The organism is Sphingopyxis sp. LARHCG72 (assembly GCF_052871675.1).
Map to the genome: position 1 here is coordinate 724,217 of NZ_JBIXJU010000001.1, position 109,429 is coordinate 833,645.

Sequence of the window (109,429 nt, forward strand, 5' to 3'; positions counted from 1 at the left end):
AGCACCACCGCGACGAAGATCGCGCAAAGCTGGCCGCCGCACAGCGTCATATATTGGAAGCTCGCCCAGAAGCCGCGGTTTTCCTTGGGCGCCATTTCGGACAGATAGGTCGCGCTCGCGCCATATTCGCCGCCGAGCGACAGGCCCTGTAACATGCGCGCGATCAGCAAGGTCGCGGGGCCGAGCAGCCCGGCGACCGCGTAGGTCGGTGCGACCGCGATCAGCATCGATCCGCTGAACATCAGCGCGACCGACAGCGACAGCCCCGCCTTGCGCCCGCGCGTGTCGGCGAACCGGCCCATGACCCACGCGCCGATCGGGCGCATGACGAAGCCGACGGCAAAGATCGCCGCCGAGTTCAGAAGCTGTGCGGTGGGGTCGGCCTGCGGGAAAAAGACCGGGGCGAAATAGATGGCGAAGGCGGCATAGGCGAACCAGTCATACCATTCGACGAGGTTGCCCATCGATCCGCCGACAATCGAAACCAGCCGTTTGCGCGGTATCGCGAGCGCCTTCATTCCGTCCCCCTTTTTTGCGCTATTTGAGGCCGATCACCGACAATTGGCGGCCATAGGAATTTTCTCCTTTGTGGCACGCGCGGCGATAGCTGAAATAGTCTTGCCCCTCGGCATAGGTGTCCTGCCCGCCGATGGCAATTCGCGTCACGCCCGCCGCGGCGAGCCGTGCGGCGACATAGGCGGCGATGTCGAACATCGCGTGCCCGGGCTTGCCTGCGGCAAAGAAGCGCTCGTTCGCGGGATCGTCCGCAAGGAAGCGCTCGACGAACGCCTCGTCGACTTCATAGGAGGCGCGGGCGATGCACGGGCCGATCGCGACGGCGATATCGGTGCGGCGCGCGCCAAGGCTTTCCATCGCATCGAGCGTCGCGTCGGTGACCCCGGCCAGCGCGCCCTTCCAGCCCGCATGCGCCGCGCCAACGACGCCGGCCTCGCGGTCGGCGAACAGCACCGGCACGCAGTCGGCGGTCAAAATGCCGAGCAAGAGGCCCGGCACCCGCGTCGCGAGCGCGTCGGCTTCGGGCCGCGCGCCCAAGTCGGTGTCGCCATCGACGATGACGCAGTGGTTGCCATGGACCTGATACACACCGGTCAGCGCCGCGCCCGGAAGCACCGCGTCGGTAACGCGCCGGCGGTTCTCGGCGATCAGTGCGGGGTCGTCGTTCGATCCGAGGCCGCAGTTGAGCGAGGCGAGCTCGCCTGCCGATACGCCGCCGCGGCGACCGAAGAAGCCGTGCGCGACGCCGTCGAGCGACGGGGCGGTGCCGAACGGCGCCGTCACAGGTCGAGCCTGAAGAAACGGTCCTCGTCGATATGGTTGCCGACGCGAAAGGCGTTGCGGCCGACGTCATAGAAGCCGTAGCGGCGATAAAAGGCCTGCGCGCGGCCATTCTCGGTAAAGACCGAGAGATAGAGGATCGCAGCGCGCTCGCGCGCCCAGCCGATGCCCCAGTCCATCAGCGCCGCCGCGACGCCCGTGCCCTTCGCGGCTTCGGCGACATAAAGCTGGTGCAGTTCGGCCGCCTTGTCGGTCGGCTGGTCCGCGGGCAGGTCGAAGTCGAGCGGACCCATCTTGATATAGCCGAGGATCGCGCCCGCAGAGTCTCGCACGACCCCGATATCATGGTCGTCGCTCGCGATCTGTGCGCGCACGCGGTCGGGCGGGTTCCAGCTCGACAGGAAAAGCGCAAGGTCGGCCGGATCATAGATATGGCCGAAGGTGTGCGTGAAGGATGCTTCGGCAAAGGCGGCGATCGCCTCGGCATCGTCGGGCGTCGCCAATTGGACGGCGGTCATGCGGTGTCTCCTGTAAATCCTGCGGGTGCCGGCCAGCCCGGCGCGGTGAAAGCCATCACCTTGAACAAATCGCCCATCGCGCGCGGCTCGACCAGGCGGTCGCGCTGCCCCTTCAATTCGTCGGCGCGGGCCGGTGCCGCGGCAGCGAGCGATTGCAATCGCGCGTCGATACCGAGCCTTTGCAGCCAGTCGCCCTGCGTCGTCAGCGGGCTGACGGACACGCGCGCATTTTGCGCGGCTTCGGCGAGCGCGGTGAAGTCGACATGCGCGGTCAGGTCGACTTCGCCGGGGTCGGCGAAGGGGTCGACGAAGCGGTGCGCCTTCACCGCCTGCAATGTGTCGCCCGCGGCGGGGCCGGCATAGCCATAGTCGATCGCAAGCATCGCGCCGCCCTGCCGCGCGAGGCGAAAGGCGCAGCGCTGCATGATCGCCGCCGAAACCGGCGTCGTTTCAACGATCGTCGCTTCGGGCTTGTCGCGCAGCACCGCCGGTACGGCGTCGTCGGCGGGCACACTGCCCGCGACCGGCGCCAGTGCGCCGCCCTGGCGTTCGACCATGCGCTCGCGCCAGCCATCGGTGGTGCGGACATATTGGTGGATCGGCAATGCGTCGAAAAATTCGTTCGCGACGATGATCAGCGGCGCGTCGCCGGGCAGCGCATCGACCTCGTCATGATGCTCGGCGGCGGGCAGGCGCGTCAGCTGGGCGGCGCGCAGCGTCGGGCTGGTCTCGACCAAGTCGATGCCGGCCGGCGTGCAGCCGAAGCGCGCCATGGTGCGCAGCGCATCGGCGGCGAGCGTGCCGCGACCGGGGCCAAGCTCGACATAGCGAAAGGCGGGGCTGCCCGCGCGCGACCAGAGGTCGGCGATCCAGACGCCGACCATCTCGCCGAACATCTGGCTGATTTCGGGCGCCGTCGTGAAATCGCCCGCGGCGCCGAGCGGGTCGCGTGTCGCATAATAATGGCCGTTCGCCGCCGCCATATAGTCGGCGATCGTCGTCGGCCGCGCCGCCGCGATTTCGTTTATCAGCTCGTCGGGGCTTGGCGGTCCGTCACGCAACGCTGTCGAGTCCGGCCACCGGCTCGATCCGCTTGCGGCGACCCTTTGCGGTGGCGACGAGCCAGAAGCCGATCAGCAGCATCGGCACGGTCAGCGTCTGGCCCATCGTGAGCCCCCACGACAGCGTGCCGAGCTGGACGTCGGGTTCGCGCACGAATTCGACCGCAAAGCGGCTGAGGCCATAGATGATCGCCGCCATGCCGAAGAGGAAGCCGGGCTTGTAGCGGGCGTCGGTGCGCCAGAAGAAAAAGGCGAGGATCGCCATCATCACAATCCCTTCGAGCCCGGCTTCGTAAAGCTGGCTCGGGTGGCGCGGGTCCATCGTGCCGCTGTCCGGAAAGATGATCGCCCAAGGTACGTCGGTCTTGCGGCCCCACAGCTCGCCGTTCACGAAATTGGCGAGGCGCCCGAAGAAGAGGCCGAAGGGGACGACGCACGCGACATAGTCGCAGAAACGCAGGAAGCTGAGCTTTTCCTTCTTCGTCACATACCAGATCGCGACCAGCACGCCGATCACGCCGCCGTGGAGCGACATGCCGCCGTCCCACAATTTGAAGATTTCGAGCGGCTTCTGGAGATAGTTGCCGAGGTTGTAGAACAATACATAGCCGAGGCGGCCGCCGAGGATGATCCCGAGCATCGCATAGAAGATCATGTCGTCGGCGTGGCGCCGCGCCATCGGCGCGCCGGGCTGCGCGATCAGCTTCAGCAGATACCAGTAGCCGACGAAAATCCCGGCGAGATAGGCGAGCGCGTACCAGCGGATGGGGAGGCCGAAGACGCTGAACGCGATCTCGCTGTTCTCGCCCATCAACTCGTGGAAGTTCACATATTGCGTTGCTTCGGCTAAGGTTGCAAAAAGAAACATATCGTCGCGCTGTCCTTCCCCAGGAGAGGCCTCCCCATAAGGGGTTAGGCGAGCGAGACCAAGAGGAGAGATGCAAGATGCCATCAGCGCTCGATTTGCGCCTGGAAGCCGCTTTTAATCTGATCACCGGTCCGGGTGGACCGATCCAGCTCGGGTCCGTCGAACGCTTCGGTCAGCAGTTGCCCTTCATCACCAACGCGCCGACCAATCTTTCCGATTATGTCGCGTTTTTTGCGGCGATGCATGGCGATGCGACCTTCCTCGTCGAAGGCGACGAGCGGCTGTCGTTCAAGCAGGTCTATGGCGCGGCGCGGCAGGTGGCGGCGGGGCTGATCGAAGGCCATGGCGTCCAGCGCGGCGACCGCGTCGGCCTCGCGATGCGCAACGCCAATGCCTGGTGCGTCACCTATATCGGCATCCTGATGGCCGGCGGCTGCGCCACCTTGCTCAACGGCTGGTGGCAGGGCGGCGAGCTCGCCGCGGGGATCGACGACGCCGAAGCGAAGCTTGTCATCGCCGACGTCCAGCGCGCGGCGCGGCTCGAAGAGCCGGGCGTGCAGCACGGCGCGAAGGTCATCACGCTCGATATCACCCAGCCGATCGATCGCGCGATCGCGCCGATCACCGGTGCCGGCGGTAGCGCAGAGACCGGACTGCCGCGCCTGACGGGGCAGGACCTCGCGACCATCCTCTTCACCTCGGGTTCGACGGGCCAGTCGAAGGGCGCCTATTCGCGCCACGAGGCGATCTGCCAGGCGATCTTCAACTATGTGACGCAGACCGCGAGCATCGTGCATCTCTTGACCGAAGACGGGCAAATGTCGGACATCCAGCCGGCGACCTTGATCTGCACTCCGCTGTTCCACGTCACCGCCGAAGTCCCGGTGTTCCTGCAAAGCTTCGCGCTCGGCCGCAAACTGGTGCTGATGCCGAAATGGAATGCCGAGGAAGCGATGCGGCTGATCCAGGACGAGCAGGTCAATTATTTCGTCGGCGTGCCGCTGATGAGCTACGAAATCCTCGTCCACCCGAACCGCCAGAATTACGACCTGTCGACGTGCAAGAGCTACGCCGGCGGCGGCGCGCCGCGTCCGCCCGAGCATGTGAAGCGTCTCGCGACCGAGATGGGCGAGGGCAAGCCGTTGCTGGGCTATGGCCTCACCGAAACCAACGCGGTCGGCTGCGGCATCATCAACGAAAATTACCTTGCCAAGCCGATGTCGACCGGTCCCGCCTCGAAACCGCTCGTCGATCTCGCGATCCTCGACGACGACGGCAATCCGGTGGCGCCGGGCGGGGTCGGCGAAGTCTGCATCCGGTCGGTGTGCAATTTCGAAGGCTATTGGAACAATGAAGCGGCGACGAAGGCGGCGTTCTTCGACAATGGCTATTTCCGCTCGGGCGACCTCGGCTATCTCGACGAGGACGGCTATCTGTTCATCGTCGACCGCAAGAAGGACATCATCATCCGCGGCGGCGAGAATATCAGCTGCCAGGAAGTCGAAGCGGCGATCTACGAGCACCCCGAAACGAACGAATGCGCGGTGTTCGGCCTGCCCGACGAGCGGCTCGGCGAGTGCGTCGGCGCGGTCGCGTGGATGAAGCCCGGCAGCTCCGTGACCGCCGACGATCTGATCGCGTTCCTCGCCGCACGGCTCGCGCCCTATAAGGTGCCGTGCCAGATCTGGATGTCGAACGACGCGCTGCCCAAGCTCGGCAGCGAAAAGATCGACAAGGTCAGTTTGCGCAGCCAGTATCGCGAGGAATATGCGGCAAAGGTCGTCGCGTAACCGGACGAAGCGAAGGAGCGAACCGGGACCATGGCCGAGGCTGAAATTCCCGTCGCTCCTTCGGAAGGCACATCGCCGATCCGCGTCTATCGCCACCGGTTGCCGGCGCGCATCTGGCATTGGGTGAACGCCGTGACCCTGCTCGTCCTGCTGATGAGCGGGTTGATGATCTTCAACGCCCACCCGCGGCTCTATTGGGGGCAATATGGCGCGAACCCCGATTATGCGTGGCTTGCGGTGGGCTCGACGCCGAAGACGGGTTTCCTGCGCATCGGCGAAACGCGGATCGAGACGACCGGCGTGCTCGGTCGCTGGACCGATGCGAAGGGCGTGCAGCAGACCTGGGCCTTCCCCGGCTGGGCGACGATCCCGACGACCTACAGCCTCGCCGACGGGCGCCGCTGGCATTCGCTGTTCGCGTGGGTGCTCGCGATCAGCCTGACATTCTATATGCTGTGGAGCCTCTTCGGCGGGCATTTGAAACGCGATCTGCATGTCCGCCGCGCTGAATGGGCGCCGCGCCATATCTGGCACGATGTGAAGGACCATGCGCGGCTGCGTTTCCCGAAGGGGGAGGCCGCGGCGCGCTATCATATCCTCCAGAAGCTGAGCTACATCGGCGTCATCTTTGTCCTGCTGCCGCTGATGATCGCGACCGGCCTCACCATGTCGCCGGGGATGAACGCGTCGGCGCCCTGGCTGCTCGACCTGTTCGGCGGGCGCCAGTCGGCGCGGTCGATCCATTTCATCGCGGCCTGGCTGCTCGTCGCTTTCTTCCTTGTCCATATCGCGATGGTGCTGCTCGCCGGGCCGGTAAACGAAGTCCGCTCGATGATCACCGGCTGGTTCCGGCTGCCGCCCGAGCGGAGTGCCGGGCGATGAGCGGACTCGTCCTCCCGCGCCGCCGGTTGATCGCCCGCGCCGGCGGACTGGTCGCGGCGGCCGGGACGTTGCCGCTGCTGTCCGGCTGCGACGCGATCAACGAGGCGCCGGCGGTGCGCAAGATATTGTCGATGGGCGAGGAGATGAACCGCGCCAGCCAGCGCGCGCTGATGGATCGCGACGCCCTCGCGCGTGAATTCACGCGCGCCGACCTGTCGCCGACCTTCCGCTCGAACGGGACCAAGCTGCCGCCCGGCGCCGCCTATGCCGCGCACGCGGCGGGCGGCTTTGCCGACTGGCGCGTCGAGGTCACCGGCCTTGTCGCACGGCCACTGTCGCTGTCGATGGCCGACATCCGCGCGATGCCGCAACGCACCCAGATCACGCGGCACGACTGCGTCGAGGGGTGGAGCGCGATCGGCCAGTGGACGGGGCCGCAGCTCAGCCGCATCCTCGCCGCGGCAGGGGTGAGCGACAGTGCGCGCTACATCGTCTTTCGCTGCGCCGACCGGATCGGCGGCGATCTTTATTATGAAAGCTGCGACATGGTCGACGCGCTGCACCCGCAGACGATCATGGCGTGGGCGCTCAACGACGCGGTGCTTCCGATCGCGAACGGTGCGCCGCTGCGCCTCCGGATCGAGCGCCAGCTCGGCTACAAGCACGCCAAATATGTGAACGCGATCGAGGCCGTCGCGAGCCTCGATGCGATCGGCGCGGGCAAGGGCGGCTATTGGGAGGATCGCATCGATTATGAATGGTATGCGGGCATCTGAACGCAACCTTTTCGCGGCCCGGATGTTCGGTTCGTAAAATGTCGATCTTGCGTCCGTTTCTCTCCCGGATCATTCGTCAGGGGCGGCTGACCGTCGTCGCGCCCGACGGTTCGCGCGAAGAATATGGGCAGTCGGCTACCGGTTTTCCCGAGGTCACGATCCGCTTCACCAGCCGCCGGGGGATGCGCCGCATCATCCTCGACCCGCGCCTCGGCGCCGCCGAGGCGTTCATGGACGGCGAGATGGAGCTGGCCGAGGGCGATATCATGGACCTCGTCGGCCTGATCCGCATGAACACGCCGTGGGACCGCGGTGCGCGGCTGCACGACAAGACATGGCTGGGCCGGCGCGCCGAATGGGTGAAGACGCGGATCGGCTCGATCAACCGGCAGCGGCAATCGCGCGCCAACGTCAAACATCATTATGACATCGGCAACGACCTCTACCGCCTCTTCCTCGACGACGACATGCAATATAGCTGTGCCTACTGGCCGCGGCCGGGGATGACGCTCGACGAAGCGCAGGTGGCGAAAAAGGCGCATATCGCGGCGAAGCTCGCGCTCGCGCCGGGGCAGCGCATCCTCGACATCGGCTGCGGCTGGGGCGGGATGGCGATCACGCTCGCAAAACTCGAAAAGGTCGAGGTGCTCGGGATCACCCTGTCCGAGCAGCAGCTTGCGCTCGCGCGCGAGCGCGCCGAAGCCGCGGGGGTCGCCGACCGCGTGACGTTCGAGTTGATCGACTATCGCGATCTCGCCGCGCGCGAGGCGGGGCGCTTCGACCGCATCGTTTCGGTCGGCATGTTCGAGCATGTCGGTGCGCCCAATTTCGAGACCTTCTTTCGCGCCTGCGCCAACCTGATGACCGCCGACGGGGTGATGCTGCTCCACACGATCGGGCGTTTCGGGAGGCCGGGGGCGACCGATGCCTTCACGCGCAAATATATCTTCCCCGGCGGTTACATCCCCGCGCTCAGCGAGACGCTCGCGGCGAGCGAGAAGAGCCGGCTGATCGTCACCGATGTCGAAACGTTGCGCCTCCACTATGCGCTGACCTTGCGCCAATGGTATGCGCGGACGCTCGCGCACGAGGCGGAAATTGTCGCCATGATGGGCGAGCGTTTCTTCCGTATGTGGACCTTCTACCTCGCGGGCGCGACGTCGGCGTTCGAAAGCGGCGGGATGGGCAATTACCAGATCCAGTTCGCGCGCAGCCGCCACGCGCTGCCGCTGACGCGCGACTATCTGGCCGGGGCGGAGCGGGATTTCGGCACGCGCGGCGTGTGACCCTCAACACAGTCGTCGCGGCAATATTCCCCCATGGGACCGGCCCGAAGGAGGGCGGAATGGCTGACGAAGACATGGGCGCCGGGCGTGACCGGATCGGAGTGCACCGGATCAGGAATTGCTGGGCGCTGCGCCGCGAAGGTCTGAAAGGCTTGTGGGTCGACGCGGAAGTCGCAGCGGGCGACTCGCCGGCGCTGGTCCTGACCGGTTCGCGGCGCGGGCGCGCCGAAATTCCGCTCGCCGATATTCGTCGAATCCGCGCCAGCATCGACGAAGGCAAATTCCGCTGGCTCGATTCCTTTCGCTGCCTGATCTGGTGCGACGACGGGCGAAAGTTCGTGCTGGTCCCGAAATCCCTCGGGAACGTCGGCTATCGCGATCTCATCCTGGAAATCGCGCGAGGGATGAAGCGCGTCGGGCGGCTCGACCGGGTCGAGCGCGGGCAGCAAGTTTGGGAAGCCGCCCTATATTCGGTGCTCATGGTCGCGATGGCCCTGCTGATCGCCTACGCCGCCTACGACTCGCTGAAGACCTACGGCTCGGCGAGGACAGGCGATATCGTCTTCGGCTGCATCACCGGGGGGTTCAGCCTGTTGCTGCTAGTCGGCAGCGTTGCGATATGGGGAGACAAGAAGCGGCCTCGTCCGGTTCGCGGCCTCAAGGATTTGCGGGGCGTGCTGCCCTGATCGTCGTCAGTCCGGATATCTTTCGTTCATGACATCCCAGCTCAGCCCGACGAGCTGTTCGAGCACCTCCAAGTCCACGTCGGCGAGCTTGTTGATGTAAAGGCACGACTTGCCGTTCTTATATTTGCCGAGCCTAGCGAGCAGCGCGTCGGCCTCGGGCTGGCGGTCGAGATAATGGCCCATCAGATAGAGCGTCATCGCGGCCTTGCGCGGGCTGAACCCGGCGCGGCACATCGTCCCCGACCGGCCGCTGTCATAGACATAGTCATAGCTGCCATAGCCGATGATCGACGGCCCCCACATCTTGGGGTCCAGACCGGTGACGCGGCGGTGCATCGCATCGATCACCTCCGCCTCCTCGCGGCGTCGTGCATCGGGGACGGCCGCGATGAAATCGGCGACGCCGGCTTCGGTGGCTTTGGTCTTGATGCCGTCCTTGGCCATGGCCGCTCTCCCTCCCGTCAGAATAGCGCGTCGGCGGGGCGAATCAATCAGCCGTGCAGGACCGCAATCGCGCGCGCGAGCATATCGATGCGGCCGCGAAAACTGGCGGGCGCGATCACTTCGACCTCGGCGCCGAGTGCAAGCATCTCGCGCGCGCCATGGTCGCTGTCCTCGACCATCAGCGTGATTTCGCACCAGCCGTTTTCGTCGCGCGCGCCCGCCGTCGCGACCGCCTCGGCACCGCGCGGCGATTGTTGCGCCAGCCGCTTGCAGCCCTCGGGCGAGGCGCGGACGGTTGCGGCGGTCGCGAAAAGTTCAGCCTCGAAACGCGCCTGTTCCGCCTGCCACCATGTCGGCAGGTGGAAATCCTTCGGCCAGTCGAACGTCGAGTCGCGGGCCTCGGGCGCGTGAATGTTCGAAACGCGAAAGACCCTGATCTTTCCGGCGCCGCGCGCCGCGAGGTACCAGGTGCCGGCCTTCATCACGAGGCCGAGCGGCTCGACCGTCCAGTCGCGCAGGCCCTGCCAGCTTTCGTAACGCATCGCGAGCTGGCGCTGGTCGAGCACCGCGCGTGCGATCGCCGGGAGCGCGGGGAGGCTTTCGCGGCTCCGGTACCAATTGACCGGATCGAGGTGGAAGCGCGCTGCCATCCGGTCGGCGACCACCCCGCCATCGCCCGGAATCGCTGCGAGCAGCTTGCCGCGCGCTGCGCTGGTCGCTGCGCCGAGTCCGAGTTCGGCGGCGGGACCGGGCAGGCCGATCATCGTCGCGGCCTCCGCCTCGCCCGCCGACAGGCCGGTCAGCCGCGTGCGATAGCCGTCGAGCAACTGGAATCCGCCGCCCGGGCCGCGGTCGCCGTAAACGGGGACGCCCGCGGCCGACAGCGCGTCGATGTCGCGATAGATGGTGCGTTCGGACACCTCGAATTCGGCGGCGAGATCGGCCGCGGTGAGCCGCTGGCGCAATTGCAGCAGGATCAGGATCGAGAGGAGGCGGCTCGCTCGCATTTTTTCGCTGTAGCAGAAAATAACTGACAGAGAATGTCAGGATGCGCGGCGTAGCAGGACAGCGTCACCAAGGGAGCGACCCCATGACCCATATCGACCGCCGCACCATCATGGCGCTTAGCACAGGAGCCCTCATGTCCAGCCTCGTCCCCGCCGCCGTTTCGGCCGCCATCAACCCCGCCCCCGTCGGCAAGCCCGGCGATTTCGATTTCCTCACCGGTGAATGGCGCATCCACAATAAATTCCGCGAAGGCGAAAAATGGATCGAATTCCCCGGGGAGGCGACCGTCGTCGGCATTCTCGCGGGCATCGCCAGCATCGAGGAACTGCGCATTCCGGCGCGCGGCTTTTCGGGCATGGGGCTCCGCTTGCTCGACGTCGAAAAGAAGATCTGGTCCGACCATTTTGTCAACGCCAGGTCGGGCGTCGTCGCGGTACCGGGGCAGCTCGGGGTGTTCGAGGACGGCGCCGGCACTTTCCTGTCCGAAGGGGCCGAAGGAAATGGGGCCCCCGAACTTTACCGCGGCGTGTGGGACCGGATCACGCCGAACAGCTGCCGCTGGTTCCAGGGCACGTCGCGCGACGGCGGCAAGACGTGGGACGACAACTGGTTCATGGACTGGGCGCGCGTCGCCTGAGGAGGGCCAATCCGGTTGCACCTTTGGCGGCGGACTGCTAGCCGCGCCCGCGTCTTTCCCTCGCCAAAGGTGCCATCATGTCCGAGTCCTTCAAGCGCGTCGTCCTCGCCTATTCGGGCGGCCTCGATACCAGCGTCATCCTGAAGTGGCTGCAGGTCACCTATGGCTGCGAGGTCGTGACCTTCACCGCCGACCTCGGGCAGGGCGAAGAGATCGAGCCAGCGCGCGCCAAGGCCGAGCTGATGGGCGTGAAGCCCGAGCATATCTATATCGACGATGTCCGCGAAGAATTCGTCCGCGATTTCGTCTTCCCGATGATGCGCGCCAACGCCCGTTACGAGGGCGATTATCTGCTCGGTACCTCGATCGCACGCCCGCTGATTTCGAAGCGTCTGATCGAAATCGCCAAGGAAACCGGCGCCGATGCCGTCGCGCACGGCGCGACGGGCAAGGGCAACGACCAGGTGCGCTTCGAGCTCAGCGCCTATGCGCTGAACCCCGACATCAAGGTCATCGCGCCGTGGCGCGAATGGGACCTGACCAGCCGCACCGCGCTGATCGACTTTGCCGAAAAGAACCAGATCCCGGTGCCGAAGGACAAGCGCGGCGAAAGCCCGTTCAGCACCGACGCGAACCTTCTTCACACCTCGTCGGAGGGCAAGGTGCTCGAGGATCCGTGGGAAGAGACCCCCGACTATGTCTATTCGCGCACGGTGAACCCCGAAGACGCGCCCGACACCCCCGAATATATCACGATCGATTTCGAGCGCGGCGACGGCGTCGCGCTCAACGGACAGGCGATGTCGCCCGCGACCCTGCTCGCGGCGCTCAACGACCTCGGCCGCAAGCATGGCATCGGCCGTCTCGACCTCGTCGAGAACCGCTTCGTCGGCATGAAGTCGCGCGGCATGTACGAGACGCCGGGCGGTGAAATCTATGCGCGCGCCCACCGCGGCATCGAAAGCATCACGCTCGATCGCGGCGCGGCGCATCTCAAGGACGAGCTGATGCCGAAATATGCCGAGCTCATCTACAACGGCTTCTGGTTCGCGCCCGAGCGCGAGATGCTGCAGGCGGCGATCGACCACAGCCAGGCGAATGTGACGGGCACCGTCCGCCTCAAGCTCTACAAGGGCAACGCCAGCGTTGTCGGCCGCAAGTCGCCGCTCAGCCTCTACAGCGAACGCCATGTGACCTTCGAGGACGACGCCGGTGCCTATGATCAGAAGGATGCGGCGGGCTTCATCAAATTGAACGCCTTGCGCTTGAAATTGCTCGCGAAACAGGGTCAGTAAAGCGGCCGGGCACGGACCCGGCTGTTACAGGAGCCTGGTTCATGTTCTCCCTTTTGCTGGCGGCCGCCAGCCTGACCCCCGCGTTCAACGATGCCAGCTATGCCGACCTCGGCTATGTGAACCGCACCGCGGGCGAATGTATCGCGCGCTTCGGCACCGGCTCGATCGAGATTCGCCAGGCTTTCAACGAAGCCGACCGCACGATGATCAATGTCGCGGTCGTCACCGGCAAGCCGACGCGCGCGCTGCCTGTGGGTGCAAAGCTATGGGCGAAGTCGAGCTATGGCCCTGCGTGGCGTGCCGTCGTGATCGAATCCTCGCCGCAGCGGCTTCGCTTCGTGGCGCATAATCGTTTCGTCGGCGATCTGTTCAGCGAAGACTCGCTGACGATCGCACTTCACGAGCGGCTCGATGCGGGTGATGCGGTGCTCGTGGATACGGGATCGGACACGTCCGGCTTCCGCGGCAAGCTCGCTTCGGCGTTCGACTGCTCGGATGGTCTTGGCATCTGATTTTCGACACCGCCACGCCGGTCAGGAAATCGGTGGCGCGAATGGGTGATTGTCGGCACATTCGGTAGCATGCGCTTCTTCGACTTCTCATCGTGGCAAAGCATCGGTACGACGTTGCTGGGCCTTGCGCTGGTAACGCTGATCGGCGTCGGCATCCGGCTGATGGTGATGATGACGATCCAGCAGCGCCGCGAACGGATGAACCGCCAGATCAACGAGCGGCTGCGCACACTGATCGCGGCGTACAAGACGCTGGGCGGCTCGTTCACGGGCGACCTGATGGTCGACCCGCGGCACCTGCGCGACATCAAGCGTCAGGCGGGCGAACCAAAGGCGGAGCCCGCGGTCGACCTCTCCGACCCGGCCACACCGGGCGACGGATCGCCGGGCGAATCGGATCGTCCGCGCCGCATCCGCGATGCGGTCGAAGCCGCGCTCTCCGATATCATCCTGCTCGGCACCGAGGATCAGGTGCGGCTCGCGAGCCGCGCGGCACAGGAACTGGCCGAAGGGCGGCCGGTGCATGTTCACGAGCTTGTCGTCGCGCTGCGCGATTTCATCCGCAAGGCGCTCGACCTCGATCCGGTTCCGGCCGACGTTATCATCCCCGCGCAGGGGCCGACGCGCCCGGCGGGCAGCGGGGGCGGCAAGGGCGGCGGATCGGGCCGCGAAGCGGGCGGTGGAGGCGGAGCACGCGGCGGTGGCGGCGGCATGGGCGGCGGAATGGGTATGGCCGGCGGCCTCGGTGTTGCGGGCGGAGCGAGCCTCGCGCGCGGATCGCCGGCCGACGACGCTGCCGACATATCTGTCGATACGCAGCAAAAATGAAGGGTTAGCAGCGGCCCGCGCCTGCGCTAAGGCGCGGTCCATGACCGCGACCCGCTTTTTCTCCGACAATGCCGCGACCGTCCACCCCGTGGTGATGGAGGCGCTGGCGGCCGCCAACCATGTCGACACCGCCTATGACGGCGATGCGCTCAGCCAGTCGCTCGATGCGGCCTTTTCCGAGCTGTTCGAGACGGCATGCGAAGTCGTATGGATTCCGACCGGGACCGCGGCGAACAGCATCATCCTCGCGCATTTCGTACGCCCTTGGCAGGGTATCCTCTGTTACGAGGAAGCGCATATCGAGGTCGACGAATGCGGTGCACCGACCTTTTATTCGGGCGGTGCCAAGCTGATGACGCTGCCGGGACGCGGGGCCAAGATCGACGCCGAGGCCTTGAAGACCCGGATCGCCGGGATCCGCAAGGATGTGCATCAGGTCCAGCCCGCGGCGATCAGCATCACCAACGCGACCGAATATGGCCTGTCGTGGCGTGCGGGCGAAATCGGCGCGATCAGCGAGATTGCCAAAGGCGCGGGCATGAAACTCCACATGGACGGCGCCCGCTTTGCCAACGCCGTTGCGTTTCTTGGCTGTTCGCCGGCCGACGTCACCTGGCGCGCCGGGGTCGACGCGCTGTCGTTCGGCTTCACCAAAAATGGCGCGATGATGGCCGAAGCGATCGTCTTTTTCGGCGGCAGCGGCGGGCCGGGGGTGCGCGAGCTCAAGAAACGCGGCGGACACTTGCTCAGCAAGGGGCGCTTTGTCGCGGCGCAGATCCGCGCGATGCTCGCGAACGACCTGTGGCTCGCCAACGCCCGCGCCGCCAATGCGGGCGCGGCGAAGCTCGCGGCCGCCTGTGGGAGCCGGTTGATGTATCCGGTCGAGGCAAATGAATTGTTCGTCCGGCTGACGGCCGAGGAAGCCGCCAAACTGCGCGCGGCCGGGTTCGATTTCTACGATTGGGGCGAGGGCGCAGCACGCCTCGTCGTCAGCTGGGATCAGGATGCCGAAGCCGTCGCGCCGCTGGCGGCGGCGATCGGCGCGCTGTGAGCGACGCGCAGCCGACGCTGCTCAGCCCGAAGGTGCTGCTGCCCTTCATGCTGGTGACGTTGATCTGGGGTTCGACCTGGATCGTCATCACCGGGCAGCTCGGCGTCGTGCCGCCCAGCTGGTCGGTGACCTATCGCTTCGCCGTCGCGGCGATCGCGATGTTCGCCTTCGCCGCGATGCGTCGCGAGCCGCTGCTGCTCGCGCCGCGCGCGATGCTTTTCGCGCTTTTGCTCGGGATCGCGCAATTCGCGTTCAACTTCAACTTCGTCTACCGGGCCGAGCAGCATATCACCTCGGGCCTCGTTGCGGTGCTGTTCGCGCTGTTGATCGTGCCCAATACCTTGCTGGGCCGCGTCTTCCTGAAGACGCCGCTCGAAGGACGTTTCCTCGCGGGCGCCGGGATCGCGATCGTCGGCGTCGGGCTGATGATCCTCCAGGAATATCGGGCCGCAGCGCTCGATGCGGGCGAGGTGTTGCTCGGCACGGCATTGACGCTCACGGGGGTGATGAGCGCGTCGACCGCCAATGTGATGCAGGGAACGCGCCTCGCGCGCGCGCAGTCGATGGTGGTGATGATCGCCTGGGCGATGCTCTTCGGCGCGCTCGCCGACGGCAGCTATGCGTGGATCACGACCGGACCACCGGTGGTCGAGCCGACCGCGACCTATATCGGCGGCGTCCTCTACCTCGGCGTGATCGCGAGCGCGGTGACCTTTCCGCTCTATTTCAACATCATCCGCGCCGTCGGGCCGGGGCAGGCGGCGTGGTCGAGCGTGCTGATCCCGATCATCGCGATGGGCTTTTCGACGGCGTTCGAGGGCTATCGCTGGGCGACGCTGTCGATCGCGGGCGGTATCGTCGCGCTCATCGGGCTGGTGATCGCGGTCGCGAAGCGGCCCGAACGGCCGTCGGTCAGCGGCAATATGGTATCGGTGCCCGTCGAACCCGAAAGCTAGTTGCCATTGCTGTATTGGTTATATAATACAGTCATATGAAACATCTCCTCGGCGGCATTGCCCTTCTCCTCGCTCTTCCCGCAACGCCCGCCCTGGCACAGGTCGCCTGCACGCCCGGAACCTATGCGGCGCCCGACGGCGATTTCGTCGTGCTCGTAAAGTCGCCGGCTGTGGCGGCTCCCGGGCTGCGCTACCTGTTTCGTGACGGGCGCCGCGGTGCGACCACCGATGCCGGCGTGCCGCTGGCGTGCGGAACCGGCGACGTGACCGTCGGCGGCAAAACCTGGACGCCGATCGCCTTTCGCGAAACGCCCACGACCTTCGACAGCGTCGGCACCAAGATGACCGGCGTGCTGATCGAGCCGCCGGGCGCCGACGCCAGGCGGCCGCTTGTCGTCATGGTCCACGGATCCGAACGTACCTCGCCAATCGGCGGCATCTATGGCTATGCGATGGCGGCGCAAGGGATATCGGTCTTCGTCTATGACAAGCGCGGCACCGGCGGGTCCGAAGGCGAATATACGCAGAATTTCGAACTGCTCGCCGAGGATGCGGCGAACGCGCTGGGACAGGCACGCGGCATTGCTGCGGGGCGTTATGCCCGCGCGGGCTTTTTCGGCGGGAGCCAGGGCGGCTGGGTCGCGCCGCTCGCCGCGACGCGGACGAAAGCCGATTTCGTCGCCATCGGCTTCGGGCTCGTTGCCTCGCCGATCGAGGAAGATCGCGAGCAGATGGTATCCGAGGTTCGCGCCGCGGGGCTGGGTAAGGATGCAGAAGCGCTGGTCACCCGCCTGTCGCAGGCGACGGCGGGGTTGCTGCTGTCCGATTTCCGCACCGGTTATGACAAGCTCGACGCGGTACGGGCCGAAATGGCGGGCAAGCCGTGGGCGGCGAAGATCGAGGGCGAGTATAGCGGCGCAATCGCGCGCATGCCGAACGACATGCTCCAGCGGATCGGGCGCGCGCGCGTCGACAATCTCGAACTGATCTGGGATTATGACGCGGTCGCGGCGCTGAAGAAGCTCGACGCGCCGCTGCTCTGGGTGCTCGCGGGCGAGGATCGCGAGGCGCCGATCGAGACGACGCGCGGCGCGCTGCTCGGCCTCGCGAAGCAAGGCAAGCCGGTCGACGTCTATCTCTTTCCCCAGACCGATCACGGCATGTGGGAATTCACCACCGACGCAAACGGCGAGCGTCAGGTCACGCGGATCACCGACGGCTATCTGAAATTACTCGCCGACTGGATCAAGCGCGACGTGCGCGGCCCCTATGGCCGCGCCGAGCGGCTTACCCCGCGCTGATCCGTTCGATATCGGCGCCGACCGCCTGCAGCTTCTCTTCGAGCCGCTCGTAACCGCGGTCGAGGTGATAGACGCGGTTGACCTCGGTCGTGCCTTCGGCGGCAAGGCCCGCGATGATCAGGCTCATCGAGGCGCGCAGGTCGGTCGCCATCACCGGCGCGCCGATCAGCTTGTCGACCCCGCGCACCACTGCGCTACGTCCGCGCACGTCGATGTCGCAGCCCATGCGCGCGAGTTCGGGAACGTGCATGTAGCGGTTTTCGAAGATGGTTTCGGTGAACAGCGACGCGCCCTTGCCGAGCGTCGCCATCGCCATGAACTGCGCCTGCATGTCGGTCGCGAAGCCCGGATAGGGTGCGGTCGACAGGGTGACGGGTTCGGCGCGGCCCGACATGGCGACGCGGATGCCGCCCTTGGTCTCCTCGACCGTCGCACCCGCCTGGCGGAGCGCGGCGAGCGTTGCTTCCATCTCGTCGGCCTTCGCGCCGACCAGTTCGACATCGCCCTCGGTAATCACGGCGGCGCAGGCATAGCTGCCCGCCTCGATCCGGTCGGCCATCACGCGGTAGGTCGCGCCGTGGAGGCGGTCGACGCCCTCGATCGTCAGCGTTTCGGTACCGATACCCTCGATATGCGCGCCCATCGCGACAAGGCAGTTGCACAGGTCGACGATCTCGGGTTCGCGCGCCGCATTTTCGAGCACACAGGTGCCCTTGGCGAGCACCGCCGCCATCAGCGCATTTTCGGTCGCGCCGACCGACACGACGGGGAAGGTGAACTTGCCGCCGGGCAGGCGGCCGCGCCCGGGGGCGCTCGCCTTCACATAGCCCGACGCGAGTTCGATCTCGGCCCCGAAAGCTTCGAGCGCCTTCAGGTGGAGGTCGATCGGGCGGTTGCCGATCGCGCAGCCGCCGGGCAGCGACACCGTCGCTTCGCCCGCACGCGCGAGCAGCGGGCCGAGCACGAGGATCGACGCGCGCATCTTGCGGACGATGTCATAGGGCGCGACGGTCGAGGTCAGCGTCGTCGTGCGCGCGGTCATCACGCGGCCGAAATCCTCGGGGCGCGATCCCTCGATCGTCGTCGAACAGCCGAGCTGGTTGAGCAGGTGCCCGAACCCGTCGACGTCGGCGAGCCGCGGCAGGTTGCGCAGCGTCAGCGGCTCGTCGGTGAGCAGCGCGCAAGGCAGCAGGGTGAGCGCCGCATTCTTGGCGCCGGAGATGGGAATACGGCCCTTGAGTCGCTGGCCGCCGCGAATGACGATTTGATCCATCGGCTGTCTTTAGCGCATGCGCGAAGCCGCGCAAGCCGACTAGCTATGTAGGATGATAGCCCCCGTCACCGTCGAACTGGGCCTTTGCCTCGCGTTCGCCCTTGCCCATGAAGATATAGCCGACAACGCCGAGGATCAGCAGCAATATGGCCAGCAGCGGGACGTCGCCCTCGGTCGCGATCCGCAACGCCATCCACACCACCGAAAGCACGCCGGTCAGCAGGAAAAGCTTCTGGTTGTTGGTGGCGAAACCATAGGTGGCGCGGCCGTCGGGGGTCCGGACGCCGTGAACGCCCTTCTGGTCGAAGGCGTTGTAAAGATAGAAGCGGCCTTGCGCGCCGGGGGTCAACTCGTCGGCGACATTCTGTTTGACCACGGCATTGCGGATGGTGCGCGTCGGCCCGCTGTCGGGCTGGAAGGTGATGGTGCGAAAGACGGATAGGCCGCCGCGTGCGCGCCGCAGTTCGGCGGATTCGACGCGTCCGTCGATGATCGATGTCGTCATGTGTCGGCTCTCCCTGTTGCGGTGGCGCGACCCGGCGCGAAAGCTAATCGATCAAAGGCGCCAAGGAAAGTCCGATGATTGGTTAAGTCATTCCGTGCATTCCACGCTTTCTTCGTGGCGCTGATGCCCGAAATATGAAACCATGGCGGCTTAGACGGAATGCGTAAGGGCTGCGTTTTACGGAAAAGCATTTGTCGAAAAGGGGAAAGACATGCGGAATCCTGTCGTCGCGATCATCACGTCGCTTTCACTGGTCGGAACGCAGCTGGCGCTTCCGGTCGCCGCGCAGACCCGGCCCTGGCCGCCCACCGGCGGACCCCAGATCCAGCCGCCAAGGCCCGGCACCGGCTATGCGGGAACGATCCGCTGCGAATCGCGCGGCAATCGCGAGCAGCGTTGCTATGTGCGGACCGACAATCGCGTCGAAATCCAACGCATCCTCGGCGGGGATTGCGCGCGCGGACGCGGCTGGGGTTATGGCAGCGACCATATCTGGGTGACCGGCGGGTGCCGCGCCGAATTCGGCTATGGCTATGCCAATGATGGCGGCTATCCGACCCCGCTGCCGCAGCCGGTCGACGACTTCGCCGGCACAATGAACTGCGAATCGTGGAGCTATCGCTACCAGCAGTGCAATGTCCGGACGAACAACCGTGTCGAGCTCACGCGCAAGATCGCCGGCAAGTGCAATGCCGGGCGCCAATGGGGCTATACCGAGGATTATATCTGGGTCGACAAGGGCTGCCGCGCCGAGTTCGGCTATGGCTATCGCAACGTTCGCCCCCCCGAAAAAGACAAGGACAAGGGGCCGAGCACCGGGCTGATCATCGGCGGCATCGTCGTCGCGGGCGGGTTGATCGCGCTGCTGGCGAGCAAGAAAAAGAAGAAACCCGACGGGACCGAGGAAGCGGCAACGACGCATCCGGCGAAGGGGCCCGCCACGCTGAGCGCCAACCTCAGCGGCCTGCCGAGCGCAGCGCGGCCATCGGTGCAGAATTGCATGAACGATGCCGCGCGCCAGATCGGCATCACCGGCGGGACGCGGCTGTCGTACGACAAGCTGGTCTCGCTCGAACAGGGCAATGGCGGCTGGCGCATCCGCGCGACGATGACCGCGACCTATCCCGACGGCGCGAAGCAGGTCGAGATGTATTGCCGCGCAACCCCCAGCGAGATCATCCAGCTCGACTTCACCTGAGGTCGGGCTAATCCCGGTCCGTCATTCCCGCCTGCGCCGGGATGACGGACGGTCGGGGACCCAGCGGGAGCCGGAATATCATGCGAAACGACGGCCCGGCTGCGGCGCTCTGGTCGCGGGCCTATCCGTTGCTCTCGATGACCGCGCTGTTCTGGGCGGGCAATTCGATCGTCGGCCGCGCCGCGCGCGAGCTGGTGCCGCCCGCCGCGTTGTCCTTCTGGCGCTGGACCTTCGCGCTCGCGCTGCTGCTCCCGCTCGCCTGGCCGCACCTGAAGCGCGACTGGCCCGTGTTGCGCGCGCACTGGCCGGTCATGGCGATCCTCGGCGCGCTTGGTATCGGCGCCTTCAACACCCTGCTCTACAGCGGGTTGCAGACGACGACCGCGCTCAATTCGATGCTGATCCAGTCGGCGCAGCCCGCGCTGATCTTGATGCTCGGCGGGCTGGTGATGCGCGACCGGACGAGCGCGCGGCAGATCGCGGGGGTGCTGGTGTCGCTCGCCGGCGTTCTGATGGTCATCGCACGCGGCGATCTCGCGCGGCTTCTTGCGCTGCGACTGAAAGCCGGCGACGCGATCATCGCCTTCGCGGTGCTGCTCTGGGCGCTCTATTCGGTGCTGCTGCGCAAGCGGCCTCCGGTGCATCCGCTGAGCTTCCTCGCGGCGTCGATCATGGTCGGGCTGGTCGTGATCGCCCCCGTCTATCTGATGGAGCTCGCTTCGGGGCGACGGATCGTGCCCGAAACGGGCAGCGCGCTCGCGATCGCCTATGTATCGGTCTTTCCGTCGTTTCTCGCCTATCTCTTCTTCAATCGCGGGGTCGAGCTGATCGGTTCGGCGGCGACGGCACAGTTTATGAACGTGATGCCGCTGATGGGCGCGGGGCTTGCGATGCTGTTCCTCGGCGAAGCGCTGCACCTGTTCCATGTCGCCGGGCTGGCACTCGTGCTGGCGGGAATCTGGGTCGCGGGGCGCCCCGCGGCGAACTGACCCGTCAGCCGAGCGCTTCCTCGACCTGCGCGAGGCGATCCTTGCCGAAGAACATCTCGCTGCCGACGAAAAAGGTCGGGATGCCGAACACGCCGCGCGACACCGCGGCTTCGGTGTTCTGGACCAGCTTCGCCTTGATTTCGGGTTCCTGCGTGCGCGCAAGCAGCGCGGGGCCGTCGAAGCCGTTCGCCGACAGGAAGGTCGCGATGACCTCGAGGTCGTCCATCTTCAGTCCTTCCTCCCACATCGCGCGGTTCACCGCGTCGACATAGTCGTCGAGCGTGCCCTCGTCGGCCGCGACGATCGCGCCGCGCATGATCGTCAGCGTGTTGACCGGGAAGTGCGGATTGATGCGGAATTTGGCGAGGCCGTGCCTTTCGATGAAGCGCCGCATTTCCAGATTTTCATAAGCGAGCTTCGCGGGCGCGTCGGCATATTGGATCATCGGCGCCTTGTTGCCCGTCGCCTTGAAGATGCCGCCGAGCAGGCACGGCGTGATGACCAGGTCGGCGCCGGTGCGATCGAGCAGTTCGGGGAGCGCCTTCATGCACAGATAGGCGTTGGGGCTGCCGAAATCGAAGATGAGTTCGAGCGTCTTTGCTGGACTTTGGGTCACCATTTTTCTCCCCAGGGACGGAGGTCGAGTTCGTGGGTCCACGCGCTTTTCGGCTGTTTGTGGAGCATCACATAATTGGCGGCGATGGCATCGGGATTCAGGATCAGGTCCTGCGCCTTCGCATTGTCGAAATCGGGGTGGCGGCCCTTGATGAAATCGGTGTCGATCGCGCCGTCGATGATCGTGTGCGCGACGTGGATGCCCTGCGGCCCCAGTTCGCGCGCCATCGACTGGGCGAGCATCCGCAGAGCGCCCTTGGCGCCCGAAAAGGCGGCGAAGCCCGATCCGCCGCGCAGGCTTGCGGTGGCGCCTGTGAAGATGATCGTACCGCGGCCGCGCGGCGCCATCCGTTTCGCGGCCTCGCGCCCCATCAGGAAGCCGCCGAGGCACGCCATTTCCCACACCTTGGTGTAAACGCGCACCGTCGTTTCGGCGATCGGGAAGTTCACATTGGCGCCGATGTTGAACACCGCGACCTCGACCGGCCCGACCTCTGCCTCGACCTGGTCGAACAGCGCGATCATTTCCTCCTCGACGCGCGCGTCGCCGGGAAAGGCGCGTGCCCGATGACCGTCATCGCGGATCGACTGCGCGAGCGCTTCGAGCTGGTCGGCATTGCGTGCGCGGCGGTTGACGCAGGCGGTCAGCCCTTCGGCAGCGAAAGCGCGGGCGATCGCGCCGCCGGTGGCATCGCCGGCTCCAATGATGACGGCGGCTGGATTGGACATGCGACTCTCCTCTTGCCGCCTATCGTAACTATGATAATCATAGTGACAAGTGATTTCTGTTCCCCGCCGAAGGAGGCTAAGGACGCGAGATGCCCAGGCGCGCTGATCTTTCGGATACTTATTGCCCCGTCGGGCGGTCGGCCGAACTGCTCGGCGACCGCGCCGTGCTGCTGATCCTGCGCGACCTGTTTTTCGGGCGGCGCCGGTTCGAGGCGATCGCTTCGAACACCGGGCTCGGGCCGCAACTCGTGTCGGCGCGGCTCAAATTGCTGGAGAGCGAAGGCGTGATCGAACGCCATGCCTATCAGGACAACCCACCCCGCCACGAATACCGGCTGACCGACAAGGGTAAGGATCTGTTCGGCGTGCTCTATGCGATGCGCGGCTGGGCCGAGCGCTGGGCCTATGCCGAGGGCGAGACCGGCGACGGGCCGGCGATGCGCTACATCCATCGGGCGTGCGGAACCGACGTCGGCACGGCGATGGTCTGTCCGGGGTGCGGCACACCGCTGGGCTATGGCGATCTGAAGGGCGAGCCGTCGCCGGCACTCAGGGCCGAGCAGGCGGCACGGGCGGGGTAGACCTCCGGTCGCTTTCTGATACGCTATCCGCCTGATAGAGGGGACGAATATGCGCAGCCGATCACTTGCCAGTCTTGTCGCGCTCCTCGCTTTCGCCATGCCGGTGCATGCGATCCCACCTCCACCGCCGCCACCCGATCCGGCGGTGATGGCCGAAGCCAGTGGGTTGGCCAAAGAACTGGTCGCTCCGTACGACGGCGATTTGCGCTCTCGGACGCGTTCCGCGGTAGGCAGAGAAGCGCTCGGCTGGCTCGCGGTCGCGCATCCCGATATTCAGGAACAGCCCATTCTTCAGGCGTTTGTCGGGGCCATCTATTCCCGCGTCGATGCGGTTTGGCCCGAAGAGCAGACCAATATATATGTGCCGCTGGTCAATCAGTTTCGCTTGATGTCGGCGACCGATCTGGCCGCCGTCCGGCGTTTCATCGCAACGCCAGCCGGACAGCGATTTGCGGAGGTGCTGGTCGATTCCTATTTTGGCCTGGCCGACAGGGCGGCATCCGACGTCATCTACCGCCGTCTGTTTCCGGAATTGCCGGAATTGCTGGACGCGGCGCAAAAGCCTGCGGCCGAATAGGCGTCAGGCCTTTTCCAGCGTGCACTGCAGCGGGTGCTGGTTCTGCCGCGCGGCGTCCATCACCTGGTTCACCTTGGTCTCGGCAACCTCATAGCTGAACACGCCGCACACGCCGACGCCCTGCTGGTGGACGTGCAGCATCACCTGCGTCGCCTGCTCGATATCCATGTTGAAGAAGCGCTGGAGGACCATCACGACGAACTCCATCGGCGTGTAATCGTCGTTGAGCAGCAGCACCTTGTACATCGACGGCTTTTTGGCCTTGGCGCGCGTGCGCGTCGCAATGCCGACGCCGGGGCTGCCCGGCGCGCCGTCATCCTTGTCCGCCATCGCGCGGACCGGAAATGGGGTGGAAACTCGAAACATCATGGTCAGGAATATCGCAAGCCGCGGTCGAAGCGCAAGGGGCGCGCGCGCGGATTTTAACCTCTTGTTCGCCAGCGTGGCGAACGGGCCACCGGAAAAACAAGTACCGCCCGCTTCCTGAGGAAGCGAGCGGCCTTGGGGTGTCGGCGCAGGCGGGGAGGGAGGGGGAAGGTGCCCGCGCCAACGGAAGGTGAAAGCGCCTTAGGCGGCCTTCATCTTCGAGGTGATGACCGAAACGCGGTTCGAGATCGGCGCGAAGCTGTCGTTCGTCAGCTTGACGACGAGTTCGCTGGTCTTCGAGGTCTGCGCAACAGCGGCGTCGAACGCCTTCTTGCTGTTTTCGGCATAGAGCTTGAAGAAGTCGGCCGGGGTCTTGACGGCGGTGTAGCCCTTCAGCGCGGCGGTCGTGTCTTCAAAGCTCTTGCGAGCGTAGGTCACGCCTTCCTGGCCGAGCGTTTCGATGCCCTTGGCAGCGATCTTGCCAGCTTCGACGAGCGCTTCGACGTTCGCCTTGTTGAATTCGACGGCTTCTTCGGCGAGCTTGCTGGTCTTGCTCATCGCTTCCTTCGCCTTCTCGTTGAAGTCGGCGGTCAGGGCTTCGGCGCGGGTCTTCGCTTCGTCGGCGAACTTCTTGACGGTGTCGTTCATGGTCTTGAATCCTTTGGTGGCGGCGGCAACCGGCTTCGGCGCGGCCTTGAGGGGCTTGGATGCAATTTTCACGGTCGCCTTCTTGGGAGCGACCTTCTTGGCAGCAGCCTTCGGGGCAGCAGCCTTTTTCGCCGGCTTGGCTTTTGCCTTCACCGTCTTGATCGGGGCAGGGGCCGCGGCCGGAGCGACTGCGGGTGCAGCAGCCTGGGCCGGGGCAGCAGGAGTCGCCACCGGCTTTGCGGGGGTTTCCAGCGTCGCGGCTTCGAAAGCCTTTTCGGCACTATCCATCTTGGTAGCCATAGGGACAACTCCTTTATGTTGCAGTGCACAATATAGGAGTGGCGCGGCGATTTCAAGAGGTTTTTTGTGCACTGCACAAAAATACTGCCGCCGCGCCCCGACGGCGAGGATATTCGCTAGATATTACCGCTGTTTGACATAGCGGCCGGGAGCGTCCTCGATCGCCTTTTTGGCGCCTTTTCCGGGGATGCGGGCGCCCTTTACGGCGGTTTTTGCGCTATCCTGTGCCGAAATCCAGCCGATCCAGTGCGGCCACCAGCTGCCCTTGGTCTCGCTGGCGCCCGCGACAAAATCTTCGAGCGTCGCGGCGCCGCTGTCGCCGGTCCAATATTGATATTTGCCCGCGGCGGGCGGGTTGACGACCCCCGCGATATGCCCCGAACCCGCGAGGAGGAAGGTCTTGGGGCCCGACAGATGATCCATCAGCCGCCAGACGCTGGCGAGCGGCGCGATATGGTCCTCGCGCCCCGCCTGGATGAAGGCAGGGGTTTCGATCTTCTTGAGGTCGATCGGCGTCCCCATCACCGACAGGCTGTTCGGGATCACCATGCGATTGTCGCGATAGAGGTCGACCAGATATTGCCGGTGCCACTTTGCGGGCAGGTTCGTCGTGTCGCCGTTCCAGTAGAGCAGGTCGAACGGCGGATAGTCGTTGCCGAGAAGGTAATTGCTGACGACATAATTCCAGATCAGGTCGCGCCCGCGCAAGCTGTTGAAGGTCGCCGCCATATAGCGCCCGTCGAGGAAGCCCGGTGCCGAAAGCTGCTGGAGCAGCGCGAGATAGCTGTCGTCGACGAACATTTTGAGGTCGCCCGCTTGTTCGAAGTCGACCTGCGCGGTGAAGAAGGTCACCGACTTGACCTTGTCGGCCTCCCCGCGCGCCGACAGCATCGCGAGCGTTGCGGCGAGCGTGGTGCCCGCGACGCAATAGCCGATCGTATGGACGTGCGGGACATCCAGCGTTTCGCGCACCGTGTCGATCGCATCGACCTGCGCCGCAACATAGTCGTCCCAGACGATCTCGCTCATCGACGCGTCGGCGGACTTCCACGACACGACGAACACGCTGAGCCCCTGTTCGACCGCCCAGGCGACGAAGCTTTTCGCGGGATTGAGGTCGAGGATGTAGAAGCGGTTGATCCACGGCGGGAAGATGACGAGCGGGACGGTGAAGACCTCTTTCGTCGTCGGCGCATAATGGATGAGCTGGTAGAGGTCGGTTTCGTGGATCACCTTGCCCGGCGTCGTCGCGATATTGACCCCGACTTCGAACGCGTCGGAGTCGACATGGCTCAATTGTCCGCGCGACAGGTCGGTGAGCATGTGCTTCAGACCCTTAAGCAGGCTTTCGCCGCGCGTCTCGACCGCGCGCCGGATCACCTCGGGGTTGGTGAGCGCGAGGTTGGTCGGCGCCATCGCGTCAGCCATCGCTTTTGCTGCAAATTCCATCTTCGCGCGCGCCGTGGGGTCGAGTCCTTCGAACTGGCGCGTCGTCGCCAGCATCTGTTCGGCGAGCAGGCCATAGGTCTGGCGGATCATCGCGAAGACCGGATTGGCGATCCAGTCGGGGTCGGTGAAGCGGCGGTCCTTCGCAGCCTCGGGCGCGTCGGGGACGATCGGCTGGCCGATGCTGGCGAGCGAGGTCCAGAAGGCGACCCCCTGTTCCCACATTTTCGACGACTGCTCGGTCCACAACTTCGTTGCCGGATTGTCGAGCCATTTGGCGGGGTCGAACAATGCCGCGGCGCCGGCATGGCCGTCGTTCGCCTGGCCCAGCGCATATTCGAGCATCATCTGCTGCGCGCGCCCGATCACGCTTGCCCAATGCTGCATGTCGTCGGGGGATGGCATGAAGGGATTCGGCGTTTCGATTGTGTCGTCCTTGCCCGTGTCGTTCATGCTCGTTCCTGCTGGTCAGTGCGGATATTATGCCTATAACAAGCCGCGATGCCGCTGGCGAGATTGCCGCGCGCGTCAATTCAACAAGTAACGCAAAGGAGTTGTTCTAGTTTCCCATGTCCGAAGATGAATTCTATCGCATCAAGCGCCTGCCGCCCTACGTCATCGCCGAAGTGAATGCGATGCGTGCGGCCGCCCGCGCCGCGGGAGAAGACATCATCGACCTGGGGATGGGCAACCCTGACCTGCCGCCGCCCGCGCATGTGATCGAAAAGCTCTGCGAAGTCGCGATGAAGCCCGACGCGCACGGCTATTCGCAGTCGAAGGGCATTCCGGGTCTCCGCCGCGCGCAGGCCAATTATTACGCACGCCGTTTCAACGTCGAACTCGACCCCGAAAGCGAAGTCGTGGTGACGATGGGGTCGAAGGAAGGGCTCGCGAGCCTCGCGACCGCGATCACCGGTCCGGGCGACGTCGTCCTCGCGCCGAACCCCAGCTACCCGATCCACACCTTCGGCTTCATCATCGCCGGCGCGACGATCCGCAGCGTGCCGACGACGCCCGACGAGAATTACTGGCGCGCGCTCGATCGCGCGATGGCGTTCACCGTGCCGCGCCCGTCGATCCTTGTCGTCAACTATCCGTCGAACCCGACCGCCGAAGCCGTCGACCTTGCTTTCTACGAACGCCTCGTCGCCTGGGCGAAGGAAAACAAGGTCTGGGTACTTTCGGATCTCGCTTATTCCGAGCTTTATTACGACGGCAACCCGACCCCCTCGATCCTGCAGGTGCCGGGCGCGAAGGATGTCGCGATCGAATTCACCTCGATGTCGAAAACCTATTCGATGGCGGGCTGGCGTATGGGTTTTGCGGTCGGCAACAAACGGCTGATCGCTGCGATGACGCGCGTGAAGTCGTACCTCGATTATGGCGCCTTCACCCCGATCCAGGCCGCGGCGTGCGCGGCGCTCAACGGCCCGCAGGACATCGTCGCGAAGAACCGCGAACTCTATCAGAAGCGCCGCGACGTGATGGTCGAAAGCTTCGGCCGCGCGGGCTGGGATATCCCGAGCCCCAAAGCGTCGATGTTCGCCTGGGCACCGCTGCCCCCGGCGCTCAAGGAAATGGGCAGCCTCGAATTTTCGAAGCAGCTCCTGACCCACGCCAAGGTCGCGGTCGCGCCGGGCGTCGGTTATGGCGAGGACGGCGAAGGCTATGTCCGCATCGCGATGGTCGAGAATGAACAGCGCATCCGTCAGGCGGCGCGCAACGTTCGCAAATTCCTCGCCATGCACGGCGTGAACACGCCTTCGGTCGCGGCGGGCAGCGGGGGATAATGACCCTCGACGCGAGCGCGATCGCGCAAACGATCCAGTTGTCGGTCACGCCGGTATTCCTGCTGGTGGCGACCGGCAGCCTGCTCAACGTCATTGCGGGCCGGCTCGCGCGCGTCGTCGACCGGTCGCGCAGCCTGATGCAGCGCTGGTCCGAGACCGAGGGCCTCGAGCATGAGCGCATCGTTGCCGAACTGCGCATCGCCGACCGGCGGATGGGGATCATCAACAATTCGATCCTCTCCGCGGTGGCGTGCGGGATCGTCGTCTGCGTGCTCGTCGCGCTGCTGTTCACGCAGGCGTTCACCGGGATCAACCTGGGGGTCGCGGCGTCGTGGGCCTTTGCCGCGGCGATGCTGCTGCTGCTCGTCTCGCTGATCCTGTTCCTCGTCGAGGTCCGGCTTGCGGTGCGTGCCATTCACGTGCCGATGGAATTGCTCGAACTCGAAGAAATGGGCTGGAAGCGCCGCAGCGACCGGCGCTGATCGTCGCGCGGCGACGGCTGGTCGAACGCTGCTCGCGATCCGATTCCCGCGGTTTCAGATGGCACTGAAACCGGGGAGAGATGTCATGAGAAAATATCGACTGCTGACACCGCTGTTCGGGGCGGCCCTTTTGCTGACCGTACCTGCCGCAGCCGCCGCGCTCGACAAGGCGGTCGCCGCCGCGGTCGCCGACAAGAGCCGCCTTGCCGATAATCGCAAGCTCGACGAAGGTCGCCATCCTGCCGACGTGCTCGCCTTTGCGCAGGTAAAGCGCGGGTCGACCGTCGCCGACCTGCTCGCGGGCAATGGCTATTACAGCGAAATGCTCGCCGATCTCGTCGGACCGAAAGGCACGGTGATCCCGATGAACCCGCCGCGGTTCCACAAGGCGGAAACCTGGGCGACGATCGCCAAGGCTTATCCGAACATGGCGCCGATGGTTCGGCCGGTAAACACGATCGTGCTGGCGCCGAAAAGCGTCGACATGATCTTCACCCACCTCGTCTATCACGACCTCTATTGGCAGAGCGAGAAGTTCGAATTCCCGCGCGTCGATGTCGATGCGATGGTGGCGAACTGGTTCAGCGCGGTGCGCCCCGGCGGATCGGTGATCGTCGTCGACCATGTCGGCCCCGCGGGCGACACGCGCGAACTCGTCGAAAAATTGCACCGCATCGATCCCGCGAAAGTGCGCGCCGACATGGAGCGCGCGGGCTTCGTTTTCGACGGCGACAGCGATGCACTCCGCATCGCGGCGGACGATCACAGCAAGAATGTGTTCGACCCCGCGATCCGCGGCAAGACCGACCGTTTCATGATGCGGTTCAAGAAGCCGGCGTAAAGGTCAGGGCGCGGCGCTGGCACGATATGTCGGCGTTACGCGCTTCTCGCTCGCCTGTTCATAGGCATAGCCCGCCGCCAGCACGTCGGCGTCGCTCCACTTGGCCCCGATGAACGAGAGCCCGATCGGCAGCCCTTCCACCGCGCCCATCGGCACTGTCAGGTGCGGATAACCGGCGACGGCGGGGAGCTGGCTGGTGCCGGGGCTGTTGTAGCTATCGCCTCTGGCAAGATCGCTGACCCACGCGGGTCCGTTGGTGACTCCGACGAGCACGTCGACCTCATGGGTTTTCAACAAACGGTCGATACCTTCGGGTCCGGCGAGCCGCGCCGCCTTTTCGCGCGCGGCGAGATAGGCGGGGCTGTCGAGCCCGCCCTTGCTTTCGGCCATCTCGAACAGCGACTGGTCGAACCATTTTAGCTCCTCGGGATTCGCCTTGTTGAAGGCGATGAGGTCGGCCAGCGACTTTGGCGCGTTCGCGTCCGGCAGGGTGCCGAGATAGGCCGCCAGGTCCGCCTTGAGTTCGGTGAGCAATATTTCAAACTCGGCGGTGCCGAGCTCCTCACTGCCTTTCCGGCTGTCCGCGATTTCGACCAGCGTCGCGCCCTGACTCTCCATCTGCTTGAGTGCGGCCCCGAACAGCGCGGCGACATCGGCGCGGTCGCCGACACGGTCGCGCATAACCCCGATGCGTTTGCCCTTCAGCGCGCCTGGCGACAGCGCGGCGATATAGTCGGTCTTGCGCGCGTCGGCTTCAGCGGTCGCAGGGTCGGCGGGATCGCTGCCCGCGATGGCCGTCATCACCGCGGCGGCGTCGCGCACCGTCAGCGTCATCGGTCCCGCCGTGTCCTGACTGTGGCTGATCGGGACGATATGCGTGCGGCTGACGAGGCCAACCGTTGGCTTGAAACCCACGATACCGTTGACTCCGGCGGGGCAGGTGATCGAGCCGTCGGTTTCGGTGCCGATCGCGAGCGGCGCGAGGCTCGCGGCGACCGCGGCGGCGCTGCCCGACGAGGAACCGCATGTGTTGCGATCGAGCGCATGGGGGTTTTTGGTGAGGCCGCCGACCGCGCTCCACCCGCTTGTCGAATTGTCCGAGCGGATGTTCGCCCATTCGCTGAGGTTCGTCTTGCCGAGGATGATCGCGCCCGCATCGCGCAGCCGCGCAACGAGCGGCGCATCGCGGCCGGTCACATTGTCCTTCAGTGCGAGCGAGCCTGCGGTCGTGGGAAGTGGCCCGGCCGCCTCGATATTGTCCTTGAGCAGGATGGGGATACCATGGAGGGGGCCCCGCACCCGCCCCGCCCGGCGTTCCTGATCGAGATCGAAGGCCCGGCTTGTCGCGTCGGGCGAGGCGGCGATCACCGCATCCAGTTTCGGGCCATTATCGTCGAGCATGCGGATGCGTTCGAGGTAAGTGGCGGTGATGACGTCGCTATTGATCCGTCGGGCTGTCATTTCGTCCTGCAGCGTCGCGGCGTCCTTGCCCTCGACCTCGGGAAGCGGCGGCGGCATCGCGGCGGCCGGCGCGGTAGCGAGCAGGGCGGAAGCGGCGAGCAGCGAAATTTTTTGCATGGGCCGCAGGCTGGCAGCCGTAGCGGCAATTGCAAGCGGACATTTTCGAAGCGCCGCAATGGCGTTGACTCCGCCCCTTCGGGTTGCTCCGATGGCGGCGGGAGATAAAAATGACCGATAAAGCTGCCTTGTCGCAGGGCATCGCCTCACCGGCCACCAGCGTGTCCGCGCAAACGCGGACGATGCTGTGGATCCTGCTGATCGTCTATATCTTCAACTTCCTCGACCGGCAGATCGTCAACATCCTCGCCGAACCGATCAAGGCCGATCTGGGGCTTTCGGACACCGAACTGGGCCTGCTCGCGGGGCCAGCCTTCGCGGTCTTCTACGCTTTGCTCGGCATCCCGATCGCGCGCTATGCCGACAAGGAGGGGACGAACCGCGTCCGCCTAATTTCACTTGCGCTCGCAATCTGGTCGGCGATGACCGCGGTGTGCGGGCTGGCGCAGAATTTTGTCCAGTTGCTGTTCGCGCGCATCGGCGTCGGGGTCGGGGAAGCGGGGTGTACCCCCGCAGCGCACTCGCTGATTTCGGACAGCGTCGCGCCCGAAAAGCGCTCGTCGGCGATCGCCTTCTACGGGCTCGGCGTGCCGATCGGGTCGCTGCTCGGGCTGATCATCGGCGGCATCGTCAACGATCTGTACGGCTGGCGCATCGCGTTGATGCTCGTCGGCTTGCCGGGGCTGCTGCTCGCGCTCGTCGTACTGTTCGTGATGCGCGAGCCGCGGCACAGCCGGACGGCCGAAGCCGCGGCGGCAGCGGCGGCGACGGTACCGCTGTCGACGGGGGAGGCGATGCGCGAAATCTTCGCGTCGCGCGCCTTCGTCTATATCCTGATCGCGGCGTCGGTTACCGCCTTCCTCGGTTACGGCAAGGGGCTGTGGACGATCAGCTTCTTCATCCGCAGCCACGGCCTGTCGACGACCGAGGCGGGGCTGTCGATGGCGGTCGTGCTCGGGGTCGCCGGCGTGGTCGGTACCTGGCTTGGCGGCAAACTCGCCGACAAGTTCGGTGCGCGCGACAAACGGCACATCCTGACCTTTCCCGCCTATGGCATGGCGCTCGCCGCGCCTGTGCTGTTCCTCGGATATCTGACAGAGGATTGGCGGATCGCGGTCGCGCTGCTCGTCCTGCCGACGATGCTGAACGCTGCCTATTATGGTCCCGCTTATGGCTGCGTGCAGGGGCTGGTCCAGCCCCGCGCGCGCGCCGTCGCAGCGTCGATCATGTTGTTCGGACAGAATCTGATCGGGCTCGGTCTGGGGCCGTTCCTCTTCGGAGTGCTGTCCGATGCGCTCCAGCCGCTCGCCGGACAGGAAAGCGTGCGCTGGGTGCTCTATGGCGCCGCCTGGCTGGGCCTTATCCCTGCCTTCTTCTTCTGGCGCGCGAGCTTGCGGCTGAAAACCGAGCTCAAATCGGGCTAGAAGGGCGGAGCCTGCGCGGCGCGCTGCGCGTTGGCGGCATCGATCCACCAGCCGAGGTCGTCGGCAAAGCGGGGGAAGGCTCGCGCGATCCGCGTGCCATCCTCGCCCGCGGGATTGCCGTCGGCATCGAACGCACCGCCGATGCGGGCAAGGCCGAGCGGGGTCGAGGTGACGATCATGCCCATCGCGCCGAGCGTCGTGCGCCATGCCGTCGCCGAGCGAACCCCGGCGAACGGACCCGCCGAATAGGAGGCGATCGCGGCCGGGCGCCACGCGAAACCGTCGAGATAATGGTCGACGAGATTTTTGAGCCCCGGCTGGAGCCCGCCATTATATTCGCCGGTGACGAAGACATAGCCATCGGCGGCGGAAATTTTTGCGGCGAGTTCGGCCATCGTGGCGGGTGCCTCGCCCGGCGCATAATCGCTGAACCGGCGGTCGAGCATCGGCAGGTCGATCGCCTTTGCGTCGATCAGTTCGGCGCTGTCGCCGCGGGCGTTGAGCGCTTCGACAATCCAGTGGGCGAGCTTGATGCCCTGCCGGTCGCGGCGATAGCTGCCGTAGAAAACGAGGATATGGCGGGGCATGGCGGGTTCCTAGGGTCGGATGGTGATCGGGATGCCGTCGGGAACGATGTCCCACAGCTGCTTTATCTCGGCGTTCGATAGCGCGATACAGCCATCGGTCCAGTCGCGCGCGATGGCGGGGCCGGGCCAGGCGTTCGGCTGGCCATGGATAAAGATGTCGCCGCCGGGCGAACGGCCCTTTGCCCTGGCATAAGCGCGGTCGGCGGCATTGGGATAAGAGATGCGCAGCGACAGGTGATAGGCGCTTGCGGGATTGCGCCCGTTGATCGTGTAGCGCCCCTCCGGGGTGCGCTCGTCGCCCTCGAACTGCTTGTGCCCCTGCGGCGCGTCGCCGAAGCGGATGCCCGAATAGCGCACGACCTCGCGGTTCCCGGCAAAGGCGATGAGTACCCGGTCGCTTTTGTCGACAAGCAGGCGGTCGACCTTGGTCCCCGCGGGCAGCGCCGGCTGCGAACTGGCGGCGCCGCACGCGCCGAGCAGCAGGGAGGCGGAGAGGATGCACGAACGCATCGCGCGATCCTGACGGTTTTGGTGCTGCCCGGCAAGTGGTTGCCAGTGCGTCCGCGGCGGTTAAGATGCGTTTGGGGGGATCGACATCATGACCAATTATCGCACACCCGATGCGCGCTTTGCGGCGTTGCCCGACTGGCCTTATGCGCCGAACTATCTGGAAATCGCGGACGGGCTGCGTGTCCATTATGCCGACGAGGGCGACCGCACCGCGCAGCCGGTGCTGATGCTGCACGGCGAGCCGACCTGGTCCTATCTATACCGCCACATGATCGGCCCGACGGCGGCGGCGGGTTTTCGCATCGTCGCGCCCGACCTCATCGGTTTCGGTCGGTCGGACAAGCCGCTCGATCGCGGCGCGTACAGCTATGCCGCGCAGGTTGCGTGGATGCGCCAGTGGATCGAGGCTCTCGACCTGAAAAACATGATCCTCGCCTGTCAGGATTGGGGATCGCTGATCGGGCTGCGGCTCGTCGCCGAAATGCCCGAACGGTTCGCCGGGGTCGCGCTCTCGAACGGAGGCCTGCCCGAGGGGCAGCCCGCGCCGCGCGCCTTCGCCATCTGGCGCGCCTTCTCGCGCTACAGCCCGGTCTTCCCGATCGGCAAGATCGTCAAGGCGGGGACGAAGCGCGAATTGAGCGTCGAAGAAATCGCGGCCTATGATGCACCGTTCCCGACGCGCGCGTCGAAGGTTGCGGCGCGCGTCTATCCGTCGTTCGTGCCGCTCGGCGACAATGTCGCGGTGCCCGACCAGAAACGCGCATGGGCAGCGCTGGAGGCGTTCGACAAGCCGTTCCTCTGCTGTTTTTCCGACGGCGATCCGATCACGCGCGGCGGCGACGCGTTGTTCACCAGCCGCGTTCCGGGAACGCGCGGCGTCGCTCACCGCACGCTGAAGGGCGGGCATTTCATCCAGGAGGACGACCCGGCGGGCTTCGTCGCGGCGATCCGCGAAGTCGCCGCTGCCGGCGTCAGTCGCTGAACGGGTCGCGGATCAGGATCGTGTCCTCGCGCTCGGGGCTCGTCGACACGAGCGCGATCGGGGTTTCGATCAGTTCCTGCACGCGCTGGACATATTTGATCGCCTGCGCGGGCAGGTCGGCATAGCTGCGCGCGCCCGCGGTCGTTTCGTGCCAGCCGTCCATCTCCTCGTAGATCGGCTCGACCTCAGCCTGATCGGCCGCGTGTGCCGGGAAATAGTCGAGAATCTTGCCGCGGAGGCGATAGCCGGTGCAGATGCGGATCGTGTCGAAGCCGTCGAGCACGTCGAGCTTGGTCAGAGCGATGCCGGTGACGCCGGACACGGCGCAGCTCTGCCGCACGAGCACCGCGTCGAACCAGCCGCAGCGGCGCTTGCGCCCCGTGACGGTGCCGAATTCATGCCCGCGCTCGCCGAGCCGTTGGCCGATCTCGTCCTCAAGCTCGGTCGGGAAGGGGCCGCTGCCGACGCGCGTCGTGTAGGCCTTGGCGATGCCGAGCACGAAACCGACCGCCGAGGGGCCGAGGCCCGAACCCGACGCAGCGGTGCCGCTGACCGTGTTCGAGCTGGTGACGAAGGGATAGGTGCCGTGATCGACGTCGAGCAGCACGCCCTGCGCGCCTTCGAACAGGATGCGCGCGCCGGCCTTGCGGACCTTTTTCAGGCGTTTCCACACCGGCTGCGCATATTCGAGCACATAGTCGGCGATTTCGCGAAGGTCGGCGACCAGCCGTTCGCGGTCGATCGGCGGTTCGCCGAAACCGGCGCGCAGCGCGTCGTGGTGCGCGGTCAGGCGGTCGAGCTGCGGCTCGAGCTTGTCGAGATGGGCAAGGTCGCAGACGCGGATCGCACGGCGGCCGACCTTGTCCTCATAGGCGGGGCCGATGCCGCGCCCGGTCGTGCCGATCTTGCCCGCGCCCGCGGCGGTTTCGCGCAGCGCGTCGAGGTCGCGGTGGAAGGGGAGGATCAGCGCGCAATTGTCGGCGATCGCGAAATTCTCGGGGTTGATGGCGACGCCCTGGCCGCGCAGCTTCGTAATCTCGTCGCGCAGTGCCCAAGGGTCGAGCACCACGCCGTTGCCGATGATCGACAGCGTCCCGGTGACGATGCCCGAGGGAAGCAGCGACAGCTTGTAGACCTGCTCGCCGACGACGAGCGTATGGCCGGCGTTGTGACCGCCCTGGAACCGGACCACGGCATCGGCGCGGCTGGCGAGCCAGTCAACGATCTTGCCCTTGCCCTCGTCGCCCCATTGCGACCCGATGACGGTAACATTTGCCATGATGCTGTCCTGCTGAACCGGGCCAAAAACGACCAGCGCGGGCCCGGCGCGGCCTTAGCGGATTTGGCCGCAGAGGCAACCCAAAGCGGGATGATTTTCCGGCAATTGGGAGCAGGATCGGCACCGCAGGGACAGCGGAGAGGTGCCATGACGAAGCAAAACTGGTTTGGCGGGCGTTCGCGCGGCGGTACCGGCTTAGCGGTGACGAGTCGCCGTCCCGCTATGCCGGTTCGCGCAAATTCCCGATGCCGCTGCTAGCAGTTGCCTTTAACTCCATCGGCACAGTCCCCAACGGATTCAACGTCTTTTCCCGCGCCTTCCACTGTGTTGCAAGCCGACAGGACCAATAGCGAACTGCCAAGTGCGAAAATTGTCAGAAGCTTTTTCATTCTCTCTCTCCGACGCGAGGGCGATCCACCCTCGATTTCAGTTTCGATATTCTGACAACAGCTGTTCGTGGCGATCGTTCCGTTGCATCGGCATCACGCTAGCCGAAGCGTTCAAAATGATCGCCGGGCCGGGGAATAATCCGGGGCTTGACCCCGGACCCGCCTTTTCCTTCAAGACGGGCAGGCCCCGGATCAAGTCCGGGGCGATGTGACCCGGAAAGCGATGCCTGCATGACAAACCCCGACGCGCCCTATCACGCGCACATCTATTATGATCCGGCCGAACGTCCCGCAGCGGCGGCGTTGCGTGACGATTTCGGGCGCGATCCCGCGATCCTGTTCGTCGGCGCGATGACCGACCGAGCGGTGGGACCGCATCCGATTGCGCAATATGAGGTGCATTTCCTCGCCCGCTCGCAGGATGCCGTCGCCGCCCTGATCGCGGCGACGGGTTTGCGCGCGCTGGTTCATCCGCTGACCGATGACGACCTTGCCGATCATACGACGCTGGCGCACTGGATCGGCGACCCCGTCGAACTCGACGTGACCGTGCTCGATCCGCCGGGGGGCAATCAGGGGATCGCGCGGTTCGGCGGGGCGGACTTTTAAGCCTCGACCGGTCCGTCGGGGCCGAGGATGAAGCCGCAGCCGAGCGTGCGGGCATCGTCGCCTTCGGACAGTGCTGCGATAGTCTGCCAATCGTCGGCGCGCAGGCTCGCCGCGAGCGCGGGATCGTGGCCGAGGGGCAGGAAGATGCGGCGGTCGGCGTCGTCCTCGGCGCCAAGCCCCGCGTCGATCAGCGGATCGGGATAAAGCGAGAAGCCGACCGCCGATTCTTCCTGTTCGCCGACGGGGATCGAATAGCCGCCGCCGCGGCCGACCGCGTCGCCTTGCCCCGGAACGAAGATCTGGAAGCCGAACCAGCTTTGATAGGCGAAGCCATGACGCTCGGTCGGATCGAGCGTCAGCGTGACGCGGTCGCGAATGGGTGCCGCGATGGCTTCGAGCGCGTCGATGCGCGTGGCAAGGACGCCGGTCGTGTCGAACGCGCGCAGATCGGCGATCGCCTGATCGAACGGGCCGGTTGCGCGAAGCAGGGGCAGATAGGCCGCGGCGCCGATCCGGGTCAGCGCACCCGCATCCTTGGCGTCGAGCTCGTCGCGCAGCTGCTGGATATCGGCGTCGACGGGAAGTGGGCCGTTCGCAAGCAGATCGACGACGTCGGGCAGGGTGAAGTCGATCGTGACCGGGCCGATTCCGGCAGCTTCGAGCGCGTCGATCGCGACGCTCACGATCTCGCGCGCGGCGGCGACGCTATCGCTACCGATCAGTTCGGCGCCGACCTGGAGCATCTCGCGCGCGGGGCGAAGCTGGCTGGCGCGGAGCTTCACCACCTGTCCGGCGTAGCAGAGGCGCAGCGGGCGCGGTGCCTTGGCGAGCAGCGAGGTCGCGATGCGGCCGACCTGCCGCGTGATGTCGGGGCGCAGCGCCAGCGTGCGCTGGGACACCGGATCGGTGAAGCGAAGCAGGTCGCGCGAAGACCGATCGTCGTCGCCGCCCAGCGTCTCGCGGAACTCGGCGAGTGGCGGCGACACGCGGCCATAGCCATGCGCGCGCATCGCATCGACGAGCGCGCGGGTGACGCGCGACGCGGCCTCCGCCTGTCGGGGGAGGCGATCGCGCAGCCCTTCGGGCAGCAGGGCAGGGGCCTTGGTCATGCGTGCGGCCTTAGGCGGGTGGCGGGAGCGTTTCAACCGCTCCCGCCGTAGCTATCAGAACTTGAGGCCCTTCACCGTCTTCACGCCGGGAAGCTGGCAGAGCTGCCACAGCAAAGGTTCGGGCATCGGCGAGTCGAGGCTGAGCAGCAGCACGGCTTCGCCGCCCGCGGCGCGGCGGCCGAGGTGGAAGGTGCCGATGTTGAGACCGGCTTCGCCGAGCGCGGTGCCGATGCGGCCGATGAAGCCCGGCGCATCCTCGTTGACGATATAGAGCATATGGCCATCGAGATCGGCCTCGACCTTGATCCCGAACATCTCGACGAGGCGCGGATCGCCGTTGCTGAACAAGGTGCCGGCGACCGAGCGGTCGCCCTGTTCGGTCGCTACCGTCACGCGGACGAGCGTGTGATAGTCGCCGTCGCGATCGTGGCGCACTTCGCGCACGTCGAGCCCGCGTTCGCGCGCGAGGTGCGGGGCGTTGACCATGTTCACGCTGTCCGAATAGCGGCGCATCAGGCCGGTGAGCACCGCGGCGGTGATCGGCTTGAGATTGAGTTCGGCGGCGGCGCCCTCGACCTCGACCGAGATCGTCGTGAGGTTATCGTGCGCGAGCTGGCCGACGAGGCTGCCGAGCTTTTCGGCGAGGCTCATATAGGGGCGCAACTTCGGGGCTTCCTCGGCCGACAGGCTGGGGACGTTGAGCGCGTTGGTGATGCCGCCGGTGAGGAGGTAATCCGACAGCTGCTCGGCGACCTGGATGGCGACATTGACCTGCGCTTCGTCGGTCGATGCGCCGAGGTGCGGGGTGCAGATGAAGTTCGGTGCGCCGAACAGCGGATGGTCGGCGGCGGGCGGCTCGGTCTGGAACACGTCGAGCGCGGCGCCCGCGACATGGCCGCTGTCGAGCGCACCCTTCAGCGCCGCTTCGTCGATCAGGCCGCCGCGCGCGCAGTTGATGATCCGCACGCCCTTCTTGGTCTTCGCCAGATTGTCCTTCGACAGGATGTTGCGCGTCTGGTCGGTCAGCGGCGTGTGCAGCGTGATGAAATCGGCCTTGGCGAGCAAGGTGTCGAGATCGGCCTTTTCGACGCCGAGTTCGATCGCGCGCTCGGGCGTCAGGAAGGGGTCGAAGGCGACGACCTTCATGCGCAGGCCCAGCGCGCGCTCGGCAACGATGCTGCCGATATTGCCGCAGCCGATCAGGCCGAGCGTCTTCGACGTCAGCTCGACGCCCATGAAGTCGTTCTTCGGCCATTTGCCCGCCTGCGTTCCGGCGTTGGCTTCGGGAATCTGGCGCGCGAGCGCGAACATCATCGCGATGGCATGTTCGGCGGTGGTGATGCTGTTGCCGAACGGCGTGTTCATCACGATGACGCCCTTCTTCGACGCCTCCGGAATGTCGACATTGTCGACGCCGATCCCGGCGCGGCCGACGACCTTGAGGTTCGTTGCGGCGGCGAGGACGTCGGCGGTGACCTTGGTCGCCGAACGGATCGCGAGGCCGTCATAGTCGCCGATCATCGCGATCAGTTCGTCCTTGGTCTTGCCGGTGATGACATCGACGTCGATGCCGCGTTCCTTGAAGATCGCGGCGGCTTTGGGGTCCATTTTGTCGGAAATGAGGACTTTGGGTGCGGTCATTTTATGTCTCCGTATCCCGGGCGAAAGCCGGGACCTGTAGCGGAATGGGGAAATGGGCCCCGGCCTCGGCCGGGGAACACAAAGGTCAGGCCGAAAGGCTGGCGTAAGCCCAGTCGAGCCACGGGCCGAGTGCTTCGACATCGGCGGTGTCGACGGTTGCGCCGCACCAGATACGAAGCCCCGGAGGCGCGTCGCGATAGCCCGCGATGTCGTAGGCGGCACCTTCGGCTTCGAGCAGCCCCGCGAACTTCTTGATGAAGCTCTCGTCGGCGCCCGCGACCGACAGGCAGACCGAGGTCTTGGACCGGCTGGCGGGATCGGCGGCGAGATGGCTGAGCCACTCGCGCTCCGAAACGATCTTGTCGAGTGCCGCGGCATTCGCATCGCTGCGCGCCTTCAGCCCGTCGAGACCGCCGAGCGACTTCGCCCATTCGAGTGCGAAGATCGCATCCTCGACCGCGAGCATCGACGGGGTGTTGATCGTCTCGCCCTTGAACACGCCCTCGGCGAGTGCGCCCTTCGATACGAGGCGGAACACCTTCGGAAGCGGCCAGGCGGGGGTATGATTTTCGAGGCGTTCGACCGCGCGCGGGCCGAGGATCAGCACGCCATGGCCGCCTTCGCCGCCGAGCACTTTCTGCCAGCTGAAGGTCGCGACGTCGATCTTGTCCCACGGCAGGTCGTAGGCGAATACCGCCGACGTGGCGTCGGCGAAGCTCAGGCCTTCGCGGTCGTCGGCGATCCAGTCGCCGTTCGGGACGCGCACGCCGCTGGTGGTGCCGTTCCAGGTGAAGAGGACGTCATTCGACCAGTCGACTTGGCTGAGGTCGGGAAGCTGACCGTAGTCGGCGCGGATGACGGTGGGGTCGAGCTTGAGCTGCTTCGCGGCGTCGGTGACCCAGCCCTCACCGAAGCTCTCCCAAGCGAGCGTCGTGACGGGGCGGGCGCCGAGCATCGTCCACATCGCCATTTCGAAGGCGCCGGTGTCGGAGCCGGGAACGATGCCTATGCGGTGCGTGTCGGGCAGCCGCAGCATCTCGCGCATCAGGTCGATGCAATATTGGAGGCGCGTCTTGCCGATCTTGGCGCGGTGCGAGCGGCCCAGCGATTCGGTAGCGATTTTGGAGGCGTCCCAGCCCGGCGGCTTCGCGCAGGGACCGGAAGAAAAATAGGGGCGCGTCGGGCGCACCTGTGGCGTCGTCACTTCACTCATCATAGTCTCTCCTTGCAGAGAGCTCGCGCGGCGTTGGGACCGCGTGGCCCGGCGCCGCGTTTAGGGTCGGGGACGCAACTGTCAAACAAATTGCACGGGCCGCGCGAAATTTTCGACGAGTGGAGGAAAAGGTATACAGCTTGTTAACCATTTCGTCGGTAATTTGACGACCATGCCGATCCCGAACTTCTTGAAGCCCCGGATCCTGATCGCCGCCGCAGCGGCGCTGGCACTATCCGCCTGTTTCGGCGCGCCGGAGGCGATGAAGAACAGCGGCGGGAAGCGTCCGGCGGCGAGCAAGCCGCAACGGCCACACGCTGTCGGCACTCCCTCCTTCATCAGCGCCGAAGCGCAGCAATGCGCGTTCGACCTCAAACAGGCAGGGGTGCGTTTCACGCCGCTCGCCAACGAGGACCATGGCGGCGGCTGCACCTCGATCGATTCGGTGAAGCTGCTCGACATCGGTACGCCGGTATCGGGGCTGGGCGCGATGACCTGCCCGCTCGCAAAGAATTTCGCGGCGTGGGCGCAATATGCGGTGAAACCCGCGGCGCGGAAATATTTCGGGACCGAGGTCGTGAAGATCGAGACCTTCGGCACCTATAGCTGCCGCAACATCTATGGCGGTCGTTCGGGGCGGCTGTCGCAGCACGCCTATTCCAACGCGGTCGACGTGTCGGGCTTCGTGCTCGCCGACGGACGCCGCATCATGCTCGATGGCGGGTGGACGGGTGACAAGCCGTCGCAGGATTTCCTCCGCGCGCTGCACAAATCGGGCTGCCGCCGCTTCGGCACGGTGCTCGGCCCCGATTATAACGCGGCGCACTATAATCATTTCCATTTCGACATGAGCGGCAACGGCTACTGCCGCTGACCCCCATTCGTCTTGGCAAAGTCACGCTAAGCGGCTAGCCGTCCGCTAATGGCAGAAGACAAACAACCCCATCGTTCGCGTTTCCACAAAGCCAAGGACGACGCAGAGTTCGCCAAACAGGCGACCACCACCCCGCAAACGGCACATCCTGCCTACAAGCTGGCGTTCCAGGACAAGGATTTCCTGCTGCGCGAGGATTTGCGCCCCGTCCGCTTCCAGCTCGAACTGCTGAAACCCGAATTATTGCTCGACGAGGCCGGCATCGAATCGATGCTGGTTATCTATGGTTCGGCGCGCATCCCCGAACCGTCGCAGGCTGACGCGCTGGAAACGGCGGCGACCGACGATGTGCAGCGCAACATCGCGCGCCGTCTGAAGGCCAAGGCGAAATATTATGACGAGGCGCGCGCGCTCGCGCGGCTGGCGAGCCAATATCCGTGCGACGACAAGGGATGTCGTCATTTCGTCGTCTGTTCGGGCGGCGGGCCTTCGATCATGGAAGCCGCGAACCGCGGTGCCGACGACGAAGGCCGCGAATCGGTCGGGCTCAACATCGTGCTGCCGCACGAGCAGGCGCCGAACCGCTTCGTCACCCCGTCGCTGAGCTTCCAGTTCCACTATTTCGCGCTCCGCAAGATGCACTTCCTGCTGCGCGCGCGCGCGGTCGCGGTCTTCCCCGGCGGGTTCGGGACGTTCGACGAGATGTTCGAACTGCTCACGCTGATCCAGACGGGCAAGATCAAGCCGATCCCGATCGTGCTGTTCGGCAAGGAATTCTGGCACCGCGTCGTCAATTTCGAGGCGCTGGTCGAAGAGGGCGTGGTGAGCGCGCGCGACCTCGACCTGTTCAAATTCGTCGAGACCGCCGACGAGGCGTGGAAGATCATCACCGATTTCTACGCGAATATCGAGCATCACGGCTGATCGCCTCGGCCCCGCGAAGGCGGGGGCGACGATATTATTTTTTCGACTGTTCTTCCAGGAACAGGATCAGCGCCTTGCGGTCGGCGTCGTCGATCACGCCGGCAAAGGCCATGCGCGTGCCCGGAACCGCCTTCATCGGGGCCTTGAGATAGGCGTCGAGCGCGGCTTCGTCCCAGACGCCGCCTTTCGCCTTCATCGCGCCCGAATAGGAAAAATCGGGTTTCGACGCGACGGCGGCGCCGACGACGCCGTGCAGGTTGGGGCCGATTCCATTGGAACCGCCTTTGTCGACCGTGTGACAGGCGACGCAGCGCCGGAAGATTTGTTCGCCCATCGCGGCGGTCGGTGCGACCGTGGGTGCCGGTGCCTCGACGCCGGGTTCGCCCGTCGCAGGCGCCTCGGCGGGAGGCTCGCTCTTGCCGCACCCGGCGAGCGTCAGCGCGCCCGCCAGCAGGACGGGCGCGATGCGCATTATTTCTTGGCTTCGGCGGGGGCGGGCGCTGCCGCAGCGTCGGCCGCCGGAGCGGCGGCGCCTTCGGCTGCGGGGGTCGCAGCGGCGGCTTCCGCAGGCGCGGCGCCGTCGGCCGGTGCAGCGGCAGCTTCGGCGGCGGGCAGCGGCAGGTTAGAACCCTGGCTGTTCAGATAGACGATCAGGTTTGCGCGATCTTCGGCGCTGCTGAGGCCGGCGAACGACATCTTGGTGCCCGGGGCGTATTTACGCGGGCTTTTCAGCCATTCGTCCATGCCCGCGAAGTCCCAGTTGCCGGGGACGCCCTTCAGCGCCGCCGAATAGGCGAAGCCCGGGACGTGGCCGTGCGCCTTGCCAAGCGCGCCCCACAGATTCGGGCCGATGCCGTTGGCGCCGCCCGATGCGATCGTGTGGCACGCCGCGCATTTTGCGAACACCGCTTCGCCCTTCGCCGGATCGGCAGCGGCGAGCAGGTTGGGAAGCGGCACGGCCGATTCGCCGCCACCGGCGCCGCCATCGGCGTCTTCGATCGGATAACCGGGCTTTTCGGGATTGTGGCTGGCGAACAACATGCTCGACCCGACGGTCAGGCCCAGCGCGCAAATGCCGGCAAACAGTACCCAGCCGGCAATAGTATTGTTGCGATTGTCCATGCGTAGCAGCCCCGTTAGCTGACGCCCGCTTGCCGGGCGCATATTTGATTTGGACGCTCCCTTACTGGTGCGGCGACGGCGGCGCAAGGGGATGAAATTGCGTCAGGGACCGCCGGCGCACTGGTTGCGCGCGAGGGGCGGGGTCGCTATGCGCCGCGGTTCAAGCGTGGGAAGGCAATCATGGGCAGTTATTCGGCTTCGGCACAGCATCTGGTCGACGGAATGCGGACGGCGGCGCTGGCCGAGCCCGCGCGCGGGCTGGCCTTCCAGGGCGCGCCGGGCGCGAACAGCGATCTTGCGGCGCGCGAATATGATCCGAACTCGCTGCCGCTGCCCTGCTATGCGTTTCAGGACGCCATCGACGTGGTGCGCGACGGCCGCGTCGACCGCGCGATCATCCCGATCGAGAACAGCCTGCACGGCCGCGTCGCCGACATCCATTTCCTGCTGCCCGAATCCGGCCTGTCGATCGTCGGTGAGCATTTCCTGCCGATCCGCTATGGCCTGATGAGCCGCGACCTCGGCCCTGTGACGCGGGCGATGAGCCATGAACAGGCGCTCGGCCAGTGCCGTCACTGGCTGCGCACAAACGGCATCGCGCCGGTCGCGCACAGCGACACCGCGGGTGCCGCGGCATGGGTCGCCGACAGCGACGAGGTCGGGCTCGCCGCGCTGGCGCCGCCGCACGCGGCCGAACTCTATGGCCTGACGCTCCACGGTACGGGGATGGAGGACGCCGATCATAATACGACGCGTTTCGTCATTCTCGCACGCGAACCGCTGGCCGATGTTGCGGCGATCGATGGGCCGCTGATGACGACCTTCATGTTCGAGGTGAAGAATATCCCCGCGGCGCTCTACAAGGCGCTCGGCGGCTTCGCGACCAATGGGGTCAACATGACGAAGCTCGAAAGCTACCAGACCGGTGACAGCTTTGCCGCGACGCAATTCTATTGCGACATCGTTGGTGCGCCGGGCGATGAGCGGATCGACCGCGCGCTCGAGGAACTCGATTTCCAGACCAAGTCGCTGCGCCTGCTCGGCACCTATCCGCAGGCGCGGGTACGCCGTTAGCGACTAGCCGCCGCGGCGGCGAAGCATCCGCGCGGTCGCCGACGTCTGGACGATGAACAGCGTCACGAGGATGCTCGAGACGGCGAGCGCGAACAGGTCGAAGACCGAGAAATTGGTGCCGCCGATATCGCCGCCGCCGACGATCGGCATCGCGATCGTCATCGCCATCAGCATCAGCCGCAGCTCGGTCGGACCCCCGGCCATATAGGACAGGCGGAATTCGCCGAGGATTTTCGCGGCGATGAAGGTGTGGATCGACAGCAGGAAATAGCCGATTACCGCCATCAGCGCGACGTCGAGCCGCATATAAGGGCTCATTCCGATCGCGCTGATCATCAGCAAGGTCGCCAACGCGTCGACGCTATGGTCGACGAAATAGCCATAGTTGGGCCGCTCGATACCGCGCCAGCGCGCAAGGCTGCCGTCGAGCGAGTCGCCGAACCAGTTGACGATATAGCCGACAAGCGAGAGGCCGAGCCATTCGCTGTCGAACCAGCTCAGCACATAGCCCGCGGCGACGAGTACCGCGCCGGCAAAGCCCAATGTGGTGAGCTGGTCGGGTGTCACCCAGCCGGGAAGGCGTGCGCATAACCAGTTGAGAAGGCGGCGTTCGCTGCGCGCGAGGACATTCTGCTGGATGCGGACCGGCGCCTTCGCGACGGGTTCGAACTTGCTCATGAGGACCCTTTGTTGCCGGCTGTCACAAAAGTGCCGGCCGGATGTCATCGCGGCGTCATAGAGGCAAAGTCCGGTTTGCGAAAGGGCAGGGCGGTCGCGCGCCGCATGCGTGCGACGATCAGTCCTGCCAGGGCCCGATTTCGCCGACCTCGCCGATGTTGCGGTACCGCACGGCGTCGTCGACCCATGCGACTTCCCACATCGGCGCGGGGCGCGCCCATTCGCCGATCACGAACAAGGGCAGCTTGTTCGCCGCGACGAAGGCGAGGTCGTCGGGGGTCGGGCCGGGGACGGTGGTTTCGGACCGCTGGTGCAGCCGCACGACCGCGAGCGTACCTTGCGGTGGCGGCGGCAGCGACTGGCGCGCGGATATCGCGAAGCTGGCGCCGATTTCGGGATTACCGCGGTCGTCGCGTGACAGGATCAGGATCTTGTCGGCGGTCGGATAAGGACCGCTGACGGGGCGCCCCGCCACCTTGCGCCCGGCGATCGCCGCGAACGTCCGGACGTCCTCGTCGGGGATCGACGGCGTTGCCGCGACCGCGGCGGCGGGCGCCGCTGCGCCCGACGGCTGTGCGGCGAGGGCCGCGAGCAGGAAAAAGGCAGGGGGAATCATCGTCCGCTTCTCTCGATTCGATAGCCTATAGCAGGACCGGCAGAATCTTTTCGGATTGTTTGCGCGGGATTTCAGTCAGCAGTTCGAGCAAGCTCGTGGTGACGATGCACGTATCGAGGTCGTTGGAATCGCGCGCGCTGACGGCGGCACGAACGCGCTTTTCGCTGAGGCCCGAACGGTCGATCAATTTCCCCACAAGCTCGCCCGGCAACACGAATTCATTGGGTGCGAACGCCCATTTGACCGTGCCATAATCGTCATGCAGCACCGTATAGATCTGGTTTCGATAGGCTTCGGTCAGAATGACCGGCGCATTGCCGCTGCGGGCATATAGTGCGGGCTGGACGATGAATTGCACGCAGCCTTGCGGATCCTTCCGCAGCTTTTTCAGCGCGGCGACGCGGAGCTTTGCATCGGCGACCTGACGATCGGACGGCAATTTGTCGACCGTCATGAAATAGGCGTCGGTCAGGTCCTTCATCAGGACATTGTCCGCATTCTTCTGGTCGTCGGGAAGATATTTCGCCCGCTGGTGAAGCTTGTCATAGATCGCCGGGCTTTTGGCCTTCAGCGATTCCAGGGTGCGGCCCTTGGCAACAGCTTCGGGAAAATTGCGGCCAAGAAACGCGGTGACCGCCTGATCGGCATTTTCTGCCTCCAGCGCCGCGGCCATGGCGGGATTGGCGTCCCTCTCGAGCGACTTGGTGTCCAGCGCCGAACATTGCGGCAGCGCCCCAAAGAAGATGCAGACGAACACAAACCACACCCAAGGGTTCGGTCCCCCGACGCCGCCGCTCCGTTCGACCTTCTTTTCCCAGCGCGCGACAAGGTCGGGCTGCCAATGCTCCTGCTCCAGCCAGGGGTAATCGCGGCGGACCGTCGCGATCAGGTTGGCCATACGCGGCTTGTCGATAGCCCGCGTCCACAACGGGCCCTTGGGCTTTCCGCTCGTCAGTTCCAGCCATTCGCGATGATAGGCGTGGCCGGGCGTGCCGAGTTCGTGGACCAGCGACCGGCCGTCATGCGCGTTGAAGAGCCACGGAATCGCCGGGTGGATGCCCAGTTCATGCGCGCGCTCGGGCCAGTGGAAATATTCGGCGACCTTGGGAAACAGGTCGGCGCCGCGCGGGAAACGGTCGGCGAGCAATTGCGCGAGCCAGCCTTCAACGCGTGCATAATGGCCGAGATCGGCCATGCGTTCGTCGGCAAACAGCGCATCGACATGCTGCCCAAGCTCTTCGGCATCGGCCGGTGCCAATTCATCGTCTTGCAGGAACAGGTCGACGACGCGCTGAAAACGCCGGTCGTCCTCTTCGCTGTACGCGACTGTGAAAACAGGCTTTTTTTCGGGTTCGCTGACCGTCGGCGGCGTTGCTTCGGGTTCGGTGCCTTCGTCGAACAGGTCCCCGAGGCCGAAATCATCCTCATCTTCTTCGTCGGCTGCCGGCGCATGGAGGAATTGACCCGAAAGCGCCGCGTCGCGCGCATCGCGCAATTCCATATAGGCTTCGGTCTCGGCCTCATGATCGAGCGCCTTGAGCAGCCGCGAATAGGCTTCGCGGATCGACTTGCGGTCCTCGGTCGGCGCGATGTCGAGGACGGACCACGGCCAGTGCACGCTGGTCACAGCCGGTGATCCTGCTCCATTTCCCGCAGCGCATTTGCCATCGACCCGCGGGCTTCCTCGATCGCGCGCGGATCCTGCGTTTCGAGCACGCCTTCGAAATGGAGCAGCATTCGCGCGATATGCTCGCGCCGCTCGTCGATAAATTCTTCATAAAGCCGCGCCGCCCAGCCGGCGATATACTGGTTTTCGGCAACGTCGCGTGGGTGCGTCTTGAGCGCCGCGAGCTGATCGCGCCGCGCTTCGAGCTGGTCGGCCGTCAGCGCCTCGCTGTCGTCGGCGATCAGCATCGACCGTGTCTCGCCCGTCTCGGGGATCGTCACGTCGACGTCGAGCAAGCCCGAACTGTCGTAGGTGAAGCGGCAGTCGATCGAGACCTGTCCCGCCGGCTTCTTGGGAATGGGGAACTCCATCGTGCCGAGCAGGATGTTGTTCGCAACCTCGCGCGATTCGCCTTGGTAGATGTTGAGTTTGATGTGCGACTGGTTGTCCGACATCGACGCATAATTGTTGGTGCGGCTGATCGGGGTCGGGCTGTTGCGGCTGATGATCGGCGAAAACAGGCCATCGCGAAGGCGGCCGTGGCTGTCATATTCGGTGACTTCGACGCCCAGCGTGAAGGGACAGATATCGGTGAGCCGCACTTCGTCGAGCGCGGCGTTGCGCGCGACCAACCCGGCCTGGATCGCCGCACCGATGGCGACCGCGTGGTCGGGGTGCACGACATGATTGGGAAAGCGGCCGAACATCTTCGTGATCGCCTTCCGGATGATCGGCATTCGCGTCGCGCCGCCGACAAGAACGATGTCGCTCAGCGCTTCGATGCGCAAATTGCTGTCGCGCAGCGAACGCAAGATCGGATCGCGGAGGCGCGCGAGCAGCGATCCCGACAGCGTTTCGAACTGGTCGGCGGTAATCGTCAGGTCGAACTGCTGGTCGGAGAGGGTGAGCGTGACCTGCGCCTCATTCTGGTCGGTCAGCATCCGCCGCGCCATGTCGGCAACCTGGAACAGGCGGGCATCGAGCAGGTTGCGCCGGACGTCGGAAGGGAATGTGTGGTTTGCCGTCCAATGCGCGACGATTGCATTGGTGAAATCGTCGCCGCCCAGTCGGTTGTCGCCCGACGAAGCACGCACTTCGACGATCGCGTCGAACATTTCGACGATCGAGACGTCGAACGTGCCGCCGCCCAGGTCGAAAACGAGAAAAGGTTCGCGGTCCTCCTTGTCGGCGATACCGAAAGCGAGCGCGGCAGCGGTGGGCTCGTTGAGCAACCGCGCGACCTTCAGCCCGGCGAGTTCGCCGGCGCGCCGCGTCGCCTTGCGTTGCTTGTCGTTGAAATAGGCAGGGACGGTGATGACCGCCTCGGTCACCTCCCGACCGGTCGCGGCCTCGATATCTTCTTTCAGGCTGCGCAGGACGATCGCCGACAGATCTTCGGCCTTGAACGAATATCGGCCGATCTTGATGGCGCGGCTGGTTCCGATGAAACGCTTGAAGCTGGTGATCGCTTCGCCGGGTTTCACCACCCAGTGATTGAGCGCCGGCTTGCCGACCAGGGTTGTTCCGTCGGGCAATATGGCAACCGCCGACGGCGTCAACAGATCGCCCAGCGCGTTGGGGATCAGCCGCGTTTCGCCATTTTCAAAGATTGCCGCTGCGCTGTTGGTCGTACCCAAATCGATGCCGACGATCATCTTGCCCCCGAAATTCCCCGCGATGTGGCGGATTCGCCATCATCAGCCTTTCGGGGTGCAACATGTCTTTTCTGCAATCAATGGAAAGTTCGTCCGGCTATCAATGCGCTTCGCCCCAGCTCTTGCCGATGCCGATCTCGACTTCGAGCGGGACCGACAGCGTCAGCGCCGGTTCGGCGGCGCCCGACATCACCGCGCGGATCACCGCGCCCGCGGCTTCGGCCTTGTCCTCGGGTGCCTCGAACACGAGTTCGTCATGGACCTGGAGGAGCATCTTGACGTCCGAAAGCCCTGCATCGGCCAGCGCTTTCGGCATCCGCGCCATCGCGCGCTTGATCAGATCGGCACTGGTGCCCTGGATAGGCGCGTTGATCGCGGCGCGCTCGCTGCCGGCGCGTTCATTCTGGTTCGCAGCCTTGATGCGCGGGAACCAGGTTTTGCGGCCGAACAAAGTCTCGGTGTACCCCTTGGCACGCGCGCTTTCGAGCGTGTCGGTGATATAGTCCGAAATCCCCGGGAAGCGTTCGAAATAGCGCGCGATCAGCGCCTGTGCCTCGTCGGGCGAGACTTCGAGGCGGCCCGCGAGGCCCCAGCGCGAAATGCCGTAGAGGATCGAGAAGTTGACCGTCTTCGCCTTGCCGCGCGTGTCGCGGTTGACCTCGCCGAACAATTCGATCGCGGTCGCGGCGTGAATGTCCTGCCCCTGCGCGAAGGCTTCCTTGAGTTCGGGAACGTCGGCCATATGCGCCGCGAGCCTGAGCTCGATCTGGCTATAGTCGGCTGCGATCAGCACATGGCCGGGCGCCGCGATGAAGGCGTCGCGGATCTGGCGGCCGGTTTCGGTGCGGATCGGGATATTCTGCAAATTTGGGTCGGTCGACGACAGCCGCCCGGTCTGGGCGCCGACGAGGCTGTAGCTCGTGTGCACACGCCCGGTGGTTGCGTTGATCTGCTGCTGCAAGGCGTCGGTATAGGTCGACTTGAGCTTCGCGAGCTGGCGCCATTCGAGGATCTTGCGCGCGATCGGCACACCGTCGCGTTCGAGCCGTTCGAGTTCGTTCTGGTCGGTCGACCAGTCGCCCGACTTGCCCTTGCGCCCGCCCTTCAGGCCGAGCTTGTCGAACAATATTTCGCCGAGCTGCTTCGGGCTGCCGATCGCGAAGGGCTGGCCGGCGAGGCCGTGGATCTCGCCCTCGATGCGCAGCATCTCGTTGGCGAACTCGCCCGACAGGCGCGCGAGATATTCGCGGTCGACCATGATGCCCGCGCGTTCCATCCCCTCGACCACCGCGGCGAGCGGACGGTCGACCATTTCGTAGATGCGCGTTCCGCCCTCGATCGGGAGGCGGAGTTTGAGCATCCTCCACAGGCGGAGCGCAACGTCGGCGTCCTCGGCGGCATATTCGGTCGCGCGGTCGAGCTGAACTTCGGCAAAGCTGATCTGCGATTTGCCCGTCCCGCACATTTCCTTGAAGGTCAGGCAGGTGTGATCGAGGTGGAGCTTGGCGAGTTCGTCGAGCCCGTGCTGATGCTTGCCCGCGTCGAGCGCGAAGCTCATCACCAGCGTGTCGTCATAGGGGGCGACAGTGACGCCATGCTGCGCCAGCACGCCGATGTCATATTTGAGATTGTGCCCGACTTTCAGCACCGCTTCGTCGGCAAACAGCGCGTGCAGGCGGCCGAGGGCGTCATCCATCGGAATCTGCTCGGGCTTTTCGGCGAACATGTCGGTGCCGCCGTGGCCGAGGGGGATGTAGCAGGCGCGGCCGGGTGCGGTCGCCATGCTGACCCCGACGAGGCGGCCGGTGACGCTGTCGAGGCTCGCGGTTTCGGTGTCGACCCCCACGACATGCGCAGCGCGCGCTTCGGCGATCCAGCGGTCGAGCGCCTCGACCGTCGTCACCGTCTCGTAAAGCGACCGGTCGATCGCGGGCATCGGCGGCAGTGTGGGTGTCGACGGCCCGGTGGGGGCGGCGACCGGCGCGGCACTCGCGCGCGGAAGGGTCGGCGGACCGCCGGGCGTGCCGCCAAGGTCGAGCTTGGCCGAGAGCGAGCGGAAGCCATGTTCGTCGAGAAAGGTCTTGAGCGGCAACGGCGGGATCGCGCCGAGCTTAAGCGTGTCGAGCGCGTCGGGCAGCGCGACGTCGCGTTTCAGGTCGACGAGGATGCGCGACAATTCGGCCATCGCGCGGTGCTCGATCAGATTTTCGCGCAGCTTCGACGCCTTCATCCCCTCGGCGCCGTCGAGCGCGGCGGTGAGGTTGCCATATTCCTGGATCAGCTTGGTCGCAGTCTTGGGACCCACGCCGCGCACGCCAGGAACATTGTCGACGCTGTCGCCCATGAGCGCGAGCACGTCGCCGACGAGGTCGGGCGTAACGCCGAACTTCTCGTTCACCGCGTCCAGCCCCAGCCGGACATTCTTCATCGTGTCGAGCATGTCGACATGCGGCCCTTCCGCGGGTTCGCGGATCAGCTGCATCAGATCCTTGTCCGACGACACAATGGTGACGTCCCAGCCTTCGCGCACCGCGGCCTCGGCATAGGAGGCGATCAGATCATCGGCCTCGAATCCCTCCATCTCGATGCACGGCAGCGAGAAGGCGCGTGTCGCGTCGCGGATCAGCGGGAATTGCGGACGGAGGTCCTCGGGCGGTTCGGGGCGGTTCGCCTTATACTGGTCGTAAATCGCGTTGCGGAACGACTGGCTGCTATGATCGAGGATCACCGCAAGATGCGTCGGCCCGTCGGCGTCGTGCAGATCCTTCGCGAGCTTCCACAGCATCGTCGTATAGCCATAGACCGCGCCGACGGGCACGCCCTTGGGGTTCGTCAGCGGCGGCAGGCGGTGATAGGCGCGGAAGATGTAGCTGGAGCCATCGACCAGATAGAGATGATTCTTATCGGACATGGCGGGGATGTAGCAGGGGAGGTGCGGGCTAGCGATAGTCGATCACGAGTTTCGCCGCCGCCGCGACTGCCGCGGCGCGGGCCTCGTCGGTCGTGCCGCCCGCGACCTTCGCCAACGCAACGCCCATGCGGCGATACGGCCGCGTGACCGGCTTGCCGAAGATGCGCGCATCGATGGCGGTTTCGGCGTCCGGCGGAGCCAACGCCTCGGCAAGCCCGGTGATCGCAAAGTCCGATGCGTCGCGGTCGGCGAGCAGCACCGCGCTCGCGCTCGCGTCGGGGACCGCGATGGACGGGATCGGGAGGCCGAGGATCGCGCGGGCATGGAGATCGAATTCGGAGAGCGACTGCGAGATCAAGGTCACCATGCCGGTGTCGTGCGGGCGGGGCGAGAGTTCGGAGAAGATCACCTCGTCGCCCTTCACGAAATATTCGACCCCGAAGATGCCGTGGCCGCCGAGCGCATCGACGACCTTCGTCGCCATCGCCTGCGCCGCGGCGAGCGCCGCATCGGACATCGCCGCGGGCTGCCAGCTTTCGCGGTAATCGCCGCGTTCCTGGCGGTGGCCGATCGGCGGGCAGAAGGCGACGCCATCCTTGTGGCGAACGGTGAGCAGCGTGATCTCGTAGTCGAAGTCGATAAAGGCTTCGGCGATGACGCGCAGCCGGTCGCCGCGCATCCCGGCGGCGGCATAATCCCACGCCGCGTCGATGCCGGTGGCATCCCTGACCGTGCTTTGCCCCTTGCCCGACGAGGACATGACGGGCTTCACAACGAGCGGGAAGCCGATGCGTTCGGCGGCGGCCGCCAGCTCCTCGCGGCTCGTTGCATATTCGAAGGTCGAAGTCTTCAAGCCGAGTTCGCTCGCCGCGAGGTCGCGGATCGCGTCGCGGTTCATCGTCAGTTGCGCGGCGCGCGCCGAGGGGACGACATGAAAACCTTCGGCTTCGACCTCGGCAAGGATTTCGGTACGGATCGCTTCGACCTCGGGGACGATATGATCGGGGCGGTGCTTCGCGATCGCGGCGCGCAGCACCTCGCCGTCGAGCATCGAAAAGACCTCATATTCGTCTGCGACCTGCATCGCTGGCGCGCCTTCATAGCTGTCGCACGCGATAACACGGCAACCGAGCCGCTTGGCCGAAATCACGAACTCGCGTCCGAGCTCGCCCGAACCGAGGAGGAGGATGGTGGCGGTGGGGGTCATGCGTTCGCTCCGATTCTGTCGGGCTTCTCACACCCGATATCGCCGCCGGACGCAATGCACGTTTGTTCAACGCGCGCGGGCGCGCGTCGCATAGGGTGGTCGCACAGCAAGGGAGAAAGTCGATAGCCACCGCACAGCTTGAAAAGACCCTGCCGACCGAAGCGCTGTTCGACCGCTATCATGTCGGATGGGAAACGAAAGACGCCGACCTGATCGCGTCGCTGCATTCGGAGGACACGATCTTCCAGCTTCACGACGGGTCCGCGCCGGTCATCGGTCGCGATGCGCTCCGCGCGCATTGCCGTACGTTGTTCGATACCTATGATTTCTCGCAGATGATGGGCCGGCGGCTGTACGGCCACGATTATTGGGTGTTCGACTGGACGATGGTCCTGTCGCTCGCGCTTCCCGACAATAGTCGCTTCGTCGCGCATATCGAGATGGTCGACGTCGTCAAAGTCGATGCGGAGGGGCTGGTCGTGAGCAAGCACGTCTATCCCGACGCGCAGCAGATGAGCGCTGCCTTTGCCCGGGCCGGGATCGTACGATAGCGGTGGCTTGCGCGGGCCGCGCGTGCGGAGGATAGTCGCGGCCATGCCCGACCCGGTTTTGCCCTTCCTCAATTCCTGCTTCCCGGTCGGGACCCGGAGGCTCGCGGCGCACGCCAATCCCGTGGCGGCGGTGCTGGTCGGGCGCACCGGGCCGCTGCGTCTCGAACGCGACGGGCAGCGCGTCGAGGGCGATGTCGTGCTCGTCCGGCCCGGGATCATCCATGCGGTCGACTTTGCCGAGCGCGGCGCCGACGTCCTTTATCTCAACGGCCTTGCCTTTCCCTTCGACGCGCCGCTGGGGCAGGCTCTATCGGGCAAGCTCGCCTATGCGGCGCACGATGCGATGCAGGGCGATGCTTCGGCGGTTGCCGCGCTGCGCGACCGGCTGGCCCCTTCGGCCGGGGCGATCCCGCCCGCGGTCGCCGCGGCGGTTGCCGCGATCCATGCCGACCCGATGTGGCGGATGCCGCAGGGCGAGCTGGCGCGGCGCCTCGGCATGGAGCGAACACAGGCACTGCGCCTTTTCAAGGCGGCGACGGGGCAGGGTTTCCGCGCGTTCAAGCTCTGGTCGGCGCTGCAATATGCGACGCAGCAGATGGCCGAGGGAGCGCTGGTGCGGACGGCGGCGATGGATGCGGGCTTCGCCGACACGGCGCATCTTTCGCGCGCCTTTCGCCGCTTCTTCGGCCTGACCCCCAGTGCCGCGATAGCAGGACTTTCGGTGAACTGACGCCGGCGCCTATTCGGGCCAGACGTCCGTGTCGTGGTCGGGATGCTGGTGGTTGCTCGCCCGGATCGCGCCGACGAGGCCGCTCATCGTTTCCTCGGTCGTGCCTTCGGCCTTGATCGGCAGGCCGGCAAAAACCGGCAGGCGGCCTTCGACACCGAATTGCATCTTCGGCGCAAAGCGCGCCGGTTCGTCGAATGACCCGGTCGTCAGGTTGATGTGCCGGCTTTCGGGATAATCATAAAAAAGCGGGGTGCCGCAGTCGCGGCAGAAACCGCGCGCCGCCTTGTCCGAACTGTTGAAAGCGGCCGGCTCGCCGCGCGTCCATGTGATGGCGTCGCGGGGCACGCCGATCAGCGCGATGAAGAAATTGCCCGCCGCCTTCTGGCACATTCGGCAATGACAGATGTGCGAGCTGTCGAGCACGGCGGTGACATGATAGCGCACGGCGCCGCACTGGCACCCGCCCGAGGCTTCGGTTTTGATCCGGTCCATGGTGCCTTGCTATCAAAGGTGGCGGGTGCCCACAATCGCACAAGCGGGGAGGCGGTGCGCAGCGGCGATGCGCCGCGCACCATCCCATCAGGCACCGTAACGCGCGATCACCTCGGCGAGCGGGACATGGCCGAGGCAGAGGCCCCGCCCCGGTGCCGTCTCGCCGCTTTCGAGCGCGGTGGCATAGGCGACGGCCGGGTCGGCCTCCAGCCTTGCGCGCAGCGCAGCGATCCTGGGCCAGCGAACGGGCTCGGCGACCTCGTGAAACTCCAGCCAGCGCGCGACCCCGATGAACAGCGCATCGGCCAGCGTCGGCCGGTCGCCGACCAGATAGGGGCTGTCGCCGACCATTTCCTCCAGCCGGTCGTGGCGCCCGATCACCGCCTCTTTGCCAAATTCGCGTAGCGAGGCCTGCAACGCGGGGCGTGGCGGGTCCATTTCGAGCGCGACCCACAGCGGGGTGAAAGATCCAGTGAAACCCGAATTGATGAACCCCATCAGCTGGGTCATCCGGTCGGCCTCGCGTGACAGCGGGTCGAAGCTGATGCGCCGTTCGCTGTCGCGCGCCGCGAACCAGCGCGCGATCGCCATGGTTTCGGTGAGCACATGGCCTTCGTCGGTAATCAGCGCCGGGGTTTCGTGCCGCGCGTTGATGCGGGCATAAGCGGGCTCGCGCATTTCGCCGAGCATGTCGACGCGGCACAGACGATAGGGTTCGCCCAGCCATTCGAGGGCCGCGACAAGGCCCATGGAACTTCCCAGCGGGAAGCCATAGATAAGGATCGGTTCCAATATATTGCTCCATCTCAAGGGAGGAGCTGCGCAGCGAAGCCAGATATAAGGCGCGCTATCGCGACGTAAATTAGGTACCTTTTTGTAACCATGAGGCCCCGATGAAAGATCTGGTTTCGCGCTGTCCGATCGAGGAGGTGATGCAGGTGCTGAGCGGCCGCTGGCCGACCTTGCTCCTTTATTATCTCAGCGACGGGACCAAAAGATTCAGCGACTTGCGCCGCGACAATCCAACGATCTCGCACAAGATGCTGACGCTCGAACTGCGCAAGCTCGAGGATGCGGGGATCGTCCAGCGTACGGAGTTCGACGGCTATCCGCGGCGCGTCGAATATGACCTCACCCCCGACGGCGAACGGCTCGTGCCGCTGATCGATGCACTGGGCGATTGGTGGGACGCGACGGCGGGCGGGGCCGATGCCGTCGCGGCCGTCGCCGCCGCGGGCGATGGCTGAAATCGCCCGGCAGCGGCGTGCCGCCGGCCGGGGAACGACCGCACTTGCCCATTGACCTGTCGCCGGATGGCGTTCAGCCCCGGGTAGCCTGATGGCCGTTGCCACGGCCCCCGTGGAGAAAATGATGACCCGTTCGACCCTGTTTCCGATTCTCGGTGTCGCGCTGCTCGGCCTTGTGTCGGCGTGCAGCGATGGGGATGCTGCCAAGGAAACCGCGGCCGCCGCGGCGACGCCGCGCAAATGCCCCGCGATCGGGGACACGCCGGTCAAGCTTGCGGGCGGCACCTTCGCAATGGGCGAAGACGATGTTTACGCCGAGGAAGGCCCGGTCCGCGAAACGACCGTCGCGGGTTTCTGGATCGATCCGCACGAGGTCACGAACCGCCAGTTCGCCGATTTCGTCAAGGCGACCGGCTATGTCACCGTCGCCGAAAAGCCCGTCGACCCGAAGCAGTTCCAGGTGCCCGTGGAGCAGATCCCGGCCGATATGCTGAAGGCGGGGTCGGCGGTGTTCACCCCGCCCGATTTCCCGTCGAACAACTATTCCGACTGGTGGAAATATGTGCCCGGCGCCAACTGGAAAAAGCCCTATGGCCCGACCGGCGCCGACAGGATCGCGAACGAGCCCGTCGTCCACCTCGCGTGGGACGATATGGTCGCTTATGCCAAATGGGTGGGCGGGCGCATTCCGACGGAAGCCGAATGGGAATATGCTGCGAGCGCGGGCAAGCGGTCGAAGAATGTCCAGCCGGAGGAAGCAAACAGCTGGCAGGGCGCCTTCCCGAATTACAATGCCGAAAGCGACGGGTTCAAGGGCGTGTCGCCCGTCGGCTGCTACAAGCCCAACGCGAACGGGCTGTACGACATGGTCGGCAATGTCTGGGAAGTGACCACCGACTTCTTCAAGCCCGGCCACAACCCCGACGACAAGGATAACCCGAAGGGTCCGGACGAGAATAACGCCTATGACCCGCTGAACCCCGGAATGCCGTCGCGCACGGTCAAGGGCGGCAGCTATTTGTGCGCCCCCAATTATTGCCAGCGCTACCGCCCCGCATCGCGGCAGGGCCGCGACCCCGGCCTTGGCACCAGCAATGTCGGCTTCCGCCTCGTCTACGATCAGGCACCTAATTGGTAACAGCGGCAGGCGATTGCGGTGACGCCTCGGCGGCGAGATGGGAATCGATCGTCGCGTACACAGTCGGTGGGCTGCAATATTCCTTTGCTCGCCAATGCCGCCATCTCGGCGGCGCCAAGGCCAAGCCAGGTCGCGATGACCTCGTTTGTCTGCTCGCCCGACAGGGGTGCCGGCTGGTCGGGCGGAGCCGCCAGGTTGCGATAATGTGCCGCAGCGCGTTCCGATATGACGGGTTCGGCGAGGTAGGGGTGTCGATCGCTGCGAAAGCAGTCGCGCTCCGCGCAATAGGCGAAGCCGGGCTGGAGCGCGCGCGCGATGCCCGGCGGGCCGATCCCCGGTCATATCCTCGACGATTATTGAAGCGGAGAGGTGTGGCAGGCGATCGCACCGCTCCATTATCTCAACGAACGCGCGAGCAGCATCTACGCGAGGACGAACGAAATCCAGCGCGGGATATTGGCGAAGGCGGAACTGGGGATTTGATCCCCGTAATCGCGAACCCGTCCTTCCGGTGGGCGTCAAGGACTGTGCGGGAAGCGGACGATTGCATCACCGTCGCCCCTGCGAAGGCGATATATTCTAATCGCCCAACCAATCGGTTGTAATCTTCCCCCTATGCCCCTCGGGCGCCAGCGCCGCGCGCAGCGCTTCCAGCAGAGGCGGCAGCGCCTGCGTGAAGGCGTAGGGCGGGTTGACGATAAAAAGGCCCGCGCCGTTATAGATGTCGGGCTGGTCGCGATCGTACAACCAATGCTCAACGTTCAACATTTTCGGGATGCCAAGATTGCGGAGTTGCCCTTTCCAGCGCGCATGCGTGGCGCGGTCTTTCAGCGGATACCAGACCACCGTCACGCCATGCGCCCATTTGCGGTGCGCCGCGGCGAGGGTGGCGGTGATACGGGCGCGTTCATCGGCCTGCTCGTACGGCGGGTCGACCACCACGACGCCGCGCGCGGTGCGGGGCGGCAGCATCGCCAGCCAAAGCTCGTAGGCGTCGCGCTGATGCACGGCGGCGGAAGTGCCGCGCATCGCGCCGCGCAGGGCATAGACGTCGTCGGGATGTTTCTCGTTCAGGATCAGAAAATCCTGCGGGCGCAGAAGCTGCGCCAAAAATCGCGGCGATCCGGGGTAGAGACGCGGCTCTTCCCCGGCATTTACCGCCCGCACGGCGGCGCGATAGTCGTCCAGCAAGCGGTTTGTGTCCGCAAAGGCGCGCACGACGCCCTGTACAGCCTCACCGGTGCGCCTCGCCTCGTCGCCGCCAAGGTCGTACAGCCCGCAGCCGGCATGGGTGTCGATCAGGGTCAGCGCACCCGGTTTTTGCTGCAAGGCCCGCACGAGGGCGATCAGCAGGCTGTGCTTTACGACATCGGCGCTGTTGCCGGCATGGAAGCTATGGCGATAATTCATTGTAATTCGGAATCCCGGCGATGTGCCCTTATACGAACGGCTGGGCGCTAAAGCCCAGCGCGAGGCGCTGAAGGCAACCAATCCGGTGCCCGTATAGAGTCGGGCGGAATCCTTCAAACCATTCTGCGCAAGGCCTCAAGGCCGATGGACGATCGGGCTGATCGGACGCAACCTCACCAACAAGCTGGTCGTTACGGCAGCGAACGATATTCCGTTCGCGGGTGGGACGGGTACCGGGACCGCGGGGACGGGCGTTCTCGCCGACATGTCGGCCTTCGTCGACAATCCCCGCGAAATCTATGTCGAAGTGGGCTTCAAATTCTGATCGAGCGAGCGCGTAAGCGGGCAGGTCCGCCGGTTACGGCGGATCTCGCCCCGCCGCGTTTGCATGTCTTTCGGTGCCGGAAAAAGCAGGGAAATATATGGCCAGGCTGATTGTGGTGACGCGCGACGGGGCCGAGCATGATATCGAGGGCGACACCAGCCTGACCGTGATGGAAAATATCCGCGACGCGGGCTTCGACGAGCTGCTGGCGCTTTGCGGCGGTTGCTGTTCGTGCGCGACTTGCCACGTCCATGTCGAGGACGGCGACAAGCGGGCGATGCCGGCGATGAGCGAGGACGAGAACGACCTCCTGGATTCGACGACGGATCGCGACGACAATTCGCGCCTGTCGTGCCAGATCCGGTTCAGCGACGCGCTCGACGGCCTCCGCGTGCGGATCGCGGCCGAGGACTGAAGGGTTTTTCGTCCATCGGCCAGATCATGTCCGCTGCCCTCAAGCGCCATGGGGCCATTCGCGGCAGGCGCCCCGCGACTGCCGACGGCTTCTGGAGCTACGTGACGACGCCGTATGACCTCGTCTCGCTCGAGTCCGGGGTCATCATCGGGAAACGCCCCGGTTGCGCGGGCAATACTGGGCCCGCGAGAGATGGCTTGAATCAAGTTGTGAAATTGCTGCCGCTTTTTCGATCCAATTGGCGTAACCTGGTCGAGCAATCGAAGTGCTCATTCCAATTTTAGCCGATCGATACGGTCACTCCCACTCGATCGTGCCCGGCGGCTTCGACGTATAGTCGTACACCACGCGGTTGATGCCCTGTACCTCGTTGATGATGCGCGTCGCGCAGCGGCTGAGGAAGCTTGCGTCGAATGGATAGATGTCGGCGGTCATGCCGTCGGTCGAGGTCACGGCGCGCAGCGCGCAGACATGGTCATAGGTGCGCCCGTCGCCCATCACGCCGACGGTCTTGACGGGAAGCAGCACGGCGAACGCCTGCCAGATCGCGTCATAGAGGCCGGCATTGCGGATTTCTTCCAGATAGACCGCGTCGGCCTTGCGCAGGATGTCGCAGCGCTCCTTCGACACTTCGCCGGGGATGCGGATCGCGAGGCCGGGGCCGGGGAAGGGGTGGCGCCCGACGAAAATGTCGGGCAGGCCGAGCTCCTTGCCGAGCAGGCGGACTTCGTCCTTGAACAGCTCGCGCAGCGGCTCGACGAGCTTCATGTTCATCCGCTCGGGGAGGCCGCCGACATTGTGGTGGCTCTTGATCGTCACGCTCGGTCCGCCGGTGAACGAAACCGATTCAATCACGTCGGGGTAGAGCGTGCCCTGCGCGAGGAAATCGGCGCCGCCGATCTTCTTCGCCTCTTCCTCGAAGACGTTGATGAATTCGGCGCCGATGAACTTGCGCTTCTTCTCGGGGTCGGTGACCCCGGCGAGGCCGCTCATGAAACGCTCCTCGGCGTCAACGACGACGAGCGGAATATTATAATGGTCGCGGAACAGGCGTTCGACCTGTTCGCGCTCGTTCATGCGGAGCAGCCCGTGGTCGACGAAGACGCAGGTGAGCTGTTCGCCGATCGCCTCGTGGATCAGTACCGCGGCGACCGCACTGTCGACGCCGCCCGACAGGCCGCACAGCACGCGCTGGTCGCCGACCTGTGCGCGGATTTCGGCGATCTTCGTGGCGCGGAATTCTGCCATCGTCCAGTCGCCCGAGCAGCCGCAGACATGGCGGACGAAATTGGCGATCAGCTTGGCGCCGTCGGGGGTGTGGACGACTTCGGGGTGGAACTGCGTGCCGTAATAGCGGCGCTCGTCGTCGGCGATCAGCGCGAAGGGCGCGCCGTCGCTGATCGCGACGATGCGGAAGCCGGGGGCGAACTTTGTGACGCGGTCGCCGTGGCTCATCCACACCTGATGGCGTTCGCTGACCTCCCACAGGCCGTCGAACAGCACGCAGGGTTCGGTGACGGTCAGGAAGGCGCGGCCGAATTCGCCGTCGCGCTCGCCATCGGCGCCCCCGGGTTCGACCTGCCCGCCGAGCTGCTGGCTCATCACCTGCTGGCCGTAGCAGATACCGAGGATGGGGAGGCCGCTGTCGAACACCGATTGCGGCGCGCGCGGGCTGCCGCTCGCGGGGACCGAGGCGGGCGAGCCCGACAGGATCACGCCCTTCGGCTGCATCCGTTCGAGCGCGGCTTCGGCCGCGCTGAACGGGACGATCTCGCTATACACCCCGGCTTCGCGGACGCGGCGGGCGATGAGCTGGGTCACCTGCGATCCGAAGTCGATGATCAGGATGGATTCGGGCGGAGCGGAAGAGTCTGGAGTCGGCATGGGTGGCCGATAAGGGCGAAGGCCCATGCTGTCCAGCGGTCGATATCGGGCGCCCGTCGAACAGCGATAGCCCCGACACATTGTTGCGACAATTGCGACATAAATGAACGCCGAACAAAGGGCGGCGTCAGCGGGCGTTAAGCGCCGTCATGCAAAGAAAAAACCAAGACAGAAAAGAAACAAAGGCTTTCCCCGATGAATAATGTCCGCCTGCCCCTTTCCGCACGTGCCGCGCTGCTTGCCGCCGGGGCGTCGCTCGCGCTGCCCGCGATGGCGCAGGCGCCGATCGGCCAGCCCGTCGCCGGCGCCGTGGCCGAACAACCGGCCGAATCCGTTCCCGCCGCGCCCGAAACGGTCGAGGACGCCTATGACGATTATAGCGAGGACGAAATCATCGTCACCGCCCCGCGCCTCGCGGGGCAGCTCGACACCGACATCAAGGCCGAGGCCGAACTCGATGAAGCGGCGATCGCGAGCTATGGCGTGTCGAACGTGTCCGAACTGCTCGATGCGCTCGCGCCGCAGACGCGCTCGGGTCGCGGACGTGGTGGCGGCCGGCCGATCATCCTCGTGAACGGCCGCCGCATCGGCGGCTTCGGCGAAGTGCGCAACCTGCCTCCCGAGGCGATCGCGAAGGTCGAGGTTTTCCCCGAAGAGGTCGCGCTGCAATATGGCTATTCGGCCGACGAACGCGTCGTCAACATGGTGCTCAAGCCCAATTTCCGCCAGATCGCGGTCGAGGGCGAGGGCGGCATCCCGACGCAGGGCGGCCGTTTCCAGAGCGAGATCGAACCGAGCTTCCTGATGATCGGCGAAAACGGCCGGCTGAACGTCAACGCGGGCTGGGAACACAAGACGATGCTGCTCGAAAGCGAGCGCGACCTCGTCTACGACGATCCCGCGCAGGCGGCCGAGGCGCCCGCGCGCAGCCTGCTGTCGGCATCCGACCAGTATCTGATCGACGCGACGATCCAGCGTAGCCTCAACAAGGTGACCGACGCATCGGTCAACGTGCGCTTCGACCAGACCGACAGCCTCTCGCTGCTCGGCCCCGGCGTTGGCGGGGTTTCCGATCCGCTCGAACGCGACAGCCGCAGCCGCAACCTCACCACCACCGCGAGCGTCAACGGCATGCTCGGTGACTGGCGCTGGTCGGTGTCGGGCAATTATGCCGACGCCGATCAACTGACCTTTACCGACCGCATCAGCGGCGCGCGCGACCGGTTCGAGAGCAGCCAGCAGACTTTCGGCGGCAACGCCAACCTGTCGGGCACGGTGACGGAGGGTTGGGCAGGGCCGATCCGCCTGTCGATGACGGGAAGCTATTCGGGGCTGCGTTTCGACAGCCGTTCCGAAAACAGCAATGGCATCACCAACACCGACCTTGCCCGCGACCTCCCGGGGGTTTTCGGCTCGCTGACCGTGCCGCTGCTCGACCCCGAATATGAGGTCGGCAACATCGGCCGCGTGTCGCTGACGCTGAGCGGACAGGTGCAGAATCCCAGCGATTTTTCGGCGCTCAAGAGCTGGGGTGCCAACCTCAACTGGGGTGTGACCGACAATCTGTCGCTAATCGCGAGCTTCAACCAGGACGAGGCGGCGCCCGGCATCCAGCAGCTCGGCGCCGCGCCGCTGGTGACCGACGGCGTCACCTATTACGACATCCGGACCGGCCAGACGGTTCAGATCACGACGACGACGGGCGGCAATCCCTTCCTGCTCGCCGAACAGCGCCGCGACCTCAAGCTCGGGCTCAACTGGTCGCCGCCGATGGTCGAGGGGCTGAATGTCTCGGTCAATTACAACCGCAACAAAAGCTATGACACGACGAACAGCTTCCCGTTGCTGACGCCCGAGATCGAGGCGGCATTCCCCGACCGCGTGATACGCGATCCGAACGGCGTGCTGCTCGCGATCGACCAGCGGCCGGTCAATTTCGACCGCGCCGAAAATTCGCAGATCCGCTGGGGGCTCAACTTCGGCAAGAGCTTTGGCCAGCAGCAACAGCGCGGTCCCGGCGCGGGCGGCCCCGGTGGCGCGCCGGGGGGCGAAAGCGCACGTCCGGGTGGCCGCCAGGGTGGTGGCGCCGATCGTCCGCGCGGCGGCGGCGGTGGCCCGCGCATGGGCGGCGGCCGCGGGCAGGGCGGTCCCGGCGGCATGTTCGGCGGGCCGCAGGGCGGGCGCTGGCAGGTCTCGCTCTATCATACGATCAAGCTGACCGACACGGTGCTGATCCGTCCCGGCGTCCCCGAACTCGACATGCTCAACGGGTCGGCGACGGGCAGCAACGGCGGCAGCAACCGGCATTTGTTCGAACTCGACGGCGGGCTGTTCAACAAGGGCATGGGGGTGCGGCTCAGCGCCAAATATGACAGCGGCAGCACGGTGACCGGCAGCACCGCGGGCGACCTCAAGTTCGGCGATCTTGCGACGTTCAACCTTCGCTTCTTCGTCGACCTGAACCAGAAGCCGAAGCTGACCGAGAAGCTGCCTTTCCTGAAGGGATCGCGCGTGCGCCTTGCGGTCGACAATATCTTCGACGCGCAGCGCAAGATCACCAATGCGAACGGTGTCGTGCCGCTCAACTACCAGCCTGGCTATATCGACCCCCTCGGCCGCTATATCGAGCTGGAGTGGCGCAAGACCTTCTAGGCTGCGAGGCTTGCCGCGCCGCTGGGCGCGCCGGGCGCGGGCTCCGACGGGACGAACGTCAGCGCCTTCGCGAACTGCGCGGTGCAGCTCGACCAGCTGTAGCGCGCGCCGAGCGCCGCGGCGTCGGCGCGGTCGCACGTCAGCGCCACGTCGATCGCGCGGCCGAGGTCTTCATCGAGCGCCCCGGCGCCGTCGGTCACGATGTCGCCGGGGCCGGGCACCGGAAAGGCCGCGACGGGGGTGCCGCAACTGAGCGCCTCGATCACCACGAGGCCGAAGGTGTCGGTGCGGCTCGGGAAAACGAAGACATCGGCGCCCGCGTAGGCCGCGGCGAGCGTTTCGCCGCCGAGCTTGCCGAGGAAAAGTGCCTGCGGATGCTGCGCTTTCAGCTCGGCGAGCGCGGGTCCGTCACCGACGATGATCTTCGTGCCCGGCCGGTCGCAGCCGAGGAACGCGCCGATATTCTTCTCGACCGCGACACGGCCGACATAGAGCTGGATCGGTCGCGGCAGGCCATCATAGGCCGGGTGGGCCGCACGGTCGGGGCGGAATAGCGCGTGGTCGACCCCGCGTTCCCACATCATCGTCTGGCCAAGGCCTTGTTCGGCGAGCTCGCGCGCGAGGCTGCGCGTCGCGACCATGATGTGCCGCGCCGGGCGGTGGAACCAGCGGATGAAACGCCAGACGACATCGGGCGAGATCGGGAAACGCGCCGCGACATATTCGGGAAAGCGCGTGTGATAGGCGGTGGTGAAGGGAAAACCGTTCTTCAGGCACCAGCGCCGCGCCGCAAGTCCGAGCGGACCCTCGGTCGAAATATGGATCGCTTGCGGGGAAAAAGCGCGGATATGCCGCCCGACCTTGCGCCATCCGGCAAAGGCGAGGCGGATTTCGGGATAGGAAGGACAGGGGACCGAACGGAACAGGTCGGGCGAGACGACCCCGACCTCATGGCCTGCGCCGCGCAATTCGCCGATCGTCGCCTGCAACGTGCGCACGACGCCGTTGATCTGGGGCTCCCACGCGTCGGTGACGATGAGGATCCTCATGCGGCCGCCGACAGCGCGAGTTTCGTAGGGGCGCTGCGCGCCGCGACCTCTTCGGCCCAGTGCAATATTTCCATCGTGCCATCGTGGTGCTCGACGAGCGCGGTGCAGCCTTCGACCCAGTCGCCGTCGTTATAATATTCGGTGCCCTCGATCTCACGCATCTCGGCGCTATGGATATGGCCGCACACGACCCCGTCGACCCCGCGCGAGCGCGCGGCGTGCGCGACGACTTCTTCATAGCGGCCGATGAACTGGACGGCGTTCTTGACCTTGTGCTTGGCGACCATCGACAGCGACCAATAGGGCAGGCCGAACTTGCTGCGCACCGCGTTGACGACGACGTTGCACTTCATCAGCGCGGTGTAAGCGGCGTCGCCGACGAAGGCGAGCCAGCGGTGCGCGAGCATCACCGCGTCGAACTCGTCGCCGTGGACGACGAGCAGTTTGCGCCCGTCGGCGGTCTCGTGGATCGCCTCGCGGCGGATCTCGACCCCGCCGAAATCGAAGCCGTCGAACGGCTTCACCATCTCGTCATGGTTGCCGGGGACATAGACGACGCGCGTGCCGCGCTTCGCGCGCTTCAGCACGCGCCACACGACGTCATTATGTTCGGGGGGCCAGAAATGACGTTTCTTGAGCCGCCAGCCGTCGATGATATCACCAACGAGGTAGAGCGTCTCGCAATCGACATGGTCGAAAAAGTCGATCAGCATCGCGGCGTTGCAGCCGCGCGTGCCGAGGTGGATGTCGCTGACCCACACGCTGCGATAGCTCCGCCGCTCGCCGATCAGCCGTTCGGGAACGTGCGGATCGGTCGTGAAGGGGTCGGGAAAGCGGGCGGGGATCGGCAGGGTCGAAATCGATGCCATGTCACACTCCGGAAACAGCCTTTAGCTGTCCCCGGCGTAGACAGGAGTTTTGTTACAGCGTGCGATTCAAACTCGCGACAGTATGAAGAAAGTTCGAAGACGCTTTGGTGACGTTGCCTATTTGACACATATCGGGTTAACCATGATCCAATCAGGTTCGCCGGATCACCAAATTCCTGATTTCGCTCATATCTTCGATCGCGAAGCGCACGCCCTCGCGGCCGAGGCCCGAATCTTTCACCCCGCCGTAAGGCATATTGTCGACGCGATAGGACGACACGTCATTGACGACGACACCGCCGACGTCGAGATGATCCCACGCCTCGAGCACTTTGTGGATATCGCTGGTGAACAGGCCCGCCTGCAGCCCGAACTTGCTGTCGTTGACCTCGGCGAGCGCCTCGTCCCATTTCGCGAATTTGGACAGGATGACGACGGGGCCGAAGGCTTCCTCGCGCACGACGTCGGTGTCGCCAGGGACGTTTTCGAGCAGCGCGGCTTCGAGCATATTGCCCTCGCACCCGCCGCCCGCGAGCAGCGTCGCGCCCGCAGCAACTGCATCGTCGATCCAGCCTTTCAGGCGCTGCGCTTCCTTGACCGAGATCATCGGGCCGATGAACGTATCGCGCAGCTTCGGATCGCCCGATTTCAGCGTCTTGACCTTCGCGGCGAGCATGTCGCGGAAGCGGTCGTAGATATCCTCGTGAATGATCACGCGCTGGACGTGGATGCAGCTCTGGCCCGACTGGTAATAGCCGCCGAAGATGATCCGCGCGAGCGCATGGTCGAGGTCGGCGTCCTTGTCGACGACGACCGCGGCGTTGCCGCCGAGTTCGAGCACGACCTTCTTCTTGCCGGCCTTCGCCTTGAGGTCCCAACCGACGCCCGGCGAGCCGGTGAAGGACAGCAGTTTCAGCCGTTCGTCGGTGGTGAACAGGTCGGCGCCCGCGCGCGTCGCAGGCAGGATGCTGAACGCGCCCTCGGGCAGGATATCGCATTCGGCGAGCACCTCGCCCATGATGATCGCCCCGAGCGGCGTCAGCGACGCGGGCTTCATCACGAAGGGGCAGCCGATCGCGATCGCGGGGGCGATCTTGTGCGCGGCGAGGTTCAGCGGGAAGTTGAACGGCGAGATGAAGCTGCACGGCCCGATCGGCACGCGCTTCCACATCCCCATATAGCCCTTGGCGCGCGCCGAGATGTCGAGTGGCTGGACCTCACCATAGTTGCGGGTCGCTTCCTCGGCGGCGATGCGAAAGGTGTCGATCAGGCGCGTGACTTCGCCTTCGCTGTCGGCGATCGGCTTGCCCGCCTCGACGCACAGTGCATAGGCCAGTTCGTCGAACCGTTCCTGAAAGCGCGTCACGCAGTGCAACAGCACATCGCGCTTCTCGAAACTCGCGAGCCGCGCCATCGGTTCGGCGGCGCGGACGGCGCCCGCGATCGCCTCGTCGATGATGTCCGGGGTCGCCAGCGCTGTGCGGAATGCGATCTCGCCGGTGAACTTGTCGATCACCTCGAGGTCGGTGTTCGGCTGCACCGCCTTGTTGTTGAGGTAGAGTGGGTAGACGTCCTTGAGTTTCATGCGGCCGGTCTCCGTATCCCGGCGAAGGCCGAGACCCAGTGCGGGATATAGGTCCCCGGCTTTCGCCGGGGTAGGGATGCCAAAGATTACAGTTCCTTCGACAATTTCTTGATGTCGATATTGAGGATCTGGTCATTCTCCGAATAATCGACCGGGCAGTCGATCAGGTGGACGCCCGGCGTATCGCGCGTATGCGCGAGCAGTTCCTTCAGATGCGCCGCGCTCTCGACGCGGTGGCCGTACGCGCCATAGGCTTCCGCATATTTGACGAAGTCGGGGTTGCCATAGGTCAGCCCCCAATCCTTGAAGCCCATATTCGCCTGTTTCCAGCGGATCATGCCATAGCTGTTGTCGTTCAGGATCAGCACGGTGATGTTGAGGCCGAGGCGCACCGCGGTCTCCATCTCCTGGCTGTTCATCATGAAGCCGCCGTCGCCGCAGATCGCCATGACCTTGCGCCCCGGATAGACCATCGCCGACATCATCGCAGACGGCAGCCCCGCACCCATCGTCGCCAGCGCATTGTCGAGCAGCACGGTGTTCGGCTTGCACGCGGTATAGCCGCGCGCGAACCAGATCTTGTAGACGCCATTGTCGAGGCAGATGATCCCGTCGTCGGGCATCGCATCGCGCACCGACTGGACGAGGTGCGGCGGGAAGATCGGGAAGCGCTCGTCCTTCGCGAGTGGAGCGGTATGCTCGACCTCGGCCTTGCGATAGGCGAGCAGGTGATCGAATTTCCACCCGCCGTTGGGGACGATGTCTTCCTTCATCTGCCACACGGCGTTGGCGATATCGCCGATCACCTCGATGTCGGGGAAATAGACGGGGTCGACCTCGGCGGTCTTCGTCGACACATGGATCACGGTCGGGCCGCCGCGCTGCATGAAGAAGGGCGGCTTCTCGATCACGTCGTGGCCGAGGTTAACGATGCAATCCGACGCCTCGACCGCCCGGTGGACGAAATCGCCGGCCGACAGCGCGGCGCAGCCGAGGAACTTCGGGTGGCGCTCGTCGATCACGCCCTTGCCGAGCTGCGTCGTGAGGAAGGGGATTCCGGTCTTTTCGATGAACTGGAGCAACATGCGGCTGGTCATCGTGCGGTTCGCGCCCGCGCCGATGACAAGGACGGGGGAGGTCGCTTCCTCGAGCGCCTTGACCGCCTCGCGGATCGATTTGACGTCGGCGGTCGGGCGGCGGCTGTGGCTGCGCTTCAACGGCAGGCTGTCGGTATGCTCGTCGGCGATATCCTCGGGCAGCTCGATATGCACCGCGCCCGGCTTTTCCTCTTCGGCGAGGCGGAAGGCTTCGCGCACGCGGCTCGGGATATTGTCCGACGACGCCATCTGGTGCGTATATTTGGTGATCGGCCCCATCATCGCGACAACGTCGAGGATCTGGAAGCGGCCCTGTTTCGATTTCTTGATCGGCTTCTGGCCCGTGATCATCATCATCGGCATGCCGCCAAGCTGGGCGTAGGCCGCCGCCGTCACGAAATTGGTGGCGCCGGGGCCGAGCGTGGCGAGGCAGACGCCGGTCTTGCCGGTGTGGCGGCCATAGGTGGCGGCCATGAAGCCCGCGCCCTGTTCATGGCGGGTCAGGATCAGCTTGATCTTCTTCGATCGCGACAGGCTGTCGAGGAAATCAAGATTTTCCTCGCCCGGAACGCCGAAAATATACTCGACGCCTTCTTCTTCGAGACATTCGATGAACAGGTCGGATGCTTTTTTCATGTGTCAGTCGCCCCCTCAGCCACGCACCACCCCGGTGCGGCCCCAAGTCATGCCGGCGACCCCTCAGCACATATGTCGATACAGCGGCTCTCGTCGTCAGGCCGCGAGTCCCTGCTGCATCGGGAAGGGGTTGTAACGAGGGGCAAAGGGCTTGTCACCCTGCGTGCGGAAGAGGCGATTCCGGCCGCGATTATCGCGGGTCGACCCGCAGATCGCGGTCGAGCCGGGCGGAAACCTCCGACCCCGCAGGGATTTCGGCGCTGCGGCCCGTAGAAAGGAAGGGCAGGACGAGGAAGGCGGCAGCGGTCGCGGCACCATCGCCCGCGTCCTTCTTGCCGCGCGCTTCCAATGTGCCGCTGACGCGCAGGGGGCCGCCGGGAAGTTCGGCATAGAGCAACTGGACGTCGAGTTTGCCCGACCGTCCGAAGGCGCCGCGCTTTTCGGCGCGCGTCAGCTGCGCGACGACGATGGTGCCGGCGGGAATCGCGACCACGCCGTCCACGATCACGGGCGTCGCGACCTTCAGGTAAAGCAGGTCGCCCTTTTCGTTTTTCTTCGTCGACACGGCATCGCGCGTGACCAGGTCGATCCGCGTCCCCGCAGGCAATAACAGCCCCGCCGCTGGTGCCGCAGCGCGATCGGCGGAAGCGGGCTCTCCGCCGGCAGCCGGACCGGCCAGCATCAGCCCGGCCGCGGCAAGAAGCGCGCGGCCGCCCGTCACGGCGCTGCTGCTTGCGGGCGCGGAATCTCGGTGTCCTGTTCGACGAAGCCGGTCATCAACTCGCCCGCCTTGATCTTCGCATTATTGCCCTTGGCGAGCAGGCCGAGCGGCCCCAGCGCGAGGACGCCGAGCGCCGTTTCGGCGCCACCGCCCGCGCCCTTGGCGGTGTTGCTGCCGCTGATCGGGACGCGATATCCGTTGACGTCGACATAAAGGAGCCGCGCCTCCAGCGATCCCGACTTGCCGACATTGCCGCTCTTCTTCGCCGCGAGCACTTCGCCCCACGCGATCGTCCCGACCGGAAGCGCGAGGACGCCATCGACGAAAACCGGCTTGTCGACGCGCAGCCTGAAGCGATGCCCGGGCATATGCGTCTTGGTCGTGACTTCCGAGATCACCATGAAATGAATGGGCGTATCGCGTTTCAGAACGAGCGGACCAATCGCGGGTTCGGCTGGCACCGCCGGGACGGAATCCGGCGCTGCCGCCGGTTCGACGATCGCCCCCGATTGCGCCGCTCCCGAAAGTAAAACGGCCATCGCCGCGCCCAATATCAGCGTCATTACCTGCCCCCTGCAACCCCGCGCCAGATAGGCCATGAATAGACGAAATTGCCAAGCCAGAATCTTGTTGACCCGCTTGGAAAGGAGAGGGAATTGTCGCGGACCAACAAAGGGGGAGCAGACAATGAAATTCATCGGGATGATTGCCGGCATCACTATTGCCGCAATGGCGGTGTCGACGCCTGCCATGGCGAAGAAGAAGGACGCCACCTATGTGATGGTCAATGAGGAAATGGGTGTGCCCGTCTTTCCCCATGACATCACCGACAAGCCGTACAAGATCATCGGTGTGGTGACTGCGGGGGTGCGCAAGGCGACGATTTTCAGCAAGGAAGCATCGCAGCAGAAGATCTACAACGAGATCTGGGAACGCGGCGAAAAGCTGGGTGCCGATGCCGTGATTGGCGCAAAATATGGCGACAGCCGCATCACGGCGATGAGCTGGGGCAGCACCAAGGCCGGCGGCGTCGCGATCAAGTTCCTGACCGCCGAAGAGATTGCCGCCGGGGCAAAGGGCGACACGCTCGAAGGCTTCGATCCCGAAGCCTGGACCGGCAAGAAGAAATAAGCGCTGGCCGCATGGCCTGGAGAAACACGAAGGGGAGCGGCGTTGCCGTTCCCCTTTTGCTATCCGGTCAATCGATGTCGAACAGGCCCGCGAGCTGTTCGACCATCGTGCCGCCCAATTGCTCGGCATCCATGATCGTGACGGCGCGGCTGTAGTAGCGCGTCACGTCATGGCCGATGCCGATTGCGCACAATTCGACCGGCGAGCGGTTCTCGATCCATTGGATCACCTGCCGCAAATGCTGGTCGAGATAGGCGCCATGGTTGACCGACAGCGTGCTGTCGTCGACCGGCGCGCCGTCCGAAATCACCATTAGGATCTTGCGCTCTTCGGGGCGGCCGATGATGCGCTGGTGCGCCCACATCAGTGCCTCGCCGTCGATATTCTCTTTCAGCAGCCCTTCCCGCATCATCAGCCCGAGCGACTTGCGCGCGCGGCGATAGGGTTCGTCGGCGGGCTTGTAGATGATGTGGCGGAGGTCGTTGAGACGGCCGGGGTGTGCGGGTCGACCCGCGGCGAGCCAGTCCTCACGGCTTTGCCCGCCCTTCCATGTCCGCGTCGTGAAGCCCAAAATTTCGGTCTTCACGCCGCAGCGTTCGAGTGTGCGCGCGAGGATGTCGGCGCTGATCGCGGCGATGCTGATCGGGCGGCCGCGCATCGAGCCACTATTGTCGATCAGCAAGGTCACGACGGTGTCGCGGAAATCGGTATCGCGCTCGATTTTGTACGACAGCGACTGGCCAGGCGAGACGATGACGCGCGCGAGGCGGGCGGCGTCGAGCTGGCCTTCCTCCTGGTCGAAATCCCACGCGCGGTTCTGCTGCGCCATCAGGCGGCGCTGGAGCCGGTTGGCGAGCTTGGTCACCGCGCCTTGCAGATGCGTCATCTGCTGGTCGAGATAGGCGCGCAGCCGCGTCAGCTCGTCGGCATCGCAGAGCTCGGTCGCGAGGATGATCTCGTCATGCTTTTCGGTGAAGCGCAGATAGTTGAAATCGGGAATGTCGCTCGGCAGGCGGTTGGGCCGCACGGGGAGCATGCCCTCGTCGCCTTCGCCGCCCATTTCGGGCTCGCCGTCGGCTTCCATCTCCTGCGCGTCGGGGTCGCTGTCGCCGTCGTCGGCCTGATCGCCCGCCATTTCGGCGCGCGCGTCGACCTGGCTTTCACCCGCGCCGCCGTCTTCGCTTTCCTGTTCTTCCGGCGAGTCCTCGGCTTCGGTCTCGTCCTGCTCGCCGCCATCCTCCGCGCCTTCCTCCAGCCGCTCGTCGCTCTGGATGAGGTCGAGGTGGCGGAGCGCGAGCTTCGCGGTTTCGGCAAAGGCGGCCTGATCGTCGAGCAGCATCGACAAGGCGGTGAGGTCGCCGCCCGCCTCGCCCGTGATCCATTCGCGCACCAGCGACAGGCCGGTCTCGGTCCCTTGCGGTGCCTGCTCGCCGGTCAGCGCCTCGCGCAACATCAGTTCGAGCGCGCTCGAAATCGGCACATCCTCGCGGCCTTGCGCGCGGCTGATCGGGTCGCTGCGCATCCGCATCGCGAGGCTTGCCGACAGGTTGCTCCGCATGCCGTTCATGTGGCGCGCGCCCAGCGCCTCGATCCGCGCGCGCTCCATCGCGTCGAACGCGGCTGCGGCGAGCGGTTCGGAAGGGCGCGCCGCGGCGTGCAATTTCTCGCTGTGGTGCTTCATGCGCAGCGCGTAGCTGTCGGCAAAGCCGCGCGCCTCGGCGACCTGGTCGGCGGGCAGAGTGCGCGACGGGGTCGGCACCTTGATCGCCTTGCCGATCTGCGCTGGCGCGTCGGCGGTAAAACCGACCTCGACCTCGGTATCGCGGGTCACCGCGCGCGCGACGCTCGACAGCGCGGCCTTGAAATCGTCGAGGGGAGATTGGGCGGTCATCGTGCGGGGCGGTCTTCTAAAGCCCTCCCCCTTGATGGGGGAGGGTTGGGTGGGGGTGATGTCTCGTCCAAAGCCTTTGTCAGAAGGGTGGCGACACCGTCAATATTAGCGAGCACATCATTGTTCCAGAAACGGATCACGCGATAGCCGTCATTTTCGATTGTCGCCGTGCGCGGGGCGTCAACTTCATCACTATGCTGTCCGCCATCGATCTCGATTACCAATCGCGCCCGATGGCTGGCAAAGTCGGCGATATACTGGCGGATAGGAACCTGGCGGCGAAAGCGCCAATCGGGAAAGGCGGTGCGCAACAGCTCCCAGACTTTGCGCTCGGCATCGGTCATTTCGTTGCGCAATCGCCGCGCTCGCTGAGTCGAGCCATCCGGCGGCGTTCGTTTCATGGCTAGCGTCCTCCATTGTCATGGAAGCTGCAGTCTGCCCGCCTTCCCCCTCGATGGGGGAAGGATACGAAGCCTTGCGCCGTAGGCGCTAGGCGGAGTTGGATGGGGGTGATGGTGCGTCCTTCGACCCTCGCTTCGGGCCGAGACCGCACCCCCACCGCTGCGACTAAGCCAGCAAGCTGGCAAGTCTCGCTGCCTCCCCCATCAAGGGGGAGGGGAAAATGGCGGCTCACGACCGCGCAAGAGCAAAACGGCGCCATGATTGGAGCCGTAAACAGCTTTGGGCTTCGGGGGAATATAGCTAAGCTCGCTTGACCTCACGCCGGGGCAGGCGCATCCGCCGCTCATGTCTTCCCCCAGACTCTCCCCCATGAAAAAGCCTTGGGTCGTCATCCTCTGCGCCGCGTTCATCGTCACGCTGGCGATGGGTGTGCGCCAGTCGTTCGGCCTGTTCCTGCCGCAGATGAGTGTCGATATCGGGATCAGCCGTTCCGACTTCGGGCTCGCGATGGCGCTGCAGAACCTGCTCTTCGGACTCGTCCAGCCCTTCGTCGGCGCGCTCGCCGACAAACATGGCGCGGGGCGTGTCGTGCTCGGCGGCGCGCTGCTCTACGCGCTTGGGCTGATCGGGGCGGCGTTTGCGACCGATGCGATCGGGCTGCACATCAGCTTCGGGCTGCTGATCGGCATGGCGCAGTCGGCGACGACCTTCGTCGTCGTGCTCGGCGCGGTTGGCCGCGTCGTCAGCCCCGAAAAGCGCAGTAGCGCGTTCGGTATCGTGACCGCGGGCGGCTCGCTCGGCCAGTTTCTCGTCGTGCCGCTCGCCTCGACGCTGCTCGGCGATATCGGTTATCATCAGACCTTGTGGATCATGGCGGGGCTCGTCGCGCTCTGCGGCCTGCTCGCGATCGGCGTTTCCGGCCGCACCGACACGCCCGGGACGCTCGTCGCCGAAGAACAGACCGCGCGTGAGGCGCTGCGCGAGGCGGCGGTCCATCGCGGTTACTGGCTGCTCAACGCGGGCTTCTTTGTGTGCGGGTTCCACATCGCCTTCATCGCGACGCACTTGCCTGCCTATCTCGACGATAAGGGGCTGGGGATCGAGATCGGCGCGCAGGTGCTCGCGCTCGTCGGGCTGTTCAACATCCTCGGCTCTTATGTCTTCGGCCGTGCGGGCGATTTGATGCGCCAGAAATATGTCCTGTCCGCACTCTACACTGCGCGCTCGGCGGTGATCGCGCTCTTCCTCTTCCTGCCCTTGAGCCATGCGAGCGCGCTCGTCTTCGCGGCCGCGATGGGCTTTCTCTGGCTCGGTACCGTTCCGCTGACCAGCGGCATCGTCGGGCGCATCTTCGGCATCCGCTATCTCTCGATGCTCTATGGCATCGTGTTCCTCAGCCACCAGCTCGGCAGCTTTTTCGGCGCTTACACCGCCGGACTCATCTTCGACGCCACCGGCAGCTACAATATCGCGTGGGGCTTTTCGATCGCGCTCGGGCTGTTCGCGGGGCTCGTCCACCTGCCGATCGCCGACGCGCCGGTCAAACGGCTGGAACCGGCGTGAAGATCGCGCGGCAGGACTGGATCGCGCTCGCGCTTTTTGTCCTGATCGCGGCGGGCGGTCTGTGGCTGTGGACCGGCGAGGGACCGGTCGTCTGGCTCACCAATTTTGCGATCATGTGCGGCTTCTAGGCCCTCACTGCGGTTCTTCGACCTCGGGCGTCCGCTGACAGATCGCATCGTCGCCATTCTTGGGTATCACGGGATCGGGAAGCAGGCGGAACACGTGCGCCCATGGCGTTGCGACGCGTTCGGGCCGTGTGCGCTTGTTCGCGACGACATCGATAAAGTCCCAGCACACCACGCCGCTGCGCAGGAAATTGCTGTGCCCCGTCGATCCGCGCGACACATCGGTGGTGTCGATCACCGTCAACCCGGCGCGCGAGGCCGGGTAGCAACGCTCGGGCAGCCCCTTGGCCTTCAGGTCGGCCGCCTCGAACGGATTGAAGCAATAGGGCGAGCCGAGCCGCGGATAGCCGTGGATCGCGCGCGACGCGGCGAGCGCCTTGTCGGCACGCGAGGTATAGACGGTGATCCGCCGATTGTTGGCGACCCGCCGCGCCGAGAGCACCTCTTCCTCGATATCGCGCTCAAACGTCTCGCGGTCGATGTCGGGTGAGGCGAGGATGACGTTCGAGATATTGCTGCTGTCGGCGTTGCTCGACGTGCGATCGACATAGGCAATCGCGGGGATCACGAGCCGCGCGCCGAGCGAGTGCGACACGACCACAACCTCCTTCACCCAGCTCTGTTCGGCGAGCGATTTCAGGAAGTCGCGGAAATTGCGGACGTCGTGATACATGTTCGTCTCGTCGACGACATAGCTCAGGACCTTGCCCTGCGACGGCCAGCTATATTCGATGATCGGGCCGTCGAAGCCGGTCATGCGCGCGATCTGCGCCGCGTCCTTCGACGTCGTCGAGAAATTCTCGCGATAGCCGTGGACATAGAGCAGCACGCGCCCCTGCTTGCGGTCGGTCTCGGCCTGCAGCGCGCGCCACCAGTCGGCCGAGGTCTGGAAAGCCAGCGGCGCGAGCAGCTTTTTCTTCTTGCCGATCACGACGTCGCGCGGCGCGTTGAAACGGCCGTATCGCATCTGGTCGCCGCGGTGATGGAGCAGCTCGATCTCGCTCGTCCGGCAGTCGGGCAGGCGGCTCGTCGCGAAGAAATAGGGCAGCGCCTCGCCGTCGACGACGGCGCCCGCCTGCGCTGAGCAGCGCGGATCGGCGACATATTCGGCATGGCGGACCTTGCCATAATCGACCGCCGCGATGCTGCATCCAGCGAGGATGATGGCGACGAGCGTTGCGGTAAGGATGGCGGCGAGCCTGCTCACGACATTTCCTGTAATCTCTCTTGATAGGCGAAGGTTCTATAATTCGTGATCCTCGACACAGGCGAAGGAGAATGTCGGGGTTTGGTGCTAAATTCCACTCTCGTTTTTGGGTCTATCGAATGGGAATTGGTTTCTGTCTTTCCTTGTGGGCGTCAGAAAAAATTATAAAAAGATCAACTTCTCCGGAACTGTTAGAAAAATAGAAAGAAGACTCAATATAATTTCTATTAAAATATATGAAATTATCGATGTTTTCTCTGTATTTAATTTTCAATTTTTCGGAATGTTTTTCCCATATTCTTGCCACGTTAACGGCAGTTCCCGGGCTTTTGTCATCGGTCTTAGTTTGTCGAGCACATCTTTGTGCATCAACGAAAGTATTTTTCAAAACGCTGGGTGTGGGAGTCCAGATTTGCTTGAACTCGCAAATCCAGTCGAGTTCGCCAAATGCCACATAGAGATCATCTCGGCCTCGAGAGTTCTCAATCAATCTGTCTTTTCGACGTTTTACGGCATAATATTCTGCGAGAGCAACGCCGCCGGCAGCATAGGCGCTGCCTGTTAAGAAGCTAACTGTAGCGGTTTCATTATAATGAAAAGGGTCGTCTTCCATTTCTAGAAAGAAGCGTCTTCGAAGCTTCGCGGATTCTATCATCCATTTCTCTAGGGCCTTGTGTCTCGACGTTCTCCGGTCCCCAAAGGGAGACGACACAGCGAACGGGTCTAATTTCAGGCGGCCCTGCATCATCGGCTATTTGCCGACGACGCTTTCGGGCAGGTCCTCGCCGAACACGCGCTGATAATATTCGGCGACGATCATCCGCTCGGCTTCGTCGCACTTGTTGAGGAAAGAGAGGCGGAAGGCGAAGCCGATATTGTTGAAGATCGCGGTGTTCTGCGCCCAGCTGATCACTGTGCGCGGCGACATCACGGTCGAGATGTCGCCGTTGATGAAGCCTTGACGCGTCAGGTCCGCGACCTTCACCATATTGGCGACGGTCGTCTCGTCGGTGTCGGGCACCTTCGCGAGGATGATCGCGCTTTCGGTCGCGGCGGGCAGATAATTCAGCGTGACGACGATGTTCCAGCGGTCCATCTGGCCCTGGTTGATCTGCTGCGTGCCGTGATACAGCCCGCTCGTGTCGCCGAGCCCGACGGTGTTCGCGGTCGAGAAAAGGCGGAAATGCGGGTTCGGGCGGATCACGCGGTTCTGGTCGAGCAGCGTCAGCTTGCCCTCGGTCTCGAGGACGCGCTGGATCACGAACATCACGTCGGGGCGCCCGGCATCATATTCGTCGAACACGAGCGCGGTCGGTGTCTGCAGCGCCCACGGGAGCAGGCCTTCGCGGAATTCGGTGACCTGCTGGCCGTCGCGCAGCACGATCGCGTCGCGGCCGACGAGGTCGATACGGCTGATATGCGCGTCGAGGTTGACGCGGATGCACGGCCATTTAAGGCGCGCCGCGACCTGTTCGATATGCGTCGACTTGCCGGTGCCGTGATAGCCCTGCACCATCACGCGGCGGTTATATTTGAAGCCGGCGAGGATCGCGAGCGTCGTGTCGCCGTCGAAGACATAGGCGGGGTCGAGATCGGGGACGCGTTCGTCCGCCTCGCTGAACGCCGGCACCTTCATGTCGATATTGACCCCGAAGACCTCGCGCGCATCGACCTCGGTATCGGGCGCCGCAAGCAGCGTCGAGCCGTGGTGATCGGGAAGGCTGTTCGGAATATCGGTCATGTCACAAGGTCCAGCGAAACGATAATGGGGAGAGTCGCCGCGGACGGCGCTTCGGCTAGCGCGGTATAGGCCTCGGTTTCAGCTTGCAACGCCTTTTCAGAGCAGGCCAAGCGCCTTCATCACTGCCGACTGGTCGTAATAGGGACGTTCGCAGACGATCTTGTCGCCGCCGGGCGCGAATTCGAAACTGGCGGCCATGCGAATGCGGAAGGCCTTGCCGGTCGGTTCGATCGTGCGCAGGCCCAGCTTCAGCGGGCCGGTGTGCGTGCCCGTCAGCCAGAATTCGACGAGCACCGTGTTCGTCGTTTCATCGGCGGCGATCGCGATCACCTCGTTCGCCTGATCGGGAAAGGGCTCACGCGACGCGGCGAAATAGGACCGCACCGCCGCTTCGCCGTCGAAGATCGTGCCGGGGCCCATCAATTCGTAGCGCGGATGGTCGAAGGTCGCGAGAACGCCGTCCCAGTCGTGCGTGATCTCGAGCGCCATGTGCCGGCGCACGACCTCGATCCGTGCTTCGTTCAGGTCGGTCATCGCGCCTCTCCTATGCGAATGCCTTCGTTTTTCTCAGCAACTGATATGCCGCAACGACTTCGCCGAGTCTCGTCTCGAAACTGCGATCGCCGCCATTGCGGTCGGGATGATATTTGCGGACCAGTTCGCTGTAGCGCCGCCGCAGCGCCGCGCGGTCCGCACCCGCGGGCAGGCCGAGCAACTGCATCGCGGCATGTTCCTCGCGCGAAATGCCGGGATTGGCGGCCTCCCGCCGCGCCTCGTCCATCCGCTGGCGAAAGCGTGCACCGAGCGCGTCGATCGGGTCCCTGAAGTCGGCCCAGCGTGGCGGCAAATCGGCGCTGCCCGCGGGGCGGAAGGTGCGGCTCTCGGTTTCCCAGCCGGCGGTCGGCGACTGCGCCTCCATGATCTGGTCGGCGGTCATACCCTCGAAGAAATTATAGCCCGCGTTGAATTCGCGCACATGGTCGAGGCACAGCCAGCGATATTGCGGCGGGCCGTCGGGCGAGCGCGTCCACGCCATCGGCGCGCGGAACTCGCCGGGTTCGCGGCATCCGGGCGCGGCGCAGGGGGCTTCGCGCGGGACGCGGCCATGAAAACGGGAAGGGCGTGCAGAAGAAGGCACAAGGGACTTTCGAGAGGCGTTGGAGGTCTTATAATTTGGCGACGAAGCGCTTATGGTCAACCCATGAGCAGCAAAGGCCCCGTACAGCAAGAGATGGAAAGCCTGCTCAGCGCAGCCTTTCCCGACGCAAATTTTGTCGTGAACAACGACAGCGCCAGCCACCACGGCCATATGGGCGACGATGGCAGCGGCGAGTCGCATTTCAGCCTGAACATCGAATGGGCGGGATTCGCCGGCCAGAACCGCGTCGCGCGCCAGCGCGCGGTGAACAAGGCGCTCGGCGACCTGCCGGGTCAGCGCGTCCATGCGCTCGCGATCAAGGCGACCGCCCCGGGAGAATGACGATGCCCGACAAGGTGAACCTTGCCGAAGCTTTCGCGACCTTCAATGATCACTGGAACCCGCGTGTCGCGGGCGACATCAATGATTTTCAGGTCAAGCTGGTCAAGCTCGACGGCAAGTTCGACTGGCATCATCATGACCATGAGGACGAACTCTTCCTCGTCGTCGCCGGCCGGATGAAGATGGCGTTTCGCGACCGCGACGTGATCGTCGAGCCCGGCGAGTTCATCATCGTCCCGCACGGCGTCGAACATTGTCCCGAGGCGCTGGGCGGCGAATGCCATGTTGTCCTGCTCGAACCCGGCACGACGCGCAACACGGGCAATGTCGAAACCGACAAGACCCGAAAGACACTGGAAAGGCTCGGCTGATGTTCACTATCATCACCCCTTCGACCCATGACATCGGGGCATTCGACGTGCGGCGTACCTTGCCCAACAAGGAACGGACGATGGTCGGCCCCTTCATCTTCGTCGACCAGTTCGGCCCCGCGCATTTCGACATCGGTCAGGGCATGGACGTGCGCCCGCACCCGCATATCAACCTGTCGACGCTGACCTATTTGTTCGAAGGCGCGATCGACCATCGCGACAGCCTCGGCACTTATGCGACGATCCGGCCGGGCGCGTGCAACCTGATGACCGCCGGACGCGGGATCGTCCATTCGGAACGCACGCCGCAGGGCGAGCGCGCGACCGGATCGGGCATCTCGGGGATGCAGACCTGGCTCGCGCTGCCCGACGGCAAGGAAGAGACCGATCCCGCGTTCGAGCATGTCCCCGCCGATCAGTTGCCGCTCGTCGAGGACGGCCATGTTTCGGCGCGCGTGATCATGGGCAGCCTGTGGGGCGCGACCGCGCCGACGACGCAGCATAGCGCGACCATCTACGCCGATATCTTGATGAACGCCGGCGCGACGATCCCGATCGATGCCGAAGCGGACGAACGTGCGGTGCTGGTCGCGCTCGGCGATGCGAGCCTCGATGGCGAGGCGCTCGAACGGTACAGCCTCTATATCCTGAAGCCGGGGCAGGCGATGACGCTGCGCGCCGAAAGCGACGCGCGCGTGATGCTGCTCGGCGGAGAGGCGTTCACGACGCCGCGCCATCTGTGGTGGAATTTCGTGAGCTCCAGCCGCGACCGCATCAACGACGCGAAGCAGGAGTGGAAAGAGCGCAAATTCCCGCTCGTCCCCGGCGACAGCGAAGAATTCATCCCGCTTCCCGGAATGCCCAAGACGGTGAGCTATCCCTAGGCCCGGTTTCGACCGAATCCCGTCATTCCCGCGAAGGCGGGGATCCCGCTTTCTTCTTCACCGTCGCCAAGCGGGATCCCCGCCTTCGCGGGGATGACGAGATGGGCGGGAACGTCTTAAATCCACCCCCTAGCGGACACGGCGGACTTCCGGTCTCCTTCACCCGATACCCCGACATGTGTTGCAGCTTGCCAGTCGCATCGATCCCCGCCAGATTGGTTTTGAAAAGAAACCAAAGGAGCGGTGTCGATGATCGGCGATTTCGAGCAGCAGCGTGTGAAGCTTTCAACCGGGGTCGAGCTCGACGTCGTCGATATGGGGCCGCGGGGCGCGCCGGTTCTGATGTTTCTCCACGGCTTTCCCGAATCGCACCGCACCTGGCGCCATCAGTTGCCGCATTTCGCGACGCGCTTCCGCTGCATCGCGCCCGACCAGCGCGGCTATCGCGGCTCGTCGAAGCCGCAGGACGTCGAATCCTACACGCCCGACAAGCTGATCGCCGACATCTTCGCGCTCGCCGATGCGCTCGGCGTCGGTGAATTCACGGTCGTCGGGCACGACTGGGGCGGCGCGATCGCGTGGGGTGTTGCGCTTGGCGGTCAGCCGGGCGGGCTGCATCCGGCGTGGGCGGGCCGCGTGACCCGCGCCGTCATCGCGAATGCGCCGCATCCCGGCATCTTCCAGCGGCTGCTCGCGGTCAACGCCGACCAGCGCGCCGCGAGCCAGTATATCCGCACCTTCCGCGACCCCGCGAGTGATGTGATCATCGAAGAACATGGCATTGCGGGCATTCTCGCCCATGCCTTTGAAGGGCGGGTGCCGAGCGGCGGACTCCAGCCCGCCGACGAGATCGGCCGGCTGCTCAAGGATTGGGAGGATCGCGACACCTGCCGCGCGATGATCAACTGGTATCGCGGTTCGACGATCGATGTGCCCGCGATGGAGGAACCCTATGCCGAACCGCCGGCGGTCCCGTTCCCCAAGCTCAATATCCCGACGCTCGTCATCTGGGCGCTCGACGATGTCGCGCTGCCGCCGTGCAATCTCGACGGGATAGAGGAACTTGTCCCCGACGTGACGATCGTCGAAGTTCCCGACTGCGGTCATTTCGTGCCGTGGGACGCACCCGACGCGGTCAATCTGGCGATGGACGACTTCCTCGCCGCGACCTGAATCAAGGCCCTGTACTCGCCCCTAAAAAGGCGGCGGGCGACAATCGTGTCGCCCGCCTTGGGGGGGTCTGTATCGACGTGTCTGGGGCACGCGAAAGGATCTTGTTCGCGCTCGTTTTTCCTCCGGCTGAACAAGTCAGCCGAAGTATTGGTTGGCGCGATTTAACCATAGAATTGGCAAATATAGCAGGCTTTCACATTTTCCCATTCTTGGCATACTCAAGTAATGGAAGTGGGAGGACTCAGGGTCGCCTCGATCGTTGACCGGATCGATGGCCCGTCGAGCTGGACGATCGAACGCGATGTCCATGCGCTGATCCTGTATGAGGCGGGAAGCTATCACTGGCTCGAAACCTGGCAGGACGATCAACGGACGTCGCTTGGCGATCCGCTGCCCGGCGAAATGTGGCTGGTGCCGGCCCGCCGTCGTTATCGCGCCGCGGCAAAGGGAGGCGCGGTTCGCACGATCGAGGTCGAAATCCCGGCAGCGATGCTGACGGTGGCGCCGGGCACGCGCGCGCTGGCGGCGCATCACGACATGGCGCTCGCGGCGCTGGTCCGCGCGTTGCTCGCTGGCGATGCGTCGGCGGCCGGCCCGCTACTGGCGATCCTTGACGAGACGCTCGCGGCGATGGCCGGCCGCCCCGACTCTCCCGCCATCGTCCAGCGCATCAATGATCTGATGGCGTATATCCAGACGCAGCTCGAACTGCCGTTGACGGTCGAGGATATGGCGGCCGAGGTCGGCATGTCGGTGAACAGCCTGATCGTCCACTTCACGCGCGCGACCGGGCGCACGCCCGCGCAATATGTGCTGCGCCAGCGGCTGCGCCATGCCTGCTGGTTCCTGATGAACCGGCCGCTGACGATTGCCGAGATTGCTTTTGCCACCGGCTTTTCCAGCCATGCCCATCTTTGCGCGATCTTTCGCCGCAAGCTCGGCATGTCGCCCGGCGAGTGGCGGCGGCGCCATCGATCGGCGACCCTATCCGTGGAAGGAGTGGAATAGGATGTCGCACACGGCGATCATGCTTCTCGCCGGATTGGCGTTACTGGTGGCGCTGCGCCTCGCGATACGGGACGGCGCGCGGGCGACGCGGCTGTTCCTTATGCTGTGGCTGGCTGTGTCGATCGGCAACCTGCTCGTCGGGGTGTTCCATGCCGGCTATGGCTGGGCGGAGGAGGCGGCGATCGGGCTGTTTGTCTTCGGCGTGCCCGCGGCGGTTGCGCTCGTGGCGCTTCGTTTCCGGCGTTAATTGTCGGGGTGTAGCAGGCAGCCGCTGGCGCCAGCGTAACGCGCGCTGCGCGACGCGAGCAGCGGGACGCTGCCGGTGATCGTCTTCGTTGCCGTGTCCTCGCTCAGCGAAACCATGTCCATGCCGGGTTCGAAATCGCTCTGGCAGCTTTCGAGGCTGCGGCCCTGGACATAGCGGCACGAACAGCCGACGCGTGCGGCATAGGCCGACCCCAGTTCGGCCTGCGCCTTGAACGACGGGAATTTCCAGATCGCGAAGACTGTGAACAGCACGGCGAGTCCGATCGCCCATGGCAGGCAGCCGCCCCAGCGGCTCGCCTTCCGGGACCGCGCGGCGGGGATCGGGTCGGCGGGCGGTGGCGCGGCGTGTGGCGGCGTCTCGCCCGTTGTCGGCCCGGTCGGATTGATGTTATTCACCCGCGCCATGATCACGAAAAAACGGCTTCTGGCAAGTGCGGCCCTCGCGATGCTCGGCGCCTGGTCGCTGACGCAGGCGGCGGGGCAGGGCAATATGGCGCCCGCCTCGCCGGCGCCGAAATTCGGCGCGTCGCTCGACGGCGTCGCCGCGGTCGATGCGCCGCAGCCGCTTCCTGTCTTGCCCGCCGCGGTCCGCGCGCGCGCCGACGCCCTCTTCACCGACGCCGACGATGTCGGACAGACGCGTGCGCTCTATGTGCTGCGCGACGGCGAGCCGATCTATGAACGTTATGCCGCCGGGTTCGGCCCCGAATCGAAACTCATCAGCTGGTCGATGGCAAAAAGCATCACCGCGGTGCTCACCGGCTTCCTCGTCGCCGACGGGCAATTGTCGCTCGACGGTCCCGCGCCGGTCGATGCGTGGCAGCGCAGCGGCGATCCGCGCGGTGCGATCACGCTCCGCAGCCTGCTCCACATGTCGTCGGGGCTCGAGCATGTCGAGACGGGCGATCCGGTCTGGCAGGGCGATACGGTCGCGATGCTGTTCGGCGGCGGTGCGGGCGACATGGCGGGCTTTGCCGAAGCGAAGCCCGCGGCCGCGCAGCCCGACGAGGTCTTCAACTACAGTTCGGCGACCAGCGTCATCCTCGCCGACATCATCGCCGACACGCTGACCCCGTCGCAGAACCCCGACGCGCGCCGCGACGCGATGCGCGATTTCATCGGCGGGCGGCTTGTCGAGCCGCTGGGAATGACCAGCCTGACGCCCGAATATGACGCGCGCGGCACGATGATCGGCGGGTCGATCATGCACGCGACCGCGCGCGACTATGCGAAGTTCGGCGAGTTCCTGCGTAACCATGGCGTGGTGAACGGCCAGCGGCTGCTCCCCGAAACCTGGATGCGCTTCATGCTCACCCCGTCGAAGAATGACGCGGGCTATGGCGGGCATATCTGGCTCAATCGCAAGCGCCCCGCGGGGGTGACCCCGGCGCTATGGCCCGACCGTGGCCCCAATGACCTGTTCGCCTGCATCGGCCATCAGGGGCAATATATCATCGTCTCGCCGTCGCAGCGGCTGACGATCGTGCGGCTCGGCGTGACGACCGACGAGCAATTCCCGGCGTTGCGCCGGCATCTCGCCGACCTGACCGAAGCGCTCTAATCCCTTCTCCCTTGATGGGAGAAGGATATGAAGCCTTATCGCGAAGCGATTAGGCGGAGTTGGATGAGGGTGATGGAGCACCCAAGCACCGCCGCGTCATACCGAAACCGCACCCCCACCGCTGCGACTAGCCAGCAAGCTGGCAAGTCTCGCCGCCTTCCCCATCAAGGGGGAGGGATTTTCAGAGCAGGAAATCGCCGACCAGCGTCGTGACGCAGGTGCCGGTGAGTTCGACCATCGCGCCGTCGAGGCGGCAGCCGACATGGCCACCGCGCGCGCTCGCCTGATAGGCGGCGAACCGGTCGCGTCCCAGCCGCGTTGCCCAATAGGGGGTCAGCACGCTGTGTGCCGATCCGGTCACCGGGTCCTCGTCGATCCCCGCGCCCGGCGCAAAGGCGCGGCTGACGACGTCGGCGCCGGACGGATCCCCCGCGCCCGGCGCGGTCGCGATATATAAAATGTCGCCGCCCTTCTTGAGCGCGCGCAGGTCGGGTTCGAGCGCGCGAACGCTCGCCGCGTCGGGGTAGACGATCAGCGCATAGCCGCCCTCGTGCCACAGCGTTTCGACGACATCGCCGCCCATCGCACGCACGATATCGGGCATCGCCTTCGCCGCGGGGGGATAGGCGGGCAGCGCCATCTTGTAGCCTTCGTCCTCGCCGTTGCGCGCGACGCGCAGGATGCCGGCCTTGCGTGTGCGGAACGTCATGTCGTTCCGCCACTGGGCGGCCGAGAGCAGCACATGCCCGCTCGCGAGCGTTGCATGGCCGCACAGCGCGACCTCCACCCCCGGCGTGAACCAGCGCAGCTCATAATCGGCCTCGCCGCTCTCGTCGGGGATCAGGAAGGCGGTCTCGGCGAGATTATTCTCGGCTGCGATCGCCTGCAGCACGGCATCGGGAAGCCATTCTTCGAGCGGCATTACTGCGGCCGGATTGCCGGTGAACGGGCGGTCGGCAAAGGCGTCGACCTGGCTGATCGGAAGGCGGCGCGGCGCGCTCATGGATAGAGCAATCCGCTGGTCCACCCGTCGCCGGATCGTACGAAGCGCGTGCGCTCGTGCAGCCGGTGCGCGCGGTCCTGCCAGAATTCGATGGCGGTCGGCGTCACGCGCCAGCCCGACCAGCGCGGCGGGCGCGGCACGTCCTGTCCGTCGAACCGCGCCTGCATCTCCTCGAAGCGCGTCTCGAACGTCTCGCGGCTGTCGAGCGGGCGCGACTGGTCGCTTGCCCACGCGCCGAGCTGGCTGTCGCGGCTCCGCGTCGCGAAATAGGCATCGGCGACGGCGTCGTCGACGGGGGTGACGCTTCCTTCGATGCGGATCTGCCGCCGCAGCGATTTCCAGTGAAACAGCAGCGCGACGTGCGGGTTCGCCGCAAGCTCGCCGCCCTTGCGGCTGTCGAGGTTGGTGTAGAAGATGAATCCATCGGGCCCATGCCCCTTCAGCAGCACCATGCGCAGCGACGGGTGGCCGTCCGGCGTCGTCGTTGCGAGTGCCATCGCGTTGGAGTCGTTGGGTTCGCTGGTGCGCGCTTCGGCGAACCAGCTGTCGAACAGGGCAAAGGGATCGTCCGTCATGCGCGCGGTCATAATGTGCCGCGCGCGCATGGTCGAGCGGCATGTGCGAAACTTGATCTCTTGCGGCGCATTCCCACATCGACGCGCAATCGGGCCTTCACGGCCAGTCACTTATCGGGCTACAGGAGCATGATGGCCGATCCCTATTCCACCCTGGGCGTTGCGAAGAGTGCAAGCGAAGCGGAGATCAAGTCCGCTTACCGCAAGCTCGCCAAGGAACTGCACCCCGACAAGAACAAGGACAACCCGAAGGCGTCGGAGAAATTCTCCGACGTGACCAAGGCGTATGACATCTTGTCCGACAAGACGAAGCGCGCGCAGTTCGACCGCGGCGAGATCGACGGCGAGGGCAATCCTGCCATGCCGTTCGGCTATGGTGGCGGCGGATTCCGCGGCGACCAGCGCACCGGACCCGGCGGTTTCAGCGGCTTCGGAAACGAAAGCGCCGACTTTGGCGATATCTTCGAAGGGCTGTTCGGTCGCGGCGGCGGCAACGCCGGCGGCCCGTTCGGCGGCTTCGGCGGGCGCAGCGCGCCGCCGCAGAAAGGCGCTAATTTCGCCTATCGCCTGTCGGTCTCCTTCATCGACGCCGCGACGCAGGCGCCGCAGCGGATCACGCTGGCGGACGGCGGCACGATCGACCTGAAGCTGCCCGCCGGGGTCGAAACCGGCACACAGATGCGCCTCTCCGGCAAGGGGCAGCCGGGGCCGGGCGGCAACGGCGACGGCATCGTGACGATCACGGTCAAGGATCACCCCTTTTACGAACGCGACGGCGCGAACATCCGTCTCGACCTGCCGGTGACGCTCAACGAGGCGGTCAAGGGCGCGAAGATCAAGGTGCCGACCGTCGACGGCCCGGTGATGCTGTCGATCCCCGCGGGATCGTCGTCGGGCAAGGTGATGCGCCTCAAGGGCAAGGGGTTCAGCCAGAAAGGCGGCGGCCGCGGCGACCAGCTCGTGCGGCTGATGGTCGATCTGCCCGCCGACGACGATGCGCTGGTGACGCTGCTCAGCGAATGGACCGACGACCGCGCCGTGCGGGCGGAGCTTGGCGTGTGATGCGTGGCTGACGCCAGCGAGAAAAGGATCGTCGCCGCGCTCGAGCGCGAGGTTGCCGACGAGGTCGGCAAGGAATTTCTGGCCGAGGGCCATTCGCCGCACTCGCCCGAGGCACGCGCCGAGCGCGCGAAGCGCGTCAAGCTGCGCGCGCGGGCGCAAGGGATCATCGACCGCAGCCGCGAACAGCTCGGGCCGGGGACGCGCGCTTATCGCGTCGCCCGCCGCGTTGTTGTAGGCACCTACACCGACGGCTTCATCCACGCCGGCAATCTGGCCTATCTGGCGCTGATCGCGCTCTTTCCCTTTTTCATCCTGCTCGCGGCGGCACTGTCACTTTTCGGCGGCAGCAGCGGCGGCGAGGCGGCGATCGAGGCGGTCTTCTCGACGATGCCGCCGACGGTCGCCAAGGCGTTGTCGGGGCCGATCCGCGAGGTGATGACCGCGCGCACGGGCATTTTCCTGTGGCTCGGCGCGCTCGTCGCGCTCTGGACCGTCGGCAGCCTGATCGAGACGGTGCGCGACATCCTTCGCAGAGCCTATGGCACGCATTTTTCCAAGGGCTTTTTCCACTACCGGTTGCTGTCGATCGGCATCATCACCGGCGCGGTCGTGCTGATGCTGCTGTCGTTCAGCATGCAGGTGCTGATCGTTGGCATCGAACAGTTCGTCACGCGTGTGCTGCCCGAACAATATCAGTCGGTCGGCGTCGTCGCGATCTCGCGCGGCGTGTCGGGGCTCGGCCTGTTCCTTGCGATCTATATGCTGTTCTACAGCCTCACACCGTCGAAATACCGGCGGCGGCAGTTCCCCAAATGGCCGGGCGCGCTGTTCACGACCTTGTGGTGGATCGCCGTCACGCTCGCGCTGCCACCGTTGCTCGCCAGCCTGCTCTCCTACGACGCAACTTACGGCAGCCTCGCGGGTGTCATGGTCGCGCTCTTCTTTTTCTACCTCGTCGGATTGGGTATGGTGATGGGCGCCGAACTCAATGCCGCTTTGGTAGAGGTTGAGGATTTGGGCCACGACGCTATTGGGCGCGTCGACGATGTGGTTATTGAAGCCAAAAAGGCTGGAGTAGAAAAATGACGGGTCTGATGAAGGGCAAGCGCGGGTTGATCATGGGCCTCGCGAACGATAAGTCGCTTGCGTGGGGCATTGCCAAGGCGCTCCACGCGCACGGCGCCGAGCTCGCGATTTCGTATCAGGGCGATGTGATGCTGAAGCGGGTGAAGCCGCTCGCCGACGAGCTCGGCTGCGATTTCCTGATCGATTGCGATGTCGCCGACATGGACAATCTCGATGCCGCGTTCGCGACGCTTTCGGCGCGCTGGCCGACGATCGACTTCGTCGTCCACGCGATCGGCTATACGAACAAGGAAGCACTCCGCGGCCATTATGCCGACGTCACGCTCGACGACTTCCTGATGACGATGAACATCAGCGTCTACAGCTTCACCGCGGTCGCCAAGCGCGCCGCGGCGATGATGACGCCGTTCGATCCGGAGACGGGCAACGGAGGCGGCTCGCTGCTGACCTTGAGCTATTATGGCGCCGAGAAGGTGATTCCCCACTATAACGTCATGGGCGTGGCGAAGTCGGCGCTCGAAACGAGCGTCAAATATCTCGCCAATGATTACGGGCCGCAGGGCGTTCGCGTGAACGCGATCTCGGCCGGCCCGATCAAGACGCTCGCCGCGTCGGGCATCGGCGATTTCCGCCTGATCCTCAAATGGAACGAGCATAACGCGCCGCTGCGCCGCAACGTCACGATCGACGATGTCGGCGGTTCGGCGCTCTATCTCCTGAGCGACCTGTCGTCGGGCGTCACCGGCGAAACGCATCATGTCGATGCCGGTTACCATACCGTCGGAATGAAACAGGAAGACGCTCCGGACATCTCGCTTGTCTGATGCCCTCGTCATCCGCCCCGCGACGGCGGCGGATGCGGAGGCGATCGACAGCGTCATTCGCGCGGCCTTCGCCGGGACGGACTTCGGCCATCAGGGCGAAGCCGAACTGGTGCGCATGATCGAAGCCGACGGCGATGCGCTGGCCTCGCTCGTCGCCGAGCGTGACGGCGACGTCGTCGGGCATGTGTTGTTCAGCCGGATGGACGTCGAGGCCGATGGTGCCGCACTTCCGGGCGCGGGCCTGGCGCCCGTCTCGGTCGTGCCCGGCAGCCAGGGGCAGGGGATCGGCGATGCCCTGATCCGCGCCGGGCTCGATGCCTTGCGCGAACAAGGCGTGGCGATCAGTTTCGTCCTCGGCCACGAGGGCTATTACCCGCGCTTCGGCTATTCGCCCGAACTCGCCGCGCGCTTCGCGTCGCCCTTTGCGGGGCCGCATTTCATGGCGATGATGCTGGACTCGGACGCGGCTTGGCCGCTAGGCGGGCGCGCGGATTATGCTCCCGCATTTGGCCGGATGGGATAGGGCGATGAGTTTCAACAGCTTCGGACGCGTTCTTCGCTTCACGACGTGGGGTGAAAGCCATGGCCCCGCGCTCGGCGCGGTCGTCGATGGTTGCCCGCCGCGCCTCTCGCTGTCCGAAGCCGATATCCAGCCTTTCCTCGACAAGCGCCGCCCCGGCCAGTCGCGCCACACGACGCAGCGGCAGGAGCCCGATCAGGTGCGTATCCTGTCGGGGACTTTCGAGGGCAAGACGACGGGCACGCCGATCAGCCTGATGATCGAGAATGTCGACCAAAGGTCGAAGGATTATGGCGAGATCGCGCAGGCCTATCGCCCCGGCCACGCCGACTATGCCTATGACGCCAAATACGGCATCCGCGACTATCGCGGCGGCGGCCGGTCGAGCGCGCGCGAAACCGCGGCGCGCGTCGCCGCGGGCGGCGTCGCCCGATTGGTGATCCCCGAGGTCCAGATCCACGCTTGGGTCGCCGAAATCGGCGGCGACGCGATCGATCCCGCCAACTTCGACCTCGACGAAATCGACCGCAACCCCTTCTTCTGCCCCGATCCCGCCGCGGCGCAGCGCTGGGAAGGGCTGATGGACGCCGCGCGCAAGTCGGGCAGTTCCCTGGGCGCGGTGATCGAATGCGCCGCGAGCGGTGTCCCCGCCGGCTGGGGCGCGCCGATCTATGCCAAGCTCGACAGCGACCTCGCCGCCGCGATGATGGGCATCAACGCAGTCAAGGGCGTCGAAATCGGTGCGGGCTTCAACGCCGCGCGCCTCCGCGGTGAGGAAAATGCCGATCCGATGCGCCCCGCGGCCGACGGCAGCAATCGCCCCGATTTCCTGTCGAACAACGCCGGCGGCATCGCGGGCGGCATCTCGACCGGCCAGCCCGTCGTCGTGCGCGTCGCGTTCAAGCCGACAAGCTCGATCCTTACCCCCGTGCCGACCGTCAACAAGGCGGGCGAGGCGACCGACATCGTCACCAAGGGCCGCCACGATCCGTGCGTGGGCATCCGCGGCGCGCCGGTCGTCGAGGCGATGATGGCACTCGTCCTCGCCGATCATAAATTGCTGCACAGGGCACAAAACGGCTGATGGCCTAGTGGAGGCCGTGACCGCATTTATTGCGGAGCAAAAGGCAGTGATCGGCCTGTTCGTGCTCGCAGGCATGTTCGCGGCCTTCGTGTGGGAACGCTTCTCACCCTCGGTCGTCGCGGTCGCGGGGGCGGGCACGATGCTCGCGCTCGGCCTGCTCGACGAAAAAGGCGCCTTTGCCGTTTTCTCGAACAGCGCGCCGCTGACCGTCGGCGCGATGTTCATCCTGTCGGGCGCATTGATCCGGACCGGGGTGATCGACAAGGTCGGCAATTATGTTGTCGATCGCGCCAAACGGCACCCGCGGCTCGCGGTGCTCGAAGTGTTCGGCGGCGGGCTGCTCGTCTCGGGCTTCATCAACAGCACGCCCTTCGTCGTCGTGATGATGCCTGTCTGCTTCCGGCTCGCCGAGGCGCTTGGCGTCTCGCCCAAGAAATTGCTGATGCCGTTGTCGGTGATCGCGGTGCTCGGCGGCTGCCTGACCTTGATCGGCACCTCGACCAACCTTGTCGTCGCCGGGATCGCCGAACAGGCGGGGATCGAACGTTTCGGGCTGTTCAGCATCACGCCTTATGGTCTCGCGGTCGCGGCGGCGGGCGTGGTCGGGCTGCTGATCATGGCGCGCTTCCTGCCGTCGGACTATCCGCGCATCGCCGAAAAGGCCGACGGCACCGAACAGCTTTACCTCACCGAACTCGGCCTCGGCGACGATGATCCGGCGATCGACATGGCGCTCGATGCTGCCAATCTGGGCGTCGCGCCGTCGCAGGTCGTCGGCGTGATTGCGGGCGGACGGCTGCTTACGGGCAGCGATGCGCAGAACCATCGGCTTGCCGCGGGCAACCGGATCGTGGCGCGGCTCGACGGTGCAGCGCTGATGACGATCCGCAGCGAAAAGCGCTTTGCGATGGGCATCGGCGAAAGCCCCGACGCCGAATCGACCGTCGTCGAAGTCACCGTATCGCCCAACCATCGCTCGATCGACCGGCCGCTTGCCGAAATCCCTTTCCTCCAGCGCCAGCGCGTCCGCATCCTCGGCGTCAGCCGCTTTCGTCACCTTCCCGGACCCACGCTGTCCGAAAATCGCATTCGCGCCGCCGACCGGCTGCTGGTCGACGCCGATGAGGCGAATATCGCGCAGCTTCGCGACAATACCGGGCTGATCGGGGTTGCGATGGCGTCGGCGACCGCTTTTCGCCGCCGCCGGGCGTGGATCGCGATGCTCGTGATGGCGAGCGCCGTGCTCCTGTCGGCGACTGGTATCATGTCGATCGGGATCGCGGCGTTCATCGGTGTCGCGATCGTGCTCCTGACGCGCTGCATCGACGCGTCGGAGGCGTGGGGCAGTATTGACGGTGACGTGCTGATCCTGATCTTCGCGATGCTCGCCGTCGGCGCGGCGCTCGAACAATCGGGGTCGGTCGCGCTGATGGTCGGCGCGCTTGACCCGATCCTGACGGACGCGCCGCAATGGGGGGTGATCGCGATCGTCTATTTTTCGGCGTTGTTGCTTTCCGAACTGCTCAGCAACAATGCCGTCGCGGCGCTGATGGGGCCGCTCGTGATCGGGATTGCCCAGGCGACCGGCGTCGCGCCGCAACCGCTGCTGATCGCGCTGATGCTCGGCGCATCGGCCTGTTTCGCGACCCCGGTGGGTTATCAGACGAACACGCTTGTCTATGCCGCGGGCGACTATCGTTTCATGGATTTCGTGCGCATCGGCGTCCCGCTCAATATCCTGACGGGCATCGGGGGCTGCGCCGCGCTCGCCTTTTGGGCGCCTTGACCGCGCGGCAGGCCCGGCAGCGATTGCCCGCAGCGCATCACCCTGTTACCTCCGCTCGCATAAAGATCCGCCCAAGGCGGAACAGGGAGTAATTTATGGGGCACCGCCTGACTTTGTATATTCTGATCGGGATGATCCTGGGGGTCATCACCGGCTATCTGGTGCGGGTATATGTCCCCGCCGACAGCGAAGCCTTCACCTACTGGCTACGCAGCTTCAGCACGCTTTCGACGATCTTTCTCAACCTGATCAAACTGGTCGTTGCACCGCTCATTCTGGGCACGCTGATCGCGGGTATCGGGCATATGGGCGACAGCTCGGCGCTCGGCCGCATCGGTACGCGAGCGATCGCCTGGTTCATCCTCGCCAGCCTGATTTCGATCAGCCTCGGCCTGATCATGGTCAATTTTTTCCAGCCCGGCGCGGGGCTCAACCTCACCGTCGGGGCGCACTCGATCGCCGAGGTCGGTGAGGTCAAGAAGCTCGATCTGTTCGAGTTTATCGAGCATGTCTTCCCGAAGAATATCTTTCAGGCGATGGCGGACAACAACGTCCTCCAGATCCTCGTTTTCGCACTGTTCGCGGGGGTGGGCCTCACCGCCATCGGCGAAAAGGGCAAGCCGCTGCTGCGCGGTGCCGAGTCACTCGCCGAACTGATGCTTCAGATCACCGGCTATGTGATGCGCCTTGCGCCGATCGCGGTGTTCGGCGCGCTGGCCGGGGTCGTCGCCAAATATGGCCTCGGCATCCTCGGCACCTATGCCGAGCTGGTCACCGAATTCTATCTCTCGCTCGTCGTGCTGTGGGTCATCCTGCTCGGCGCGGGCGCGATCTTCCTCGGCCGCCGGATATTCTCGCTGATCCGCTATATCCGCCAGCCGCTCCTGATCGCTTTTTCAACCGCCTCGTCCGAGGCGGCGATGCCCAAGCTGTTCGAACAGCTCGACCGTTTCGGCGTGCCGCGCCGTATTTCGGGCTTTGTGTTGCCGCTCGGCTACAGCTTCAATCTTGACGGATCGATGATGTATGCGAGCTTCGCGACGATCTTCATCGCGCAGGCGTATGGGATCGAGCTGTCGATTACGCAGCAGATCCTGATCCTGCTGACCTTGATGGTTTCGTCGAAGGGGATCGCCGCGGTGCCGCGCGCCAGCCTCGTCGTGATCACCGCGACGCTCGCGATGTTCGACCTGCCGGTCGAGGGTGTCGCGCTGATCTTCGCCATCGACCAGTTCCTCGACATGGGCCGCACCGCGACCAATGTCGTCGGCAATGCCGTGGCGACGAGCGTGATCACGAAGTGGGAGGGCATGCTCGAAGCGCCCGAACCCGCCGATCTCGAACGGCCGCATGCGCCATCGCATACACCGCATCATGGAACCCGCGGGCTCGATCTTCGTGATACAGAGGACGCAGGGGAAAATAAGCCGGCGGCCGATAACGCGTAACGCGCGAGCTTCGGGCCGCTCCCATGGGGGCGAGCAAGGAGCTGACCATGGCCGAAGCAGCGGCAATCGATCGGGCGGCGCGGGATGAAATCCGCGCCCGGCGGCTGCGATGGCGGATGCTCGCGGGCTTTCTTGCCGGGCTGATTATCGGGCTCGCCGTCCATTATGGCGCGCCAGATGCGGCCTGGGTCGGGACGGTGACGACTTATGTCACCGGCCCGCTCGGGCAGATATTCCTTCGCCTGCTGTTCATGCTCGTCATCCCGCTGCTCGTGTCGGCGCTGATCGTCGGCGTGGCCGAAATGGGCGAGATGCGCGCGCTGAAAACGGTCGGCGTTCGCACGCTCGTCTATACCGTAATCGTCTCGGCGATCTCGGTCGTCATCAGCCTTGTCCTCGTCAATCTGCTCCAGCCCGGCGCCGGGGTCGATCCTGCGCTCGCGCGGTCGCTGATGGCCGAGGGCGCGGCGGGCGCGCAGGCGATCGCCGATCGTGCGGGCGAGGCGAAGACGGGGATGGACGCGGTGGTCGCGATCGTCCCCGACAATGTCTTCGCCGCGATGGGTGCGAACGACGTGCTCGCGGTGATGTTCTTCGCGCTCTTTTTCGGTATCGGCCTGATGCTCGTTCGCACGCCGCAGACCGACGCGCTGAAGACGGTGGTCGAAGGGGTGTTCGAGGTGGTGATGAAGCTGATCGGCCTCGTAATCCAGCTCGCGCCGATCGCGGTCTTCTGTTTCATGTTCAACCTCGCCGCGCAATTCGGCTGGGACCTGATCATCCGCCTGTCGGCCTTTGTCGGCGTCGTCCTGCTCGCGCTCGCGCTCCAGATGTTCATCGTCTTCCCGGTGCTGCTGAAAACGCTTGCGGGGAAGTCACCCGCTGCCTTCTTTCGCGAAACGCAGGAGGCCTTCGTCATGGCGTTCGCGACTGCCTCGTCGAACGCGACATTGCCCACGGCGCTCCGCGTCGCGCACGACCGGCTGCGCCTGCCTGACAAGGTCGCGCGCTTCGTGCTCACCATCGGCGCGACGGCGAACCAGAACGGCACCGCGATGTTCGAGGGGGTGACGGTGATCTTCCTCGCGCAATTTTTCGGCATCGACCTGACGCTCCAGCAGCAGGTCGTCGTGATGCTCGTGTGCATATTGGGCGGGATCGGTACTGCCGGGGTTCCTGCGGGATCGCTCCCGGTGATCGCGTTGATCCTCGCGTCGGTCGGCGTGCCGCCCGAAGGCATCGGGCTGATCCTCGGCGTCGACCGCTTCCTCGACATGTGCCGCACGACGCTCAACGTCATCGGCGACCTCGTCGCCGCGACTGTCGTGTCGGCGGGGCTGAAGGATGCGCCGGCGACGAAAGCGGCGCCGCCGGCCTGATAACCTAGTCGGGCCGGGCGTCGTTGCCGCGGTCGCTGCGTGCGCGCCCCGCCGCCGGAGCCGGCCGCGGTTCGGGCGCGCTGCGCACCGCTGGCGCCGGTTGCGGCGCGGACGGGCGATAGGCCGGCGCGGGCCGTTCGGTGCGCGGGGGGCGGTTTGCTCCGCCGTCGCGCGGCGCGATCACATCGCGGATCTGGCGCGAACGGCCGGCACCCGGTTCGCGGTCGGGGCGACCCGGGCGCCCTCCGCTCCAGTCGGGACGGCCGGGGTTGCCCGTGGCGGGCGGCGTCCCCGGGTTGGCCGGATTGCGGCCGGGCCACGTGCCGCGCGGGCCGTCACGGTCGCGATCGCCACGGTTCCAGCCGCCACGGCCCGGGCGGTCGCCGCGGTCGGGGCGCCCCGGATTGCCCGTGACCGGCGGCGTTCCGGTCGCGCCATCGCCGGGGCCGCGGCCCGGACGCGTGCCGCGCGGGCCGTCATTGTCGCGGTCGGGGCGGTTCCAGCCGCCGGGGCGGCCGGGGCGGCCATCGCCCGGACGACCGTCGCCGTCGCCGTCGCCGCGATTCCATCCGCCGGGACGCCCCGGCTTCCAGTCGTTGCGCCCGCCATGATGTTTCCACCAGGCGCGGCGTCCGCCCCAATAGTTCAGATAGCGGTCGCGCAGCGGATAGCGGTTCCGGTAATTGTCGAACATCCACATGCCGTAACCGGGGTAATAATAGCTGTCGTACCAGCCGCCGCCGAAGCCGATCTGGGCAAAGCCGCTGCCATAGTCCGACGCGTCGTAGCAGTCGTAGCCATAGCCATCGTCATAGGCATAGCCGTCATAATCATAATAGGCGTCGCCATAGCGCGCGGCGCAATCGCCGCCCGACGCATAGCTCGCGCCATAGACATCGCCATAATAGCAGCCGCTGAGCATCGTCGTCGCGAGTGCGCCGAGCGCGATGGATAGGGGCCGCCTGAAACGCTTCGCCATAGCCTTGTCCTTTAGGGTCCAACGGATGCGACCCGTCACCTTGGTTATCGAACTGCACGAGTCGAGTTGAATTTGCGGTGAATGGTGAAAAGGCCCGCCGGATGCGTTACTTGCATCAGTGTCAGTAGTTCGTTACCCATGGCGCCAACGATAATGGATGAGGATTCGACCCGATGAACGCGCCGACGAATATCCAGCCCGCGCCCGGCCAATGGTCCGAAAAGCGCTTTGGCCCCGACACGCGGCATTGGCTGCCGCGTAACGCCGACAGCGCGATCGACCATATCCCGGGCGAGGACGGCATGCCGGTGCTCGGCAACACGCTCGACCAGCTTCGCGACTATCCGGCCTTTGCGAACCGCATGGTCGCCAAATATGGCCGCGTCTATCGCAACAACAGCTTCGGCGGGCGCAGCGTCGCGCTGCACGGCCCCGAAGCGAACGAGCTCGTCATGTTCGACCGCGAGAAAATCTTTTCGTCCGAACAGGGATGGGGGCCGGTGCTCAATCTGCTTTTCCCGCGCGGCCTGATGCTGATGGATTTCGAAAAACATCGCGCCGACCGCAAGATTCTCTCGGTCGCGTTCAAGCCCGAACCGATGCGCCACTATGCTGATTCGCTGAACGAGGGGATCAGGGACCGCATCGGCCAGTGGAGCGGCAAGACCTTCAAATTCTATCCGGCGATCAAGGAACTCACGCTCGACCTCGCCGCGACGAGCTTCCTCGGCATCCCCTGGGGTCCCGAGGCGGACAAGGTCAACAAGGCGTTCGTCGACATGGTACAGGCGTCGATCGGCGTCGTGCGCGTGCCCTTGCCCTTCACTGCGATGGGCCGCGGCGCGAAGGGGCGCGCCTATCTGGTCGATTATTTCGGCAAGATGGTGCCCGAACGGCGCGACGGCGCGGGCGAGGACATGTTCAGCCAAATCTGCCGCACGCGCGACGATGACGGCAATTACATGTCGGTCGAGGCGATCGTCGACCATATGAACTTCCTGATGATGGCGGCGCACGACACGATCACCAGTTCGATCACGACTTTGGTTTGGGAACTCGCGCGTAACCCCGAATGGCAGGACAAGCTGCGCGAAGAGATGCTCGCTGTCGCCCCCGCGGGCGAGGGTGTCGGGCACAACAGCCTCGGCCAGCTCGAAATGACCGAATGGGCGTTCAAGGAAGCGCTGCGGCTCGTACCCCCGGTGCCGAGCTTCCCGCGCCGCGCGCTCAAGGATTTCGAATATGGCGGCTACCGCATCCCCGCGGGCACCTCGGTCGGCGTCAGCCCCGCCTATACGCATATGATGGAGGAGCATTGGCCCGAACCGCACAAGTTCGACCCGATGCGCTTTTCGCCCGAGGTTGCGCGCGAGCGGCACAAATATGCGTGGGTGCCCTTCGGCGGCGGAGCGCACATGTGCCTCGGGCTGCACTTCGCCTACATGCAGGCGAAGATCTTTTTCCACCATGTCATCACGACGCACCGTATCGTCGTCGCCGAGGGTTATGCACCCGAATGGCAGGTGCTGCCGATCCCGCGGCCGAAGGACGGGCTGACGGTGAGCTTCGTCCCGCTGGGTTAGGCCCGAACTTCTCGCGCTTGTATGCGCGGGGCGCCGACCTATCTCCTGACTTTCGGGATGATAGGGGGCGGGGATAGTTTTTGCGCTTTTTCTGGCAGGTCTGGTCGCCGTGATGCTGTTCGCGCGCGACACCGATGCCGCGCGCTGGCTGCACCGCACGACGGTCGAGGAGCCGCTCCGCCTCTTCGAACGGCTCGAACGCAAGCATATCCTGTTCCTTGTTGTCGGCCTGTTCGCCATCCAGGCGTACGCCGCTGTCCTTCCCGCCGAGCTTGCCGTGGCGCTGGCGTGGGACATGACCGCCTATGTCGATGCGATGATCGCGACATGGGCCCTGTCGACCTTTGCGCGCATCCAGTCAATGAAGGCGTGGGTCGCCGTCCGCATGGCGGCGTTGCTGGCGCCGTTCCGGCGGCTTCGCGCGCGGGCGCGGCGCATCCGTCCGCTCCGCTCCGATACGCACAAACCCGCCGCCAACGACGATGATCCATGGCCGGCGTTGATGGCCGCCTAAGCGTCAGCCGCGGATGAACAGGTTCCGGATCCACGGCGCCTGCGTCCGTGTCGCTTCGCGCCAGTCGCCGTCCTCGCCCGCATCGGGAGCGAGGCGGCTGGGGTCGAGCAGCTTCAGCCGCGCGCCGCGAAACGCCGCGGTGCGATAGGTGACGAGCGTCAATCCATGTTCGAGCGCGGTCGCGGCGAGCAGCGCGTCGCGGTCGTGATCGAAGGGCAGCGCCGCGCGGCGCTGCGCGATTGCGAGGTCGACGGGCAACACGCGACCCTCGAACGCGGGTAGCAGCTGGCCGTCGATCCAGCCCCGCCATGCGGCACCCGCCGCCTTGCCCTGCTTCGCCGCCAGCGCAGCGGCCTTTTCCAGCTCGACAAGCGACAGCGCCGACAGGAACATCGATTGCCGCGATGTCCGCTGTGCCCAGCCTGCCAGCACCGCGCCATCGCCGTCGGTGCGTGCATGGCGCAGGTCGAGCAAGACTTCTGAATCGATGAGGAACATCAGCCGCGCCCGTTCCGGTCCAGCGCCCGGTACAGGAGGGTGCGGTCGAGCGGCATGTCGCCGGGCGCGGCGGCGAGCAGTTGCGCCATCGTCTCGCGCTCGCCGCTCAACTGCCGCCAGGCGTCGATGCTGATCAGGACATGGGTGGCGCGCCCGCGGTCGGTGACGAACACGGGCTCGACGAGCGCGAAGCGCTTCGCGCGGCTGACGTCCTGATTGAGCTCGCGGCTGGTGACCCGTTTCATCGTGCGCAGCCCTCCTTATGCAAAAACAAGGCAATATTGATAGCGTTCACATGTAGGTATGTTACTACACTGTGACCGGTCCGCAACAAAAATGGAGGCTGGCGCGAGAATCGCGATGTGTGCCGAGCCCAATTCCCGATGTGGTATTGCGTTGGCCAAAGCTTCATGGCCTCCTCTTCGCGGGAAGTTGGCAAGTAAGCGTCGATATGAGTCGCGGCTTCGCCAGAAGGGGGAGAGCGGAATTGGTATCAGATATGTTCGGTGAACTGATGCGCGCCATCGGCGATGTGCTCGGCGCGCACGGTCCTGCGGTCACCGCGGCGCAAAGCTATACGCCGACCGATTTCAGCATCCATTTCTTCCTCCAGATCGCGGTGATCCTGCTCGTCTGCCGCGCTGTCGGCTGGGTCGCGAAGACATTCCTCGGGCAACCGCAGGTGGTGGGAGAGATGATCGCGGGCGTCCTCCTCGGGCCATCGCTCTTCGGACTCTTTTTCCCCGAATTTCAGGCGGCGCTGTTTCCGAAGGAAACGCGCAACATCCTCTATGTCTGCGCACAGGTCGGCGTCGGGCTTTACATGTTCCTCGTCGGTACGACGCTGCGGCTCGATCATTTCCAGTCGAAAGCGAAAAGCGCGATGGGCGTGTCCGCCGCGGGCATCGTCGCGCCCTTCCTGTTCGCTGCGCTGATCACGCCCTTCCTGCTCGACGTCCCCGGCCTGTTCACCGAGGGGTTGAGCCAGGGCAGCGCGACCTTGTTCATGGGCGCGTGTATCGCGCTCACCGCTTTCCCGATGCTCGCGCGCATCATCAACGAGCGCGGCCTCGCCAACACCGCGCTCGGGACGCTCACGCTGACCGCCGGCGCGTTCGACGATGCCGTGTCGTGGTGCGTTCTCGCGATCGTGCTCGCGACCTTTGGCGGCGGGCCCGGTGTCGCCCTGATCGCGATCGTCGGCGGGCTGTCCTTCGCGCTCTTCATGTTCCTTATCGGACGCCGGCTGCTGGAACCGCTCGGCCGGATCGTTGAGGCACGCGGCGAAATGAGCGACACGGTCCTCTCGATCGTCCTCATGCTTTTCGCGCTCTGCGCCTTCGTCATGGACGCGGCGGGCATCCACGCGGTGTTCGGCGGCTTCATCCTCGGCGTCTGCATGCCGCGCGGAAAGCTGACCGAAGAGATCAAGCGCAAGGTCGGGCCGATCACGATCCTGCTCGTGCCGGTCTTCTTCACCTATTCGGGGCTCAACACGCGGCTCGATACGGTGAACAGCCTGACCTTGCTCGCGCTCGCGCTCGGCATATTGCTCGTGTCGATCGCGGCGAAGTTCGGCGCCTGCTGGCTCGCGGCGCGGCTCGCGGGCGAGGACAACCGCACCGCGCTCGGCATTGGCGCGTTGATGAATGCGCGCGGGCTGATGGAACTCATCATCATCAACATCGGGCTGCAAAAGGGCATCATAGGGCCGACCTTGTTTTCGATGATGGTGCTGATGGCGATCATCACGACGGTGATGGCGGGGCCGCTGTTCGAGGTGGTCTACGGGCGCAAGGCGCGCGAGACCGGCGAGCTGGGGGCGCTCGGCACCGACGGGGCGGACGAAACGCAGCCTACCGAACGGCTGTCCGCCAAACCCGCCTGATTTCAGGCGGCGGCCGCACCCGCGTTGATCTGGTCGATCAGCGCGCGGTGCGCGGGCAGGTCGTGCGCCGCCTGGTCGCCGAAACTGCGGATGCGCGCAAAGATGCGTTCGGCCTCGGCGACATCGGGATATTCCTCGCGCACCGGCGACAGGTCGGTGCGATATTCCATGCCATAGAGGATATATTGGTAATTGAAGAAGGCGAAGCTTTCGAGGTCGAGGATGAAATCGAAGCGCCCCGGCGGGCGATAGCGCCATTGTTCGAGCAGCTCCTTCAGCCGCTCCGGGATCGACGCCGGGTCGGCATTGTCGCGCCAGAAGGGTTCGTCGCGGCGGCTCAGGCAATAATGGAGCTTCAGGAAGTTGACGATATTGGCGTAGCGTGCGGTCATCAGCTCATTGAAGCGTCGTGCGGGGGCGTGCATCGGGCCGCCGAGCGGGAACATCTCGGCGATCATCGCCGCGGCGGTTTCGATGGTCACGAGGCCGGTTGATTCGAGCGGTTCGAGGAAGCCGCCCGACAGGCCGACGGCGACGCAATTCCCGACCCATGGCGTGGTGAGGTAGCCCGCCTCGAACGGGATGCGCCGCGGCTCGAAGTCGAGGCTGCGCCCGCCGGTATAAGCGGCGAGGATGTCCGCCGCGCGGTCGTCGCTCAGATGATTGCTCGAATAGACGCAGCCGATGCCGCGCGCGCCCGCAAGGCCGATATCCCATGTCCATCCCGCTTCGTGCGCCGCGGCGATCGTATAGCTTTCGAGCGGGGCCTCGGGCCGGTCGTAAGGAATCTTGCACGCGAGCGCGCGGTCGGTGAACAACATGTCCTTCACGCTGCGGAACGGCGCCTGCATCGCGCCACGGATCAGCTCGGCACGGAAACCCGAACAGTCGATATAGAGGTCGGCGGACAGCGTGCCATGCTCGGGGGTCACGACATGGTCGATTGCGCCGCTCGCCCCGTCGAGTTCGACGCCGGTCAGCGTGCCGTGCAGTTGGACGACCCCCATCGCGCGCGCGCGTTCCGACAGGACGTCGGCCAGCCGCTTTGCGTCGAAATGATAGGCATAGTTCAGCGGACCGGTGAACTCGCCTTCGCCGCGGCGTTTGGGCGCGCGGCGCGCCTCGGCGACGCGGTTCTGGATCGTCATCGCCTCGGCGAACGGCCGCCGCAGCTTTTCGTCCTGGAGCAGCCAGTAGGAGACGAGACTATGCCCGTCGCCATGATAGGGCGCCTCGAACGGGTGGAGGAAATGGCTCGACTGCCCTTCCGTCGGCGTATGGACCCAGTTGTCGAACCGGATGCCCTGCTTGAAAGTCGCCGACGTCGCGCGGACAAATTCGCTCTCGTCGATGCCGATGAACTGCAGCGTGCTGCGGATCGTCGGGAAGGCGCCTTCGCCGACCCCGATGCTGCCGATCTCGTCCGACGCGATCAGCGTGATCGACAGGCGCGGATTGCGCGGCAGGTCGAAAAAACGCGCGAGATAGGCAGCGGTCAGCCACCCCGCGGCGCCGCCGCCGACAATCAGGATCGAGCGTTTTGCCACCCGGAACGCTATCGAGCCGCAAAGCGCTTTCAACAAGCGGTAATTTGCGGCACGCAGCAACGGACAAGATGAAGACTCTTCGCCCCTATCTGCTCTGGTTCGGCGCCGCGCTGCTGGTCACCCTCGGCGCGATCCTTGGCATGCAATGGGTGCGCGATCATCCCCAGCATAATCCGGCCGCGCGTTTCGAACTTGCGCAGCCGCCGGGGTGGGCGACGCACCGAAAGCTTGTGGCACTGGCAAGCGACGACAGCGCCTGCTTCGCTGCCTTCGACCGCGCCGGCGCGGGCTATCTCCGGCGCCCCGCGATCGGCACCGATGCGTGCCGTGCAAGCCAGCGCATGATCCTGACGGGCGACAGCTTCGTGCCGACGATGCGCCCCGCGCGCGCCGCGCCGGGCTGCGCGGTTACCGCGGCGATGGCGCTGTGGAACCGCGACGTGGTCCAGCCCCTCGCGCGGAAATATTTCGGGCAAAAGGTGGTCGAACTCGAGAATCTCGGCAGCTATAATTGCCGCAAGATTGCGGGCGAGCAGGCGCAGAGCCAGCATTCGACCGCCAACGCGATCGATATCTCGGCCTTCATCCTGGCCGACGGTACGCGCATCACGCTGATCAACGACTGGGCGCCGGGCGACAAGCGCAGCGAATTCCTGCACGCGGTTCGCGACGAGACCTGCGGGCTGTTCAGCACGACCCTCTCACCCGACTATAACCGCGCGCACGCCGATCATTTCCATCTCGACATGGCGGCGCGGACGGCGGGCTGGACCGTCTGCCACTAGCGGCGGCCGAAGCGCGGGAAGAGCATACCGACACGCCTGCGGTAACCGGCATAGGCCTCGCCGAAGATGTCGATCAGATCGCGTTCCTCGAACCGGATCGCGATCAGCATATAGATCGACATGCCCGCCGCGAGCAGCAGATGCCCCATAGTCATCACCGGCGTCGCCCAGAAGGCGATGAAGAAGCCGGCGTAGAGCGGGTGGCGGACGAAGCGGTAGAAAAAGGGCTGGCGCAACACCGGCGGCGCGGCCGCCCTTTCGCGCAGCGCGAACCACGCCTGCTGCAGCCCGAACAGTTCGAAATGGTTGATCAGGAAGGTGCTGGTCAGCACGATCGCCCAGCCGCTCGCGAACAGGACCCACAGGATCGCGGCGCCCAAGCCGTGCGTAATAGTCCACACCGGCGTCGTCAGTTGATGCCAGAATGCCATCAGCACGATCAATGCCACGCTGGCGAACAGCACATAGGTGCTGCGCTCGATCGGCGCGGGGACGATGCGCGTCCAGCCCGTCTTGAAACCCGGCCGCGCCATCACGCTATGCTGGATGCCGAACAGCGCGATCAGCGCCGCGTCGATCAGCGCCGCTTTCCCGGGCGTCGCAACGCGCGCGAAGTCGACCGTCACCGGCACGATCGGGAAATTGCCGGCAAAGGCGATCAGGTACAAGAAGGTCGCGAAAAAGATCGCATAAGCCACTGCGGCATAAAGCAAATAGAGCGCACGCATCATGACAGCCCCTGCTATTTCGGGGCCAATATAGCATATTTTCCGCGGAAAAGCGCGCTTTAGACGGTGAAGCTCTCGCCGCAGCCGCACGCGCCCTTGGCGTTCGGATTCTCGAACACGAAGCCCGCGGCGAAATCATCCTCGACCCAGTCCATGACGCTGCCGATCAGGTAGAGCACCGACGCGCCGTCGATGTAGAAGGTGCCGCCGGGGGTTTCGATCTTCTCGTCGAACTTCACCTCTTCGGTGACATAATCGACCGAGTAGGCAAGCCCCGAACAGCCGCGGCGCGGGGTCGACAGGCGGACGCCGATCGCGCCCTCGGGCGCCGACGCCATCAGCTTCGCAACACGCTCCTCGGCGTTCGGCGTCAGCGTGACAGCGGCCGGGCGCGCGCGGGTTTTCGTTTCGGTCATTACAGCATTCCCAGTTCGAGCCGCGCTTCGTCGCTCATATTCTGCGGCGACCACGGCGGATCCCATACGAGGTTGACTTCGGCATCGCCGACGCCGGGCACCGCGCCGACGCGCAATTCGACTTCGGCGGGCATCGATTCGGCGACCGGGCAATGCGGCGTCGTCAGCGTCATCGTCACGAGCACATGGCCTTCGTCGATCTCGACATTGTAGATGAGCCCGAGGTCGTAGATATTCACGGGGATTTCGGGGTCGAAGATATCCTTCAGCGCATTGACCACGGCTTCATACAGGTCGCCGCCGACCGCGCCCGGTTCGACCGCCGCAGGCTTGGCCGCCAGGAAACCTTCGAGATAGTCGCGCTTGCGCTCCAGCTTTTCTGGCGCGGTCTCGGCATCCGCGACGCGCGCTTTCGGCGGCGCCTCGACGCTCGTGACTTCCTCAACCCGAATTCCGTTATCGCTCATCCGGTCCTCGCTCATCCGAAAATCCTCTCGACGCGGGCGAGGCCGTCGATCAGCGCCGCCACATCGTCGTCATTGCTGTAAACGCCAAAACTCGCGCGTGCGGTCGCGGGCACTCCCAGATGCTCCATCAGCGGTTGTGCGCAATGGTGCCCGGCGCGGATCGCGACCCCGCTTTCGTCCAAGATAGTGCCGATGTCGTGCGGATGAACCCCCGCCATCGCAAAACTGACGATCCCGGCGCTGTTTTCGCGGCCAAAGAGCGTGATGCTGTTCTTGCGCGAAAGCTGTTCGCGCAGACTTGCTACCAGCGCGACCTCATGCGCGTGGATCGCATCGATCCCGATCGCCTCGACATATTCGACCGCCGCCGCGAGTCCGATCGCCTCGATAATCGCGGGGGTGCCCGCCTCGAACCGTGTCGGTGCCGGGGCGTAGGTCGTCTTTTCGAAAGTCACGCGGTCGATCATCGATCCGCCGCCCTGCCACGGCGGCAGGCGATCGAGCTTGTCGCTCCACAGCACGCCGATCCCGGTGGGGCCATAGAGCTTGTGCCCCGAGAAGGCATAATAGTCGCAGCCGAGCGCGGCGACATCGACGGGCAGGCGCGGCACCGCCTGACAGCCGTCGATCAGCAGTTCGGCGCCGACGCGGTGCGCGAGGTCTGCCGCGCGTGCGACATCGAGCGGGCTGCCGAGCACGTTCGAGACATGCGCGAAGGCGACCATCGTGTGTTCGGGGGTGAGCAGCTTTTCGGCGGCATCGAGGTCGATGCAGCCGTCTTCGGTCAGCGGGCAGACGTCGACCTGCCACCCCGCAAGCTGCCAGGGCACAATATTGCTGTGATGTTCGAGCACCGACATCAGTACGCGGCCCTTGTTCGGATGCGAATAAGCGACGAGGTTGATCGCCTCGGTCGCGCCGCGCACGAACGCGATCTGTTCTTCCTTCGCCCCGATAAAGCCCGCGATGCGCCGCCGCGCCGCCTCATAGGCGAGTGTCATGTCGGCCGAGCGTGCATAGACACCCCGGTGCACCGTCGCATAATCGCGGCCCATCGCGTTCACCGTCGCGTCGATCACCGCTTGCGGCTTCTGTGCGGTCGCGGCGGTATCGAGATAGTGCCAGCCGGGGGTGAGGCCCGGGAAGTCGGCGCGGACGTCGGGGAAGGTGCGGAGGGCGGTCGCGGTGCTCACACCAGTTCCCCCAGCTTCGCCAGCGCGAGCGCCTGCAATTGTTCCTCGTCCTCTGCGCCATCGAACACGCCGGCGACGAACGCCTGCAGCATCAGCTTCTTCGCCTCGCCCGGCGGCAGCCCGCGCGACTGGAGATAATAGAGCGCCATGGCGTCGAGTTCGCCGATCGCGCAGCCATGCGCGCACTTCACATCGTCGGCGAAGATTTCGAGTTCAGGCTTGGCATTGGCGGTCGCGCTGCGGTCGAGCAGCATCGCCTTCACATCCTGCTCGCTGTCGGTCTGCTGTGCATCGCGCGCGACCGCAACCTTGCCGAGATAGGTGCCGGTCGCCGTGCCGCCGAGCACCGAGCGCACAACCTGCCGCGACGTCGCGCCGGGTTCGGCATGGGTAACGGTGGTGATGATCTCCAGATTCTGCTGACCACCGCCGATCTGCGCCGCGCCGAAGTGGAAATCGGCGCCTTCATGCAACGTAACGGCGAGTTCGATGCGGCCGTAGGCGCCGCCGATGTTGAGCACATGCAACGACGCAGCCGCGCCCTTGCCGATGCTCATTTCGATTTGTTGGATTGCACCCGTGTCCTGCATGATCGCGCGGCGGAAATCGCCGCCCGCGGGCACGATGATGCTCTCGGGCGCAGGCAGCGGCCACGCCGCGGTCACCGCGTCGATGTCGCTATAGCGCCACGCTTCGTCGCGGCGCGAGGGGAGGTCGCGCGTGGTCAAGCCGCGATCTCCGCATAACCATGTTCTTCCAGTTCGCGCGCCAACTCGGGCCCGCCCGACTTCACGATCCGGCCGGCGGCAAGGACATGCACAAAATCGGGCTGCACATAGTCGAGCAGGCGCTGATAGTGCGTGATCAGCAACACCGCCTTGTCGGGGCGCCGCATGATCGCGTTGATCCCGTCGCCGACGGTGCGCAGCGCATCGATGTCGAGGCCGGAGTCCGTCTCGTCGAGGATCGCGAGCTTGGGGTCGAGGATCCCCATCTGCACCATCTCGTTGCGCTTCTTCTCGCCGCCCGAAAAGCCGACGTTCACCGGACGCTTGAGCATGTCCATGTCCATCTTGAGCAGCCCCGCCTTCTCGCGCGCGAGCTTCAGGAAATCGCCGCCCGACAGCGGCTCTTGCCCACGCGCCTTGCGCTGGGCGTTGAGGCTTTCGCGCAGGAACTGGACGTTCGACACGCCGGGGATTTCGACCGGATATTGGAACCCCAGAAACAGCCCCGCCGCGGCGCGCTCGTGCGGGTCCATGTCGAGCAAATCCTGCCCGTCGAAGGTGGCCGACCCGTCGGTGACCTCATAACCGGGCCGTCCGCCGAGGACATAAGACAAAGTCGACTTGCCCGCGCCATTGGGCCCCATGATCGCATGGATCTCGCCCGCATTGATGGCGAGCGACAGGCCCTTCAGGATCGGCTTGTCGGCGACGGTGGCGTGGAGGTTTTCAATCGTCAGCATGTTTTGTCTTGTCCGTATCGATTCATGCGCCTGGCGGGCGTCATCATTCGGTGGGCTGGGGGCGGCAGCGGAAAAGGTCGAGCGACATGCCATTGCCGCTAATGTAAAGATGTTCGGCGTCGTGACTGAGCGACCAAAACTGAGAGCGCTCCACGGGCGATGGCGGCTGTGGTCCATCCGATGCGGATTGCTCCCAAAACCGGACGCGGTAGCGGTTCATTTCTACCTCGGTCACGTCAATGACGGTGCCGATTTCCATGGGAAAGGTGAACTCGGTCGCTTCGACCTGAAGCAAACCGGAATCTTCATTTGAACAGACCGGGATGATGTGATTGTCGTCCTCAAACCAATTGCCGCGCAACTCTTCCGGCAGCGTTTTGGCCGGCGCAGCGGCGTGAGCGCCACCGGTGAAAGCCAGCAGGCCTGCTCCGAGCAACACTGATTTGACGAGCATCTGCATTATCCAACCGATCCTTCCAAACTGATCCCAAGCAATTTCTGCGCCTCGACCGCAAACTCCATCGGCAGTTGCTGCAGCACTTCCTTGGCAAAGCCGTTGACGATCAGCGCCACCGCCTCTTCCTGCCCCAGCCCGCGCTGCATCGCGTAGAAAAGCTGGTCGTCGCTGATCTTGCTCGTCGTCGCTTCATGCTCGACCGTCGCGGTCGGGTTGCGGACCTCGATATAGGGGACGGTGTGCGCACCGCACGTGCTGCCCAGAAGCAGGCTGTCGCACTGGGTGAAGTTGCGCACGCCCTCGGCATTCGGCGCGACGCGGACGATGCCGCGATAGGTGTTGTTCGACTTGCCCGCGCTGATGCCCTTCGAAACGATGGTCGAACGCGTGCGCTTGCCATTGTGGATCATCTTGGTGCCGGTGTCGGCCTGCTGGTAGTTGTTGGTGACCGCGACCGAATAGAATTCGCCGACGCTGTCATCGCCGTTGAGTACGCAGCTCGGATATTTCCACGTGATCGCGCTGCCGGTTTCGACCTGCGTCCACGATACCTTGCTGCGCTTGCCCTGACACAGCGCGCGCTTGGTCACGAAATTATAGATACCGCCCAGACCCTCGGCGTTGCCGGGGTACCAGTTCTGCACCGTCGAATATTTGATCTCGGCATCGTCGAGCGTCACCAGTTCGACCACCGCGGCGTGGAGCTGGTTCTCGTCGCGCATCGGCGCGGTGCAGCCTTCGAGGTACGAGACGTAAGCGCCCTTGTCGGCGATGATCAGCGTGCGCTCGAATTGCCCCGTATTCTCGGCATTGATGCGGAAATAGGTGCTGAGCTCCATCGGGCAGCGCACACCCTCGGGCACGTAAACGAACGTCCCGTCGGAGAAGACCGCGCAATTGAGCGTCGCGAAATAATTGTCGTGCATCGGCACGACCTTGCCGAGCCACTTC

The 109,429-nt window shown here is 65.1% G+C and carries 114 protein-coding genes (2 of these 114 cut by a window edge); 53 read left to right on the forward strand and 61 right to left on the reverse strand.

The window, feature by feature from the left end:
• The 5 genes in view from ACIPPQ_RS03495 to lgt are tightly spaced (at most 19 nt apart) and all read right to left on the reverse strand, a layout consistent with a single transcriptional unit that may run on beyond the window.
• A protein-coding gene (locus tag ACIPPQ_RS03495; RefSeq protein WP_446542804.1) for an MFS transporter crosses the window boundary here: on the reverse strand, nucleotides 1-518 show its beginning. The gene continues 766 nt to the left of window position 1, outside the view; 518 of the gene's 1,284 nt are visible here — the first part of the coding sequence; the start codon lies at nucleotides 516-518; its stop codon lies off the left edge, out of view.
• Between the two features lie 19 nt (nucleotides 519-537).
• The gene (pgeF, locus tag ACIPPQ_RS03500) at nucleotides 538-1,299 is read right to left on the reverse strand and encodes a peptidoglycan editing factor PgeF (RefSeq protein WP_446542805.1); all 762 of its coding nucleotides are present in this window, start codon (nucleotides 1,297-1,299) and stop codon (nucleotides 538-540) included.
• Nucleotides 1,296-1,814 carry a GNAT family N-acetyltransferase gene (locus ACIPPQ_RS03505; protein ID WP_446542806.1) on the reverse strand — a complete coding sequence of 173 codons (519 nt, stop codon included), beginning with the start codon at nucleotides 1,812-1,814 and terminating at the stop codon, nucleotides 1,296-1,298. The genes pgeF and ACIPPQ_RS03505 overlap by 4 nt, the downstream gene beginning before the upstream one ends.
• Nucleotides 1,811-2,875: a class I SAM-dependent methyltransferase gene (locus ACIPPQ_RS03510; RefSeq protein WP_446542807.1), complete on the reverse strand. Its 1,065-nt coding sequence runs from the start codon at nucleotides 2,873-2,875 to the stop codon at nucleotides 1,811-1,813. The genes ACIPPQ_RS03505 and ACIPPQ_RS03510 overlap by 4 nt, the downstream gene beginning before the upstream one ends.
• Complete coding sequence (lgt, locus tag ACIPPQ_RS03515) at nucleotides 2,868-3,743, reverse strand: prolipoprotein diacylglyceryl transferase (protein WP_446542808.1); 876 nt, start codon at nucleotides 3,741-3,743, stop codon at nucleotides 2,868-2,870. The genes ACIPPQ_RS03510 and lgt overlap by 8 nt, the downstream gene beginning before the upstream one ends.
• Before the next feature lie 77 nt (nucleotides 3,744-3,820).
• On the opposite strand from lgt, the gene ACIPPQ_RS03520 reads away from it, so the two are divergent.
• From ACIPPQ_RS03520 to ACIPPQ_RS03540, 5 genes are read left to right on the forward strand one after another with little or no spacing between them, the layout of a single operon-like run.
• Entirely contained in the window at nucleotides 3,821-5,533 is a 1,713-nt protein-coding gene (locus ACIPPQ_RS03520; RefSeq protein WP_446542809.1) for a class I adenylate-forming enzyme family protein, read from the forward strand.
• Nucleotides 5,534-5,563: 30 nt separating this feature from the next.
• On the forward strand, nucleotides 5,564-6,415 hold the full coding sequence (locus tag ACIPPQ_RS03525) for a cytochrome b/b6 domain-containing protein (protein WP_446542810.1): 852 nt from the start codon (nucleotides 5,564-5,566) through the stop codon (nucleotides 6,413-6,415).
• Nucleotides 6,412-7,191, forward strand: coding sequence for a molybdopterin-dependent oxidoreductase (locus tag ACIPPQ_RS03530; protein ID WP_446542811.1), 780 nt, complete (start codon nucleotides 6,412-6,414; stop codon nucleotides 7,189-7,191). The genes ACIPPQ_RS03525 and ACIPPQ_RS03530 overlap by 4 nt, the downstream gene beginning before the upstream one ends.
• 38 nt (nucleotides 7,192-7,229) lie before the next feature.
• Nucleotides 7,230-8,477 (forward strand): class I SAM-dependent methyltransferase, encoded by a 1,248-nt coding sequence (locus ACIPPQ_RS03535; RefSeq protein ID WP_446542812.1) that lies wholly within the window; start codon nucleotides 7,230-7,232, stop codon nucleotides 8,475-8,477.
• Between the two features lie 59 nt (nucleotides 8,478-8,536).
• The gene (locus tag ACIPPQ_RS03540) at nucleotides 8,537-9,163 is read left to right on the forward strand and encodes a hypothetical protein (RefSeq protein ID WP_446542813.1); all 627 of its coding nucleotides are present in this window, start codon (nucleotides 8,537-8,539) and stop codon (nucleotides 9,161-9,163) included.
• Between the two features lie 6 nt (nucleotides 9,164-9,169).
• Here ACIPPQ_RS03540 and ACIPPQ_RS03545 read toward each other — a convergent pair whose 3' ends face one another.
• Together ACIPPQ_RS03545 and ACIPPQ_RS03550 are read right to left on the reverse strand one after the other, a co-directional pair.
• Nucleotides 9,170-9,607 carry a DUF1801 domain-containing protein gene (locus ACIPPQ_RS03545; protein WP_446542814.1) on the reverse strand — a complete coding sequence of 146 codons (438 nt, stop codon included), beginning with the start codon at nucleotides 9,605-9,607 and terminating at the stop codon, nucleotides 9,170-9,172.
• A gap of 47 nt (nucleotides 9,608-9,654) precedes the next feature.
• Nucleotides 9,655-10,614, reverse strand: coding sequence for a helix-turn-helix transcriptional regulator (locus tag ACIPPQ_RS03550; RefSeq protein ID WP_446542815.1), 960 nt, complete (start codon nucleotides 10,612-10,614; stop codon nucleotides 9,655-9,657).
• 83 nt (nucleotides 10,615-10,697) lie between these two features.
• Between ACIPPQ_RS03550 and ACIPPQ_RS03555 the strand changes: the two genes are divergently transcribed.
• From ACIPPQ_RS03555 to ACIPPQ_RS03585, 7 genes are all read left to right on the forward strand, one after another.
• Nucleotides 10,698-11,252: a hypothetical protein gene (locus ACIPPQ_RS03555; RefSeq protein WP_446542816.1), complete on the forward strand. Its 555-nt coding sequence runs from the start codon at nucleotides 10,698-10,700 to the stop codon at nucleotides 11,250-11,252.
• A 77-nt stretch (nucleotides 11,253-11,329) separates the two neighbouring features.
• Entirely contained in the window at nucleotides 11,330-12,547 is a 1,218-nt protein-coding gene (locus ACIPPQ_RS03560; protein ID WP_058536710.1) for an argininosuccinate synthase, read from the forward strand.
• Between the two features lie 41 nt (nucleotides 12,548-12,588).
• Nucleotides 12,589-13,059: a hypothetical protein gene (locus tag ACIPPQ_RS03565; RefSeq protein WP_446542817.1), complete on the forward strand. Its 471-nt coding sequence runs from the start codon at nucleotides 12,589-12,591 to the stop codon at nucleotides 13,057-13,059.
• 69 nt (nucleotides 13,060-13,128) lie between these two features.
• Nucleotides 13,129-13,887 (forward strand): hypothetical protein, encoded by a 759-nt coding sequence (locus tag ACIPPQ_RS03570; RefSeq protein WP_446542818.1) that lies wholly within the window; start codon nucleotides 13,129-13,131, stop codon nucleotides 13,885-13,887.
• 40 nt (nucleotides 13,888-13,927) lie between these two features.
• Complete coding sequence (locus ACIPPQ_RS03575) at nucleotides 13,928-14,938, forward strand: threonine aldolase family protein (RefSeq protein WP_446542819.1); 1,011 nt, start codon at nucleotides 13,928-13,930, stop codon at nucleotides 14,936-14,938.
• Nucleotides 14,935-15,894 (forward strand): DMT family transporter, encoded by a 960-nt coding sequence (locus ACIPPQ_RS03580; protein ID WP_446542820.1) that lies wholly within the window; start codon nucleotides 14,935-14,937, stop codon nucleotides 15,892-15,894. Before ACIPPQ_RS03575 ends, ACIPPQ_RS03580 begins: the two co-directional genes overlap by 4 nt.
• Nucleotides 15,895-15,929: 35 nt before the next feature.
• A complete protein-coding gene (locus ACIPPQ_RS03585) occupies nucleotides 15,930-17,195 on the forward strand; it encodes an alpha/beta hydrolase family protein (protein WP_446542821.1) in 1,266 nt (421 codons plus the stop codon).
• Here the strand turns inward: ACIPPQ_RS03585 and murA are convergent.
• Both murA and ACIPPQ_RS03595 read right to left on the reverse strand, forming a co-directional pair.
• Complete coding sequence (murA, locus tag ACIPPQ_RS03590; protein WP_446542822.1) at nucleotides 17,182-18,468, reverse strand: UDP-N-acetylglucosamine 1-carboxyvinyltransferase; 1,287 nt, start codon at nucleotides 18,466-18,468, stop codon at nucleotides 17,182-17,184. The genes ACIPPQ_RS03585 and murA overlap by 14 nt on opposite strands.
• 43 nt (nucleotides 18,469-18,511) lie before the next feature.
• Nucleotides 18,512-18,973, reverse strand: coding sequence for a hypothetical protein (locus tag ACIPPQ_RS03595; RefSeq protein ID WP_446542823.1), 462 nt, complete (start codon nucleotides 18,971-18,973; stop codon nucleotides 18,512-18,514).
• Nucleotides 18,974-19,184: 211 nt separating this feature from the next.
• Between ACIPPQ_RS03595 and ACIPPQ_RS03600 the strand changes: the two genes are divergently transcribed.
• Entirely contained in the window at nucleotides 19,185-20,171 is a 987-nt protein-coding gene (locus tag ACIPPQ_RS03600) for a DUF3011 domain-containing protein (protein WP_446542824.1), read from the forward strand.
• Nucleotides 20,172-20,251: 80 nt separating this feature from the next.
• Nucleotides 20,252-21,160 carry a DMT family transporter gene (locus ACIPPQ_RS03605; protein WP_446542825.1) on the forward strand — a complete coding sequence of 303 codons (909 nt, stop codon included), beginning with the start codon at nucleotides 20,252-20,254 and terminating at the stop codon, nucleotides 21,158-21,160.
• Between the two features lie 4 nt (nucleotides 21,161-21,164).
• On the opposite strand, the gene ACIPPQ_RS03610 is transcribed toward ACIPPQ_RS03605, so the two are convergent.
• Both ACIPPQ_RS03610 and ACIPPQ_RS03615 read right to left on the reverse strand, forming a co-directional pair.
• Nucleotides 21,165-21,776 carry a DsbA family protein gene (locus ACIPPQ_RS03610; protein ID WP_446542826.1) on the reverse strand — a complete coding sequence of 204 codons (612 nt, stop codon included), beginning with the start codon at nucleotides 21,774-21,776 and terminating at the stop codon, nucleotides 21,165-21,167.
• Entirely contained in the window at nucleotides 21,773-22,504 is a 732-nt protein-coding gene (locus ACIPPQ_RS03615; RefSeq protein ID WP_446542827.1) for an SDR family oxidoreductase, read from the reverse strand. The genes ACIPPQ_RS03610 and ACIPPQ_RS03615 overlap by 4 nt, the downstream gene beginning before the upstream one ends.
• Before the next feature lie 89 nt (nucleotides 22,505-22,593).
• Between ACIPPQ_RS03615 and ACIPPQ_RS03620 the strand changes: the two genes are divergently transcribed.
• Together ACIPPQ_RS03620 and ACIPPQ_RS03625 are read left to right on the forward strand one after the other, a co-directional pair.
• Entirely contained in the window at nucleotides 22,594-23,085 is a 492-nt protein-coding gene (locus tag ACIPPQ_RS03620) for a winged helix-turn-helix transcriptional regulator (protein ID WP_446542828.1), read from the forward strand.
• Between the two features lie 49 nt (nucleotides 23,086-23,134).
• Entirely contained in the window at nucleotides 23,135-23,662 is a 528-nt protein-coding gene (locus tag ACIPPQ_RS03625; protein WP_446542829.1) for a hypothetical protein, read from the forward strand.
• A 3-nt stretch (nucleotides 23,663-23,665) separates the two neighbouring features.
• Here the strand turns inward: ACIPPQ_RS03625 and clpS are convergent, their stop codons facing one another.
• The 3 genes from clpS to ACIPPQ_RS03640 form a co-directional block, all read right to left on the reverse strand.
• Nucleotides 23,666-24,028, reverse strand: a complete 363-nt coding sequence (gene clpS / locus ACIPPQ_RS03630) for an ATP-dependent Clp protease adapter ClpS (RefSeq protein WP_446543106.1) — start codon at nucleotides 24,026-24,028, stop codon at nucleotides 23,666-23,668.
• A gap of 201 nt (nucleotides 24,029-24,229) precedes the next feature.
• Complete coding sequence (locus tag ACIPPQ_RS03635; protein ID WP_446542830.1) at nucleotides 24,230-24,976, reverse strand: phasin family protein; 747 nt, start codon at nucleotides 24,974-24,976, stop codon at nucleotides 24,230-24,232.
• Nucleotides 24,977-25,099: 123 nt separating this feature from the next.
• The gene (locus tag ACIPPQ_RS03640; RefSeq protein WP_446542831.1) at nucleotides 25,100-26,875 is read right to left on the reverse strand and encodes a PHA/PHB synthase family protein; all 1,776 of its coding nucleotides are present in this window, start codon (nucleotides 26,873-26,875) and stop codon (nucleotides 25,100-25,102) included.
• A gap of 116 nt (nucleotides 26,876-26,991) precedes the next feature.
• Here ACIPPQ_RS03640 and ACIPPQ_RS03645 point away from each other — a divergent pair, with 116 nt between their 5' ends.
• From ACIPPQ_RS03645 to ACIPPQ_RS03655, 3 genes are all read left to right on the forward strand, one after another.
• Nucleotides 26,992-28,212: an LL-diaminopimelate aminotransferase gene (locus tag ACIPPQ_RS03645; protein ID WP_446542832.1), complete on the forward strand. Its 1,221-nt coding sequence runs from the start codon at nucleotides 26,992-26,994 to the stop codon at nucleotides 28,210-28,212.
• Nucleotides 28,212-28,694 (forward strand): DUF2721 domain-containing protein, encoded by a 483-nt coding sequence (locus ACIPPQ_RS03650; RefSeq protein ID WP_446542833.1) that lies wholly within the window; start codon nucleotides 28,212-28,214, stop codon nucleotides 28,692-28,694. The genes ACIPPQ_RS03645 and ACIPPQ_RS03650 overlap by 1 nt, the downstream gene beginning before the upstream one ends.
• Nucleotides 28,695-28,779: 85 nt before the next feature.
• Nucleotides 28,780-29,535, forward strand: a complete 756-nt coding sequence (locus ACIPPQ_RS03655) for a class I SAM-dependent methyltransferase (RefSeq protein WP_446542834.1) — start codon at nucleotides 28,780-28,782, stop codon at nucleotides 29,533-29,535.
• A 3-nt stretch (nucleotides 29,536-29,538) separates the two neighbouring features.
• On the opposite strand, the gene ACIPPQ_RS03660 is transcribed toward ACIPPQ_RS03655, so the two are convergent.
• On the reverse strand, nucleotides 29,539-31,113 hold the full coding sequence (locus ACIPPQ_RS03660; protein WP_446542835.1) for an amidase: 1,575 nt from the start codon (nucleotides 31,111-31,113) through the stop codon (nucleotides 29,539-29,541).
• A 110-nt stretch (nucleotides 31,114-31,223) separates the two neighbouring features.
• On the opposite strand from ACIPPQ_RS03660, the gene ACIPPQ_RS03665 reads away from it, so the two are divergent.
• The gene (locus ACIPPQ_RS03665; RefSeq protein WP_446542836.1) at nucleotides 31,224-32,537 is read left to right on the forward strand and encodes a spinster family MFS transporter; all 1,314 of its coding nucleotides are present in this window, start codon (nucleotides 31,224-31,226) and stop codon (nucleotides 32,535-32,537) included.
• Here the strand turns inward: ACIPPQ_RS03665 and ACIPPQ_RS03670 are convergent.
• Nucleotides 32,534-33,124: an NADPH-dependent FMN reductase gene (locus tag ACIPPQ_RS03670; protein ID WP_446542837.1), complete on the reverse strand. Its 591-nt coding sequence runs from the start codon at nucleotides 33,122-33,124 to the stop codon at nucleotides 32,534-32,536. The genes ACIPPQ_RS03665 and ACIPPQ_RS03670 overlap by 4 nt on opposite strands.
• Nucleotides 33,125-33,133: 9 nt before the next feature.
• Nucleotides 33,134-33,634, reverse strand: coding sequence for a L,D-transpeptidase family protein (locus ACIPPQ_RS03675; protein ID WP_446542838.1), 501 nt, complete (start codon nucleotides 33,632-33,634; stop codon nucleotides 33,134-33,136).
• A gap of 88 nt (nucleotides 33,635-33,722) precedes the next feature.
• On the opposite strand from ACIPPQ_RS03675, the gene ACIPPQ_RS03680 reads away from it, so the two are divergent.
• The gene (locus tag ACIPPQ_RS03680; protein WP_446542839.1) at nucleotides 33,723-34,616 is read left to right on the forward strand and encodes a haloalkane dehalogenase; all 894 of its coding nucleotides are present in this window, start codon (nucleotides 33,723-33,725) and stop codon (nucleotides 34,614-34,616) included.
• Here ACIPPQ_RS03680 and ACIPPQ_RS03685 read toward each other — a convergent pair.
• On the reverse strand, nucleotides 34,606-35,895 hold the full coding sequence (locus ACIPPQ_RS03685) for an adenylosuccinate synthase (protein ID WP_446542840.1): 1,290 nt from the start codon (nucleotides 35,893-35,895) through the stop codon (nucleotides 34,606-34,608). The two genes, ACIPPQ_RS03680 and ACIPPQ_RS03685, sit on opposite strands and share 11 nt — an antisense overlap.
• Nucleotides 35,896-36,515: 620 nt before the next feature.
• Between ACIPPQ_RS03685 and ACIPPQ_RS03690 the strand changes: the two genes are divergently transcribed.
• On the forward strand, nucleotides 36,516-36,893 hold the full coding sequence (locus tag ACIPPQ_RS03690; protein WP_446542841.1) for a DOPA 4,5-dioxygenase family protein: 378 nt from the start codon (nucleotides 36,516-36,518) through the stop codon (nucleotides 36,891-36,893).
• Here ACIPPQ_RS03690 and ACIPPQ_RS03695 read toward each other — a convergent pair.
• From ACIPPQ_RS03695 to ACIPPQ_RS03705, 3 genes are all read right to left on the reverse strand, one after another.
• The gene (locus ACIPPQ_RS03695; protein ID WP_446542842.1) at nucleotides 36,890-38,002 is read right to left on the reverse strand and encodes an ATP phosphoribosyltransferase regulatory subunit; all 1,113 of its coding nucleotides are present in this window, start codon (nucleotides 38,000-38,002) and stop codon (nucleotides 36,890-36,892) included. The two genes, ACIPPQ_RS03690 and ACIPPQ_RS03695, sit on opposite strands and share 4 nt — an antisense overlap.
• A 54-nt stretch (nucleotides 38,003-38,056) precedes the next feature.
• Complete coding sequence (serA, locus tag ACIPPQ_RS03700; RefSeq protein ID WP_446542843.1) at nucleotides 38,057-39,643, reverse strand: phosphoglycerate dehydrogenase; 1,587 nt, start codon at nucleotides 39,641-39,643, stop codon at nucleotides 38,057-38,059.
• 85 nt (nucleotides 39,644-39,728) lie between these two features.
• A complete protein-coding gene (locus tag ACIPPQ_RS03705) occupies nucleotides 39,729-40,859 on the reverse strand; it encodes a phosphoserine transaminase (protein WP_446542844.1) in 1,131 nt (376 codons plus the stop codon).
• 169 nt (nucleotides 40,860-41,028) lie between these two features.
• Here ACIPPQ_RS03705 and ACIPPQ_RS03710 point away from each other — a divergent pair, with 169 nt between their 5' ends.
• Together ACIPPQ_RS03710 and ACIPPQ_RS03715 are read left to right on the forward strand one after the other, a co-directional pair.
• Nucleotides 41,029-41,730, forward strand: coding sequence for an extensin family protein (locus ACIPPQ_RS03710; protein ID WP_446542845.1), 702 nt, complete (start codon nucleotides 41,029-41,031; stop codon nucleotides 41,728-41,730).
• 48 nt (nucleotides 41,731-41,778) lie between these two features.
• On the forward strand, nucleotides 41,779-42,654 hold the full coding sequence (locus ACIPPQ_RS03715) for an LOG family protein (RefSeq protein WP_446542846.1): 876 nt from the start codon (nucleotides 41,779-41,781) through the stop codon (nucleotides 42,652-42,654).
• A gap of 34 nt (nucleotides 42,655-42,688) precedes the next feature.
• Here the strand turns inward: ACIPPQ_RS03715 and ACIPPQ_RS03720 are convergent, their stop codons facing one another.
• Together ACIPPQ_RS03720 and ACIPPQ_RS03725 are read right to left on the reverse strand one after the other, a co-directional pair.
• Nucleotides 42,689-43,126: a c-type cytochrome gene (locus tag ACIPPQ_RS03720; protein ID WP_446542847.1), complete on the reverse strand. Its 438-nt coding sequence runs from the start codon at nucleotides 43,124-43,126 to the stop codon at nucleotides 42,689-42,691.
• Entirely contained in the window at nucleotides 43,126-43,776 is a 651-nt protein-coding gene (locus ACIPPQ_RS03725) for a c-type cytochrome (RefSeq protein ID WP_446542848.1), read from the reverse strand. Before ACIPPQ_RS03725 ends, ACIPPQ_RS03720 begins: the two co-directional genes overlap by 1 nt.
• Before the next feature lie 180 nt (nucleotides 43,777-43,956).
• Between ACIPPQ_RS03725 and ACIPPQ_RS03730 the strand changes: the two genes are divergently transcribed.
• The gene (locus ACIPPQ_RS03730) at nucleotides 43,957-44,850 is read left to right on the forward strand and encodes a prephenate dehydratase (protein ID WP_446542849.1); all 894 of its coding nucleotides are present in this window, start codon (nucleotides 43,957-43,959) and stop codon (nucleotides 44,848-44,850) included.
• A 3-nt stretch (nucleotides 44,851-44,853) separates the two neighbouring features.
• Here the strand turns inward: ACIPPQ_RS03730 and ACIPPQ_RS03735 are convergent, their stop codons facing one another.
• The 6 genes from ACIPPQ_RS03735 to purT all read right to left on the reverse strand — a co-directional run bounded on the left by ACIPPQ_RS03735 (nucleotide 44,854) and on the right by purT (nucleotide 53,583).
• Nucleotides 44,854-45,528, reverse strand: a complete 675-nt coding sequence (locus tag ACIPPQ_RS03735; protein ID WP_446542850.1) for a CDP-alcohol phosphatidyltransferase family protein — start codon at nucleotides 45,526-45,528, stop codon at nucleotides 44,854-44,856.
• 118 nt (nucleotides 45,529-45,646) lie between these two features.
• Nucleotides 45,647-46,144, reverse strand: coding sequence for a hypothetical protein (locus ACIPPQ_RS03740; protein ID WP_446542851.1), 498 nt, complete (start codon nucleotides 46,142-46,144; stop codon nucleotides 45,647-45,649).
• A gap of 25 nt (nucleotides 46,145-46,169) precedes the next feature.
• Complete coding sequence (locus tag ACIPPQ_RS03745) at nucleotides 46,170-47,771, reverse strand: hypothetical protein (RefSeq protein WP_446542852.1); 1,602 nt, start codon at nucleotides 47,769-47,771, stop codon at nucleotides 46,170-46,172.
• Nucleotides 47,768-49,465, reverse strand: coding sequence for an Hsp70 family protein (locus ACIPPQ_RS03750; protein ID WP_446542853.1), 1,698 nt, complete (start codon nucleotides 49,463-49,465; stop codon nucleotides 47,768-47,770). Before ACIPPQ_RS03750 ends, ACIPPQ_RS03745 begins: the two co-directional genes overlap by 4 nt.
• Nucleotides 49,466-49,565: 100 nt before the next feature.
• Nucleotides 49,566-52,376, reverse strand: a complete 2,811-nt coding sequence (polA, locus tag ACIPPQ_RS03755; RefSeq protein ID WP_446542854.1) for a DNA polymerase I — start codon at nucleotides 52,374-52,376, stop codon at nucleotides 49,566-49,568.
• A 28-nt stretch (nucleotides 52,377-52,404) separates the two neighbouring features.
• Complete coding sequence (purT, locus tag ACIPPQ_RS03760) at nucleotides 52,405-53,583, reverse strand: formate-dependent phosphoribosylglycinamide formyltransferase (protein ID WP_446542855.1); 1,179 nt, start codon at nucleotides 53,581-53,583, stop codon at nucleotides 52,405-52,407.
• A 95-nt stretch (nucleotides 53,584-53,678) separates the two neighbouring features.
• On the opposite strand from purT, the gene ACIPPQ_RS03765 reads away from it, so the two are divergent.
• Nucleotides 53,679-54,134, forward strand: coding sequence for a nuclear transport factor 2 family protein (locus tag ACIPPQ_RS03765; RefSeq protein WP_446542856.1), 456 nt, complete (start codon nucleotides 53,679-53,681; stop codon nucleotides 54,132-54,134).
• Between the two features lie 43 nt (nucleotides 54,135-54,177).
• Nucleotides 54,178-54,864, forward strand: coding sequence for a helix-turn-helix domain-containing protein (locus tag ACIPPQ_RS03770; RefSeq protein WP_446542857.1), 687 nt, complete (start codon nucleotides 54,178-54,180; stop codon nucleotides 54,862-54,864).
• A 9-nt stretch (nucleotides 54,865-54,873) separates the two neighbouring features.
• Here the strand turns inward: ACIPPQ_RS03770 and ACIPPQ_RS03775 are convergent, their stop codons facing one another.
• Nucleotides 54,874-55,356 (reverse strand): GFA family protein, encoded by a 483-nt coding sequence (locus tag ACIPPQ_RS03775; protein ID WP_446542858.1) that lies wholly within the window; start codon nucleotides 55,354-55,356, stop codon nucleotides 54,874-54,876.
• Nucleotides 55,357-55,443: 87 nt separating this feature from the next.
• Nucleotides 55,444-56,148, reverse strand: a complete 705-nt coding sequence (locus ACIPPQ_RS03780) for a glutathione S-transferase family protein (RefSeq protein ID WP_446542859.1) — start codon at nucleotides 56,146-56,148, stop codon at nucleotides 55,444-55,446.
• 101 nt (nucleotides 56,149-56,249) lie between these two features.
• Here ACIPPQ_RS03780 and ACIPPQ_RS03785 point away from each other — a divergent pair, with 101 nt between their 5' ends.
• Entirely contained in the window at nucleotides 56,250-56,603 is a 354-nt protein-coding gene (locus ACIPPQ_RS03785) for a winged helix-turn-helix transcriptional regulator (RefSeq protein ID WP_446542860.1), read from the forward strand.
• A 124-nt stretch (nucleotides 56,604-56,727) separates the two neighbouring features.
• The gene (locus ACIPPQ_RS03790) at nucleotides 56,728-57,741 is read left to right on the forward strand and encodes a formylglycine-generating enzyme family protein (protein ID WP_446542861.1); all 1,014 of its coding nucleotides are present in this window, start codon (nucleotides 56,728-56,730) and stop codon (nucleotides 57,739-57,741) included.
• Nucleotides 57,742-58,320: 579 nt separating this feature from the next.
• Here the strand turns inward: ACIPPQ_RS03790 and ACIPPQ_RS03795 are convergent.
• A complete protein-coding gene (locus ACIPPQ_RS03795; RefSeq protein WP_446542862.1) occupies nucleotides 58,321-59,151 on the reverse strand; it encodes a 23S rRNA (adenine(2030)-N(6))-methyltransferase RlmJ in 831 nt (276 codons plus the stop codon).
• 422 nt (nucleotides 59,152-59,573) lie between these two features.
• Here ACIPPQ_RS03795 and ACIPPQ_RS03800 point away from each other — a divergent pair, with 422 nt between their 5' ends.
• Complete coding sequence (locus tag ACIPPQ_RS03800) at nucleotides 59,574-59,891, forward strand: 2Fe-2S iron-sulfur cluster-binding protein (RefSeq protein WP_446542863.1); 318 nt, start codon at nucleotides 59,574-59,576, stop codon at nucleotides 59,889-59,891.
• Between the two features lie 297 nt (nucleotides 59,892-60,188).
• Here the strand turns inward: ACIPPQ_RS03800 and guaA are convergent, their stop codons facing one another.
• On the reverse strand, nucleotides 60,189-61,775 hold the full coding sequence (gene guaA, locus ACIPPQ_RS03805) for a glutamine-hydrolyzing GMP synthase (protein WP_446542864.1): 1,587 nt from the start codon (nucleotides 61,773-61,775) through the stop codon (nucleotides 60,189-60,191).
• A gap of 195 nt (nucleotides 61,776-61,970) precedes the next feature.
• Here guaA and ACIPPQ_RS03810 point away from each other — a divergent pair, with 195 nt between their 5' ends.
• Entirely contained in the window at nucleotides 61,971-64,427 is a 2,457-nt protein-coding gene (locus ACIPPQ_RS03810; RefSeq protein ID WP_446542865.1) for a TonB-dependent receptor plug domain-containing protein, read from the forward strand.
• Here the strand turns inward: ACIPPQ_RS03810 and ACIPPQ_RS03815 are convergent.
• The 6 genes from ACIPPQ_RS03815 to ACIPPQ_RS03840 form a co-directional block, all read right to left on the reverse strand.
• Nucleotides 64,424-65,476: a glycosyltransferase family 4 protein gene (locus ACIPPQ_RS03815; RefSeq protein WP_446542866.1), complete on the reverse strand. Its 1,053-nt coding sequence runs from the start codon at nucleotides 65,474-65,476 to the stop codon at nucleotides 64,424-64,426. The genes ACIPPQ_RS03810 and ACIPPQ_RS03815 overlap by 4 nt on opposite strands.
• Nucleotides 65,473-66,345, reverse strand: coding sequence for a UDP-2,3-diacylglucosamine diphosphatase (locus ACIPPQ_RS03820; protein WP_446542867.1), 873 nt, complete (start codon nucleotides 66,343-66,345; stop codon nucleotides 65,473-65,475). Before ACIPPQ_RS03820 ends, ACIPPQ_RS03815 begins: the two co-directional genes overlap by 4 nt.
• 151 nt (nucleotides 66,346-66,496) lie before the next feature.
• Nucleotides 66,497-67,930 (reverse strand): aldehyde dehydrogenase family protein, encoded by a 1,434-nt coding sequence (locus tag ACIPPQ_RS03825; protein ID WP_446542868.1) that lies wholly within the window; start codon nucleotides 67,928-67,930, stop codon nucleotides 66,497-66,499.
• 86 nt (nucleotides 67,931-68,016) lie between these two features.
• Nucleotides 68,017-69,663, reverse strand: coding sequence for an acetolactate synthase large subunit (locus ACIPPQ_RS03830; RefSeq protein WP_446542869.1), 1,647 nt, complete (start codon nucleotides 69,661-69,663; stop codon nucleotides 68,017-68,019).
• Nucleotides 69,664-69,853: 190 nt separating this feature from the next.
• A complete protein-coding gene (locus ACIPPQ_RS03835) occupies nucleotides 69,854-70,384 on the reverse strand; it encodes a hypothetical protein (RefSeq protein ID WP_446542870.1) in 531 nt (176 codons plus the stop codon).
• Complete coding sequence (locus tag ACIPPQ_RS03840; protein WP_446542871.1) at nucleotides 70,381-70,947, reverse strand: hypothetical protein; 567 nt, start codon at nucleotides 70,945-70,947, stop codon at nucleotides 70,381-70,383. Before ACIPPQ_RS03840 ends, ACIPPQ_RS03835 begins: the two co-directional genes overlap by 4 nt.
• A 124-nt stretch (nucleotides 70,948-71,071) precedes the next feature.
• On the opposite strand from ACIPPQ_RS03840, the gene ACIPPQ_RS03845 reads away from it, so the two are divergent.
• Nucleotides 71,072-71,515 carry a hypothetical protein gene (locus tag ACIPPQ_RS03845; protein ID WP_446542872.1) on the forward strand — a complete coding sequence of 148 codons (444 nt, stop codon included), beginning with the start codon at nucleotides 71,072-71,074 and terminating at the stop codon, nucleotides 71,513-71,515.
• A 67-nt stretch (nucleotides 71,516-71,582) separates the two neighbouring features.
• Here ACIPPQ_RS03845 and cobT read toward each other — a convergent pair whose 3' ends face one another.
• Both cobT and ACIPPQ_RS03855 read right to left on the reverse strand, forming a co-directional pair.
• Nucleotides 71,583-73,406 carry a cobaltochelatase subunit CobT gene (gene cobT / locus ACIPPQ_RS03850; RefSeq protein WP_446542873.1) on the reverse strand — a complete coding sequence of 608 codons (1,824 nt, stop codon included), beginning with the start codon at nucleotides 73,404-73,406 and terminating at the stop codon, nucleotides 71,583-71,585.
• Entirely contained in the window at nucleotides 73,403-73,807 is a 405-nt protein-coding gene (locus ACIPPQ_RS03855) for an endonuclease domain-containing protein (protein WP_446542874.1), read from the reverse strand. The genes cobT and ACIPPQ_RS03855 overlap by 4 nt, the downstream gene beginning before the upstream one ends.
• Before the next feature lie 370 nt (nucleotides 73,808-74,177).
• Between ACIPPQ_RS03855 and ACIPPQ_RS03860 the strand changes: the two genes are divergently transcribed.
• Both ACIPPQ_RS03860 and ACIPPQ_RS03865 read left to right on the forward strand, forming a co-directional pair.
• Nucleotides 74,178-75,371: an MFS transporter gene (locus ACIPPQ_RS03860; protein ID WP_446542875.1), complete on the forward strand. Its 1,194-nt coding sequence runs from the start codon at nucleotides 74,178-74,180 to the stop codon at nucleotides 75,369-75,371.
• Nucleotides 75,368-75,499, forward strand: a complete 132-nt coding sequence (locus tag ACIPPQ_RS03865) for a hypothetical protein (RefSeq protein ID WP_327455160.1) — start codon at nucleotides 75,368-75,370, stop codon at nucleotides 75,497-75,499. The genes ACIPPQ_RS03860 and ACIPPQ_RS03865 overlap by 4 nt, the downstream gene beginning before the upstream one ends.
• Nucleotides 75,500-75,503: 4 nt before the next feature.
• Here the strand turns inward: ACIPPQ_RS03865 and ACIPPQ_RS03870 are convergent, their stop codons facing one another.
• The 5 genes from ACIPPQ_RS03870 to ACIPPQ_RS03890 all read right to left on the reverse strand — a co-directional run bounded on the left by ACIPPQ_RS03870 (nucleotide 75,504) and on the right by ACIPPQ_RS03890 (nucleotide 79,480).
• Entirely contained in the window at nucleotides 75,504-76,703 is a 1,200-nt protein-coding gene (locus ACIPPQ_RS03870; protein WP_446542876.1) for an alpha/beta hydrolase, read from the reverse strand.
• A 112-nt stretch (nucleotides 76,704-76,815) separates the two neighbouring features.
• Nucleotides 76,816-77,316 (reverse strand): hypothetical protein, encoded by a 501-nt coding sequence (locus tag ACIPPQ_RS03875; protein WP_446542877.1) that lies wholly within the window; start codon nucleotides 77,314-77,316, stop codon nucleotides 76,816-76,818.
• 138 nt (nucleotides 77,317-77,454) lie between these two features.
• Complete coding sequence (cobS, locus tag ACIPPQ_RS03880) at nucleotides 77,455-78,444, reverse strand: cobaltochelatase subunit CobS (protein WP_446542878.1); 990 nt, start codon at nucleotides 78,442-78,444, stop codon at nucleotides 77,455-77,457.
• Between the two features lie 96 nt (nucleotides 78,445-78,540).
• A complete protein-coding gene (locus tag ACIPPQ_RS03885) occupies nucleotides 78,541-78,978 on the reverse strand; it encodes an ester cyclase (RefSeq protein ID WP_446542879.1) in 438 nt (145 codons plus the stop codon).
• A 10-nt stretch (nucleotides 78,979-78,988) separates the two neighbouring features.
• Nucleotides 78,989-79,480 (reverse strand): J domain-containing protein, encoded by a 492-nt coding sequence (locus ACIPPQ_RS03890; RefSeq protein ID WP_446542880.1) that lies wholly within the window; start codon nucleotides 79,478-79,480, stop codon nucleotides 78,989-78,991.
• Nucleotides 79,481-79,645: 165 nt separating this feature from the next.
• Here ACIPPQ_RS03890 and ACIPPQ_RS03895 point away from each other — a divergent pair, with 165 nt between their 5' ends.
• The 6 genes from ACIPPQ_RS03895 (at nucleotide 79,646) to ACIPPQ_RS03920 (ending at nucleotide 83,607) form a co-directional block, all read left to right on the forward strand.
• Nucleotides 79,646-79,924, forward strand: coding sequence for a BolA family protein (locus ACIPPQ_RS03895; protein ID WP_446542881.1), 279 nt, complete (start codon nucleotides 79,646-79,648; stop codon nucleotides 79,922-79,924).
• Between the two features lie 2 nt (nucleotides 79,925-79,926).
• A complete protein-coding gene (locus ACIPPQ_RS03900) occupies nucleotides 79,927-80,295 on the forward strand; it encodes a cupin domain-containing protein (protein WP_446542882.1) in 369 nt (122 codons plus the stop codon).
• A complete protein-coding gene (locus tag ACIPPQ_RS03905) occupies nucleotides 80,295-81,179 on the forward strand; it encodes a pirin family protein (protein WP_446542883.1) in 885 nt (294 codons plus the stop codon). The genes ACIPPQ_RS03900 and ACIPPQ_RS03905 overlap by 1 nt, the downstream gene beginning before the upstream one ends.
• Nucleotides 81,180-81,428: 249 nt before the next feature.
• A complete protein-coding gene (locus ACIPPQ_RS03910; RefSeq protein WP_446542884.1) occupies nucleotides 81,429-82,352 on the forward strand; it encodes an alpha/beta fold hydrolase in 924 nt (307 codons plus the stop codon).
• Nucleotides 82,353-82,583: 231 nt separating this feature from the next.
• Complete coding sequence (locus tag ACIPPQ_RS03915; protein ID WP_446542885.1) at nucleotides 82,584-83,360, forward strand: helix-turn-helix domain-containing protein; 777 nt, start codon at nucleotides 82,584-82,586, stop codon at nucleotides 83,358-83,360.
• Nucleotide 83,361: 1 nt separating this feature from the next.
• Nucleotides 83,362-83,607 carry a hypothetical protein gene (locus tag ACIPPQ_RS03920; RefSeq protein ID WP_446542886.1) on the forward strand — a complete coding sequence of 82 codons (246 nt, stop codon included), beginning with the start codon at nucleotides 83,362-83,364 and terminating at the stop codon, nucleotides 83,605-83,607.
• Here the strand turns inward: ACIPPQ_RS03920 and ACIPPQ_RS03925 are convergent.
• Complete coding sequence (locus ACIPPQ_RS03925; RefSeq protein WP_446542887.1) at nucleotides 83,604-84,032, reverse strand: hypothetical protein; 429 nt, start codon at nucleotides 84,030-84,032, stop codon at nucleotides 83,604-83,606. The genes ACIPPQ_RS03920 and ACIPPQ_RS03925 overlap by 4 nt on opposite strands.
• Here ACIPPQ_RS03925 and ACIPPQ_RS03930 point away from each other — a divergent pair.
• Nucleotides 84,031-85,188, forward strand: coding sequence for a serine hydrolase domain-containing protein (locus ACIPPQ_RS03930; RefSeq protein ID WP_446542888.1), 1,158 nt, complete (start codon nucleotides 84,031-84,033; stop codon nucleotides 85,186-85,188). The genes ACIPPQ_RS03925 and ACIPPQ_RS03930 overlap by 2 nt on opposite strands.
• A 181-nt stretch (nucleotides 85,189-85,369) precedes the next feature.
• On the opposite strand, the gene ACIPPQ_RS03935 is transcribed toward ACIPPQ_RS03930, so the two are convergent.
• Together ACIPPQ_RS03935 and pdxH are read right to left on the reverse strand one after the other, a co-directional pair.
• Entirely contained in the window at nucleotides 85,370-86,191 is an 822-nt protein-coding gene (locus tag ACIPPQ_RS03935) for a PhzF family phenazine biosynthesis protein (protein WP_446542889.1), read from the reverse strand.
• Nucleotides 86,188-86,766, reverse strand: a complete 579-nt coding sequence (pdxH, locus tag ACIPPQ_RS03940) for a pyridoxamine 5'-phosphate oxidase (protein WP_446542890.1) — start codon at nucleotides 86,764-86,766, stop codon at nucleotides 86,188-86,190. The genes ACIPPQ_RS03935 and pdxH overlap by 4 nt, the downstream gene beginning before the upstream one ends.
• Nucleotides 86,767-86,898: 132 nt before the next feature.
• Here pdxH and ACIPPQ_RS03945 point away from each other — a divergent pair, with 132 nt between their 5' ends.
• The 8 genes from ACIPPQ_RS03945 (at nucleotide 86,899) to ACIPPQ_RS03980 (ending at nucleotide 95,955) form a co-directional block, all read left to right on the forward strand.
• Nucleotides 86,899-87,828: a DnaJ C-terminal domain-containing protein gene (locus ACIPPQ_RS03945; protein WP_446542891.1), complete on the forward strand. Its 930-nt coding sequence runs from the start codon at nucleotides 86,899-86,901 to the stop codon at nucleotides 87,826-87,828.
• Between the two features lie 3 nt (nucleotides 87,829-87,831).
• Nucleotides 87,832-88,914 (forward strand): YihY/virulence factor BrkB family protein, encoded by a 1,083-nt coding sequence (locus ACIPPQ_RS03950; protein WP_446542892.1) that lies wholly within the window; start codon nucleotides 87,832-87,834, stop codon nucleotides 88,912-88,914.
• A complete protein-coding gene (gene fabI, locus ACIPPQ_RS03955) occupies nucleotides 88,911-89,738 on the forward strand; it encodes an enoyl-ACP reductase FabI (RefSeq protein WP_446542893.1) in 828 nt (275 codons plus the stop codon). Before ACIPPQ_RS03950 ends, fabI begins: the two co-directional genes overlap by 4 nt.
• On the forward strand, nucleotides 89,731-90,261 hold the full coding sequence (locus ACIPPQ_RS03960; RefSeq protein WP_446542894.1) for a GNAT family N-acetyltransferase: 531 nt from the start codon (nucleotides 89,731-89,733) through the stop codon (nucleotides 90,259-90,261). The genes fabI and ACIPPQ_RS03960 overlap by 8 nt, the downstream gene beginning before the upstream one ends.
• Nucleotides 90,262-90,265: 4 nt before the next feature.
• Nucleotides 90,266-91,342, forward strand: a complete 1,077-nt coding sequence (aroC, locus tag ACIPPQ_RS03965; protein WP_327455198.1) for a chorismate synthase — start codon at nucleotides 90,266-90,268, stop codon at nucleotides 91,340-91,342.
• 16 nt (nucleotides 91,343-91,358) lie between these two features.
• Nucleotides 91,359-93,128, forward strand: coding sequence for an SLC13 family permease (locus tag ACIPPQ_RS03970; RefSeq protein WP_446542895.1), 1,770 nt, complete (start codon nucleotides 91,359-91,361; stop codon nucleotides 93,126-93,128).
• A gap of 95 nt (nucleotides 93,129-93,223) precedes the next feature.
• The gene (locus ACIPPQ_RS03975; RefSeq protein WP_446542896.1) at nucleotides 93,224-94,576 is read left to right on the forward strand and encodes a dicarboxylate/amino acid:cation symporter; all 1,353 of its coding nucleotides are present in this window, start codon (nucleotides 93,224-93,226) and stop codon (nucleotides 94,574-94,576) included.
• A 47-nt stretch (nucleotides 94,577-94,623) separates the two neighbouring features.
• Nucleotides 94,624-95,955, forward strand: a complete 1,332-nt coding sequence (locus ACIPPQ_RS03980; RefSeq protein ID WP_446542897.1) for a dicarboxylate/amino acid:cation symporter — start codon at nucleotides 94,624-94,626, stop codon at nucleotides 95,953-95,955.
• A gap of 4 nt (nucleotides 95,956-95,959) precedes the next feature.
• Here the strand turns inward: ACIPPQ_RS03980 and ACIPPQ_RS03985 are convergent, their stop codons facing one another.
• On the reverse strand, nucleotides 95,960-96,934 hold the full coding sequence (locus ACIPPQ_RS03985) for a hypothetical protein (RefSeq protein WP_446542898.1): 975 nt from the start codon (nucleotides 96,932-96,934) through the stop codon (nucleotides 95,960-95,962).
• 173 nt (nucleotides 96,935-97,107) lie between these two features.
• Here ACIPPQ_RS03985 and ACIPPQ_RS03990 point away from each other — a divergent pair, with 173 nt between their 5' ends.
• Nucleotides 97,108-98,517 carry a cytochrome P450 gene (locus tag ACIPPQ_RS03990; RefSeq protein WP_446542899.1) on the forward strand — a complete coding sequence of 470 codons (1,410 nt, stop codon included), beginning with the start codon at nucleotides 97,108-97,110 and terminating at the stop codon, nucleotides 98,515-98,517.
• 109 nt (nucleotides 98,518-98,626) lie between these two features.
• The gene (locus ACIPPQ_RS03995) at nucleotides 98,627-99,031 is read left to right on the forward strand and encodes a hypothetical protein (protein ID WP_446542900.1); all 405 of its coding nucleotides are present in this window, start codon (nucleotides 98,627-98,629) and stop codon (nucleotides 99,029-99,031) included.
• A 3-nt stretch (nucleotides 99,032-99,034) separates the two neighbouring features.
• Here the strand turns inward: ACIPPQ_RS03995 and ACIPPQ_RS04000 are convergent, their stop codons facing one another.
• Together ACIPPQ_RS04000 and ACIPPQ_RS04005 are read right to left on the reverse strand one after the other, a co-directional pair.
• Nucleotides 99,035-99,529 (reverse strand): PIN domain-containing protein, encoded by a 495-nt coding sequence (locus tag ACIPPQ_RS04000; protein ID WP_446542901.1) that lies wholly within the window; start codon nucleotides 99,527-99,529, stop codon nucleotides 99,035-99,037.
• Nucleotides 99,529-99,774, reverse strand: coding sequence for a type II toxin-antitoxin system Phd/YefM family antitoxin (locus ACIPPQ_RS04005; protein ID WP_446542902.1), 246 nt, complete (start codon nucleotides 99,772-99,774; stop codon nucleotides 99,529-99,531). The genes ACIPPQ_RS04000 and ACIPPQ_RS04005 overlap by 1 nt, the downstream gene beginning before the upstream one ends.
• A 254-nt stretch (nucleotides 99,775-100,028) precedes the next feature.
• Here ACIPPQ_RS04005 and ACIPPQ_RS04010 point away from each other — a divergent pair, with 254 nt between their 5' ends.
• Nucleotides 100,029-101,417 carry a cation:proton antiporter gene (locus ACIPPQ_RS04010; protein ID WP_446543107.1) on the forward strand — a complete coding sequence of 463 codons (1,389 nt, stop codon included), beginning with the start codon at nucleotides 100,029-100,031 and terminating at the stop codon, nucleotides 101,415-101,417.
• A gap of 2 nt (nucleotides 101,418-101,419) precedes the next feature.
• Here the strand turns inward: ACIPPQ_RS04010 and ACIPPQ_RS04015 are convergent, their stop codons facing one another.
• A complete protein-coding gene (locus tag ACIPPQ_RS04015) occupies nucleotides 101,420-102,964 on the reverse strand; it encodes a tryptophan halogenase family protein (protein WP_446542903.1) in 1,545 nt (514 codons plus the stop codon).
• 68 nt (nucleotides 102,965-103,032) lie between these two features.
• Between ACIPPQ_RS04015 and ACIPPQ_RS04020 the strand changes: the two genes are divergently transcribed.
• On the forward strand, nucleotides 103,033-103,749 hold the full coding sequence (locus ACIPPQ_RS04020) for an extensin-like domain-containing protein (RefSeq protein WP_446542904.1): 717 nt from the start codon (nucleotides 103,033-103,035) through the stop codon (nucleotides 103,747-103,749).
• Here the strand turns inward: ACIPPQ_RS04020 and mddA are convergent.
• The 8 genes in view from mddA to sufB are tightly spaced (at most 56 nt apart) and all read right to left on the reverse strand, a layout consistent with a single transcriptional unit that may run on beyond the window.
• A complete protein-coding gene (gene mddA, locus ACIPPQ_RS04025; RefSeq protein WP_446542905.1) occupies nucleotides 103,746-104,480 on the reverse strand; it encodes a methanethiol S-methyltransferase in 735 nt (244 codons plus the stop codon). The genes ACIPPQ_RS04020 and mddA overlap by 4 nt on opposite strands.
• 56 nt (nucleotides 104,481-104,536) lie before the next feature.
• Nucleotides 104,537-104,893 carry a HesB/IscA family protein gene (locus ACIPPQ_RS04030; protein ID WP_446542906.1) on the reverse strand — a complete coding sequence of 119 codons (357 nt, stop codon included), beginning with the start codon at nucleotides 104,891-104,893 and terminating at the stop codon, nucleotides 104,537-104,539.
• Entirely contained in the window at nucleotides 104,893-105,360 is a 468-nt protein-coding gene (locus ACIPPQ_RS04035; protein ID WP_446543108.1) for an SUF system Fe-S cluster assembly protein, read from the reverse strand. The genes ACIPPQ_RS04030 and ACIPPQ_RS04035 overlap by 1 nt, the downstream gene beginning before the upstream one ends.
• An 11-nt stretch (nucleotides 105,361-105,371) precedes the next feature.
• Nucleotides 105,372-106,553: an aminotransferase class V-fold PLP-dependent enzyme gene (locus tag ACIPPQ_RS04040; RefSeq protein ID WP_446542907.1), complete on the reverse strand. Its 1,182-nt coding sequence runs from the start codon at nucleotides 106,551-106,553 to the stop codon at nucleotides 105,372-105,374.
• Nucleotides 106,550-107,281, reverse strand: a complete 732-nt coding sequence (locus ACIPPQ_RS04045; protein ID WP_446542908.1) for a SufD family Fe-S cluster assembly protein — start codon at nucleotides 107,279-107,281, stop codon at nucleotides 106,550-106,552. Before ACIPPQ_RS04045 ends, ACIPPQ_RS04040 begins: the two co-directional genes overlap by 4 nt.
• On the reverse strand, nucleotides 107,278-108,021 hold the full coding sequence (gene sufC, locus ACIPPQ_RS04050) for a Fe-S cluster assembly ATPase SufC (RefSeq protein WP_446542909.1): 744 nt from the start codon (nucleotides 108,019-108,021) through the stop codon (nucleotides 107,278-107,280). The genes ACIPPQ_RS04045 and sufC overlap by 4 nt, the downstream gene beginning before the upstream one ends.
• A gap of 43 nt (nucleotides 108,022-108,064) precedes the next feature.
• Nucleotides 108,065-108,481: a hypothetical protein gene (locus ACIPPQ_RS04055; RefSeq protein ID WP_446542910.1), complete on the reverse strand. Its 417-nt coding sequence runs from the start codon at nucleotides 108,479-108,481 to the stop codon at nucleotides 108,065-108,067.
• On the reverse strand, nucleotides 108,481-109,429 hold the 3' portion of the coding sequence (gene sufB, locus ACIPPQ_RS04060) for a Fe-S cluster assembly protein SufB (protein ID WP_446542911.1). It continues 539 nt past the right edge of the window; 949 of the gene's 1,488 nt are visible here — the last part of the coding sequence; its start codon lies beyond the right edge, outside the window; it ends in the stop codon at nucleotides 108,481-108,483. Before sufB ends, ACIPPQ_RS04055 begins: the two co-directional genes overlap by 1 nt.

Coding starts and splice junctions, on each gene's coding strand:
- ACIPPQ_RS03505 (WP_446542806.1), bottom strand. CDS start 1,814: ATGACCGCCGTCCAATTGGCGACGCCCGACGATGCCGAGGCGATCGCC.
- lgt (WP_446542808.1), bottom strand. CDS start 3,743: ATGTTTCTTTTTGCAACCTTAGCCGAAGCAACGCAATATGTGAACTTC.
- ACIPPQ_RS03520 (WP_446542809.1), top strand. CDS start 3,821: ATGCCATCAGCGCTCGATTTGCGCCTGGAAGCCGCTTTTAATCTGATC.
- ACIPPQ_RS03525 (WP_446542810.1), top strand. CDS start 5,564: ATGGCCGAGGCTGAAATTCCCGTCGCTCCTTCGGAAGGCACATCGCCG.
- ACIPPQ_RS03530 (WP_446542811.1), top strand. CDS start 6,412: ATGAGCGGACTCGTCCTCCCGCGCCGCCGGTTGATCGCCCGCGCCGGC.
- ACIPPQ_RS03535 (WP_446542812.1), top strand. CDS start 7,230: ATGTCGATCTTGCGTCCGTTTCTCTCCCGGATCATTCGTCAGGGGCGG.
- ACIPPQ_RS03540 (WP_446542813.1), top strand. CDS start 8,537: ATGGCTGACGAAGACATGGGCGCCGGGCGTGACCGGATCGGAGTGCAC.
- ACIPPQ_RS03545 (WP_446542814.1), bottom strand. CDS start 9,607: ATGGCCAAGGACGGCATCAAGACCAAAGCCACCGAAGCCGGCGTCGCC.
- ACIPPQ_RS03550 (WP_446542815.1), bottom strand. CDS start 10,614: ATGCGAGCGAGCCGCCTCCTCTCGATCCTGATCCTGCTGCAATTGCGC.
- ACIPPQ_RS03555 (WP_446542816.1), top strand. CDS start 10,698: ATGACCCATATCGACCGCCGCACCATCATGGCGCTTAGCACAGGAGCC.
- ACIPPQ_RS03560 (WP_058536710.1), top strand. CDS start 11,330: ATGTCCGAGTCCTTCAAGCGCGTCGTCCTCGCCTATTCGGGCGGCCTC.
- ACIPPQ_RS03565 (WP_446542817.1), top strand. CDS start 12,589: ATGTTCTCCCTTTTGCTGGCGGCCGCCAGCCTGACCCCCGCGTTCAAC.
- ACIPPQ_RS03570 (WP_446542818.1), top strand. CDS start 13,129: ATGCGCTTCTTCGACTTCTCATCGTGGCAAAGCATCGGTACGACGTTG.
- ACIPPQ_RS03575 (WP_446542819.1), top strand. CDS start 13,928: ATGACCGCGACCCGCTTTTTCTCCGACAATGCCGCGACCGTCCACCCC.
- ACIPPQ_RS03585 (WP_446542821.1), top strand. CDS start 15,930: ATGAAACATCTCCTCGGCGGCATTGCCCTTCTCCTCGCTCTTCCCGCA.
- murA (WP_446542822.1), bottom strand. CDS start 18,468: ATGGATCAAATCGTCATTCGCGGCGGCCAGCGACTCAAGGGCCGTATT.
- ACIPPQ_RS03595 (WP_446542823.1), bottom strand. CDS start 18,973: ATGACGACATCGATCATCGACGGACGCGTCGAATCCGCCGAACTGCGG.
- ACIPPQ_RS03600 (WP_446542824.1), top strand. CDS start 19,185: ATGCGGAATCCTGTCGTCGCGATCATCACGTCGCTTTCACTGGTCGGA.
- ACIPPQ_RS03605 (WP_446542825.1), top strand. CDS start 20,252: ATGCGAAACGACGGCCCGGCTGCGGCGCTCTGGTCGCGGGCCTATCCG.
- ACIPPQ_RS03615 (WP_446542827.1), bottom strand. CDS start 22,504: ATGTCCAATCCAGCCGCCGTCATCATTGGAGCCGGCGATGCCACCGGC.
- ACIPPQ_RS03620 (WP_446542828.1), top strand. CDS start 22,594: ATGCCCAGGCGCGCTGATCTTTCGGATACTTATTGCCCCGTCGGGCGG.
- ACIPPQ_RS03625 (WP_446542829.1), top strand. CDS start 23,135: ATGCGCAGCCGATCACTTGCCAGTCTTGTCGCGCTCCTCGCTTTCGCC.
- clpS (WP_446543106.1), bottom strand. CDS start 24,028: ATGTTTCGAGTTTCCACCCCATTTCCGGTCCGCGCGATGGCGGACAAG.
- ACIPPQ_RS03635 (WP_446542830.1), bottom strand. CDS start 24,976: ATGGCTACCAAGATGGATAGTGCCGAAAAGGCTTTCGAAGCCGCGACG.
- ACIPPQ_RS03640 (WP_446542831.1), bottom strand. CDS start 26,875: ATGAACGACACGGGCAAGGACGACACAATCGAAACGCCGAATCCCTTC.
- ACIPPQ_RS03645 (WP_446542832.1), top strand. CDS start 26,992: ATGTCCGAAGATGAATTCTATCGCATCAAGCGCCTGCCGCCCTACGTC.
- ACIPPQ_RS03650 (WP_446542833.1), top strand. CDS start 28,212: ATGACCCTCGACGCGAGCGCGATCGCGCAAACGATCCAGTTGTCGGTC.
- ACIPPQ_RS03655 (WP_446542834.1), top strand. CDS start 28,780: ATGAGAAAATATCGACTGCTGACACCGCTGTTCGGGGCGGCCCTTTTG.
- ACIPPQ_RS03660 (WP_446542835.1), bottom strand. CDS start 31,113: ATGCAAAAAATTTCGCTGCTCGCCGCTTCCGCCCTGCTCGCTACCGCG.
- ACIPPQ_RS03665 (WP_446542836.1), top strand. CDS start 31,224: ATGACCGATAAAGCTGCCTTGTCGCAGGGCATCGCCTCACCGGCCACC.
- ACIPPQ_RS03670 (WP_446542837.1), bottom strand. CDS start 33,124: ATGCCCCGCCATATCCTCGTTTTCTACGGCAGCTATCGCCGCGACCGG.
- ACIPPQ_RS03675 (WP_446542838.1), bottom strand. CDS start 33,634: ATGCGTTCGTGCATCCTCTCCGCCTCCCTGCTGCTCGGCGCGTGCGGC.
- ACIPPQ_RS03680 (WP_446542839.1), top strand. CDS start 33,723: ATGACCAATTATCGCACACCCGATGCGCGCTTTGCGGCGTTGCCCGAC.
- ACIPPQ_RS03685 (WP_446542840.1), bottom strand. CDS start 35,895: ATGGCAAATGTTACCGTCATCGGGTCGCAATGGGGCGACGAGGGCAAG.
- ACIPPQ_RS03690 (WP_446542841.1), top strand. CDS start 36,516: ATGACAAACCCCGACGCGCCCTATCACGCGCACATCTATTATGATCCG.
- ACIPPQ_RS03695 (WP_446542842.1), bottom strand. CDS start 38,002: ATGACCAAGGCCCCTGCCCTGCTGCCCGAAGGGCTGCGCGATCGCCTC.
- serA (WP_446542843.1), bottom strand. CDS start 39,643: ATGACCGCACCCAAAGTCCTCATTTCCGACAAAATGGACCCCAAAGCC.
- ACIPPQ_RS03705 (WP_446542844.1), bottom strand. CDS start 40,859: ATGATGAGTGAAGTGACGACGCCACAGGTGCGCCCGACGCGCCCCTAT.
- ACIPPQ_RS03710 (WP_446542845.1), top strand. CDS start 41,029: ATGCCGATCCCGAACTTCTTGAAGCCCCGGATCCTGATCGCCGCCGCA.
- ACIPPQ_RS03715 (WP_446542846.1), top strand. CDS start 41,779: ATGGCAGAAGACAAACAACCCCATCGTTCGCGTTTCCACAAAGCCAAG.
- ACIPPQ_RS03720 (WP_446542847.1), bottom strand. CDS start 43,126: ATGCGCATCGCGCCCGTCCTGCTGGCGGGCGCGCTGACGCTCGCCGGG.
- ACIPPQ_RS03725 (WP_446542848.1), bottom strand. CDS start 43,776: ATGGACAATCGCAACAATACTATTGCCGGCTGGGTACTGTTTGCCGGC.
- ACIPPQ_RS03730 (WP_446542849.1), top strand. CDS start 43,957: ATGGGCAGTTATTCGGCTTCGGCACAGCATCTGGTCGACGGAATGCGG.
- ACIPPQ_RS03735 (WP_446542850.1), bottom strand. CDS start 45,528: ATGAGCAAGTTCGAACCCGTCGCGAAGGCGCCGGTCCGCATCCAGCAG.
- ACIPPQ_RS03740 (WP_446542851.1), bottom strand. CDS start 46,144: ATGATTCCCCCTGCCTTTTTCCTGCTCGCGGCCCTCGCCGCACAGCCG.
- ACIPPQ_RS03750 (WP_446542853.1), bottom strand. CDS start 49,465: ATGATCGTCGGCATCGATTTGGGTACGACCAACAGCGCAGCGGCAATC.
- polA (WP_446542854.1), bottom strand. CDS start 52,376: ATGTCCGATAAGAATCATCTCTATCTGGTCGATGGCTCCAGCTACATC.
- purT (WP_446542855.1), bottom strand. CDS start 53,583: ATGACCCCCACCGCCACCATCCTCCTCCTCGGTTCGGGCGAGCTCGGA.
- ACIPPQ_RS03770 (WP_446542857.1), top strand. CDS start 54,178: ATGCCCGACCCGGTTTTGCCCTTCCTCAATTCCTGCTTCCCGGTCGGG.
- ACIPPQ_RS03775 (WP_446542858.1), bottom strand. CDS start 55,356: ATGGACCGGATCAAAACCGAAGCCTCGGGCGGGTGCCAGTGCGGCGCC.
- ACIPPQ_RS03785 (WP_446542860.1), top strand. CDS start 56,250: ATGAAAGATCTGGTTTCGCGCTGTCCGATCGAGGAGGTGATGCAGGTG.
- ACIPPQ_RS03790 (WP_446542861.1), top strand. CDS start 56,728: ATGACCCGTTCGACCCTGTTTCCGATTCTCGGTGTCGCGCTGCTCGGC.
- ACIPPQ_RS03795 (WP_446542862.1), bottom strand. CDS start 59,151: ATGAATTATCGCCATAGCTTCCATGCCGGCAACAGCGCCGATGTCGTA.
- ACIPPQ_RS03800 (WP_446542863.1), top strand. CDS start 59,574: ATGGCCAGGCTGATTGTGGTGACGCGCGACGGGGCCGAGCATGATATC.
- guaA (WP_446542864.1), bottom strand. CDS start 61,775: ATGCCGACTCCAGACTCTTCCGCTCCGCCCGAATCCATCCTGATCATC.
- ACIPPQ_RS03810 (WP_446542865.1), top strand. CDS start 61,971: ATGAATAATGTCCGCCTGCCCCTTTCCGCACGTGCCGCGCTGCTTGCC.
- ACIPPQ_RS03815 (WP_446542866.1), bottom strand. CDS start 65,476: ATGAGGATCCTCATCGTCACCGACGCGTGGGAGCCCCAGATCAACGGC.
- ACIPPQ_RS03820 (WP_446542867.1), bottom strand. CDS start 66,345: ATGGCATCGATTTCGACCCTGCCGATCCCCGCCCGCTTTCCCGACCCC.
- ACIPPQ_RS03825 (WP_446542868.1), bottom strand. CDS start 67,930: ATGAAACTCAAGGACGTCTACCCACTCTACCTCAACAACAAGGCGGTG.
- ACIPPQ_RS03830 (WP_446542869.1), bottom strand. CDS start 69,663: ATGAAAAAAGCATCCGACCTGTTCATCGAATGTCTCGAAGAAGAAGGC.
- ACIPPQ_RS03840 (WP_446542871.1), bottom strand. CDS start 70,947: ATGACGCTGATATTGGGCGCGGCGATGGCCGTTTTACTTTCGGGAGCG.
- ACIPPQ_RS03845 (WP_446542872.1), top strand. CDS start 71,072: ATGAAATTCATCGGGATGATTGCCGGCATCACTATTGCCGCAATGGCG.
- cobT (WP_446542873.1), bottom strand. CDS start 73,406: ATGACCGCCCAATCTCCCCTCGACGATTTCAAGGCCGCGCTGTCGAGC.
- ACIPPQ_RS03855 (WP_446542874.1), bottom strand. CDS start 73,807: ATGAAACGAACGCCGCCGGATGGCTCGACTCAGCGAGCGCGGCGATTG.
- ACIPPQ_RS03860 (WP_446542875.1), top strand. CDS start 74,178: ATGAAAAAGCCTTGGGTCGTCATCCTCTGCGCCGCGTTCATCGTCACG.
- ACIPPQ_RS03875 (WP_446542877.1), bottom strand. CDS start 77,316: ATGGAAGACGACCCTTTTCATTATAATGAAACCGCTACAGTTAGCTTC.
- cobS (WP_446542878.1), bottom strand. CDS start 78,444: ATGACCGATATTCCGAACAGCCTTCCCGATCACCACGGCTCGACGCTG.
- ACIPPQ_RS03885 (WP_446542879.1), bottom strand. CDS start 78,978: ATGACCGACCTGAACGAAGCACGGATCGAGGTCGTGCGCCGGCACATG.
- ACIPPQ_RS03890 (WP_446542880.1), bottom strand. CDS start 79,480: ATGGCGTGGACGCGCTCGCCCGACGGCCCGCCGCAATATCGCTGGCTG.
- ACIPPQ_RS03895 (WP_446542881.1), top strand. CDS start 79,646: ATGAGCAGCAAAGGCCCCGTACAGCAAGAGATGGAAAGCCTGCTCAGC.
- ACIPPQ_RS03900 (WP_446542882.1), top strand. CDS start 79,927: ATGCCCGACAAGGTGAACCTTGCCGAAGCTTTCGCGACCTTCAATGAT.
- ACIPPQ_RS03905 (WP_446542883.1), top strand. CDS start 80,295: ATGTTCACTATCATCACCCCTTCGACCCATGACATCGGGGCATTCGAC.
- ACIPPQ_RS03910 (WP_446542884.1), top strand. CDS start 81,429: ATGATCGGCGATTTCGAGCAGCAGCGTGTGAAGCTTTCAACCGGGGTC.
- ACIPPQ_RS03920 (WP_446542886.1), top strand. CDS start 83,362: ATGTCGCACACGGCGATCATGCTTCTCGCCGGATTGGCGTTACTGGTG.
- ACIPPQ_RS03930 (WP_446542888.1), top strand. CDS start 84,031: ATGATCACGAAAAAACGGCTTCTGGCAAGTGCGGCCCTCGCGATGCTC.
- ACIPPQ_RS03925 (WP_446542887.1), bottom strand. CDS start 84,032: ATGGCGCGGGTGAATAACATCAATCCGACCGGGCCGACAACGGGCGAG.
- ACIPPQ_RS03935 (WP_446542889.1), bottom strand. CDS start 86,191: ATGAGCGCGCCGCGCCGCCTTCCGATCAGCCAGGTCGACGCCTTTGCC.
- pdxH (WP_446542890.1), bottom strand. CDS start 86,766: ATGACGGACGATCCCTTTGCCCTGTTCGACAGCTGGTTCGCCGAAGCG.
- ACIPPQ_RS03945 (WP_446542891.1), top strand. CDS start 86,899: ATGGCCGATCCCTATTCCACCCTGGGCGTTGCGAAGAGTGCAAGCGAA.
- fabI (WP_446542893.1), top strand. CDS start 88,911: ATGACGGGTCTGATGAAGGGCAAGCGCGGGTTGATCATGGGCCTCGCG.
- aroC (WP_327455198.1), top strand. CDS start 90,266: ATGAGTTTCAACAGCTTCGGACGCGTTCTTCGCTTCACGACGTGGGGT.
- ACIPPQ_RS03975 (WP_446542896.1), top strand. CDS start 93,224: ATGGGGCACCGCCTGACTTTGTATATTCTGATCGGGATGATCCTGGGG.
- ACIPPQ_RS03980 (WP_446542897.1), top strand. CDS start 94,624: ATGGCCGAAGCAGCGGCAATCGATCGGGCGGCGCGGGATGAAATCCGC.
- ACIPPQ_RS03985 (WP_446542898.1), bottom strand. CDS start 96,934: ATGGCGAAGCGTTTCAGGCGGCCCCTATCCATCGCGCTCGGCGCACTC.
- ACIPPQ_RS03990 (WP_446542899.1), top strand. CDS start 97,108: ATGAACGCGCCGACGAATATCCAGCCCGCGCCCGGCCAATGGTCCGAA.
- ACIPPQ_RS04000 (WP_446542901.1), bottom strand. CDS start 99,529: ATGTTCCTCATCGATTCAGAAGTCTTGCTCGACCTGCGCCATGCACGC.
- ACIPPQ_RS04005 (WP_446542902.1), bottom strand. CDS start 99,774: ATGAAACGGGTCACCAGCCGCGAGCTCAATCAGGACGTCAGCCGCGCG.
- ACIPPQ_RS04010 (WP_446543107.1), top strand. CDS start 100,029: ATGTTCGGTGAACTGATGCGCGCCATCGGCGATGTGCTCGGCGCGCAC.
- ACIPPQ_RS04020 (WP_446542904.1), top strand. CDS start 103,033: ATGAAGACTCTTCGCCCCTATCTGCTCTGGTTCGGCGCCGCGCTGCTG.
- mddA (WP_446542905.1), bottom strand. CDS start 104,480: ATGATGCGTGCGCTCTATTTGCTTTATGCCGCAGTGGCTTATGCGATC.
- ACIPPQ_RS04030 (WP_446542906.1), bottom strand. CDS start 104,893: ATGACCGAAACGAAAACCCGCGCGCGCCCGGCCGCTGTCACGCTGACG.
- ACIPPQ_RS04035 (WP_446543108.1), bottom strand. CDS start 105,360: ATGAGCGATAACGGAATTCGGGTTGAGGAAGTCACGAGCGTCGAGGCG.
- sufC (WP_446542909.1), bottom strand. CDS start 108,021: ATGCTGACGATTGAAAACCTCCACGCCACCGTCGCCGACAAGCCGATC.
- ACIPPQ_RS04055 (WP_446542910.1), bottom strand. CDS start 108,481: ATGCAGATGCTCGTCAAATCAGTGTTGCTCGGAGCAGGCCTGCTGGCT.